The organism is Marinomonas sp. SBI8L, from assembly GCF_001624705.1.
GTDB lineage: Bacteria > Pseudomonadota > Gammaproteobacteria > Pseudomonadales > Marinomonadaceae > Marinomonas.
On the sequence record NZ_JSEO01000001.1, the window covers coordinates 284307 to 399649 of the forward strand.

89 protein-coding genes and 2 tRNA genes are annotated in these 115343 nt (G+C 40.5%); 21 read left to right on the plus strand and 70 right to left on the minus strand.

Annotated elements, in window-relative coordinates; genetic code table 11:
* Positions 1 to 155: 155 nt before the first annotated feature.
* Together OA91_RS01210 and OA91_RS01215 are read right to left on the minus strand one after the other, a co-directional pair.
* Positions 156 to 1220 carry an AI-2E family transporter gene (locus OA91_RS01210; RefSeq protein ID WP_046019762.1) on the minus strand — a complete coding sequence of 355 codons (1065 nt, stop codon included), beginning with the start codon at positions 1218 to 1220 and terminating at the stop codon, positions 156 to 158.
* A gap of 29 nt (positions 1221 to 1249) precedes the next feature.
* On the minus strand, positions 1250 to 1486 hold the full coding sequence (locus OA91_RS01215; protein ID WP_046019761.1) for a sulfurtransferase TusA family protein: 237 nt from the start codon (positions 1484 to 1486) through the stop codon (positions 1250 to 1252).
* An 80-nt stretch (positions 1487 to 1566) separates the two neighbouring features.
* On the opposite strand from OA91_RS01215, the gene OA91_RS01220 reads away from it, so the two are divergent.
* Positions 1567 to 2937 carry a M48 family metalloprotease gene (locus OA91_RS01220; protein ID WP_231870279.1) on the plus strand — a complete coding sequence of 457 codons (1371 nt, stop codon included), beginning with the start codon at positions 1567 to 1569 and terminating at the stop codon, positions 2935 to 2937.
* A gap of 41 nt (positions 2938 to 2978) precedes the next feature.
* On the opposite strand, the gene nadA is transcribed toward OA91_RS01220, so the two are convergent.
* The 13 genes from nadA to aspS all read right to left on the minus strand — a co-directional run bounded on the left by nadA (position 2979) and on the right by aspS (position 13278).
* Entirely contained in the window at positions 2979 to 4028 is a 1050-nt protein-coding gene (gene nadA / locus OA91_RS01225) for a quinolinate synthase NadA (RefSeq protein ID WP_046019759.1), read from the minus strand.
* A 42-nt stretch (positions 4029 to 4070) separates the two neighbouring features.
* Positions 4071 to 4146, minus strand: a tRNA-Lys gene (locus tag OA91_RS01230).
* Positions 4147 to 4174: 28 nt separating this feature from the next.
* Positions 4175 to 4250: transfer RNA gene (locus OA91_RS01235), tRNA-Lys, on the minus strand.
* 40 nt (positions 4251 to 4290) lie between these two features.
* Positions 4291 to 5073 (minus strand): tol-pal system protein YbgF, encoded by a 783-nt coding sequence (gene ybgF / locus OA91_RS01240; protein ID WP_231870280.1) that lies wholly within the window; start codon positions 5071 to 5073, stop codon positions 4291 to 4293.
* Positions 5074 to 5081: 8 nt separating this feature from the next.
* Complete coding sequence (pal, locus tag OA91_RS01245; protein ID WP_046019757.1) at positions 5082 to 5720, minus strand: peptidoglycan-associated lipoprotein Pal; 639 nt, start codon at positions 5718 to 5720, stop codon at positions 5082 to 5084.
* A 21-nt stretch (positions 5721 to 5741) separates the two neighbouring features.
* Positions 5742 to 7040, minus strand: coding sequence for a Tol-Pal system beta propeller repeat protein TolB (gene tolB / locus OA91_RS01250; RefSeq protein WP_063337698.1), 1299 nt, complete (start codon positions 7038 to 7040; stop codon positions 5742 to 5744).
* On the minus strand, positions 7040 to 8071 hold the full coding sequence (tolA, locus tag OA91_RS01255; protein WP_063337699.1) for a cell envelope integrity protein TolA: 1032 nt from the start codon (positions 8069 to 8071) through the stop codon (positions 7040 to 7042). The genes tolB and tolA overlap by 1 nt, the downstream gene beginning before the upstream one ends.
* Positions 8071 to 8499, minus strand: a complete 429-nt coding sequence (gene tolR, locus OA91_RS01260) for a protein TolR (RefSeq protein ID WP_063337700.1) — start codon at positions 8497 to 8499, stop codon at positions 8071 to 8073. Before tolR ends, tolA begins: the two co-directional genes overlap by 1 nt.
* Positions 8499 to 9179, minus strand: coding sequence for a protein TolQ (gene tolQ / locus OA91_RS01265; RefSeq protein WP_046019753.1), 681 nt, complete (start codon positions 9177 to 9179; stop codon positions 8499 to 8501). The genes tolR and tolQ overlap by 1 nt, the downstream gene beginning before the upstream one ends.
* A 9-nt stretch (positions 9180 to 9188) precedes the next feature.
* Complete coding sequence (ruvB, locus tag OA91_RS01270) at positions 9189 to 10217, minus strand: Holliday junction branch migration DNA helicase RuvB (RefSeq protein WP_046019752.1); 1029 nt, start codon at positions 10215 to 10217, stop codon at positions 9189 to 9191.
* A gap of 9 nt (positions 10218 to 10226) precedes the next feature.
* Entirely contained in the window at positions 10227 to 10826 is a 600-nt protein-coding gene (gene ruvA / locus OA91_RS01275) for a Holliday junction branch migration protein RuvA (protein WP_063337701.1), read from the minus strand.
* Positions 10823 to 11374, minus strand: a complete 552-nt coding sequence (ruvC, locus tag OA91_RS01280; RefSeq protein WP_046019750.1) for a crossover junction endodeoxyribonuclease RuvC — start codon at positions 11372 to 11374, stop codon at positions 10823 to 10825. Before ruvC ends, ruvA begins: the two co-directional genes overlap by 4 nt.
* Positions 11375 to 11508: 134 nt before the next feature.
* Positions 11509 to 13278: an aspartate--tRNA ligase gene (aspS, locus tag OA91_RS01285; protein WP_063337702.1), complete on the minus strand. Its 1770-nt coding sequence runs from the start codon at positions 13276 to 13278 to the stop codon at positions 11509 to 11511.
* A gap of 340 nt (positions 13279 to 13618) precedes the next feature.
* Here aspS and OA91_RS01290 point away from each other — a divergent pair, with 340 nt between their 5' ends.
* Positions 13619 to 14257, plus strand: a complete 639-nt coding sequence (locus OA91_RS01290; RefSeq protein WP_063337703.1) for an OmpA family protein — start codon at positions 13619 to 13621, stop codon at positions 14255 to 14257.
* Between the two features lie 88 nt (positions 14258 to 14345).
* Entirely contained in the window at positions 14346 to 15119 is a 774-nt protein-coding gene (locus OA91_RS01295) for a hypothetical protein (RefSeq protein WP_063337704.1), read from the plus strand.
* A 30-nt stretch (positions 15120 to 15149) separates the two neighbouring features.
* Here OA91_RS01295 and OA91_RS01300 read toward each other — a convergent pair whose 3' ends face one another.
* The 18 genes from OA91_RS01300 to OA91_RS01385 form a co-directional block, all read right to left on the minus strand.
* A complete protein-coding gene (locus OA91_RS01300; protein ID WP_063337705.1) occupies positions 15150 to 16403 on the minus strand; it encodes a type VI secretion system ImpA family N-terminal domain-containing protein in 1254 nt (417 codons plus the stop codon).
* A gap of 59 nt (positions 16404 to 16462) precedes the next feature.
* Positions 16463 to 20008: a type VI secretion system membrane subunit TssM gene (gene tssM / locus OA91_RS01305; RefSeq protein ID WP_063337878.1), complete on the minus strand. Its 3546-nt coding sequence runs from the start codon at positions 20006 to 20008 to the stop codon at positions 16463 to 16465.
* An 18-nt stretch (positions 20009 to 20026) separates the two neighbouring features.
* Positions 20027 to 21430, minus strand: coding sequence for a type VI secretion system protein TssA (gene tssA, locus OA91_RS01310; protein ID WP_082827729.1), 1404 nt, complete (start codon positions 21428 to 21430; stop codon positions 20027 to 20029).
* Positions 21431 to 21439: 9 nt separating this feature from the next.
* A complete protein-coding gene (gene vasI / locus OA91_RS01315) occupies positions 21440 to 22144 on the minus strand; it encodes a type VI secretion system-associated protein VasI (RefSeq protein WP_063337707.1) in 705 nt (234 codons plus the stop codon).
* Positions 22141 to 23691 carry a sigma-54 interaction domain-containing protein gene (locus OA91_RS01320; protein ID WP_063337708.1) on the minus strand — a complete coding sequence of 517 codons (1551 nt, stop codon included), beginning with the start codon at positions 23689 to 23691 and terminating at the stop codon, positions 22141 to 22143. The genes vasI and OA91_RS01320 overlap by 4 nt, the downstream gene beginning before the upstream one ends.
* Before the next feature lie 4 nt (positions 23692 to 23695).
* Positions 23696 to 26398: a type VI secretion system ATPase TssH gene (tssH, locus tag OA91_RS01325; protein ID WP_063337709.1), complete on the minus strand. Its 2703-nt coding sequence runs from the start codon at positions 26396 to 26398 to the stop codon at positions 23696 to 23698.
* An 11-nt stretch (positions 26399 to 26409) separates the two neighbouring features.
* Positions 26410 to 27183: a type IVB secretion system protein IcmH/DotU gene (icmH, locus tag OA91_RS01330; RefSeq protein WP_063337710.1), complete on the minus strand. Its 774-nt coding sequence runs from the start codon at positions 27181 to 27183 to the stop codon at positions 26410 to 26412.
* A 3-nt stretch (positions 27184 to 27186) separates the two neighbouring features.
* Positions 27187 to 28524: a type VI secretion system baseplate subunit TssK gene (gene tssK / locus OA91_RS01335; protein WP_063337711.1), complete on the minus strand. Its 1338-nt coding sequence runs from the start codon at positions 28522 to 28524 to the stop codon at positions 27187 to 27189.
* 1 nt (position 28525) lies between these two features.
* Complete coding sequence (gene tssJ / locus OA91_RS01340; RefSeq protein WP_063337712.1) at positions 28526 to 29008, minus strand: type VI secretion system lipoprotein TssJ; 483 nt, start codon at positions 29006 to 29008, stop codon at positions 28526 to 28528.
* 2 nt (positions 29009 to 29010) lie between these two features.
* Entirely contained in the window at positions 29011 to 30525 is a 1515-nt protein-coding gene (gene tagH / locus OA91_RS01345; RefSeq protein ID WP_063337713.1) for a type VI secretion system-associated FHA domain protein TagH, read from the minus strand.
* 10 nt (positions 30526 to 30535) lie between these two features.
* Positions 30536 to 31495 carry a type VI secretion system baseplate subunit TssG gene (gene tssG, locus OA91_RS01350; RefSeq protein WP_063337714.1) on the minus strand — a complete coding sequence of 320 codons (960 nt, stop codon included), beginning with the start codon at positions 31493 to 31495 and terminating at the stop codon, positions 30536 to 30538.
* A 12-nt stretch (positions 31496 to 31507) separates the two neighbouring features.
* Positions 31508 to 33274 carry a type VI secretion system baseplate subunit TssF gene (tssF, locus tag OA91_RS01355; protein WP_063337715.1) on the minus strand — a complete coding sequence of 589 codons (1767 nt, stop codon included), beginning with the start codon at positions 33272 to 33274 and terminating at the stop codon, positions 31508 to 31510.
* Positions 33275 to 33276: 2 nt separating this feature from the next.
* On the minus strand, positions 33277 to 33714 hold the full coding sequence (gene tssE / locus OA91_RS01360; RefSeq protein WP_063337716.1) for a type VI secretion system baseplate subunit TssE: 438 nt from the start codon (positions 33712 to 33714) through the stop codon (positions 33277 to 33279).
* Positions 33715 to 33717: 3 nt separating this feature from the next.
* A complete protein-coding gene (gene tssC, locus OA91_RS01365; protein ID WP_063337717.1) occupies positions 33718 to 35190 on the minus strand; it encodes a type VI secretion system contractile sheath large subunit in 1473 nt (490 codons plus the stop codon).
* A gap of 41 nt (positions 35191 to 35231) precedes the next feature.
* Positions 35232 to 35744 carry a type VI secretion system contractile sheath small subunit gene (gene tssB / locus OA91_RS01370; RefSeq protein WP_063337718.1) on the minus strand — a complete coding sequence of 171 codons (513 nt, stop codon included), beginning with the start codon at positions 35742 to 35744 and terminating at the stop codon, positions 35232 to 35234.
* Between the two features lie 653 nt (positions 35745 to 36397).
* Entirely contained in the window at positions 36398 to 36916 is a 519-nt protein-coding gene (locus OA91_RS01375; RefSeq protein WP_046019734.1) for an Hcp family type VI secretion system effector, read from the minus strand.
* A gap of 334 nt (positions 36917 to 37250) precedes the next feature.
* Positions 37251 to 37535 carry a type VI secretion system PAAR protein gene (locus tag OA91_RS01380; RefSeq protein ID WP_046019733.1) on the minus strand — a complete coding sequence of 95 codons (285 nt, stop codon included), beginning with the start codon at positions 37533 to 37535 and terminating at the stop codon, positions 37251 to 37253.
* 30 nt (positions 37536 to 37565) lie between these two features.
* Positions 37566 to 39413 (minus strand): type VI secretion system Vgr family protein, encoded by a 1848-nt coding sequence (locus OA91_RS01385; RefSeq protein WP_063337719.1) that lies wholly within the window; start codon positions 39411 to 39413, stop codon positions 37566 to 37568.
* 386 nt (positions 39414 to 39799) lie between these two features.
* Here OA91_RS01385 and OA91_RS01390 point away from each other — a divergent pair, with 386 nt between their 5' ends.
* Genes OA91_RS01390 through OA91_RS01400 form a run of 3 tightly spaced genes read left to right on the plus strand, consistent with a single transcriptional unit; the run spans position 39800 to position 43485 of the window.
* Positions 39800 to 40396 (plus strand): CDP-alcohol phosphatidyltransferase family protein, encoded by a 597-nt coding sequence (locus OA91_RS01390; RefSeq protein WP_063337720.1) that lies wholly within the window; start codon positions 39800 to 39802, stop codon positions 40394 to 40396.
* Positions 40397 to 40450: 54 nt separating this feature from the next.
* Entirely contained in the window at positions 40451 to 42172 is a 1722-nt protein-coding gene (locus OA91_RS01395; RefSeq protein ID WP_197477689.1) for a bifunctional alpha/beta hydrolase/class I SAM-dependent methyltransferase, read from the plus strand.
* Positions 42166 to 43485 (plus strand): dual specificity protein phosphatase family protein, encoded by a 1320-nt coding sequence (locus OA91_RS01400; RefSeq protein ID WP_063337721.1) that lies wholly within the window; start codon positions 42166 to 42168, stop codon positions 43483 to 43485. The genes OA91_RS01395 and OA91_RS01400 overlap by 7 nt, the downstream gene beginning before the upstream one ends.
* 181 nt (positions 43486 to 43666) lie before the next feature.
* Here the strand turns inward: OA91_RS01400 and OA91_RS01405 are convergent, their stop codons facing one another.
* From OA91_RS01405 to OA91_RS01445, 9 genes are all read right to left on the minus strand, one after another.
* Positions 43667 to 44278, minus strand: a complete 612-nt coding sequence (locus OA91_RS01405; protein ID WP_231870281.1) for a lysophospholipid acyltransferase family protein — start codon at positions 44276 to 44278, stop codon at positions 43667 to 43669.
* A 49-nt stretch (positions 44279 to 44327) separates the two neighbouring features.
* Complete coding sequence (locus OA91_RS01410) at positions 44328 to 45239, minus strand: phosphatidate cytidylyltransferase (protein WP_063337723.1); 912 nt, start codon at positions 45237 to 45239, stop codon at positions 44328 to 44330.
* Positions 45240 to 45366: 127 nt separating this feature from the next.
* Complete coding sequence (locus OA91_RS01415) at positions 45367 to 46128, minus strand: DUF2931 family protein (protein WP_063337724.1); 762 nt, start codon at positions 46126 to 46128, stop codon at positions 45367 to 45369.
* Position 46129: 1 nt separating this feature from the next.
* Complete coding sequence (locus tag OA91_RS01420) at positions 46130 to 48175, minus strand: phospholipase effector Tle1 domain-containing protein (RefSeq protein ID WP_063337725.1); 2046 nt, start codon at positions 48173 to 48175, stop codon at positions 46130 to 46132.
* The gene (locus OA91_RS01425) at positions 48163 to 49092 is read right to left on the minus strand and encodes a DUF4123 domain-containing protein (protein ID WP_063337726.1); all 930 of its coding nucleotides are present in this window, start codon (positions 49090 to 49092) and stop codon (positions 48163 to 48165) included. Before OA91_RS01425 ends, OA91_RS01420 begins: the two co-directional genes overlap by 13 nt.
* Complete coding sequence (locus OA91_RS01430) at positions 49092 to 51125, minus strand: type VI secretion system Vgr family protein (protein ID WP_063337727.1); 2034 nt, start codon at positions 51123 to 51125, stop codon at positions 49092 to 49094. The genes OA91_RS01425 and OA91_RS01430 overlap by 1 nt, the downstream gene beginning before the upstream one ends.
* Before the next feature lie 323 nt (positions 51126 to 51448).
* On the minus strand, positions 51449 to 52429 hold the full coding sequence (locus OA91_RS01435; protein ID WP_063337728.1) for a malate dehydrogenase: 981 nt from the start codon (positions 52427 to 52429) through the stop codon (positions 51449 to 51451).
* Between the two features lie 264 nt (positions 52430 to 52693).
* A complete protein-coding gene (locus OA91_RS01440; protein WP_046019723.1) occupies positions 52694 to 53791 on the minus strand; it encodes a malate dehydrogenase in 1098 nt (365 codons plus the stop codon).
* Positions 53792 to 54200: 409 nt separating this feature from the next.
* Positions 54201 to 54683, minus strand: coding sequence for an Lrp/AsnC family transcriptional regulator (locus OA91_RS01445; RefSeq protein ID WP_063337729.1), 483 nt, complete (start codon positions 54681 to 54683; stop codon positions 54201 to 54203).
* 275 nt (positions 54684 to 54958) lie between these two features.
* On the opposite strand from OA91_RS01445, the gene OA91_RS01450 reads away from it, so the two are divergent.
* From OA91_RS01450 to OA91_RS01490, 9 genes are all read left to right on the plus strand, one after another.
* Positions 54959 to 55717 (plus strand): maleate cis-trans isomerase family protein, encoded by a 759-nt coding sequence (locus OA91_RS01450; RefSeq protein WP_063337730.1) that lies wholly within the window; start codon positions 54959 to 54961, stop codon positions 55715 to 55717.
* A gap of 37 nt (positions 55718 to 55754) precedes the next feature.
* Positions 55755 to 56915 (plus strand): M20 aminoacylase family protein, encoded by a 1161-nt coding sequence (locus tag OA91_RS01455; protein ID WP_063337731.1) that lies wholly within the window; start codon positions 55755 to 55757, stop codon positions 56913 to 56915.
* Positions 56916 to 56974: 59 nt separating this feature from the next.
* Positions 56975 to 58012: a TRAP transporter substrate-binding protein gene (locus OA91_RS01460; protein ID WP_046019719.1), complete on the plus strand. Its 1038-nt coding sequence runs from the start codon at positions 56975 to 56977 to the stop codon at positions 58010 to 58012.
* 89 nt (positions 58013 to 58101) lie between these two features.
* A complete protein-coding gene (locus tag OA91_RS01465) occupies positions 58102 to 58617 on the plus strand; it encodes a TRAP transporter small permease (protein ID WP_046019718.1) in 516 nt (171 codons plus the stop codon).
* Positions 58618 to 58673: 56 nt separating this feature from the next.
* Positions 58674 to 60020 (plus strand): TRAP transporter large permease, encoded by a 1347-nt coding sequence (locus OA91_RS01470; protein ID WP_063337732.1) that lies wholly within the window; start codon positions 58674 to 58676, stop codon positions 60018 to 60020.
* Between the two features lie 74 nt (positions 60021 to 60094).
* Positions 60095 to 61288 (plus strand): M24 family metallopeptidase, encoded by a 1194-nt coding sequence (locus OA91_RS01475; RefSeq protein WP_063337733.1) that lies wholly within the window; start codon positions 60095 to 60097, stop codon positions 61286 to 61288.
* Between the two features lie 157 nt (positions 61289 to 61445).
* Entirely contained in the window at positions 61446 to 62315 is an 870-nt protein-coding gene (locus OA91_RS01480) for a DMT family transporter (protein WP_063337734.1), read from the plus strand.
* Positions 62316 to 62581: 266 nt separating this feature from the next.
* Complete coding sequence (locus tag OA91_RS01485) at positions 62582 to 63601, plus strand: formylglycine-generating enzyme family protein (RefSeq protein WP_063337735.1); 1020 nt, start codon at positions 62582 to 62584, stop codon at positions 63599 to 63601.
* A gap of 222 nt (positions 63602 to 63823) precedes the next feature.
* Positions 63824 to 64834 carry a formylglycine-generating enzyme family protein gene (locus OA91_RS01490; RefSeq protein ID WP_063337736.1) on the plus strand — a complete coding sequence of 337 codons (1011 nt, stop codon included), beginning with the start codon at positions 63824 to 63826 and terminating at the stop codon, positions 64832 to 64834.
* A 76-nt stretch (positions 64835 to 64910) separates the two neighbouring features.
* Here the strand turns inward: OA91_RS01490 and OA91_RS01495 are convergent, their stop codons facing one another.
* The 14 genes from OA91_RS01495 to OA91_RS01560 form a co-directional block, all read right to left on the minus strand.
* A complete protein-coding gene (locus OA91_RS01495; protein WP_063337737.1) occupies positions 64911 to 67391 on the minus strand; it encodes a LysM peptidoglycan-binding domain-containing protein in 2481 nt (826 codons plus the stop codon).
* A 10-nt stretch (positions 67392 to 67401) separates the two neighbouring features.
* On the minus strand, positions 67402 to 68019 hold the full coding sequence (locus OA91_RS01500) for a DUF4123 domain-containing protein (protein ID WP_063337738.1): 618 nt from the start codon (positions 68017 to 68019) through the stop codon (positions 67402 to 67404).
* The gene (locus OA91_RS01505; protein ID WP_063337880.1) at positions 67998 to 70109 is read right to left on the minus strand and encodes a type VI secretion system Vgr family protein; all 2112 of its coding nucleotides are present in this window, start codon (positions 70107 to 70109) and stop codon (positions 67998 to 68000) included. Before OA91_RS01505 ends, OA91_RS01500 begins: the two co-directional genes overlap by 22 nt.
* Positions 70110 to 70409: 300 nt before the next feature.
* On the minus strand, positions 70410 to 71018 hold the full coding sequence (gene cobO, locus OA91_RS01510) for a cob(I)yrinic acid a,c-diamide adenosyltransferase (RefSeq protein WP_063337739.1): 609 nt from the start codon (positions 71016 to 71018) through the stop codon (positions 70410 to 70412).
* 110 nt (positions 71019 to 71128) lie between these two features.
* The gene (locus tag OA91_RS01515) at positions 71129 to 71611 is read right to left on the minus strand and encodes an SRPBCC family protein (RefSeq protein ID WP_063337740.1); all 483 of its coding nucleotides are present in this window, start codon (positions 71609 to 71611) and stop codon (positions 71129 to 71131) included.
* 2 nt (positions 71612 to 71613) lie between these two features.
* Complete coding sequence (gene metH, locus OA91_RS01520) at positions 71614 to 75351, minus strand: methionine synthase (RefSeq protein WP_063337741.1); 3738 nt, start codon at positions 75349 to 75351, stop codon at positions 71614 to 71616.
* Positions 75352 to 75584: 233 nt separating this feature from the next.
* Positions 75585 to 77504 carry a hypothetical protein gene (locus tag OA91_RS01525; RefSeq protein ID WP_063337742.1) on the minus strand — a complete coding sequence of 640 codons (1920 nt, stop codon included), beginning with the start codon at positions 77502 to 77504 and terminating at the stop codon, positions 75585 to 75587.
* A 118-nt stretch (positions 77505 to 77622) separates the two neighbouring features.
* Entirely contained in the window at positions 77623 to 80100 is a 2478-nt protein-coding gene (locus tag OA91_RS01530) for a putative bifunctional diguanylate cyclase/phosphodiesterase (protein WP_046019707.1), read from the minus strand.
* Between the two features lie 566 nt (positions 80101 to 80666).
* Positions 80667 to 83300: an aminopeptidase N gene (gene pepN, locus OA91_RS01535; RefSeq protein WP_063337743.1), complete on the minus strand. Its 2634-nt coding sequence runs from the start codon at positions 83298 to 83300 to the stop codon at positions 80667 to 80669.
* A gap of 25 nt (positions 83301 to 83325) precedes the next feature.
* Positions 83326 to 84153 (minus strand): DUF2797 domain-containing protein, encoded by an 828-nt coding sequence (locus tag OA91_RS01540; protein WP_063337744.1) that lies wholly within the window; start codon positions 84151 to 84153, stop codon positions 83326 to 83328.
* Entirely contained in the window at positions 84150 to 84443 is a 294-nt protein-coding gene (locus OA91_RS01545; protein ID WP_046019704.1) for a YeaC family protein, read from the minus strand. Before OA91_RS01545 ends, OA91_RS01540 begins: the two co-directional genes overlap by 4 nt.
* Before the next feature lie 28 nt (positions 84444 to 84471).
* Positions 84472 to 85347: a rhomboid family intramembrane serine protease gene (locus OA91_RS01550; protein ID WP_063337745.1), complete on the minus strand. Its 876-nt coding sequence runs from the start codon at positions 85345 to 85347 to the stop codon at positions 84472 to 84474.
* 49 nt (positions 85348 to 85396) lie between these two features.
* A complete protein-coding gene (locus tag OA91_RS01555; protein ID WP_046019702.1) occupies positions 85397 to 86278 on the minus strand; it encodes an NAD(+) kinase in 882 nt (293 codons plus the stop codon).
* Between the two features lie 140 nt (positions 86279 to 86418).
* The gene (locus tag OA91_RS01560; protein WP_063337746.1) at positions 86419 to 87333 is read right to left on the minus strand and encodes a 1-aminocyclopropane-1-carboxylate deaminase/D-cysteine desulfhydrase; all 915 of its coding nucleotides are present in this window, start codon (positions 87331 to 87333) and stop codon (positions 86419 to 86421) included.
* Positions 87334 to 87565: 232 nt separating this feature from the next.
* Between OA91_RS01560 and ydiJ the strand changes: the two genes are divergently transcribed.
* From ydiJ to OA91_RS01575, 3 genes are all read left to right on the plus strand, one after another.
* Positions 87566 to 90640 carry a D-2-hydroxyglutarate dehydrogenase YdiJ gene (gene ydiJ / locus OA91_RS01565; RefSeq protein WP_063337747.1) on the plus strand — a complete coding sequence of 1025 codons (3075 nt, stop codon included), beginning with the start codon at positions 87566 to 87568 and terminating at the stop codon, positions 90638 to 90640.
* A gap of 70 nt (positions 90641 to 90710) precedes the next feature.
* Entirely contained in the window at positions 90711 to 91451 is a 741-nt protein-coding gene (locus OA91_RS01570; RefSeq protein WP_063337748.1) for a spermidine synthase, read from the plus strand.
* Positions 91452 to 91722: 271 nt separating this feature from the next.
* On the plus strand, positions 91723 to 93336 hold the full coding sequence (locus OA91_RS01575; protein ID WP_063337749.1) for a methyl-accepting chemotaxis protein: 1614 nt from the start codon (positions 91723 to 91725) through the stop codon (positions 93334 to 93336).
* Between the two features lie 46 nt (positions 93337 to 93382).
* Here the strand turns inward: OA91_RS01575 and pgm are convergent, their stop codons facing one another.
* The 7 genes from pgm to OA91_RS01610 all read right to left on the minus strand — a co-directional run bounded on the left by pgm (position 93383) and on the right by OA91_RS01610 (position 101304).
* A complete protein-coding gene (pgm, locus tag OA91_RS01580; RefSeq protein ID WP_063337750.1) occupies positions 93383 to 95020 on the minus strand; it encodes a phosphoglucomutase (alpha-D-glucose-1,6-bisphosphate-dependent) in 1638 nt (545 codons plus the stop codon).
* A 79-nt stretch (positions 95021 to 95099) separates the two neighbouring features.
* Positions 95100 to 95873: a 4'-phosphopantetheinyl transferase family protein gene (locus OA91_RS01585; protein WP_231870290.1), complete on the minus strand. Its 774-nt coding sequence runs from the start codon at positions 95871 to 95873 to the stop codon at positions 95100 to 95102.
* Between the two features lie 8 nt (positions 95874 to 95881).
* Complete coding sequence (gene dhbA / locus OA91_RS01590) at positions 95882 to 96646, minus strand: 2,3-dihydro-2,3-dihydroxybenzoate dehydrogenase (protein ID WP_063337752.1); 765 nt, start codon at positions 96644 to 96646, stop codon at positions 95882 to 95884.
* A 61-nt stretch (positions 96647 to 96707) separates the two neighbouring features.
* Positions 96708 to 98327, minus strand: a complete 1620-nt coding sequence (locus OA91_RS01595; RefSeq protein ID WP_063337753.1) for a (2,3-dihydroxybenzoyl)adenylate synthase — start codon at positions 98325 to 98327, stop codon at positions 96708 to 96710.
* Complete coding sequence (locus tag OA91_RS01600) at positions 98324 to 99535, minus strand: isochorismate synthase (RefSeq protein ID WP_197477693.1); 1212 nt, start codon at positions 99533 to 99535, stop codon at positions 98324 to 98326. Before OA91_RS01600 ends, OA91_RS01595 begins: the two co-directional genes overlap by 4 nt.
* Positions 99536 to 99714: 179 nt before the next feature.
* Entirely contained in the window at positions 99715 to 99909 is a 195-nt protein-coding gene (locus tag OA91_RS01605; RefSeq protein ID WP_046018351.1) for an MbtH family NRPS accessory protein, read from the minus strand.
* A 225-nt stretch (positions 99910 to 100134) separates the two neighbouring features.
* Positions 100135 to 101304 (minus strand): beta-ketoacyl-ACP synthase III, encoded by a 1170-nt coding sequence (locus tag OA91_RS01610; RefSeq protein ID WP_231870282.1) that lies wholly within the window; start codon positions 101302 to 101304, stop codon positions 100135 to 100137.
* Positions 101305 to 101598: 294 nt separating this feature from the next.
* Between OA91_RS01610 and OA91_RS01615 the strand changes: the two genes are divergently transcribed.
* Both OA91_RS01615 and OA91_RS01620 read left to right on the plus strand, forming a co-directional pair.
* A complete protein-coding gene (locus OA91_RS01615; protein WP_046018349.1) occupies positions 101599 to 102747 on the plus strand; it encodes a patatin-like phospholipase family protein in 1149 nt (382 codons plus the stop codon).
* A 234-nt stretch (positions 102748 to 102981) separates the two neighbouring features.
* The gene (locus tag OA91_RS01620; RefSeq protein ID WP_231870283.1) at positions 102982 to 105180 is read left to right on the plus strand and encodes an esterase-like activity of phytase family protein; all 2199 of its coding nucleotides are present in this window, start codon (positions 102982 to 102984) and stop codon (positions 105178 to 105180) included.
* Positions 105181 to 105323: 143 nt separating this feature from the next.
* Here the strand turns inward: OA91_RS01620 and OA91_RS01625 are convergent, their stop codons facing one another.
* The 5 genes from OA91_RS01625 to OA91_RS01645 form a co-directional block, all read right to left on the minus strand.
* Entirely contained in the window at positions 105324 to 105644 is a 321-nt protein-coding gene (locus tag OA91_RS01625) for a hypothetical protein (protein ID WP_046018348.1), read from the minus strand.
* A gap of 366 nt (positions 105645 to 106010) precedes the next feature.
* Positions 106011 to 107294: a nucleobase:cation symporter-2 family protein gene (locus OA91_RS01630; protein WP_063337756.1), complete on the minus strand. Its 1284-nt coding sequence runs from the start codon at positions 107292 to 107294 to the stop codon at positions 106011 to 106013.
* Between the two features lie 159 nt (positions 107295 to 107453).
* The gene (locus OA91_RS01635) at positions 107454 to 108782 is read right to left on the minus strand and encodes a nucleobase:cation symporter-2 family protein (protein ID WP_063337757.1); all 1329 of its coding nucleotides are present in this window, start codon (positions 108780 to 108782) and stop codon (positions 107454 to 107456) included.
* 743 nt (positions 108783 to 109525) lie between these two features.
* Entirely contained in the window at positions 109526 to 111115 is a 1590-nt protein-coding gene (locus OA91_RS01640) for a lectin-like protein (protein WP_082827733.1), read from the minus strand.
* Positions 111116 to 111458: 343 nt separating this feature from the next.
* Positions 111459 to 112856: an aminotransferase-like domain-containing protein gene (locus OA91_RS01645; protein ID WP_063337758.1), complete on the minus strand. Its 1398-nt coding sequence runs from the start codon at positions 112854 to 112856 to the stop codon at positions 111459 to 111461.
* A gap of 172 nt (positions 112857 to 113028) precedes the next feature.
* Between OA91_RS01645 and OA91_RS01650 the strand changes: the two genes are divergently transcribed.
* On the plus strand, positions 113029 to 113634 hold the full coding sequence (locus OA91_RS01650; protein ID WP_082827734.1) for a LysE family translocator: 606 nt from the start codon (positions 113029 to 113031) through the stop codon (positions 113632 to 113634).
* 49 nt (positions 113635 to 113683) lie between these two features.
* Here the strand turns inward: OA91_RS01650 and OA91_RS01655 are convergent, their stop codons facing one another.
* On the minus strand, positions 113684 to 114556 hold the full coding sequence (locus OA91_RS01655; RefSeq protein ID WP_063337760.1) for an AraC family transcriptional regulator: 873 nt from the start codon (positions 114554 to 114556) through the stop codon (positions 113684 to 113686).
* 83 nt (positions 114557 to 114639) lie between these two features.
* Positions 114640 to 114951, minus strand: a complete 312-nt coding sequence (locus tag OA91_RS01660; RefSeq protein ID WP_046018340.1) for a cupin domain-containing protein — start codon at positions 114949 to 114951, stop codon at positions 114640 to 114642.
* Between the last annotated feature and the right edge of the window lie 392 nt (positions 114952 to 115343).

Consider the following 115343-nt stretch of genomic DNA (forward strand, 5'->3'; position numbering starts at 1 on the left):
ATCTTTAGGAACAAGCTCGTCAATACAGACGAACTCAAGAGAAGACTGAGTTTGGGGGCGAGAATTAAGCATGGCTTATTATAAAAAATCCCCGCCTAGGTTGGCGAGGACTTTGTCAGCAGTCTGAGGGCGCCTAAATAGGCGCCCTTTTTATATTAATAGCTGGGAACTTGATGATGTCTCGGCCAGGCATTAATAATTGCCTTAACAAGAGTCGCCAGAGGAATCGCGAAAAAGACTCCCCAAAACCCCCAAATACCGCCAAAAAATAGCACAGCGATAATGATAGCCAGTGGATGTAAGTTAACAGCCTCTGAAAATAGCAAAGGAACAAGAACATTCCCATCTAGTGCTTGCACTACAAGATAAGCCACAAGCACATAAACGAATTCAGAGTCGGTTCCATATTGATAAAATGCCACCATAACGACAGGAACAGTCACAGCCGCAGCCCCTATATAAGGTATAAGGACTGACAAACCAACAAAAAGAGCAAGCAGCTCAGCGTATCTCAACCCAAGCACAGCAAAGACTGCATAGGTAGCAACACCAACAACCACCATTTCGATAAACTTACCACGGATATAGTTGGCTATCTGATCATTCATTTCTTGCGCAATGGACCTCATCATAGCTCGTTCAGAGGGTAACCAAGCGGTACACCAAACCATTATTTGCTTTTGATCCTTCATTAAGAAAAACATAACTAATGGCACGAGAACCATATAAATCATTAGCGACATAATAGAAGGAATGCTAGACAAAGAAAAAGACAGCAGCCACTGACCAAGATTAGCCAATTCATTTGCCATATTTCCTAGCACTTCATCAATAGAGTCCTGCTTTACATACTCCAAATGCTCGAGCGTGAAGGTTTTAACAACAGCATCAAGATCAGTTAACATTTGTGGAGCGTCATTTAGTAAACGACCTGCTTGCTTCCAAATCACAGGCACCATTATTCCAATAAAAGCCACACATAACGCAGTAAAAGAAAGAAAAACAATCAAAACCGCAGGCAAATGCCCGACACCAATACGCTCAACTTTACTTACTACACCTTGCAATAAGAAAGCTAAAACCACAGCGATCAATACAGGTGCGAGAATATTGCCTAAAAAAACCAATATGGCAATACATGTAATTAGCAACAATAAAAACACTACAGCCTCTTCATCAGAGAAGTAGCGCTTTATTAGCGACTCGACAATTTTTAACATAGATTCCTGCTTTGTTTAGTCTTTTGAACTTATGGCTTTTGAATTAAAAAACGGCATACATTATCAACATGCTCTTGTAATAACAACGGAATTTCTACGACAGATAAATAATAGGGGATATCTTTTAATGACCCAGGATCACTCGCAAGGACACACAAAACCTCTTGCGATGACATTTTAGCTAATGCCATTTTCGTCTTTAATAAGGGCATAGGGCACTTATCTTCTCTTACGTCCAATAATACGTCATACTGCTGATTATTCATTCTTACCTTACTAAATCTCAAGATACTCTTTTAAAACAATGATTTTATCAAAACATATCAGGCTCACAATAAGCCTTTTGATGGCTTTAGCCCTAACTAGTCCAAAGGCCGAAACCTTACTACCAAATTTAGAAGCCAATCTTGATGAGCAGAGCCTTTCAAATCCATCCTATGTTTTAGGACAACACTGGTTTCGTAAACTCCATGGCAGCAAACATTTTATAAATTTTCCACCGGCATACGATTATTTAAGAAGTGCTTTAGCCCAGCTTCTGCCGTACACGGAACTCTATCAGAAAAACATTGAAATAGGACTCTTAAACAGCACTAAAAGCAATGCATTTGTTCTACCTGGGAGTCATATGTTCCTTTATAGCGACATGTTAAGCAAAATAAATGACGAACAAACTCTACTGGCGCTACTTGCCCACGAACTAGCACACCTTGATCTTAAACATTACGAAAGACAAAGCCAGCATAGTGAACAAGAAAAAAACAAGGCTATGCTTATGATGGGGGCAGGAATTGTTGCAGCATTAGCTGGTGCTCAAGGAGACGCAAGTTCTGCACTCTTCTTGTCGGGCATAGCAAACCAACAAGAGAATAGATTAAGCTATAGCCGCATACAGGAAGTAGAAGCCGACAGACAAGCTAAAAAATACTTAATCAGAGCAGGAATAGATGAACACGCGACAAGCAAACTTTTCTTTACCTTCTTCCAAGGCACTATCGGCCGGGAACCTATCGAATTCTTATCAACTCACCCTATTCCAGAAAACAGGCTTGCTGACTCTCTAAGCACGACCCCGATACAAAGTGTTTTAAAGCAAGGGGATCAAACTCAGTTTAATCAGTTTAGAGCGACACTTCTTGCTTATCGTGCCAGTTTAATGCTTAACCCAGATACCTATATCCAATCGCAAATTAACATTGAAAGTGATCAAGTCTATGCCAAAGCGCTTGTTGCTTTAATAAATAATGATAAAGAAAAAGCGAACAGTCTTGCCAAAAAGCTAGATGTAACACTTTATAATCAAGCCTATTTAAAAGCTCGAATTTTAATTAACAGTGGCAAAATAGAAGAAGCCCAAGCGATCATCCAACACAAACTTAGCCTTAATAAGAATCAACTCGCTTTTATCGAATTAAGTCCTGACAGCCATTTATTAAGCAGTACCCAATCTCAACAAGTCAGGCTCTTACAGTACGAAAAAGATATTATTAACCGCATTCATTTACGCCAAGCCAAAGAAGCCAAAAATCTCGCCTTAACACGAGCCTATGAAGCAAAAATAGTATTTAGCAAGGGCCAAGGAAAATCGGCTTTAAATTTACTTAAAAGAGCAGAATTTGTTGCGGACAATAACGACCTAATCATTATTAACAAAATCAAAGAAGAAATTTTCAGTACAATAGAGCTAGAGAAAGGAAATAAAATTGAACTGGATTGATAGCTCTACCTTGATTAAATAGAGCTATCGTTTACCTAGAATTAAGATTGAACCTGAAAGTCCAGCATCCTTTGTAAAGGCATTAGCGCTTTAACTCTTGTAGTTTCATCAACATGAATTTCGTCTGTTGAATCAATTAAAGCATCTCTTAATAACTGCAAACTATTTAAAGCCATCCAAGGACAATGCGCACAACTACGACATGTCGCACCAGAACCAGCCGTTGGCGCTTCAAGAAATTGCTTCTCTGGTGAGGCCTGCTTCATTTTATAGAAAATACCGCGATCCGTTGCCACGATAAAACTTGAATTTGTCATTTCTTTCGAGGCTTTCAAAAGCTGCGATGTAGAGCCTACAACATCCGCCACATCTACAACTGACTCGGGAGATTCTGGATGAACAAGCACAGCAGCATCTGGGTAAATTGCTTTAAGATCTAAAATACCTTTCGCTTTAAACTCTTCATGAACGATGCAAGCGCCATCCCAAAGAATCATATCTGCACCTGTTTGCTTTTGGATATATCCACCAAGATGCTGATCTGGCCCCCAGATAATTTTTTCACCTTGATCAACCAGATGCTCTACGACCTGCAACGCAATACTTGAGGTTACAACCCAATCAGCTCGAGCTTTTACAGCTGCTGACGTATTGGCATAAACAACTACCTTTCGATCAGGGTATTGATCACAAAACGCAGAAAACTCATCAATTGGACAACCAATATCTAATGAGCAAGTAGCTTCCAGTGTCGGCATTAATACTGTTTTTTCTGGACTGAGAATTTTAGATGTCTCGCCCATAAATTTGACACCAGCAACCACAAGGGTTGATGCTTCATGATTCGCTCCGAACCTTGCCATCTCCAGAGAATCAGCAATCACACCTCCGGTCTCTTCAGCTAATGCCTGAATATCATCATCGCAATAGTAATGAGCAACTAATACAGCATCTTTTGCTTTAAGGAGGGATTTGATTTCGGCACGCAATGCATCTTCATTTTCAGAAGGCACTTTTAGGACTTGTTCTGCAGAAGAGAGATGTTGTTGAACTGTTTCTCTTAAGGCTGCTTTATCGAGGACGGTCGACATGTCATTACCCCTAACTAAAACTCGGGATTAGATATAGAAAGTTGGTGGGTCGTACTGGATTCGAACCAGTGACCAATTGATTAAAAGTCAACTGCTCTACCAACTGAGCTAACGACCCAGACTACCTGAAGTAGATATAAGATTGTTGGTGGGTCGTACTGGATTCGAACCAGTGACCAATTGATTAAAAGTCAACTGCTCTACCAACTGAGCTAACGACCCAACGGGCGCGTATAATACAGAACCCATTGGGAAATACAAGCTATTTTATATTAGACAAGAGATTTTTTGCTAATTTAGCTGCTTTACTGTTAGGAAAACGCTCAATAACATCAACTAGATAGCCTCTAGCTGATTCTTTATCATCAAGTTTTAGATAGGCAAAACCCAATCGATACAGCGTATCAGTTTCTTTATCATGGCCAGGGAACTGAGCAATAACAGACTTAAATTGTTCAATTGCAGAAACAGGATCACCTGAATTCAATTTCAACAAACCAAGCCAATAATATGAATTGCCAGACAGCTCACTATTTGGATATTTTCCAATAAAATCAACAAATGCCAACTCTGCCTTTGCGTTTTCATTGTTACGCACAAGAGAGTACGCTGCTTTGTACTCTGCCAATGTTTCAGCATTAGCTGGTTCAATAATTCGTGGCGTATTAACTACTTCAACCGGTTCTGGCTCAACTACCGAGTTGCTAGTAGCACTATCTACAGGCAAAGCATCAGAACTAGCCGCTGTTACATCAAGAGCAACAACAGGAACCACAGGTCGCTCCTGAACAACCCTCATCAAGGATGAAATACGCTTATCTAGATCGATATACCTATCTCTTTGACTTGCTTTCATTTTAGAAAGTTCATGCTGCTGCTGTTCAACTGTGCCTCTAAGAGATTGAACCTCAAGCTGCAGGTTTTCTATTTGATATAACAACTCAGCGGCAGCACTTGCAGACAAAGCACTAGGCTCTCCCTCAGCAAACGCCAATGGCGCTGTGAAACACAGCGCCATTGCGATAGAGCGAAGATTATGAGTCACGGCCAACATTATTCGTAACGCACTTCTACACGACGGTTTGCTTGCCAAGCTTGCTTGTTATGACCAAATTCAAGTGGCTTTTCTTCACCGAAGCTAACTGTTTCGATTTGAGCGGCAGCAACACCTTGAATAGTCAAGTAACGACTAACTGCTTTAGCACGACGCTCACCAAGAGCCATATTGTATTCACGAGTACCACGCTCATCAGCATGACCTTCAAGAACAACACGAGCATCTGGATTAGCTACAAGATATTTCGCATGTTTAGCTAGAGCTTCACGTGCTTCTGGACGCACAATTGATTTATCGAAATCAAAATAGAAAACATGAGCAACGCCTACAAGCATATCCTTGGCATTTGCAGCAGCTGTTTCAGCCGCAGCAGCAGTATCAGCAGATACAACATTGCCGTTACCATCAACGATTACGCTAGATAAATCACCGTTACCATTTGCACCAAAAGATTCATCACCAGCATTGCCAGTAGAACCATTTGCACTTGCAGCTGATGACTCAGCCGCTACATTATTTGCTTCAGCTTCTGATACTGAAGAAGAATCAGTCTCAGTTGCTGTGGTACTACAACCTGCAATCCAAGCTGCAGAAAGACCAATTACAGCCATTTTACCTAGTTTATTAACGCTCATTCTTCACTCCTTAAGGGGACTCTACTCAAAGAAAGGAGACCATGCGGGCTCCCTCACTTCACCTGCCGCTGATGGTAACCTATATTTAACCAGACCATCAACGGAAACTACTGCCAAAATACCTTTCCCATTATGCGTAGTTGCATACATCACCATACTACCGTTAGGGGCAATACTTGGAGACTCATCTAGGTAGGTTTCTGTTAAAATTTGTACACGACCATTTTTCATATCTTGTAACGCTATATGGTAATTACCATCATTTTTTTGCACTGTTACCAGATAGCGCCCATCTGGCGTCATTCTCGCTCGGGTATTTAAATCACCCTCAAAAGTGACGCGCTCAACGGCTTTAGAGTTAATATCTACACGGTAGATTTGTGGATTACCACCTCTATCAGATGTAAAAACAATCCCTTTACCATCTGGCTCCCAGCTTGGTTCAGTATCGATTGAATAATGATTAGTAACTCTTTGTAATTTTTGTGTTGCTATATCAAAGATATAAATCTCTGGGTTACCATCTTTAGATAAAACTAGCGCTAACTGCCTACCATCTGGCGACCATGCTGGTGCGCCGTTAAGACCTTTATATTGAGCAATTTTTTGCCTTTTCCCTGTCGCCAGTTCTTGTACGAAAATATTAGGGCGTCTATCTCTAAACATTACATAAGTAATAAAACGACCATTACGACTCCAAGATGGAGATAGAATTGGCTCTTCTGACTCAACGATAACTTGTGGCCTATGACCATCCGCGTCAGCAACCTGTAAGCGATACGTTGGCGCAGCCCTATCACCCTCAGCAGTTACATATAAAATACGAGTATTAAAAGCGCCTCGCACTCCAGTTAACAGCTGATAAATTTTATCACTAATGTAGTGAGCAGCATCTCTTAAGCCGCTAGACTTAACAGCTAAACCTGTATGCTTTTCTACCGTTTTCTGACTTAGTACATTAATTAATTCGAAGTTAATTTCAAAGCTTTCACTATCTATCTGCCTAATATCACCAATAACAACATAGTCGCTTTTCAATAAACGCCAATCACGGAAGTGCACATCTTCTTTTTTAGATGGCAAACTCAGCATATTTGTTCTTGGAATTGCCTCAAACAGACCACTACGCTTCAAGTCGTTTTCAATAATTTGAGCAACATCTGCAGGCAGGGCACCTTTTCCATCATATGCAAAAGGAACAACAGCAAGTGGTAACAATTGATCAGCACCACTTGTAATCTCAATAACTAACTGTGCTTTTGCCAAGTTTGATAACAAAAGCATCATCAAACCCAGCGAAAAATATTTCAATTTTCTCATTAGCGTCTCAAATCCTGAGGATTAAAAATTAAGTCAACCGTTCTAAAATTACGTTCAAATACAAAAGGATCAAGCTCAGCTAGCTCTTCAATTCGTCCCATTTTGTATACAGCATCGACTGTTCTTTGATCAAATAACGCATCACCACTTGATTCAGTCACATTTACTAAATCAACCTCTCCCGTCGGCAAAAAGAAAATTCTCAATTGCGTTTTCATACCATTCGTAGCATTAGGCGGCCTTATCCAACGAGATCGTATTCTCTGATCAATTAAAGCCGACATAGATTGCCTTGCACTTGCCTCAGCGATTTCCTGCTGTTTTTCAGCCTCCTCTTGCAAAGCCAACTCTATTGCTAGCGCTTCTTGCCTTGCCTTTTCTTGAGCTAAAGCCAGCTGTGCCTCTTCTTGCCTTTTCTTTTGCTCTTCAGCAATCCGAATCGCCTCTAAGCGCTTACGCTCAACTTCAGCCTTTTCTTTGTTAATCCTTTCTTGCTCTCGCCTTTTTGACTCAGCCAATTTTTTAGCAGCTTCTGCCTTTTTAGTCTCCTGAGCTAATCGTTTTTTTGCATCATCCTTTGCTTTTTGAGCTTTTTGAGCCGCTTTTTTCTTTTGCTCAGCTTCAACAACCTGTCTTTTCTGCAACTTATCAGCTTCAGCTTTTTGTGCAGCCTCTGCGGCCGCCCTAGCTTTCTCTTCCTGTGCTTGCTTCTGCTTTTTTTGTTGTGCTAGCTGTTTTTTCCGCTCCTTTAAAGCTTGCTCTGCGGCCTTACGCTTCTTTTCTTGCTGCGCTTTCTTCTTTGCTGCTAGCGCCTGAGCTTTGACTTTCGCCTTATCCTCTTCAATTCTTTTACCTATGATTGTTTGGCTAATATCTACAACTTTAGCTTGAACAACAGGTCTATCATTTACTCTAAGGTCTTGTTCTTCTTTGAAATCTACTGCAACCAAGCTTACCACAATTAAAAGCAAATGCAGACTTATCGCAAGCAGGACAGGCAATCCATAACTTTCTTTACTGAAAAACTTCATTAAGGTGCCTCAGGTTCTGTTACCAGCCCCACATTAGGCACACCTGCAGCCTGTAATGCCACCATTAAGCCAATTACATCACCATAGGCAACACTTCTATCTCCTCTAACAAGAACAGGAAGGCTTGGATTCTGCGCAATCACTTTTTTCACTTTATCTTGCAATTCAATTAGAGGAAGCGAGCTTTGCTCCCCCCCAAAGTCTATAAAGTATTCACCACTAGCATTAATTGACGCGACCAACACATCTGATTGCGGATCCTCGATCGGCGCTGCATTTGCGCTTGGCAACTCAACATCAACACCCTGTGTCAACATAGGCGCCGTAATCATAAAGATAACCAAGAGCACTAACATCACATCGATATAAGGCACAACATTAATTTCCGCCATAGGTTTACGGCGTGTACGTCGATTAGGGCGAGCCACTATGCAGCGCCCCCATCTCTACCATGTACTTTACGATGTAAAATACTACTAAACTCATCAGAAAAAGTTTCGTAGTTAATCGCAAGCGCATCTGCTGTGGTAGAGAAACGGTTATAAGAGATAACCGCAGGAATAGCAGCCAAGAGGCCAATTGCTGTCGCAATCAAAGCTTCAGCAATACCAGGAGCCACTGTAGCAAGCGTTGCTTGTTGCACCTCGGCCAAACCTATAAATGAATGCATTATCCCCCAAACTGTACCAAACAAGCCTACATAAGGACTGGTAGAACCCACCGTAGCTAAAAAAGGCAAATGCTTATCAAGCTTCTCTTCTTCACGCGCCAGTGCTACACGCATAGCACGCTGAACGCCCTCCATGACCGCATCAGGGTCCATATTTGCACTCTGACGTAAACGCGTGAACTCTTTAATCCCAGATGTGAAAATATTTTCTATACCTTCAACTCTTCGCCCTTCCGCTGTTACTTGACGATAAAGCTGACTTAAGTCCATACCAGACCAAAACAGATCTTCAAAAGTGCGACGAACCTTTGCCGCCCCTCTTAACACTCTCACTCGCTGAAAAATGACAACCCATGAAAAAACAGATGCTAAAACCAACAACAACATAACTAGCTGAACTACAAGGCTAGCACTCGCGATAAGACCCCAAATTGACATTTACTACCTCTAATTTAAATCGTTTGGCAATTGATAATTAAAATGCTCATATGCCTTCTTTGTAACCTGTCGCCCTCTTGGCGTACGAATCACAAATCCTTGCTGAATTAGGTAAGGCTCGATCACATCTTCGATGGTATCTTTATCCTCCCCAACAGCAGCAGAAATACTGTCCAGACCTACCGGTCTTCCTTCAAACTTCTCTATCATAGTCAATAACATACGTCGATCTAAGTGATCAAACCCTTGAGTATCTACACTTAACATATCTAAGGCACGCTGAGCAACTTCTTGGGCCACTATTTCATAGCCACCAACTTGAGCAACATCCCTGACTCGACGCAACAAGCGGTTTGCAATTCTAGGCGTCCCCCTTGCTCTACGAGCAATTTCGAAGCTACCTGAAGCATCCATATTCAACCCCATCTTTTCAGATGAACGAGAGACTATAGTTGTTAACGACTGAACATCATAAAACTCAAGTCTTTGCACTATACCGAATCTATCTCTTAAGGGAGATGTCAATAAACCAGCGCGAGTTGTTGCTCCGACCAAGGTAAAAGCAGGAAGTTCAATTTTAATAGAGCGAGCAGCAGGACCTTCACCTATCATAATATCCAGCTGATAATCCTCCATCGCAGGATAAAGCACCTCTTCAACCGCTGGACTTAAACGATGTATTTCATCGATAAACAGCACATCACCTTCACTAAGGTTTGTCAAAAGAGCAGCTAAATCACCAGCACGTTCAAGCACAGGACCAGAGGTCGTTTTAATTTCAACCCCCATTTCATTGGCAATAATATTAGCCAAAGTTGTTTTCCCTAACCCAGGCGGCCCAAAGATAAGACAATGATCTAAAGGCTCTTCCCGTTGCTTCGCAGCCTGAATAAAGATATCCATTTGCTCTCTAACAACTGGCTGACCAATATATTCGTCCAACATTTTTGGACGAATTGCTCTATCAATATGCGACTCGGACCCTGAAAGCTCTATAGCATCAGATTCAGCACTAATTATTCTATCGGATTCAATCATATTCAGAATCTACTTAAGCATGCTTTTTAAAGCAGACTTTATCACCTGCTCACTACTATCAGATGACACAGGCACCTTCGCAATGGCTTTTGCTGCTTCTTGTGGTTTGTAACCAAGAGCGACCAAGGCCGCTTCCGCTTCTTGCCTTGGATCCGTTTGCACTTGCCTTAAAACTTCTGGCGTCGCAAATAGATCCTGCTTTGCAGCTTGACCAAGCTTATCTCTCAACTCAATAATCAAGCGCTCTGCTGTTTTTTTACCAACACCTGGTATACGTGTGAGTGCCGTCACATCTGAATCTTGAACATTAGCGATTAACTCATCACTCGACATGCTAGATAACACGCTAAGCGCCATCTTAGGGCCCACTCCATTAACTTTAATTAAAATACGAAACAAGGCTCTTTCATCTTTCCCTTTAAAGCCATAAAGGCTTTGAGAGTCTTCTTTTACTTGAAAATGCGTATAAAGCGTGACTTTTTCACCTATGGCAGGTAGCTCATAGAAAGTCGTCATTGAAGCAGTTAATTCATAACCCACACCATTCACATCTAACATTAATTCTGGCGGTACTTTTTCTACCAAATAACCTACTAAACGACCTATCACTTAAGATTCCTTATATCTAATTCTGACCAACGCTTACCGGATCTTGCTGCTCTCTTACCAACACCATATTCTAGCCCCGAAGAAGTACGTGTATGAGCGTGACACATTGCAATTGCCAACGCATCAGCGGCATCAGCTTGAGGCGCTTTCTCTAACTTAAGCAACAGTTGAACCATTTGCTGGACTTGCTCTTTATCTGCACTCCCACTACCCACAACAGATTGCTTCACACGCTTAGCGGCATACTCTGAAACAGGTAAGCCAGCCATTGCCGCAGCCACAATAGCTGCACCTCTTGCTTGACCAAGTTTTAATGCGGAATTAGCATTTTTTGCAAGAAACACTTCTTCAATAGCAAATTCTTGAGGTCGATAACGAGACAAGAGTTCACTAACATTGGTATAAATATTTTTCAAACGTTCTGCCAGAACATCATCAGGCAACCTAATACAGCCACTATCAACATATTGGATTTGCCGCCCTTGCACATCAATAATGCCAAAGCCAGTAATACGGGAGCCTGGATCAATCGCTAAAATTCGAGTCAAAAACACACCTCAAGGACCCATTAATTTAACTGTATATTTCAACAGTATGACCTTTAAGATTCAACCGCATTTCACTATTAAATCAAAAAAAAGGCCGCATAAGCGGCCCTTTTCTTAAAATTCGTCTAAAAACCTTATTCTACAACAGGTTTACGCACACGAATGCTCAACTCTTTTAGTTGCTTCTCACTTACCTCACCAGGTGCTTGCGTCAATAGACATGTTGCACTTTGCGTTTTAGGGAAAGCAATAACATCACGGATAGAGGCTGAACCTGTCATCAACATAACAAGACGATCTAGACCGAAAGCTAAACCACCATGTGGCGGCGCGCCAAACTTAAGCGCATCAAGTAAGAAACCAAACTTCTCTTCTTGCTCTGCTTCATCAATATTTAGCAACTCAAATACAGTTTGCTGCATATCACTTTGGTGAATACGAATAGAACCACCGCCAAGCTCAGTACCATTTAGTACCATGTCATAAGCTTGAGACAAAGCAGTTAATGGATTAGCTTTTAGCTCTTCTACAGAACATGATGGCGCTGTAAACGGATGGTGAATAGCTGTAATACCGCCATCAGAAGTCTCTTCAAACATTGGGAAGTCAACAACCCATAGAGGCGCCCACTCACAAGTATATAGTTCAAGATCTTCACCAAGCTTACAACGTAAAGCACCTAGTGCTTCATTAACCACTTTTTCAGAATCAGAACCGAAGAAGATCAAATCGCCATCTTGCGCATCTAAACGCTCAAGCAATTGTTGACGAACTTCAACCGGAAGGAATTTAACAATAGGAGACTGCAAACCTTCTTCAAGGTTAGATTTGTCATTAACCTTGATGTAAGCCAACCCTTTAGCACCATAGATACCAACATACTTAGTATAAGCATCGATTTGTTTACGAGTAAGCGCATTACCACCAGGCACTTTAAGTGCAGCTACACGACCCTTAGGGTCAACCGCTGGACCAGAGAACACTTTAAAATCAACATTTTCCATCAAATCAGAAACTGTCACGATTTTTAAAGGAATACGTAAATCAGGCTTATCACTACCATATGTCTCCATCGCTTCAGCGTATGGCATAGTAGGGAAAGCCCCTAGATCTACATTCAATAGTTGCTTAAACAAACCTACAACCATTTCTTCTGTCATAGACATAATTTCTTTCTCACCCATGAAGGATGTCTCAATGTCTACTTGAGTAAATTCTGGCTGACGGTCAGCACGCAAATCTTCATCACGGAAGCACTTTGCAATTTGATAATAACGATCAAAACCAGACACCATTAATAGTTGCTTAAACAACTGTGGCGACTGAGGCAAAGCAAAGAAGTTACCTTCTTGGGTACGACTTGGCACAAGATAGTCGCGCGCACCTTCAGGTGTTGCACGAGTCAAAATTGGCGTTTCAATATCTAGGAAGCCATTATCATCTAAATAATTACGCAGCACGGATGTCACTTTAGAACGGAAACGCATTTTTGCTTGCACTTCAGGGCGACGTAGATCAACAAAACGATTTTTAAGTCGAATGTCTTCACCAACTGACTGGTGCTCATCCAACTGGAATGGAGGTGTTTGCGCAGCGTTAAGAATTTCCAAAGAAGTACCAAGCACTTCAATCTCACCTGTCGTCATATTTGGATTAACTGTACCTTCAGGACGAGCACGTACTAAACCAGTCAACTTAACTACGTATTCATTACGAACACTGTCAGCTAGTGCAAAGCTATCAGCACGATCAGGATCAAAAACAACTTGAGTAATACCTTCACGGTCACGTACATCTAGAAAGATTACGCCACCATGGTCACGACGGCGATGAACCCAACCGCATAGTGTAATTTCTTGAGAAATGTTTGAAGCATTTAATTCGCCGCAATAATGACTGCGCATAATTCTAATTCCTGTTACTTACTAAGTAAGAGATTCTTCTTCTCCTTGTTGTTTATAAAACCGTCTTTTTTAAAGGTTTTTATGATGATTTAGAGTCCAAAACCAACAACAAGAAGTACTAATATATTTTTAAGGCCCAGCATTATATGCGATCAGCTCTCGACACTCTAGGATTTATGAAAAAAACCTAGATAGAATTTAATTAACCCTAGAAACTCCCGCCCTAAAAACCTTACACTTTTTTACATAATGAAAACAAAACACCCATGGTATTGGATATAACGAATATGAATACTCTATATTCTAACCACCCGACTCTGAGCTAGATTAAGGACATTGAATGAGAAAAATGCTATGGATAGTCATTTTATCTAGCTTTATGGTGGAAACCAGCTTTGCTGAAAGGCTATTTGGCAAGGATATTAGTCAGCGTTTTAAAGATTTGGACAAAGACGGCGTCATCGCCATACGAGATAAATGCCCAAACACCCCACCTAACTCTAAAGTTGATAATTTTGGCTGCTCCATTGCCAAACATTTAAGTAATTCGATAGAAAAAAAAGTCAAACTCGACGTTCGTTTCGAAACAAGTAAACATCAGCTAAAGGACAGTGAATTAAAAGGCATCTTAAAACTAGGTAAATTTTTGCAAGAATTTAAAACAACAGATGTTGTTATAGAGGGCCATACAGACTCTCAAGGTGATGAGGAAAAAAACCTAGTGCTCTCTCAAAACAGAGCCAATGCTATCAAACAAGCATTAGTTGAAAAATTCACCATTGCACCCAAGCGTATAAAAGCAATTGGCTATGGTGAAAGCCAACCCATTGCTGATAATCAAACAGAAAATGGCCGCGCAACTAACCGCCGAGTAACAGCGGAAGTTAGCCATATTAATGTCAAAGAGTTAAAGCTAACGGAAAAACGCTGGACGATTTATACAGTTGATTCAACCGAGTTTAATAGTTTAAACATTTAACCTCCCCTTTTATTAATTTTTTATGACAGTTAATACCAACTGACTTTCACTTTCTATACTTAACCCATCTCACAATTTTAGGTTATGTATGACAAGACCACTTTATATTTACCTTTCAGTCCTCAGTTTTTTGACAGCATTTACTCATCAATTATCTGCAGAAGAGCTTCTAGTTGCCAAAATTTGTCCTGTTCAGGCAGAAGTCAAATCCAGTTCAACTCACTTGGGCATATTGGCATTCTCTAAAGCGTGGTTTCACAGTAGCCGCAGCCAAGCAAGCTATATAGCAACAGATAATGCCACAGGTGTTGGTTTAGAAATTCACTTTTTCTCTAACATAAACGGGCAAATAAGTGGTCGCAATCAAGCGCAATGCGACAAATATCGCATGCTCCAAGTTAGAAAAAGCAACATTAATTTAGTCAATGAAAATATCAACCAACTGGATATCCCACCAGAAAATACAGAACCCTTTTATGATGGAGAAAACCTAGAGCATGGCCGGGGCAACCATTACACCCCCCTTGATGACACAGATAAACCTTGGGAAGGCCAAGTACAGAGAAGCTCTACCCTAGCTATCTATGATACACCTTATATTTCAGATGCTTATGGCGTAGAAGGTGAAGATATTACAATTATGTTTGAAACATGCGTTGTATGCGAACGAGAAAATAGTTATGACCAGTTACTCTCTTGTGGACAATGGGGCTATACAAGAGAGTATCTTGGCGGTATGACAGGTTGGACCGAGCCAGAGTTTATTCCTGTGAGTTGTAATAATGTAGCCAGTGATATTTTTAAAAATACGATCGAATATAATGAATCATTAAGCTATCACTATTGGATCAATTGGCGTTAATAACAAAAAATGCAATTAAACCAAGTTTCACTAATGATTCTTCTTACCTTCAACTTTGTTTTCAAGTAACGCAATTTTAAGGTTTAACGCTTTTAAGTTATAAAGAAGCTTATCCAATTCAAGTTGCGATGATTCAAGTTTTCCTTGTTCAATTAACTCTTCAATATACATGGCCCTCCCGTAAACAGGAGATAGGCTAATCGCATAATCTTCCATCTTTTTAGCTAATACTTTTGCTTGATCGTATCTATCACTTTCAACCATCAAGTTAATATTAGCTGCGTTTGTTCTAGCACGACTAAAGCGCTGATACTGTGTATCAACAACAGCCAACATATCAGCCTTCCAACTTTCTAAAGTTGCAACATCCCCTTGCAAAGACTCATCACCAGGATAAAGCCCTTGCAAAGTAGCCTCTAAACCTAGAGCCTGCCTCAAATCTTCGGTAACTTTTTTATCCATTAATGCCAAAGAACGATCAAGGTAAAAAGCAGAAATTTCCTCTTTTTTGGTCGCAAAATCACCAAAATCAATAATTAAAGGTAAATTATTAATAAATTCTGGTTGCATGACTTTAGGGATTGTTTGCTCCACACTTACTACAGAGTTTGGGGTATCCAAATTTTGCTTGAGGTATGCAAAGCCAAATGTTGCTATAACAGCTAAACTTGCCCCACCAAAATAGGGAAGTATTTTTTGCTTCCAACTCAACTTAGCTGCAACTTCAATCGTTTTAGGTTGAGCAATCTCAGCATTAGTTTCAAGTTTGTCGATATATTCAAAAATAGTAAACGCTATCATATCCAAATCTGGCACCTGATCGGGCTGGAGCAGACTAAATTGATTATGCAAACTGTGACAAGCCCTTTCACAACGATATAAATCTCTAAGCTGCTTCACGCTTGGATTCAAAGACCGTATTTCTGGTCCTATTTTCCCAACCATCCAGGTGAGAAGCTCGGATCGTCTTATTGCAGGGAACGCCGAATTAGCACCAAACTTTTTTATCACAGCAGCTTGTAGCTCTAAACCAACCGCTAAACCACTTAGGCCTTGTGTCTTAATTGCTGCCACTGTGTAATAAACAGCCACCAGTAAATCAACACCTTCACTTGCACCTATCTGCTCACATAACTTCCTAACATTATCCCAATCTGTGCCACCAGCCAGAGGAACATTCCTACGATTAATTTCAGACCTAATTTGTTGATAAACAGATGAGTCTCTTAAAAGGCTTTCATCAGAAACAAGACGAAATTGATGTAAATCCGAAAAAAACAACATACTAACTAATAATCCCTTAAGTCTGATGGAGCAAAATTTGCTCCATCAGATATCGCTTTTTAATAAAGTGTTTTTGATAACTTGAATGATTTGAATAGAGATGAGGTGAATGGATTAGAGTCCGCATCTGAGTGCAATCGATAAATCGCGTAGCCTCCACTTAGGTTAAAGCGGTAATCGACACTTGTCGCACTAGCCCCAACGACTTCCCCTTTCTCCAACAGTCTGAAAAAGGCCCAAGCACCTTGGATAGCAATACTACGAGGAGAAGCATTCACTTGAGTTGGCACAAAGGTAAGCTTAGAAGAGGTACCTTCTCTCAAAGTATTAGGCCAAACCAGCTCAACTGTTTTCTTAGGTCCATGAGAATACCCCACATATTGACCATCCACATTGATAACACTTCTGCGTTTATTCGAACTTAGCTCAACAGGCTCTAAAGAGAACTTAACATCTAGAATCCCCTTATTCTGGAAGAATGCCTGCTGAATACGCTTCGCTTCTTCAAGTTGCTCTAAAACATCTTTTCTAATTAAGGATTGTTCACCAGAGTTAGCTGACAAACCTAGATTTTCATCCATGAACATTTTCAGCTGATTGTTGTAAAACTGGTTCAAGGTACCTTCAGGTGCAAAGAAGTCTTCAAAGTCTTGCAAAGAAACATCTTTTTTAGCTTCAGGATCGAAAGGATAACGATTTGCAAACTTACTATCGAATTTGGAATACACATCTTTAAACCATCTTACCTCAAGATGCTTAACCGCCTCTTGCTTCACAACATACCAGCTCTCAGTAGCAAGCTTTCCAACCATAGCATCTAAAGGTTTTGGCAAACCTGACGCAATACGCTGCACAGTATAAATAGGATCAGCATTTTTAAGCGTTAGCCTATCTTTAGTAGCATCCAATGCAGCTTTCCCCATGTCTGGTGCATTTTGAATAGCAGTCAAATAAGTCTGCAATTGAGCCACAGCCTCCATAACTTCTTCCATATAAGCTGGCTGCCCTTCTCTCTCATCCAATAGAGAGTTGAGCTCAGCAAATGGATTGTTAACTGCTGCTGCAACTTGATACTTAGGCGCCTTCATCAAATCAATACGTTCAGCATCATTCTCTGGCAATTCAGGGAATAGCTGAGTATTACTTTCAATAGCTGCCAACATTCTTGAGAAAGGCTGCATACTGCCAGTTAGGTTATCTAATACTTGAACTGCATCATTGATATCAGAAAAGTATTTAATATCGATAGCATTAATAGCCGCTCGCCAAGTATTGGTGTAATCAGAGACATATTGATCTCGAATTTTTTCACGTAACACTTGCTTATCAGCCGTACTAAATTCGGCTACTTCACTTTGACCAAGTACCCAACTATCAATCAAAGCTAGCTCAGCAACTGACTCAGATTGAGGTAAAAAGTACTTCTCAAAACCTTTACTGGTGAGTAATTGAGAAACAAGTAAGTTCTCGGTATTAATTACCCTTTCTTGGAAAACAATATCAAACACAGGCCCTATCGCATGTTTCACATTTAATGGCGAACCAAGCTCAGTGGATGCATTTTGCTTGAGGTTACGATATACCCTTTCTTCAACTGGCATGGTGCCAAGATCTGATTGGATTTTTGAAATTAGTGGCTTATGCTTCTTTAATACTTTTTGAGCGTATTTGTCGCCACCATCGCTTAACTCTTCTAAATCTATGTGCTTCATAGCGTAATCAAGATGCTGCAACAAAGTTTCCTGAGTTTCCCTGTCGCCCGAATACTCTTTTTGCCAACCTTTGGCAAAGTACTCTTCAACAAAACCATCACGACGGCCATTCTTATCTGTCATCATTTTATAAACTCTTAAGGCTGCGAGTTTATTGACATCATTTTTTGCACCGGACAAATCTTTAGCAACCTGATCCATAAGCTCTGGCAAAAACCTATTTTGTAATAAGCTTAGGTAAGTCTCTTCAACTTTAGGTCCAATTAAATGCCCTTGGTATAAGCCCATATCAGAGATATAAAGCGGTTTCTCCCTGAAAAAACCAAACTCAAGTGTCGCATCACGAATATCATTCAAAGCAGATAAAATATCTTGCTCAGAACGAATCATAGAGTCACTGGCATACTTTTCTTTATAGTCATTTACCTTTTTAAGCACCGCATTGGTTTGCTCAATATTTTTTTCATAAAACTGCTGCCAAGAAACAGCAAGCAAGCCAGAACTAATGGCACAGACTAAAAATGATAACCAAAGAATACGGCGTTTTTGACGAGCAACCCTGAAGTTGTCTGATGCCAAACCCGCTTCTGGATAAATAATTTTGGTAAAGAGTTTTTGCGTAAAATAGGTCGTCGAATTTACCGCATTTTGCGCACTATTAATTGAGTGCGTTAAACCATAACGACGAGATGCCGCATCAACAAATGCATTGGTCGGTACTCCTTGCTGGAATACCGAGGTGAAGAAAGCGCCACGCACCAAAGGTGATGTCGAGAATTGATCACTACCTAAAGCATCGACAAAAAATTGCTTCAGTACATCTTGCATACCTGCCATTTGTCTAGCAAAGCTATAAATTGCCACCTTATCATCACCATCAGGTAAACCCTGCATGATAGGTGATAAAGAATCATTGATACGCTCAACAAAACCACCAAACTCAGTTTCAAACTCCTCTATCCAATTATCAAGTTGATTTACTGATTCCATGGAGAAGGTAAAACCTAAAACATCCTCACTTTGTGCTCGGGTATATTCGCGGAAAAACGGTTCAAAGCCATGTAACAAATCTAGCTTGGTAAAAGTGATGTACACAGGCAAACGAGTAGAAAGCGTTTCCATCAACTCACGTAATCTGGCTCTTAAAAGGCTGGCATAAGCACTTCTTTCTGACGCTGTCGCAGTCGCTAAATGAGCAATATCTAAAGCAAGTACGACACCGTTTAAAGGCCTTCTACTTCGTGTTTTATCTAACCAGTGAACAAAGTTCTGCCATAGACGGCGCTCCATTTCACCATCATTACCCTCTTCATCCATGCGCTGAGTTAATAACTCACCATCTGGATCAATCAAAACAGAGTCACTGCCTATCCACCAATCGAATGAATAAGGGTTTTCACTTTTTTTCCCAGAGGCACGCATTACGCTAGAAAAAACAAATTTCTGGCCAGAGCGATTAATTAAGCTAGTTTTACCGGCATTTTCTAAGCCTAAAACCAAATACCAAGGCAGAGCATATAAATAATTACGCTTATTTAAGTTCTCCTTCATATTGAGCATCACTTTATCTAGTTCAGTTTCTTGACGCTCTTCATATAGCTTGATAGGGTCTTCTTGATAGCTCGCTTCCAAAGCTTTTTCTTGATGGAATACTTTTAAACGACGCCATTGAACTACCCCCCAAATAGCAAAGCAGATCAAGGAAAAAATAAAGCTAACGAGACTACGGGCAAAAACTGAAGCAATCGGAAAAGTCTCTTCATACTTTAACCAAGGACCCATCATCCAAATAGCAATATTGGTTAAAATAAACAGCAAAAATAACAAAATAGGCATTGCTGATTTTAAACTAGGCAGAATAGCTGCGAAGAGTTTAAGTAAGGGTTTAAACATATCCATGTGTTCCTTTGATTATCCTTGTTTTACAACACGATCTAAACGCTGAATTAAGGAAGGTTCCCAATCAGATACAGACATATCCTGCACTTGCGTCTGTAACGTTTCATATTGTTCAACAGCCATAGCTGCTAGTTTATTTTGTTTAAGCGTGTCTGCTAATAACATACGCCAGTAGACACTATCTCTTGGCTCTTTCGATTGCTTTAAGCCTTCGTTAAGCATGCCTAACGCCACAGAAAGCCCACCTTCCTTGGCAAGACTGAAAGCTTCTTTTCTTTTTTCATCCCACCCGATAGACATGGCATTTTGATTTGACGACTGCTCTTCAACAGAAGACAGCCACTTTTGTGTTTCTTCATTTGCAAAGGGAATAGCACTTTTAAAAGAACATTCCAGCACTTTGGGTAAGCGCTTAACAAAGCTTAAAAGCTCAGTCTGAATGGCTTGCGCGCAGTCAGACTTATTTAATTTGGTAGCGATGCGATAGCTCAAGAAATGGCCATCAAACCAAAAGGGGGACACTGTCAGGCTTTGCTCGACTTTGCGCCACAAAGCCAAATCAGCTCCTCTTTGTAAATGCTCTTCATATTCACGAATACGATCAGGTGAAACTGGCATTAACTGAGTTTGTCCATTTGCATCAACCTCAGGCAAGGCTTTGATTGATTGCCAAACAGCAAAACGCCTTAATCGTAATACCAGCGCTTCTGACCCATCTAAATCAGATAGAAAGTCGGACACCTTTAATAGAGTTTGCTTAACCGCCCTATCACTACTACCATCAATTTCTATTTTGGCAGCCTTACTCTCAGCCTGACCTGACCCTGATTCAGCTTTTTTAGCCTCAGCCGCTTTATTGACTTCATTTTTTTGCGTCAAAAAAGCAAATTTACGGGTTAAGCTGGATTCCATGGCTTCGATATGATCCAAAGGGAGAGACAGGGCTTCAGCTGCCGCTTTAAGGCTTGCAACAGCCTTATCCAGCTCTCCTTTCAAATCTGAATCAAACATAGCCACATCAAGTTTTTCAGCCGCCTGCATACTTCTGTTAGCTATCTGGCTAAAAAACTTTCGTCTAGGCAGCAAGCCTCTGTCACCAGGCGCAGGAAAACAAATTTGCCAAAACGCTCCCATGAAGTCTGATAAAACATTAATCGACAAAGTAAAGCGCTCTGGCGTTGTCTTATGCTGCAAACACTGTAATAAATACGTGAGTAATTTAAGGTCTTTTGTTTTGCTCTCTAAAAGACTTAGGGTACTTTTCTCCACTTCATCCCACTGCACATCCGCATGGGACAAAGAGCCAACCTTCATCATTTGACTTTCAATAAAATCAAGCAAGGTATCTTCTAAAAGCTTTTCTCCGACCGGATTGTCAGAACTAATAGGTTTTAGAATTTTGTCACGATATGTCATACCCAGCTCCTACCAGTCGCACTTTTCACGAATTGGTTTAATCGTGCTAGCTAGGTTTAATGAGTCAAACCTAAGACCATCAATGACAGGTGAATTAGATCTTAAAACTAAAGAGCGAGATGAAATGATCGCCTTCATTGCCTTAATCGCAGGCACACCTCGACCAGTTCTAAGAACAAAACCTTCTTCGTCGCTAACCCAAGTTTGCGTATCTTTTTGATCACCAAAAATACTAATTTTCACTCTGGCATCTTGCAGTTTTTGCGGTAACACCAACTCAACTCGGCTAATTGTTTCAAGACAGCTAAGCATTAAAATTGGGGTTGAAGGCTGAGTAGAACTCCCCTTATGTTTCCCTAATTCCTCTAAGTTAGGCATTGCGGAAGACGTTACCCAAATGCTGTCATTCAATTCAGGTGTATCACCATAGGTAATTTTAAAAGCCGAAGAATCTTCCCTTTCTAACTCAGAGCTCATCGCCCTTTCTTTAATCGGCAAGCTAGATTTAACCACTTCATCTACTTCAAATTCAGTACCAAATACATCATCGAAGCAACTTAACCTTGCCAGCCTTGAAGCCACTAAACTACATTCAACACCGGCTACACCTAACCCTTTCAGCAAACCAATGTCTTCCATCGCTTGGTTATCTTGTGCCCATGCATTAGCTGAAAGGCTTAAAAAAATATAGATACAAAGAAATGACACCCTCATGCTTCAATCTCCAGCTTTAAACACTTATGCGCTAGGGTACGCTTTGGAATCCCTAAACTTTCTGCGGCTTTTGCTCTATCGCCGCCAAACTTAATTAATCGGCTACGAATAATATCTATCTCATAACCTGTTAATGCCCGCTTCAAATCTCTAATTCGCTCTAAATTCGATGCGCTGGAGATAGAGGTCTCTACAACATGAGTAGGGTTATCAAATACCAATAAATTTTGAACTCTATCTCTCACCACGCTCAGCTTAATTTCGTCATTATCTTCAGTTTGAATACATGCAAACTCAATTAAATGTCTCAACTCACGCACGTTTCCAGGTAAGTTACATTGCTTTAATAAATCCAAAGCTGAATAGCTAATACCGCGAACGCTGGTATGGTGCTTCTCATTGAATTGCTCGATAAATTTAAACGCCAACTCAGGTATGTCAGCAGGTCGTTTAGACAGAGCAGGTAGCATTAACGGGTATTGGAAAAGTCGATAATAAAGATCTTGCCTAAAATCACCTGACTGCACAGATTTCAGCAAGTTAACGTGTGTTGCAGCCACCAACCTAAAATCAGATGACATCTCTTCTTTTGCACCTAGCGCACGGTAATGACAAGTCTCAAGTACCCGTAACAACTTAGCTTGCAAAGAAGGTGACATATCTCCTATTTCATCCAGAAATAAAGTGCCACCATTCGCTTGAGCAACCAAACCAACTTTCTTACTATCAGCACCAGAAAATGCCCCTTTCTCATAACCAAAAAGCTCACTTTCGAGTAGGTTTTCAGGAATGGCAGCACAGTTAATAGCGATAAAAGGCTGATCACTGCGGCTTGAGTAATCATGCACAGCACGCGCTACTAGCTCCTTACCTGTACCCGTTTCACCTTGAACTAGAACAGTCAGCGTTGATTGAGCTGCTGTGATGATTTGCTTCCTTAACTTTTGCATGGGTTCACTTGAACCAATTAATCGGCCACCAAGAGAGAGAGCACTTTCCTTCTGCTCTCCTTCTTTCTTAAGCCTTTCAATAGACCCAACAAGATCCACCTTTTGAGTTGCCTGATTACCCATATCTTTAATAAAACCCAATTGGTTCATAAAGATTGCACTGTATTCTTGCCACTCAACAACTTGATCAAGATGAGTAATTTGATCCACTGGCCCCACCATTAAGACCATAGCCTTAACTTTAGTATTCCCTGTTGGCAAAGGATAAATCGCCACCATTTCATCACTTGAAGGCATACCTACCAGCGCGCTAAAACCTGTATCAGAACGCCAGTAAAGCAACTTCTTAAGGCTCATACACATAGGCGTTGCCGCCTGAAGTACATGAGAAAAAGGGTTGTTAAAGTCATTAACTTCCCAATTTATAGACTGGGGGTGATCTATCACCTCAAGGTGACTGCCATCATGCGAAGGCATGATGACATGAGCAAGAGATAAACCTATTTGCTCCTTCAAGGTTGTGGTGTATTGATTAATTAAAGCAGTCTCATCTCGAAGCTCACCCTGCTCCACAGCTTTCCTTAGCCATAAATTCATCTAGCTATCCCACCTCACCAACAAACTCACCATCAACAACTGATAGGTGAATACGGTTAACAGTTTCTCTCGCAGCCAGTCGATCCAACAAGGCAAGGGAAATTGGCGGTAACATTTGACCTTCAATAATGGCTTCCAACATACGCGCACCATTTTCAGAGCGTGTTGCTCGTCTCATAATCTCGGCAATCAATTCATCTTCAATCACCACTTCCGCTTGATACCTTTCAATAAATAGCGTTTCTAAATGAGACAACTTCGACCTAACAATTTGTTCAATAACATCTTCAGCAAGAGGCAAATAAGGCACTACTTCCATACGAGCTAATAAAGCAGGTTTAAAGAAATCACATAGCTCTGGATATAAACCTTCTTCAATCAAGTTTGGCGTTTCAGCATTATCAACTATAGTTTGATAACCCAAGTTAGAGGTTAAGAAGAAGACCACATTTTTACAGTCAATAACGCGACCTTCACCATCTGCCAACTCACCTTTATCAAAGGCTTGATAGAATAAATTCAATACTTCTGGATGCGCTTTTTCCACTTCATCAAGCAAAACAACTGAGTAAGGCATTTTGCGGATTGCTTCCGTCAAAACACCACCTTCGCCATAACCCACGTACCCTGGAGGTGAACCGATCAAGCGTGATACGGTATGTTTTTCTTGGAATTCAGACATGTTAATTGTAGTTAAAAACTGCTGACCACCATAAAGCTGGTCCGCTAGCTGAACCACAGTTTCGGTTTTACCAACACCACTTGGTCCAACTAACAAGAAGGCACCTTTCGGACGTCCTGAGCGACGCAAATCAGCTCTGGCCGTTAGAAGGTTACGATGCACTCTGGAGATAGCGATATCTTGACCTTTTATCGCCTTACCTAGAATTTCAGGTAAATGAGTTATTTTACTTAGCTCATCCGTATTCATTTGATTGACAGGTACACCCGTCCAATCAGCAATAACCTGAGCAATTTGATCAACATCGACTTCTGGGTGAATCAACCTTTGATCATGAGGAATGGCATCATATTCTTGATAAAGTGCTTCAAGAGCAGCGAGATCAGTAACAGGTTCAAGATAAGCATCTAAAGTTTCTGCAGTATCAGACGCATCGGCATCTTCAATAATTTCTGTCACCATATCTAATGCGTCTTGATCATTAGAGGTGGTTTCTAGCAGTGTCTCTTGCGCTTCAGGATTCAGGATCAACTGGCGAGCCATCACAATCTTATCAACCAGCGCTCTTTGCTCAGTCCAAAGCAAATGTAGTGAGTCATGCTCTTCTTTATCTGCCAAGTCATCAGAAATCAGTTGATCTAATCTAGTTTGATCAATAGCACGTCCTAGCTTTAGTTGACGATTCAACATATCAATTTCTAATTGTCTTTGATGACTTTGACTATCAATCGCAGCAAGACGGCGTGGTGGTGCTGTTAAATTAATCGCGATGCGAGCACAAGCTGTATCGAGTACATCAATGCTTTTGTCAGGTAGTTGTCGACCAGAAACATAACGAGCGGATAATTCCGCCGATGCTTTTAATGCCGCATCCGTAATCAAAACGCCATGCGCTTTTTCATACACGCCATGAAGGCCACGCATAATATCGCAAGCTTGATCTACACTTGGTTCTTCCAATTTAACAAGCTGAAAACGGCGCGTTAAGGCAGGGTCTTTTTCAAAGTATTTTTTATATTCCTTCCAGGTGGTTGCCGCAACAGTACATAACTCTCCTCGAGCTAATGCAGGTTTTAGTAAGTTAGCCGCATCACCACCGCCCTCTTGATTACCAGCACCAATAAGCGTGTGCGCTTCATCAATGAATAGGATAATGGGTGTAGGCGATTCTTTTACCTCATCTATGATGGATTTTAGGCGCTTTTCAAACTCACCTTTTACCGATGCTCCCGCTTGTAACAAGCCTAAATCTAAAGAAAGTAAATCTACTTTTTGAAGTGACTCTGGCACCTTGCCTTCGACAATTCTAAGCGCTAGCCCTTCAACTACTGCACTTTTACCAACACCTGCATCGCCCACAACGATAGGGTTATTTTTACGACGACGACACAAAATATCTATCATCAGATTAATTTCATCATCACGACAAATAACTGGATCTAGCTCACCTTTACTCGCTCTTTCTGTGAAGTTAGTACAAAACTTAGCTAAGGAGCTTGAATCTGCATTCAGCGCGACTTTATTACTCTTACCTGAATGATCATTTTGCACAGTTTCAGCAGATTCTATCAAAATCTGAGTAAAGTTTTTACGCAAGGTTTCTCGGTTTATCGCCTGAAACGTATTGATCAAGGCAAAAGGTAAATAACGATCAGGACGCATCAAGGCAGCTAAAAAGATAGCACCAGAGCGAAGTTCCGTTTCATTTAGCTCAGTTGATGATAACAACCAAGCATCTTGTAATAGCTCTACTAATAGTGGTGAAAAAGCAGGATATGTCGCATTACCTGTTTCACTTGTTAATGCATCGCCCACTTTATGTTTAATTAAAACATGATCTAAATTGGCACTTTTCAGCATCACTCGAATATCAGAAAAAGGGTTTTCCAATATGGCAAACAAAAGGTGCTCAAATGTCACCTCAGGGTTCTGACGGCTAATACAGTTAGACGCGGCCTGCTCCATGACTAGCTTAGTTTGGCTGTTTAACTTACTGATTAAATTTGATAGTTCGATCTGAATCACAGGGTCATCCTTTACTGCAATATCTGGTTAAGTTGTTCTAAAACATCGGTGGATTTGTTATGTAGATTGATATAAAACCCCACAAACAGAAGGCTCCAGCCCCCTATAAATCCGGCAAAAAGTGTCCAAACTGGCATTTGTCTTGAAAGTCGATACTTAGTTCTGACGACATGATCAGCAGCATGAGTTAACTCCTGCGGCTTTTTTTCATCCAACTTCTGCAAAATGTTATACAGATGAGAGATTATTTTTTCGTACTCTTCTAGGCCGTTATTTATCACGCGATAACGGCCTTTAAAGCCAAGGCTCAAACAGAGATAAATGAACTCTAACTGCTGCTGATAACGCCCTGGATCACTTTCTAAACGAGACAATATGGTGAAAAACTTTTCCCCACCCCAGGTTTCATTATGGAAGCGTGTTAATAAAGAGTGTTCAGCCCAAACGCTTTCAGCGCCCCAGCTAGTATTCATCACAGCTTCATCAACAAAACAGCAAAGCACATATCGATAAGCCAGAATGACGGCATGCTCGTAGCCTGCTTCGGTAAGTTCCACCTCAATCGATTTCACTTCTTCCACGGCTTGCTCATAGATTTTGTCGACGTTATCGCAACTAGAAAGGCGTCTAACCCTTAAGGCCATACCCATTAAAGGTGTCGCCGCATCAATCAGTTGATTAATGTTTGAACCGCGTAACTTAAACCAATAATCCTGATCGCCATCTATATTTTTGACTTCATCAAACAACAGGTTGTCGTAGTTTTTTTCGGCTTCATAATCCATTATTTATTTACTCCTTACGGCCCAGAACTGCAGATCAATATCTGGGAATTCACCCGCAACATGGAACGCAAAGCCACTAGAGTTCTGCAACATGCTCCATGCTTGGCTAGTTTTATCCAGCTGATAATAGGTATACCCAGCATGGTAAGGCAGCTGTCTTGGCGCAACAGGCAATGGGGTTACCGGAATACCAGGTAACTGCAATGAGATAAGGTCACGAATCTTCTCAACAGAAGCCACTTTGGTTTGTTGAATAAACAATTTACGCAGTTCATCCAATGGCATTCTTGCTTTCACAGCGATAATAAAGTCAGCATCTTCAACCAATTCAGGGTCTTGAACAGGTGCCACCATAAGGCCATATTTGCGTTTTTGTAGCTGCAAAGAAACAGCCCTAGGCTCAAGCACTATGCTCAATGATTGTCGTAGTAAAGACATCACAGAATTAAAAGCAGCCACAGGCATATCATGGTTATAAGCTTCAAACTCAGCTGGTAATCGACTTTCATCGGTAAAAGAAGCGAGCTCTCCACATAAAGAGGTGAGACTTTCATAAAGGCGTTCTGGATGAAGACTTCTTAAGAATGACAAATGACGTAAATGCGGCTGCATACGATTTAATGCTTGTAACAGCATAAAGTCCGACACATCGGCCACACCACCTTGACCTGGTGCACCAATACGCTGAGCAATATTTTTTGCTCGCTCACGCATCAAGCCAGACATTTCACCAATAAATCGGTGCAAAATAGGCACAGCACTCACATTTAGGTGACAAGGGATAAAGTTTGAATCCAGCATCACACTGCCATCAGGTCGTTTTTCAAGAATACGAGCAATGGCAATCGAGGCATAAGCACTACGATCTTCCTTTTCAAGCATCAAACGAATACGTACCGGACTAACATCTATGGATGTTGTATCACCCTGAACCGTATGTATGTCTCGAACTTCTTCCTTGCTGGCTTGATAACGACCGGCACCGGTACTGTCCGGCCAAGTAATTTCTGTGATTGAGTCACTTCTTAATGGGATCGCCAAATACACAACTTGCCCAGCTAGACCGCCATCCGCAATTTCTAGGGCATCAGGCTGTACATCTTCTTGCGGGATTCTAAAGATAGTGCCATCTGGCATGACACCGACGGCTCTTTCAATCGCAATCCGGCCAAAGCTCAAATATTCAGGGTTTAACGCGATATCAGTGACACCGTATAGATAACGACTCATTGAGCCCACACGTTCGTCAACCATATATTCGATATAGCGCAATTGCTGCTGGAAATGCTGTGGCTTAATAAATAGCCCTTCATTCCACACCACTCTATTTCTGGATGACATCTTATTCTACCTTTTCCAAAATCACTTCATTTTCCTTAAAAAGTGTCAGTAGATGATAATCTCTACCTAACGGCTTAACCTTCACAACCTTCTTCCATTGACTTGTGTCTGGATCCGAATAGCTGACCATGATCCCGATATAATTTGTGTCTTCATCTATTTCAATTGCTTCAATAAACTTGAACTGGCTTGGTAACAGCACATAGTCATAGTTATCGATATAGTTACTGCTTAACGCCTTTTTATAGTCTTCGATTAGCTGTTCATAATCGGCAGACATAAACATGGAGTCGTCTTCTAATTCGAATACAGTAAATTCAATTGGTGTTGCCTCTCCACTTGAGTTTGGGTTTACTTTTTCATCCGCTAACATACTGATCGTCACGCGAGTCGGCTCCAACGTAGGATCATATGTAGCAGGACTTGAAGAGCACCCCACCAAAAAGGCCAGCATGAAAAACACCCACACTAGACGAATATTCACGCTTAGTTCTCCCTTTGAATATCGCGTAGTTTTTTATCGTAGAATTGATCAAAAATTTCCCAGAAGAGCTTTTCAAAACCTTGTTGACGGTTTGAGGCTAACTCTTTGAAATAGCTTTCATACATATTCCAAGCCCACTCTTCTTGAGATTCCTGAGTCATTTGGCCTGGGCGTCTGTAATTCATAAAGCGACGCATTAAAACATCAGGAGAAAATGCATTTAAAATATGTGTCAAAGCCTCAGAAATAGCCGTCTCGACGGCAGTGTTATGATGCTGAACAAGCTTTAAGCTCTCATCAATGGCAGCCGGTGCCGATAAATGAACTGGGCTACGATTAGAGTCAAACATGGTCAGCACTGTTTGCTCGTAAGTCATACCCAAACGTAAAGGGTTATCTTCGATAGGCTGTAGATTTTTATTCATACCACCATAGCGACTACTTTCTACCTGCTTATGAATATCCAAAACACCTGCAATAGCCGCTTTTAAAGAAGCTCCCATTTCTTCGGATAATAGTTGTAAGTCAGCCGCATTATCATTACTTGCAGCGTTAACGCCTAATCCACGAAAAATAGGGCCTGTCACCATATGATTAGCATCCTGAGAAGGAAGCTCTTGGCTAAAATCCATGCCCATTTCTTTTTCTAATAAATCCAATACTTCTTCGTCCATTTGACTTTCCTTAGTGACTACATTCCAATTCGTTGGCTTATTTTTAGTGAGATTTGTAAGCGTCTTTTGTGATTGTTTTTTAAAGGTTTCAGCCTTAGCTTTTGCTTTGGACAAAAACCCTCTTTCAACCTTTTTCAAACGGCTCTTAGGTTCGCTTACTTGTGAACTTGCATGTGGTTTTAAAAAAATTGCTGAATCAAAATCTCTTTCAGAATCAGCTTGAACTAGTAATTCTGGCCCTTGCCACACCTGATCTTTTGCGAGTAGATAGCCTGCTAACTCAGCTTTTTTGACTTCCTCTTGGTCTGGCTTTACTTCTTCAATCAGGCTTTCAACGACCTCTTCGTTCTCTTCTTCTAATTCATCCAGCGCCAGTAAAGGGTCATAAGCAATTTCTTTATGGATTTCGACCGCATTTTCAATAAGATCAAAGCGATTTAGGTTCAGCTCATCTTCATCAACGCTAAACAATCTATCTATCGTTTGCGGTCCTGCGGCCATTTCCTCAGCACTCATTTCGAATGAGATACGAATCTTATAAGGACCAATATGCAATACATCCTTCTCATTCAATTTGGCTAAGATTTTTCTGCCAATCGCCATAGAAGAACCATTTACATAAGTAGAGTTACTCACATCTGATAAGCAAAAGAAGCCATCAACATACGTGATGCGACAATGCGTTTCTCTCACCTTGCCAGCGGTATCTTTCAGACACCAATCATCCATTAGCCCAGAGCCAATAGAGCCTCCACTAGCAGTAAATACAGTTGAAGCAGTTAACCCTGCCTCAAGCAGTTGTGCATTTGTCACAACAAACGAAATCACATCATGGTCTGACATACGTGTCCGCTTAGCCCCTTATTTGTATCCGTACTTTTCTGTTTTGGTTATTACTTCCCATGAAAGAAGTCCAACCCAATGAAAATCCATTTTCGCCACCTAAACTTAAAGAAGGGGCCTCAACATGCTTTAATTCAAGCTCAAGATCGAATGCCATTTGCTCTCGCAAAATAAACTCTATTAACTTACAAAAAGGTTGATACTCTTTTCCTGAAGGCAAGAAGTCTGAAAAACGCTCCTGCGTTAAACCTTTAACACAGATAATAAACTTGCCAGTACAGTCGTTTACTTCATCCCCAATAATGGTGTCTTCACCTAAACTGGCATTAGCAAGCCCTAAGCACATGGCTTGCTCTGTCGGTATTTTTACTTTCCTAACAACCCATTGCTCTATGCTGACATCTTCGAGATCAAAACAATGAGCAACTATGCCGGATACAACCTGTGGAGAACGACTTCTCCCTGCTAACATGCCGGCATACGACAGCATTTTGCACCAGTTAATGGGTGTTTCACCGCGTAAATTCTCATCAGCTAGACCGACAAGGGCAAACAACTGAGCCGAGAAAGCATCGCTCGCATCTTCTTTAAATCTCACGTAATAGCGATATTTACGCCACACGCGATAAACCAAAGAGATCAATCTATGATTAAAAAAGTCTAAAAAAGGACGCCTTACTCCCCCCTCTTCTTCAGATGCTATCTGCTCTAAAAAAAAGCCAGGTAAAGGAGACTGTGAACCAGATAGACCCATAAAAGTCGTCTGTAATTGCACCTGGCCTGAATCAGCTGCATATAAATCAGTTACGTCACTTGCGGGAAAACCCATACTTGGGTTAGCAGTGAAAAGCATTCTGCAAGCTAGTTCCCACTCTTCACTTTCAGGATCTTCTTCAAGCAAGCCATGAAGCAGCTCAACCAGTTGGAAAAAATTATAATTTTCAGCATCTTGCGGTAAAATTGTCGTCATAGTAAAAGTCACCTAAATTAGCGGTTGTACGCCAATTTTTGCGCCCCAGGTATAACGTTCATTATTACTAGAATTAATCACCACCAGTTCATGGAAAGAATTAATACTGGCGTACAAGGTAAAAAAACGACTTAGCACAGTGCCAAATAAATAAAGATCCCCTTCTGATCCAAATGCAGATTGATCCAAGGTGATTTCTGACTGCAAACCTCGTACAGGTAGGCCCCGCATAATTTTTTCAATGGGTTTTGAGGTCACCTTAGTAATACCCTGAAGACGCTGCTGGGCAACGATTTCTGCTTGTCTGTCTACCAAGGCCCTAAAGTCATAAGCACGTAATACAGCACTTAACGCATCTTTAGAAAGTAATGATAAATAGTTCAAGGACAGATTAGAGATCAGAGTCCACAACAAGCTGCCATCTAACACAGGTCTTAAGGCTTGAGTGGGCTCAATAATATTTTCAAACGTTGCAAAGGTGGGCGAACTTGCCGTTGGCTGGCAAATATCACCACATCCTAACTCAAGTGGTAATTGACGATTACTACAGGTAATACGTAGAGAAACCGCTTCACTCACACCAACTGATGTTGTTTCATCGCTACGAACAAAAGACATAAAGTGATCAAAGCCATCGTTGCGGATGCTGTCTTTTACTCGGATACGGTAATAAAGTGCTTTTCTATGTCGCGTTCTTTCTATTTCGTGCTGAAAGCTTTCAAATGGCGTATAGAGCCTTGGCTTTCCGCGCTCTCTACCATTTTGGGTGTCTTGCCAACCTTCAACTTTATCAACACTAAAAATTTCATAGTTAGCAGGATGACGACTAGATGGCGTTATTCTGTATTCACTGCTTTTACCATTTAAATCAATCGGGTCGGCATCATGCTCAAACAAGTTGATTGCAGGTGTGCAATAAAGCTGAAAACACTCTTGTCTAATTCTGACATCTGCTGGAATCATTTTTGAGAAACTAAAACGAATGGTTAAATTGCCACTCATAGATGCATTGACGAATTCACCAATAGATTTCAAATCAAAGAATAAAAAGGCCTCTTGAAAGCTCAAGTATTCTTGCAGAATTCGATAACCTTCATAGACATTTTTTGGGTAGCTAAGTAAAGCATCCTGACTATCAAAGCCCGCTAACTTAAAGCAAGACTTAGGAATACTAACCTGCTTGCCGTCACTCACAATATCAATACGTGTTAGGTAGTGACTAAGCCATAGGTAAAGCATCTGGGCACTGTAAGATTGACCGCCTATATAAAAACGTAGATCGGCCAAATCTATATCAACCAACCTTTGATCACCAAGTACTTTAAGGTCTAGGTTAATTTCGGATGAATCTCGAAAGTTGGTCGTTTCAACAGAGTGACACTCAAGAGGATAGACATCCATATCTCGACATGTACGAAACTGACAAACCGTATCCAGTACAGGCTTACTATCTAGATAAGTCCCTTTTTGGACTTGTTGACGCGCGCTAATGGATTTTTCCGTTGGGAAAAATTTAACGATTGTCATACTAGGAACAGGCCTTAAGTAGTTAGGCCACAACATACCAATAATAGAGTGTGTTAGCTCAGGAAATTCATCCTCAACCTTTGCTCTTAAACGCCCTGTTAAAAATGCAAAACCTTCCAACAAACGCTCGACATCTGGATCAGTAGAGCCACCATTTAAAAAGCGTGACAACTGAGGATGTACCTGCGTGAATTCCGCGCCCTGCTCTTTTAAAAAAGCAAGTTCTTCCCTGAAATATTTATCCTGCGACACAACTAAAATACTCTGTATTTTCTACTATTATCTAGCAACAACTGGATCTGAACGCTTTCATGTAAAGCTTTACTGCTAATTTTCGCCTCAATTTGAAACCTTAGATTCAAAGGACTATTGAGATCTGAAACTACCCGTATTTCCATACAACTTAAACGCGGCTCGTATTTTTCAAGACAATGACGTATGGCAAACTTGATTTGGACAGCAAGATCATTGCTGCCCAAAGTCGCATCATTAAAATCAATCAAACCTAAACCGGGCGCACTTTGAGCCTCTCCCAGTCGAGTATTCAGAAGATTACTAACATTACGTTTTATTGACTCAAGCACATCACTAGGGTCTGGCCCCTGAGTTACAGACCTTAGTGACGAGCCAGCTTCTAATCGTTCGAAGAAGCTGACACCATACGCACTCTCTTCAAGTGCGATATATGACATAAATTACTGATCCAAACGTCCAACAAGCGAAAGTTCGAAATTTGCACCCATGTATTTAAAATGAGGACGGACAGCAAGCGAAACCTGATACCAACCTGGATCACCCTCAACATCATGCACTTCAATTTTTGCTGCACGCAAAGGACGACGGCTACGAACATCAGCTGGTGGGTTTTCTTGGTCAGCGACATATTGCTTAATCCAACCATTCAACTCACGCTCAAGATCTTGTCTTTCTTTCCAAGAACCAATCTGTTCACGCTGTAATACTTTAATGTAATGAGCCAAGCGGTTAATAATCATCATGTAAGGTAGTTGAGTACCTAACTTATAATTAGTTTCCGCTTCTTTCCCTTCTTTAGTATTTGGGAAGATTTTTGGTTTCTGGATAGAGTTTGCCGCAAAGAATGCCGCATTATCACTGCCTTTTCGCATTGTTAGACCGATGAAGCCTTCTTCAGACAGTTCAAAGTCTTTACGGTCAGTGATGAGTACTTCTGTAGGAATTTTAGAGTGTAATGCACCCATAGATTCAAACACGTGTACTGGCAGATCCTCAACAGCACCACCACTTTGTGGCCCAATTACGTTTGGACACCAGCGATATTTTGCAAAACTGTCAGTTAAGCGAGTTGCAAAAGCAAAGGCGGTATTACCCCATAGATAACTCTCATGAGAATCACTCACACTTTCAGTGTAATTAAACTCTTTAATTGGGTTTTCAACAGGATCATAAGGTACACGTAACAAGAAGCGCGGTGCTGTAAGACCGATATAACGAGCATCTTCAGTTTCACGCAATGAACGCCACTTAGTATATTTAGGACTCTCAAAAGTGGACTTAAGATCTTTAATGTTTGAAATCTCTTCAAATGAATCCACACCAAAGAACTCTGGTGCCACTCCCGAAATGAAAGGTGCATGAGCCATAGCGCCAACGCTACCCACATATTGCAATAACTTCATATCAGGTGTTGAAGGAGTAAAAGCATAATGGCCAATAATCGCACCAACAGGCTCTCCACCAAACTGTCCATAACCAGCAGAATAAACATGCTTGTAAAGGCCTGATTGAGTTGTTTCTGGTGCAAACTCAAAGTCTTCTAGCAACTCATCCTTAGTCGCATGAAGCAATTCGATTTTAATATTTTCTTTAAAGTCAGTACGGTCAATCAATAACTTCAATCCACGCCAAGCAGATTCCATTTGCTGAACTGATTCGTTATGCAGAATTGCATCAACCTGGGTACCAATCTTTTTATCTAGCTCAACAAGCATTTGATCAACCAAAGACTTATTGACGATATCAATTGTTTGACCAGAGCCTAGTAGGTTTTCAATAAAGGCCGTCACACCTTTTTTAGCAACACCGTACCCTTCTTCATCAGGCGCCATTTTAGTTTGCGCCATAATTTCATCTAGCAAACCCACTTGTGCCTGGCTTTGCTGTTCTACTACCTGTTCTTGTTCAGACATAACTCTTTACCTTTAACAATCCTTATTAAAACCACCTAAAATTACTCAGTAACTTCAGGTTCTTCCGCATCATTTAATAGCTCAAGTTCAGCTAAAAGTTTCTCTCTTGATTCATCAGAAGTTAGCAAATCTTGCATACGAGAACGGAACGCAGGCACATTCCCAAGAGGCCCTTTAAGTGCAACCAAGGCTTCTCTCAGTTCAATTAGCTTACTCAGTTCAGGAACTTGTTTAACAATTGAATCAGGTGAGAAATCAGCAAGTGATTTAAATTCAAGGTTTACAGCTAGGTCTTGTCCTTCTTCATCAACCAATTTATTTGGTACAGATGCAGATACTGACAACTCACTTTCACGCATAACAGATGTGAAATTATTTTTATCTATTGAAATCGCTTCCCTATCTTCAATAGGAGCTTCTTCTGGATGACCTTTAAAATCACCAATAACTAGCGTTTTTAATGGCAACTCAATTTCTGATTGAACATCACCAGTATTTGGAACATATTTAATATTAATACGTTCTTTTGGTGCAACACTTTGTTCCTTAGACATACCTTCCCTTTAACTCCAATTTTAAAAATATAATTCAAAAACCATAATTACATTTGAATTACATTTAAACTCCGTTTAGACATTCCTTTACGCATCTGAAAAATGCAGGTGAGAGATTATCAACTAACAAATTGTTTTCAATAGCCAATTTCCTACAAGGGAAAATCAATTTTTTTAAGCTTTTAAAAAATGCAAAAACGCAACAAAACGCTACATAAAGCTAAAACCCACCATAAAACACAAAAAAAACCACTTTAAAGGCACTTTTTAGCTATTTTATTGCACTTTGTATAATTATCACTTATCTCTAGAAATTTTAAATTCTTGTTAAAACATTTCTCTATGAAATATAAAGTTACAATAAAACTGCATTTTATGCTTATTTAAAAAGAAGTGAGTCAGGCTCATTTAAATATTTAATAAAAAATTACATTTATATTTTAATATTTCTAAATGAATAATTAATTTTTAATTGAATTGTGAAATTTACTGCACATTTCGATTAAAAAAATAACTATTTATGAAAACCAAAAACTCTTTTTTAGAGCAAAAAAACAAACAAAAAAGGCCACACAATAATAAATATTGTGCGGCCTTCCCAAAAACACAGAGTTAAATTGTGCTTTTTATTAGTTTATAACTTTTGTTATATACTAAGCTTCAACTGGCGCTCTCCAGTCGTCAGAACCAGATGTTCCTGCAACTGTGTGTTCCCAATCAACTTTACGGTACGCTAAAGAAACTTCTACTAACTGAGTGAACTCAGATTTAGATGAATCTTGGCAATGAGGCATTTTGCAATCAATGTTTACAATAGTTGCATCAGTCAATTTAGTTGAGAAGAAATGCTCTTGCTTACCTTCAACTGAAGTGCGGTACCACTTCAATTCAACTGTTGGCAATGCTTCACCAGAAGCCAATGCGTTGTACATTAGAGGCACTGATTTATTTAGCGCTACTGTGAATTTGAAAGGCTTGTGTACACGTTGACCTGCAGGTTGGCCTGATTGTGGATCAGTAGGTACAGTAACGATATGGTCGAATTGCTGAACTAGCATTTCGTCTTCGTGACCTTCAACATAAATGTTACCGACAGAATCTGCAGTAAATGAACCTGCTGTGATGTTACCTTGAGTGTTACCTTCAATCGCAATGTAGCATGGAGTTGGCATAATATAATCCTTATAAATGTGAACCGCAGTTCCTTAAATAAAACGTCGTACTCATGTAGACGCCTATATAAAAGCAACCGATATGCCAACTTTTAAAAACAACAAAAAATAAAACATAAGATGCTGTTTTTTAAGGATTATTTATTTAAAATCGTCACTACGCAACACAAAATTAAGCGCCTAAGAACTCATTAAGCAATTAGTTGCTTAGACCATAAGCCATTAATTGCTTAAGAGTAAAATCTTGCTTAGCCATGGCTTTTTATAGATGACATAAAAAAAGCCGCATTAAGCGACTTTCTCTTATTCAATAATTTTTCAGGCTATCAATTAGCTAACCCACATTAACAGTGCCACCACCTGTCAGTGCGCCGCCACAATCAACAGGATCACCGCTTCTTGCTACTGGCATACCGTCCGCGAAAACACTTCCTGAACCACCAGCGATAGATCGGCCATGAGGTGGATGCTTTGGCTTAGAATGCATTTCTAGCGGATCCCCCATTCTTGCGATTGCCGCACCATCAGCTTTTACCGTGCCAGAACCCGCTGTAATGGCGGTTGGAGGAAAGCCATCATGATCCAATCCTTTATCCCCTACTTTTGCAGCATTTCCCATTTTAAATTCCTTTTAAACATTCATTTATTATTAGTTTAAGTTTATTGCTGCGCCAGAAACATGGACCCCTGCCGCATCCACTTTTACAAAGCTACCGCCTGCTGATAAGGTAATCTCATTCCCCGCATCAAGAACGACATTTGCACTTCCGCTTAACTGAATATCTAATCCTGCATCAATCGCGAGTGCTTTAGCCTGCTTTCTTTGCAAACTCTCAAGCGTTTCACTGTTTTTATCGCCTTTTACTTTGACTCGAGATTCTCCCATCACACTAAGGTGATCATTAGCACTGATAGTTTGAGCTCGGTTATTTTGAACATCTAAGTGCACATCATGTTCAATCGTATCAATTCGATCATTAAGCACTTTAAGGTTTAAATCCTTTTGTGCGATTAAAGCGATTCTTTCCTGCTCTGCCTGATCTTCAAAAGCTAACTCGTTATAGCCCTCACCCTGATGGCTCTGTGTTCTTAAAACAGTTTTACTCTCATGTTCAGGCAAAGCATATGGAGGAAGACTCATACTGTTAAACACCCTACCTGTAATAATGGGTTGGTCAGGGTCACCTTCTAGATATTCTACAATCACTTCATGCCCGATTCTTGGTAACGCCATAACACCATATTGAGATCCAGCCCAACCATTAGAAACTCGTATCCAGCAACTAGATAAATCATCACCACTTGCATACCTATCCCAAGGGAACTGAACCTTTACACGACCATGCCCATCACAAAAAACCTCTTCTCCCTCAGGTCCAACGACGATAGCTATCTGAGCACCATCTATTCTTGGCTTGGCATTAATCTGCGCTCGATAAACAACATCATGAGGCACTAGTTCAAACTCATTGCTATAACGAGTCATGCCTTCTCCACCCATTTCTTCTAAAGCTTGTGGCTGCTCACCCTCATGCACTACTTGCGTTAATAGCCATTCTTGATTACACATTTCATCAGAATGGTTTTCAAGAAGCATTTTATATCCAACCGATAAACTTGCTAGATTACTCCCACCGATAGCTTGAACAGTCTTCTTACGTAATGATTGCAGACGATATTGAGAAAAAGCAGCACCCGATGTATCAGATTTGTACCGACCAGGCGCATCAAAGTGCTCATAATTAGCGTTAATTTCACCTTCAGCGTTGGCTAGCATTAAAAATGAATAGTCAGGCTGTTTAAAGCTGTAATCTTTTAACGTAACCAAGTCTGGGGCTAATTCATTCACTCGTTTAAAGGAGTGAATAAAAGGTTCCCCTTTACCACCAGCTGGAGTTGCATTATATGAACAAGTATCATGAATTGGAGGTAGGGCCTGATTGTTATCACTAAATATCAAAGTGTGCTTTTTATCCGCTTGGCTAAAGAAATAAAATAAGCCTTCTTCTGCTGCAATTCTTTCGATAAAAGCTAAATCTGTTTCCCTATATTGAACACAGTATTCACGTTGCTCACACTCTCTTAGTGTAGAGAAGGCATAATCATTAATACCCAATTCCTGCAAAAGAATTGAGATAATTTCAGGCACAGTCTGTAATTGGAAAATGCGACTATTTTGACGTAATTCACTGCGGCTCAACGCAGGCACCATAACTAGGTGATAATAGGTGTGGTGATGGCCTGTGTCCCCTTGAGAGAACTTCTTCACTATGCCATGCCAAGACTGCTGTTCAACCCCATCTAAGCTCACACGCAGGCTCACATTCTTATCTAGAATCGCTTCAGGTGTATGGTTTTCAACTCTACTCGCCAAATCAACCGAAAATTCATAAGTGTTAGAGATTGCTTCTATCCCTTTAAATCGTGTAACCACGAAATCTTTCTCTTCAAAGCCTTCAATGACTAAGCTAAAACGCAATCCAGTTTGTAATTCCATTTACCTATTCCATCTTAAAACACTGATAACACGAATATCCGACTGCCTTTAAGCAAATAACCAGCCAAGATCACAAAGCTATGTTTTAAAAGTGTTTTTCTTTAAATTTCGCCAAGTCACGCAATAACTTGCTCAAGTTGAGCAAGTTATTGCCCAAAACTTGATTATAAGTCTCCCTAAGCAGCTTTTTACCTAGGAAGCCTACATTAAGGTTTAAATTAAATTCATACTTATTAATTTAACTTCTTGCTTCTATTAGAATTTTTATAAAAAATCATATTTGTGGCGAAAAGCAAACAAGGCAGGCACCTTGATAACAAGCAAATTGTAAATGCGGCCTGTTAAACTTCGTCCAGATTCAATCACTTAAATAAAATGGATTTTATATGCTCACCATCTATGACTTAAAACCTAAGTTTCAAAACTTACTCAGACCTATTGTGCAATGGCTTGCTGACAAGCACATAAGGCCAAATCAAGTAACTTGGTCTGCACTTTTTTTATCAGGCTTTTTGGGGGCTTTTATCTACTTCAGTAATGGAGCGGCATGGTCTTTGCTTTTATTGCCCGTTGGCCTTTTCATACGAATGGGGCTTAATGCCATCGATGGTATGCTGGCCCGCGAACATGACATGCAAACCAAAGAAGGCGCAATGCTAAATGAGATGACAGATGTAATTGCTGATAGCTTTATCTATCTTGCGTTTGTCAGTATTCCTTTAGTTGAGCCAAGCCTTATCGTGCTGTTTGTTATTATCAGTATTTTCACTGAAATGGCTGGCATTGTAGGCCAAGCGATAAACAATGACAGACGATATGATGGCCCTATGGGTAAAAGTGACAGAGCATTTACTATTGGCCTTGCAGGTGTATTAATCGCATTAGAGCTAATAAATGAAGAATGGCTTTTATATTATTTACTTTTAGCTATTTTACTCAGCGTCATGACCCTTTATAACCGTATGAAAAAAGGCACTCAATAAAACAAGAAACAAGCCAAACACTCATTGGACGAAACAAATATCAGGACGATAAATATGGATATGCAAACAGGTACATTTGCCAGCTTTGATGGGCAATCTCTTTTTTACAGAAAATGGCAACAGACTGAAACGAAAGGAAAAGTGCTGTTGTTGCTTCACAGGGGGCATGAACACTCAGCTCGCCTTCAAGGTATTGCTGAAAACAAAGCCTTTTCTGATTACACCATCTACTCTTTCGACAACAGAGGCCATGGCAATACAGCAGTAAAAGCCACCTTTGAATTTATGCACCTTGTCAGAGATTTAAATGCTTTTGTCTCTTTTGTTTGCGATCAAGAAAACATAAATGAAGAAGATATTTTTGTAATAGCAAACTCGGTAGCAGGTGTTGTAAGCGCAACCTGGGTACATGACTACGCGCCAAAAATTGCTGGTATGGCACTTATTGCCCCTGCATTTAAGATCAAGCTATACGCGCCTTTTGCTAAACCAACCTTAAAGCTCGCCATTCAATTTAAACCAGAACTTAATATCACCTCATATGTTAAGTCTAAGTTTTTGACTCACAATAAAACAGAGCAAATAAAGTATGATAATGATGGGCTTATTACGCCAAATATTCCAGCAAGTCAGCTGACTAGTCTTTTAGATACAGGCGAACGAATTGTTGCTGATGCAGCCATGATCACAACCCCGACATTAGTGCTTTCAGCAGGTAAAGACTATGTAGTGGACTCTAATGTTCAAGGTGACTTCTATGCCAACCTTTCATCACCTTTGAAAAAGTTTGTTCCTCTGGAAAACTTTTATCATGGGGTGCTTTATGAAGATAATGCCGAAATAGCCATTGATGAAATCGCAGCGTTTGCCAAACAAGCCTATGCCTACAAAACCTCAGATTTAAGCCATAAACTTATCGATATCACAGAACAAGAGTGCGATAAAATAAGCTATGGTTCTATGCCAAAACTCACCAGAGTTAACTTCGCATTACAACGTACTGCAATGAAATACCTTGGCTTTATCAGTAAAGGGATGAGGATTGGCTTGAAATACGGCTTTGATTCCGGTGTGACTTTAGACCATGTTTATAAAAATCAGCCAGAGGGCAAAACATTAGCCGGTAAATTTGTTGATAAAGGCTATCTCAACAGCATTGGTTGGAAAGGCATAAGACAGCGTAAAGTACATAGTATCCAAGCAATTAAAGACAAGATCGAACAACTAAAATCGCAAAACAAGGCAGTTAGAATCTTAGACATCGCAGGTGGGCCCGCCAGATACCTGGTTGAAATCGCCGCCGAATATAAAGATGTCACAATTCAAGTTAGGGATTATCAAGCTCAAAACATTGAGCAAGGGCAAGTCTTAGCCAAAGAGAGAAACCTGACTAACATACATTATCAGCAGAGCGATGCCTTTAGCCCTGACTCCTACTTAAATGACGAGTTTAAGCCAAACATTGTGATTATCTCTGGCGTATTTGAACTCTTCCCCGATAATAATCTGATAAAAAATGCCATCCAAGGGGTGACTTCAATTATAGAAGATGAAGGCTTTCTTATTTACACAGGACAGCCTTGGCACCCTCAACTTAAACAGATTGCCCATGTATTAGGAAACCACCAACAAAGTCGCTGGGTAATGCGTCGTCGTAGCCAATATGAGTTAGACAATCTATTTGCTCAGCATGGGTTTGAAAAAGATAAAATGCATATCGACAATTGGGGGATTTTCACCGTGTCCTCTGCTTTGTTTAAGGGGGAGCAATGCTAACGTTTCAAGCCGAAATGCATGCTCAAGCAAAACTAAAAGAACGTATCATCTGGCTACTCTATTTGGGCACTGTGTTCTTTTTACTTTATGGCGCAGCCAATGAGTTTGCTAGTCTGACCGCCCCTCACTTCTCATTTTATTTTGAATGGGAGAAGCAGATAGACTTTATTCCAGCATTCATTGTGCCTTACATGTCATCAGATCTCATATTCGTTATTGCCTTTTTGCTCCCCCAAACACGCCTTGAACTTAGGGTATTAGCACTAAGAGTACTCTTTATTGTGCTTATTTCTGTGATGATATTTATTGCCTTTCCTTTAGAGTTTTCATTTACTAAACCCTCAACCGAAAGTTACGCTTTTCTCTTTAAATTACTCGAAGCAGATAAACCCTTTAATCAGCTCCCTTCCTTACATGTAAGCTTTGCCATCGTTTTTTGGTTTAGCATGAAAGAGACCATCAACAACCACCTCATCAAGGCCGTTCTACTCTCTTGGCTACTGCTTGTAATCGCTTCAACCTTGTTAGTTTATCAGCATCACTTTATTGATTTACCAACGGGTGCATTGGTCGGCATTCTTGCTGTTTTATTCATTCGGGAGAACCAAAATAAGGTATTAATCACCAAGTTTATGACACCAAGACACCTTAAAATGGCGTCTTACTTCCTAGCATTAAGCATAGGTTTGATGGTCATGAGTTTTGCCCTCAGCCCTATCTTTCTCTACTTTTTCCTTTGCTGCTTTAGTGTCAGTATCATTTATGCTTTTGGTCTAAATCATTTACTAGACATCAGTTATAAAAAGGCAAGGTTAATACGCTGGTTTATCCTCTTCCCTTATTACTTAGGCTGTAAACTTTCTTGGATGCGTTATAAAAAGTCACTTCCTCTTGTTTCTAAGGTCGACAGCGGGGTTTACCTAGGCAGACACCCTAGCATTGGCGAATATTCTAAAATCAATGCATTAGGAGTAAAACGTGTCATTAATTTAGCGACCGAACTTCCACTTAACAAAACCGCTTTGATACAACACAGGTTTAATTTCTTGGATCAGACCATTCAGTGCCCTAAAGCCATTCACAAAGCCGTTGTCTTGATAGAAAAGCATAAATCAGACGGCATATATGTACATTGTGCTTTAGGGCTTTCTCGTTCCGTGATTGTGATATGGGCTTGGATGTTGTTTAACGGGAAAACAAATGAAGAGATAACAGAACATCTAAACGAAATTCGACCAAATTATGTCAAATCTAAGTACATGGAAGTGAATATATCCCTGTATCAAAAATACTTAAACAGCCAATTAACTTAAGGAATCTGCGAATAAGTCCTCCCGCCTCAGCGTGTGGATAAAAGCCGCTAGATTTATGGCGAGGAGCGTAACTTAATAGTTATTCTATTGATAAGGTCCTCAACATAGAGATAGGGCTTTTAGACCACGCCCTTCGGGTCTTTCAGAAAAAGAGAGCCAAGTATTTAAAGCTTGGCTCTCTTTACTCTTGCTCCTCTTCTATTAACTGCTTAGTAATACATTGCTCAGCCAAGCGTTCGAAACAAGAATCTAACTGGCTAATAAACTCAGTCGCGTTATCTGCCTGCTCCATAGGCTCATCAATAATCACATCACAATTAAAAGGCACCAAAATCGCTTCACCTTTAGGTAAAGAGCGCCCTAATCCATGGATCATAACTGGCGTTGCTTGAGTATCATTTCTCTCACTCAATAAGTAATAAACCCCTTTTTTAAGCTGGCTTAATTGCTCTGGCTTGCCTCGGCTTCCTTCTGGAAAGAGAATCAGAATATCCTCTTGATCTAACGCTTGATGACAGGCTGAGAATAAGTCCGCCTTATCACCCTCCCCTTTTCGCTTCATTGGCACTATGTTAATACAGTTGAGAGAAAGCCAAGACAAAAAGCCTTTTTTACTTAAAAAATAATCCACTGCGGCAACAGGCCTGACTTTATGAATCATAGATAAAGGGTATAAACTCATTAACACCAGAGCATCGAGATGACTGTTATGATTGGCAACAATGACCGCTGGCCCCTTAATGGGCAAGCTCTTACGGCCTCTTAAATTCAGACCAAGGATAACTAAAACCACTGGCTTAACCAAAAAAGCGAAGAAAATTACTTTAAGAATATGTCCCACGCTAATAACTCACATAATAAATAAAATGGAAAAACAAAGGCGAGGTATAAGTTAAACTATCCATTCTATCTAGAATTCCCCCATGCCCTGGAATCAAGCTACCACTATCCTTAATTTGCAAATCTCGCTTCACTGATGAAATAACCACATCACCCACAAAGCCACTGGTAGCAACCAGTAAACCAGCAAATGCACCTTGGTAAAAATTTAAAGGGGTTAATAAAGGCGCAATAATAGCGGAACACAAAGTCACCGTTGCAACACCACCAATAAAGCCTTCCCAGGTTTTATTTGGACTCACCTTAGGAATAATTTTATGACGACCAAACAACTTGCCCCAGACATATTGGCCTACATCATTAAACTGGGTCATAAAGAGCAAAAACAGAACTAATCCTAATGCTTCATATTCATAACTAGTCTCATTAGTAGATCCGGGCAAAACTAACAGATAAGCAATATGGCTAATGCTGAAAACGGTCAGCATACAAGCCCAATGAACAACACCAGCCGAGCGAATAAACCCCTTAGTATCACCTGTTAGCACCATACGCATGGGCAAAAACAAAAAAACATACACAGGAATAAACACAATAAACATGCCGTACCACTCGATGGACACCCAGTAGTATTGCAGTGGAATAGATAAATACGCCCAGAAAATCACCTTACGATCAACAGGTCGCATAGGCACGATAGATAAGAACTCTTTTAACGCCAAGAAGCTTAAAAATGCAAAAAAGATAATCGATATAGTTGTGCCACTTAACAGCACAGCAAATAAAAGCCCGATAATCACCCACCAAGACTTAATTCTTTGCTTTAGCTCCTCATAGCTATCTTGCTCCATTCTGCTCTTCATAAAACCACACGCCAAAGTGGCAAGAATCAAAATAGATAAAACGATACCCATGGTATAGGCCACACTTCCTGTAAAACTAAAAATAACCACTCTCCCTATGTATGGTTCAAATAAACACCTGTATTTTGACAATAAAAAAGCCGCTATGAAAGCGGCTTTAGTGAGAACTAAATGTTAACTAACTACAACCCCACAAGGCTTTGTTAGAACACCTTGGTATTGGCACATATTCAAATACCTGATCCACTTTTTCATAAGGGATAGGGAATAGTTCTACATCGTTATCAGCAGCTCGTTTTTCAGCCTTCTTTTGCATTGCTTCATAATAGTCAATATTTGATGGGTAAGACTCAAACTCTTTTGCAGCACTAACTTCCCCCATGAAAGTGAACTTATTACAACCCAAACGCCATACTTTCATCTTACCTCCAGGTAAAAGGCCAACCGCAATATCTTTTTGATAGCAGTGACTAATATTGCCATTTGAAAGTGTTTCTGGATCATCTGTCATCATGGCTTCTCGCATATCTAAAGTGAGATCAAATTTATTCACATAAAACTTACCTTCTGCCAAAGAAGCCCAGTATATATAAATAGACTCAGGCAAAGTTCTTGTCCCACTCTGGCTACCTGACGTGGTTGAAATAACATGAAGAGGCAGACCAAAACCATCATAATCAGGTATTTTTTTCCTTGCATTATTTAATTCAGACTTTGCCCATGTATGCCCACCAAATCCCGTGACATATAAAGTCCAATCTTCTTTTTCATTTACCCCATATGCCTCATCTATCATTACTGGATAATATGAAGGAGAAATCACATGAACTTCCCAATATCTAAAGCCTTCGGGAAACGGCTCTTCTTTATCAAAATAATTACACCCTGCCAAAGTAAAAAATGATAAAGATAAAAAAAACCATTGAAATACATTTATCACTCTATACTCCCATCAATTCAAGGTAACTAAAGTGAATGTCATCTGCTTTATGACATTCAAATACTTTTCTGTAATAGCGACCTTTGCTCTCATCAAAGTGAGGTTTAAATGCTGTTCCAACAGCTGAAGAATGATGGATTAATTGGGCACCAAATAATTTTTGCCTAAAATTATCTTGAGTGAGCTTAGACCATACCTCGCCTTTTAAAGATTCTTCTAATACTTTTTCACAAATACTGGAAAAAGGCAGCCCATTTATAATTTCTTTCACTTTATAATCATCCTCTTTCCATCTTTCACTTTCTGTATCTTCAATAGGTACTTGATAAAAGTTTGCCAATCCGTACATAAGGCGCAAATACAAGCGAGACAAATCCCCTTCGACTTTTCGTTGCAACCAAACTTCACCAGTTAACTTGGCCCCACCCCGACCTAATGGCTCAGTTTTAAAGACTTTATTAAAACTATCTGGCCAGCCCATACTTATTTCGTTTTGGCACACTTTATCTAGTTCAGCATTTAGCTGCTTCTCAGCTTCTTGCTGACTTAGGCCAAACATACCAAAACCAATTGATTTTGTTGCTATATGTTTTCTTTCAAAGGCAGGTAACAAATAGTCTGCTTGTCCAAACGATTGAACTGCATGGTAACCTCCTCCTAGATCACTATGAGAGCCGGGCAAAACATATTCATGAAAATGAGGTGTGTCAGGGTCATTAATGAGATTTAAACAAAAATTATAACGATATTCCGCTTCAGGGTGCGCAGTTAAATGCACGACTCTTGATACCCTTTCAGGATCTAGCCAGAGTCTAATTCCTTTGTTCTCAGCATTGTGTGCTTTAATGTCCCCGTAATATATATTTACAAGGGAGGCAACCGTATCGTAAAGTCCCGCAAAGGTCACCTCACAATTTTTATTTTCTAACCAATCAAAACCTAATGAAAATACTAGACCTTCCTTGTCACAAGCTTCAATTATTTTAGTGGCAAGCTCACCATCAGGGCCATCCAGTACATGATTAATAAAATCACGACCAGTAGCCGCCCCTCGACTAAATCCAAATACATCAAATTCGATTTTGGTTAAGCCATCTATTTCTAATTCACTTTTATTTTTAGCGTCTTTAATAATATTGGCAAAATCATCTGCTATTTTTTGTATAGCGAAATCCATTTTAGTTTCAAGACCATAATCTCCTAACGCAAGTCCTTTTCCGTAATTAATAGATTCATCCGCTGGTTTGGTATTATCTTCTTCATTGTCAGTACCCACACCGGTAAAATAGAATCTATCAATATAAACACCATCCAAGTATTTCTTTTCAAGGTACATATTTTTTAGCTTTTCGACATTAGTCACTTCATTCGTCGCGCTACCCTCAACTGCACCATCATTTGGTGTTTTAAAACACTGCTCAGATAATCGATTAATAGGGAAATTGGGGCTACTTTTAGTTTCCCGATCAAAGTGACTTTTCCATTTATAGTAATAACCTTCGAACTGGGTTTTACCCCATTGGGCGCTGTAGGTATTGTTATTAGTACCGTCAAAAAACACACCTAATCTCAATGTTAAATAGTTAAAACCCGCCACTTTAATCACATAACTATTATCGGCTATAAGATTCAGACAACCGGTTGCAACATGCTTTTCAGGCAGTTTTTGCTCACCTTCTAGGACAATTAAATCACCTGTTGTGACTGACTGGAGCTCTTTAACACTGGCTTTATTGCCTGGCTTTGTTAGGTTTTCATCCAAACTTTTAGCAATTTCTGGATCACTGCCATCATCTGGTTTGCGAGTTTGTGTTTCTGCTAGCCAAGTTTCATTATCAAGCACCAAGGTAACAGGCCCTGCTGCTAATTTCTTAACTAGTATGGGGCCATCTTTTAGGGTGATTTCATGTTTAGTACCAGCGCCATCGGTTAACAGACCTTTAATGCCAGCAAAGCCTTTATTGTGCTCATCAATAATATGTAGCTCGACCCAATGAGTTAAAGCCTCACATTCTATACAGGTTCCATCACCCGCTAAAGCTGCCATGCACTATTCTCCATCCATTCTTGTACATATTCTTGTTGCTTAGTATCCAATTTCAAACTAGATACAAGCTCATCCAATTCCGTTTGTGTTGCATGGGCTATATGGGCTAGCACCCAGAGTTCAGCGTCGTCTTTTGACAATTTTTGCTCTTTTGCTTTTTCAAAGCCTGTTTCTAACTTAGTCAGTGGCTCCTTAAGCTTACTCATGAGGCTAGGTAGCATTTCCCATAATCTACGAGACACGGCGTAAGCATGGTGCTTAATGTTATATAAGCCTGCTAGGTGCTCTGGGGCAATAATCCACCAAGGCTCAGTGCGTACTTGATATTGTGCTGCCTTATCGTTTTCAAGCACAATAAAGCCCATCTCAGCGCTTTCTTTACCAGTCGTCTTTTTCTCAGCATTTTTTTCTATGGCTACTTCATGATCCGCAAGACGTTCTTCAGAACCCTCTTCTGCATTGCCTTCTAGGCTTTCTTCAAAATCAGGCTGAATTAGAATAGCGTCAATATTCCCCATAAACTCTGACTGTTCAGCCAAACTCATCATGGGTAACATCTGTGTTAGCACCTTGGTATCGTAAAACCGAAACAGGACTTGCTCTTCAGCTAACTCAGCATTTAATAAGCTACGTAAGTGCCTTGCAACAAGCGCCTTCTCAGTATGAGAATGCAACAAAATCCCTTGAGATAAAATTGACTCAGGCAAAGATAAAACAATATCTGATACTGGAATAAGCCAAGGAGTTTGCGCTTTTAAGGTATCAAATGGTGAATCTATAAATAGAGGTTCTGCAGAGGACATAAAGCCCTGTACAGCCTGCTCTAAAAAGTAACCTTTAGCCTTTTCACAGGTGCCATGATCAAGTAACCAATAACAAGTTTGCTGGTCATACTTTGCAAGCCAAGTATCGCGCATCATGCGCCCCCTTCAGTTAAAGGGCAAAGTTTAACAGCGACAACATTCGCCTCTTCTGCCTTTAGAAATCCTGCTAGTGAGATACGCCTTGCTTCTGCTAATGGCTCAGGCTCTTCCAAAGAGTTTGGCAACTCTGCCATGATACCTTGGTAGCCAGAGCCTTTGCCTGCGGCTCCGCCGGCATTGAGATTAATACCGCCTCCAACTAAGTGAACACCACCACCATCGATTTGCATAAAGCTGCCACCCGCTTTGACTGTGATAGCACTGCTTGCATTAATCGCGACTTTGGAACCGCTTTTAAGATGTATCTCGTTACCTGCTTCATTAACCAGAGCTTTGCCTTGTTTCAAAGTTAGAGAGCCTTCAATCACTAGACTTTGGCTGGCGGTAACATACTCACGCTTTTCACCTTCCACAGTTAAGGTGTCATCCAGCTTCACATGGCTAAATCGGTTATTAGTGACCTTAATATGCTGGTCATTTTGAATATCATCAGTACGATCATTTTGTACTAAAAGACTTAAATCCTTTTGCGCATGCAAATAAATCTCTTCTTGCTCCGCTTGGTCTTCAAACCTTAATTCATTATGACCATCCCCTTGATGGGATTCGGTACGTAATACCGTTTTAGTCTTATGCTCTGGTAACGCATAAGGCGCTTGATTCGCTATATGGTAAGTTCGTCCTGTAATGATTGGCTGATCAGGGTCACCCTCTAAAAAGCTCACAATCACTTCATGCCCAATACGCGGCAGGGTCACCATTCCATACTGTGCCCCTGCCCACGCCTGAGATACCCGCACCCATGCACTGGAAAATTCATCCCCTTGACTATACCTGTCCCAAGGAAACTGAACTTTTACTCGCCCAAACTCATCGCAGTAGACCTCTTCCCCTTCTGGTCCGACTACGATGGCGATTTGTGGCCCAGTCACTCTCGGCCTAGCACCCAAATTAGGGCGCCACTGCCGATGTGCGGGTATCACTTCAAATTGATTTGAATAACGCGTAGCTCCTTCACCACCCATTTCCTCCAACGCTTGAGGTTGTGAGCCTTTATGCTTAATTTTCACCAACAACCAAGCTTGATTACAAACCTCTTGCGGGTGATCCATCAAGGTCACCTTATAACCCGTCGTTAAGGCTGCAACGTTACTTTCGCCTTGTGCGTAAATAGCATCATTACGTAATGCTTGAATGCGATACTGAGCAAATGCCTTGCCACTCTCATCGTCTTTATAACGCCCTGGATAATCAAAGTGATCATAAGTCTCTTGTTGAGATTCCAACTCAGTACCAACCGCATCCTGTAAAAAACTATAGGAAGGCTGCTTAAAGCTATAGTCTTTAAGTTGTACAGTCGCAGGCTTTATTTGCGTATGTCGCACAAAATGTTGCGCAAAAGGTAGGCTGGCTTGCCCACCTGACAATGGGTTATACATCATAGCTTTAGCAACATTGGGTACAGCTTTGGTATCATCACTAAATACTAAGGTGTGTTTACCATCTAAATGGGTGAAGAAATAAAACAAACCCTCTTCTGCGGCAAGTCTAGAGACAAAATCAAAATCAGTCTCACGATACTGAACACAGTATTCTCGTTGGAGGCACTCACGGCTCAAAGAAAAGGCGTAATCATTAATGCCCATTTCCGTAAGTAGAATAGAGATTATCTCTGGCACACTTTGTAACTGAAAGATTCGGCTATTATGCCTTAGAGATAAACGACTCAGTGCTGGCACCATTACCAAACGATAAAAAGTATGATGATGCCCTGTGTCACCCTGCTCAAATCCCTTTACTATGCCATGCCAAACTTGCTGAGGCAGTCCATCTTGATAAACGCTTAAGCAAACAGGCTTATCCACTATTTGCTGCGGCATAAGGTTTTCTACTCGGCTTGCCAGCGTGACATTAAAATAAAAAGGATGAGATAAAGATTCTTCACCGCTAAATTCTGTTACAACAAAAGCGCTTTGAGCCAAGCCTTCAACAGTAAGGGTAAATTGTAGTCCAGTTAGCTGTGCCATGAGGTTAGTCCATTAATTCTGTCATAGATGATAAGCCTATCTTCCTGAGGCTTATTATTTATTGAGTCTTTACTCAGTTATTTGATGAAGCCCAATTTAAAAGAGGGCTAAGCAGGCGTGAAGAGCAATTATTAGGCCAGCAAGGCTAAAAGCTTGAAATGATTAGTTTTTTGATGATCTAGCATGGAAACAGGCAAAGTATTGCTAAAACCTGAGTAAGAAGTTGCCTGATTGGCAAAAAATATTTTTTAAACAGTAACTTAATAAACAAAAAGCCAACTAAACATGGTTTAGTTGGCTTGCATTAAAAAATGACTACTGAATTAAGGCAGTAGATGATTAACTGAGGCTCTCTCTTCCATCAATTCATCTTGTGTAGCTAACATACGTGCTTTACTAAAGTCGGTTAAAGCTAGCCCTTGTTCAATCTTACACACACCGTTTTGACAACGCATGGGAAATGAGTAAAACAAACCTTTTTCAATACCATAACTGCCATCACTAAAGGTTGCCATACTTACGATGTCATCATTTTCTGTTCCTAAGGCCCAATCATGCATATGATCCAAAATAGCCTGTGCAGCGGATGCCGCAGACGAATGTCCTCGCGCTTTAATAATCTCACTACCACGCTGCTGAATGCGTGGAATTAACTCATTATGATAGTAAGTTTCGTCTATTTGCTTGAGTACAGCTTCACCTTCAACTTGCGCCTGAGTTAAATCTGGGTACTGAGTTGATGAATGGTTCCCCCAAATAATAACATTCTCAACGGCTTCTGCGTTCACACCAAGGTGCTTAGCGACTAAGCCTTTTGCGCGGTTATGGTCAAGGCGAGTCAAAGCACTAAATTGTTTTGGATCCAAATCAGGCGCATTACGAGAGGCAATCAAGGCATTAGTATTAGCAGGGTTACCCACCACCAGCACTTTTACTTCAGAGCTAGCATAATCATTTAACGCTTTACCTTGGCGCTCAAATATTTGCGCATTAGCCGTTAAGAGATCATTACGCTCCATACCTGCACTTCTAGGCCTTGCACCAATTAATATCGCATAATCTGCTCCGGCAAAACCTTCCTCAGGATTATCAAAAATACGAATATCCTGTAAAAGCGGCAAAGCACAATCTTCTAATTCAAGCGCTAATCCAGATAGAGATGTCATTGCCTGAGGCACTTCGACCAGTTGCAGTATGACAGGCTGATCTAACCCCAGCATTTCACCTGCTGCCAAGCGAAATAATAGCGAACTACTAATACCTCCAGACGCACCAGTTATAGCAATACATACGGGCTTTTTCATCATACTTCCCCTAATCAAATCTCTTATAGCTAAATCAATGAGAGGTTACCCTCCCCCATTCAATAAAATGAGATTACAGGAAAAAACCACTTTATGAAACATATGTTTCATAATATGAATTAAAGAAATTCAATTAGCAAAAATAAACTAATTTTATCGAATTAATCCATCAAATCGACTATTAACTGACAGTTTTACCCATAAAAAAACCTGCCACATAAACTATGGCAGGTTTTCTAATTAACCTAATTTATCTTAAAAAGCTTATAGCAGACGATTTGTCTCTAATACCGCTGATCCAGACTTCAATAAACCATCACCAACCAAGGTTTTGCCTGAGCGAAGACAGATTGTCAGATTGGAATGAGACTCTTCTGTTTCTTTAGGCAGTAGATGATTAACCGATGCTTTTTCTTCTAATAGCTCAGCTTCTGTTAATTTCATTCGCTCTTGACTGAAATCAGACAGTTCAAGGCCTGTCACAATTTGATAACGGCCATAACGGCAACGAACAGGGAAAGAGTAGAAAATTCCTTTTTCGATTCCATAACTACCGTCACTTACAATCGCCATGCTCACAAGTTCATCTTCAGCAGTACCTAAAGCCCAATCCCTCATATGATCGATAATCGCTTGTGCGGCAGACGCAGCAGAAGAGTGGCCTCTTGCCTTAATAATCTCACCGCCCCTTTGCTGGATACGTGGGATTAATTCATTCTTATAATAGGTTTCATCTAACTGGCCAATCACCTTATCGCCAAATATTTTAGCGTGGTTCAGATCAGGGTATTGTGTTGAAGAGTGGTTACCCCAAATAATTACCTTATGTATCTCTTCCGCGTTTACACCTAAAGAGTTAGCAACCATTCCCTTAGTTCTGTTGTGATCCAAACGAGTCATGGCGGTAAACTGTGTTGGGCTTAAATCCGGTGCATTACGGCTGGCAATTAAGGCATTCGTGTTTGCAGGGTTACCTACAACGAGCACCTTAACATCACGAGCAGCCGTTTCATTCAAAGCACGACCTTGACGCTCAAAAATCTCAGCATTCGCAGTTAAAAGATCGTTACGTTCCATACCAGCAGAACGCGGACGAGCACCGATTAGAATTGCATAATGGGCATTTTCAAAGCCTGCTTCTGGGTTGTCAAAAATACGAATTGTGTGCAACAAAGGTAATGCACAGTCTTCCAACTCCATGGCTAAACCACGCAATTGCTCCATTGCTTGTGGCACTTCAATTAGTTGTAAAATAACTGGTTGGTCTGTGCCAAACATTTCTCCAGCAGCGACACGAAACAGTAAAGAACTACTTATTGCACCAGCAGCACCAGTAACAGCAATACGTACGGGTTTTTTCATTATTTTGCCCTTTTTAAGAGTTTAAATTGCCTATAGATGATGATTTATATCGCATCACTTTATGTGAGCGATTTAACTTAAAACCATTAAAACATTCGTCATAAAACACTTTTATCTTAAGGCGACCCTAAACAAGCTCTATCAACCTTTTGATTAATCAATAACGCCTAAATAGAAACACTCACTTCATTAAAGCAAGCGTTTTTATAACGTCTTAAAATTGTCTTATGTTCTTTATCTACTAGCAAAAATTAACGCATTTATTAGAACAACTAAAATGAATTTTCATCCCATTTTATTGAGCAAAATAAATATAAAAAATATTCAACATAATTAAACTGTATGACGGTATTTTTAAAGATAAAAACACTTTAAAACCAAATAATTACAAGTATAAATCACTATTCAACTAAAGCATTAACGGCACAGATAGACCGACTTTTACGGGATCCATCACCACATTCGTCTCAAAATGGCGGATATTTAAATTCTCAAAAAAGACTTGCCGTGTGAAAGCTTCATAGTCAGACATATCTTTTGCGGTGACCACTAAAATGAAATCCGCACTTCCGGTTACGTAATAACATTGTTGAACATAAGTATGGCGCTTCATTTCTCTTTTGAAGGTATCTAATAAGTCCAATCTCTCTCTTTCTAACGTCACTTGTACTATTAAAGTCACATTACGGTCGACTGCTTTTGGATTTACCACGGCGACATCTGCACTAATAATATTTTGTTCACGCATACGTTTCATGCGCCTTTGTACGGCAGCAGCAGATAACCCGATTTGGTCGGCAATTTGCTCTGATGTTGCACGGTTAGACTGTTGAATAATATCGAGAATTTTGGCATCGAAATTATCATAGTTACTGGATTGGAAATCACTCATAGAAGGCTTACCTACTTACTTTGTACTAGCTAATAAACAAAAGCGCGTATTTTAAAATTTAAAGACTGCTTTCATAGTGAAGAATTCTTACGTGAGTTTTTACGCATATTTACTTAAATTTTGCGGCGGTTCTTCATCCTGCCCTTGTTATTGCATGAATTTCCGCATTTCAAAGGCGTAGCATGGATACATGACTTAGCCACGTAGCAAAACTAAGACATACCTAGTTTGAACACAGGACAAGTTAAACAGTCCGATTCTGATAAGAGAGCATGATGAAAATAATAAACGTACAACATCAGCAACCTTTAGAACGTCTCGCTCCAGCAGGACGAATTGGTGTTATTTCTTTAGCAACAGATTTCAATATCGAAACAGATCTGTCGCGTATGTATCCAGATGATGTGCAGTTTTTTACCAGTCGAGTCAAAAATGTAAACCCTTTGACCATTGAAAACCTGCGCACCATGGCACCCGGTATCACAGATACAGCAGCCACTCTACTACCAGGTACCCGACTTGATGCCGTCATGTATGCATGCACCTCAGGCACAATTGCCATTGGTGTAGAGCGTATCACTGAGCTTATTCAACAAGCTCAACCCGGTGTCCCCGTGACTAACCCAGTTACCTCAGCCATCACTGCATTTGATCGCTTCAAAGCCAAAAAAATATCGATTCTTACCCCTTATACAGAAACCGTTAACCAAGAAGTTGCCGATTTTTTCAGTAACCAAGGATACGAAGTACTCAGTATTGCAGGGTTTGGTTTTGAAGATGATACAGCCATGACTTATATCACACCTCAGGATATCCAAGATGCCGCTCTCGCTACATGTGATGAAGAGGCAGACCTCATGTTTATTTCCTGTACAGCATTGCGGGCCTCTTTAGTACTAGACACGTTAGAAGCCAAACTCAAAATCCCAGTAATTAGTAGCAACCAAGCTTTGGCTTGGCACAGTTTGCAATTGCTTCAATACCCTAAACAAGTACCTGGATTTGGCAGCTTACTTTTACAAAAGCACCTTTAAGCAACCTTAACCTTCATTAGAAAAGAGAAGTTTAGATATGTCATTAGACCCACAATTAATAAAACAAATGACCCAATGGCGTCATCATATGCATAGCTTTCCTGAGTGTGGTTTTGATTTACCACTGACAGCAGACTTTATTGCAGAAAAATTAGAAAGCTTTGGCCTTGAAGTCATTCGTAATATTGGTAAACAAGGCATAGTGGCCGTGTTAAGAAGTGGTGATGGCCAAAAAAGCATAGGATTGCGTGCCGATATGGACGCCCTTTTTATCAATGAAGAAAATACTTTTTCCCATTGCTCACAGCACCAAGGACAAATGCATGCCTGTGGCCATGATGGTCACTCTGCCATGCTTTTAGGTGCAGCGAGTTATCTTGCTCAAAACAAAGACTTTAACGGTACGGTTTACTTTATCTTTCAACCAGATGAAGAGCATGGCGAAGGTGCACAAGCCATGATAGATGATGGCCTATTTGAACGCTTTAAGATTGATGCGGTTTACGGGCTACACAATATGCCGGGGCTCGCTGAAGGCAAATATATTGTGAGACCCGGCTCTCTAATGGCCAGCGAAACCAGTTTTGAAATTGTCGTAAATGGCATTGGTGGACATGCGGCGATGCCACATAAAGGCGTTGACCCAATTGTCGTCGGTTCTCAAATCATTCTAGGGCTACAAACCATTGTCTCTCGTAACCTCAATGCCATAGAAGAAACCGCGGTTGTTTCTGCCACAGAGTTTCTAACCAATGGCACAGTGAACGTTATTCCTTCACAAGTCACTATTAAAGGCGACTGTCGCTGCTTTAGTGAGGCAAGCCTTGCAAAAATTGAAGAGAGCATGGAACGCATTGTCTCTGGTATTTGCCATGCTGCGGGCGCGGAATATGAATTCACATTTACCAATGCATTTTACCCTACAGTAAACAACCCAATTCAAACGGAACATGCTATTGCAGCAGCGAACAAAGTTTTTGGCAAAGACAACGTTGATCCAGATTGCTTGCCTCTTACAATTTCGGAAGATTTCTCCAGCATGCTAAGGGTGAAACCAGGCTGTTACGCCCTTATTGGCAATGGGGTGGAATCTGTTGGTGGCTGTGCACTTCATAACCCTAATTACGACTTTAACGACAATATTCTTGGCTATGGCGCTCAATACTGGGTGCAACTAGTCACTGATCAATTGACCTAATTAATAGGCAATCAACCAAGCAAACCTTAACTCTAAAAATAAAATCTAAGGATATTCACATGAAAAAACTATTAACCACACTACTCGCAATGGGCATTAGCATGGGTGCTAGCGCAGAAACTTGGAAGTTTGCCTCAGAAGAAGATAAAAAAGATGTGCAAGATATCTTTGCACAAACCTTTGCTAAAACGATCAAAAAAGAATCCGATGGTGATATTCGTGTCAAAGTTTATTACTACGGCCAGCTTGGCACAGAGAATGACATTGTTGAGCTCACTGCCAAAGGCACAGTGCAATTTGTGTCTGTGGGTACTGGGCACCTAGGCTCATACGTACCTGAAGTACAAGCTCTGAGCGTACCTTACGTAATGGGCACAGAAACAGACGTTGTACGTGAAGTATTAACAGGGAGTAAAACCATTTATGAAGACCTTGCTGATAAGTTTGAGCGCGTAAACTTGAAGCTACTTACCATGATCTCAGAAGGTGAAATGGTATGGGGTGCTAATAAGCCTATCCGTAGTCCAGAAGATTTTGCTGGTCAAAAAATTCGTACTTTCACATCAACCATCCCAGTTGAAACTTATAAAGCTTTTGGTGCGACACCAACACCTTTATCTTGGGGTGAAGTCTATGGTGCACTTCAACTTAAAACCGTTGATGGCATGGTTAACCCTATCTACTTCGTGTACAACGCAAAATGGCATGAAGTACAAGATTACCTCATGCTACCTGGCCAACAGCCTTACGTTGGTACAGTGTCAACTAACAGCAAATGGTTCAACGGCCTTTCAAGTGAAAAACAAGCTATGGTTCGTAAAGCCATTAAGGTAGCTGAACAAGCCGCACATGATTACCAGCTAAAAATCAATGCTGAGAACATGAAGAAAATCATGGCTGAACGCCCTGACATGCAGGTTGTTACCCTAAACGCAGATGAACGCGCTCGTTTCAAAGCGTTAAGCACAAACCTACACGAGACCTACTACAATGTGGTTGAAAATGCTTATCAAGGTAGTGATAAAGCAGAAGCTCGTGCCGGTGCGAAGAAAATTCTTCAAAGCTTAATTCAAGAAGTTAACGACGCCTCTATGTAATACCTCAAGACTTAGACCTAACCCTATACACAAGGACAGAGGTTAGGTCTAAGCATTTGTTTTAGTCTGCTTTATTAAGGTGTGTTCTTATGAAAAAAATCCTCTTTCACATCAGTCGTATTACTGAAACGATCGAAAAAACCATTGTTTTTTCGTCTATTCTGCTGATGATGGCCAATTCCACTGCTAACGCGATAGGTCGTTATGCTTTTGGCAAGAGCCTCTTCTTTTCGGAAGAACTCAACCAGTTTTTAATAGTTGCGGTTACCTTTATTGGTTTTGCTTACGCGGTTAGAAAAGGCCGTAACATTCGCATGACAGCGCTCTATGACTCACTTAATTTTCCGGCAAGAAAGTTCATTGCGACATTAATCGCCATTACAACAGGCCTTTTGATGTTTTACCTTTCTTATAAAGCCTATATCTATGTCATGGAAGTTAAAGACCTAAACCGTTTAAGCCCTGCATTACAGTTTCCTGTTTATTTGGTTTTCTCAATCATCCCTATTGGTTTAGCGATGGCAGGACTCCAGTACATTATTGCCTTCTTTATGAACCTTACCCATAAGGAGATTTACTTATCTCACGACACAGTTGATATCTAACATTGTGAATCAGCATCAGGTTATCAGCTTCTTTAAGGTTTAATGAGTACCCTTTTATGAGTTCATTTATCGAGTTTTTTTCAGACATTATTGCCGGTGAATTAGACATTTATGTTGTCACTTTCACGCTTGTGGCAAGCATGGTTATTCTATTATTTTTAAGTTTCCCTATGGTGGTGCCATTAGCCGTTGGCGCTTTGATTGGCTTAATCCACTTTTCAGGCATAGATACAGGTGTTGTCATTCAACAAATGATCACAGGTATTTCCCCTAATGCCTTAATTGCCGTACCTATGTTTATTTTGGCAGCCGACATTATGACGCGCGGCCATACGGCAAATAATTTATTAGGCTTAATTCAGGCTTTTATTGGCCATTTACGTGGCGGCCTACCTATTACAGCTTGCATTAGCTGCACTCTATTTGGCTCTGTTTCAGGCTCGACACAGGCAACGGTTGTGTCTGTTGGCCAGATCATGCGCCCAAGATTATTACAAGCAGGTTATAAAGACAGTTTTGTCATGGCGCTAATTATCAATGCCAGTGACATAGCCTTCTTAATACCACCAAGTATTGGTTTAATTCTGTATGGCACATTGGCTAACACCAGTGTGGGTGAGCTCTTTATTGCCGGGATTGGACCAGGCATTCTGCTGGCTATCATGTTCTCAGCTTACTGCTACTTTTATAGCGTATTACAAGGCGACAGCATTACCTTAGTCGAAAAAGCGTCACTTAAAGAGAGAGTCACCGCGTTTAAAAAAGCACTGATTCCATTGGGTTTTCCTGCTTTAATTGTCGGTGGTATCTACTCTGGCGCTGTAACGCCAACCGAAGCGGCGTCCTTTTCAGTGCTTTATGCCATCATAGTTGAGTGCTTTGTTTATCGTCAGCTTAGCTTAAAAGATGTAATAGATGCGGCCCTAAGTACAGGTTTGATTACTGCCGTTGTTTTCATCCTTGTGGGTATGGGCCAAGCGTTCTCTTGGTACATTTCATTCGAACAAATTCCACAAGACTTACTTGCACCACTGAACCTTGAAGATGCTTCTAAAGAGTACATTCTCTTTGTAATTGCCTTAAGCTTTTTTGTGGGCTGCATGTTTGTAGATTCACTCGTCGTACTCGTGATTCTCACACCAATTTTTGTCCCTATCGTGGATGCCGCGGGCTTAGACCCAGTGCTGGTGGGTGTCATGATTACACTACAAATGGCTATTGGGTCCGCCACACCTCCCTTTGGTTGTGATATTTTCACGGCAATCGCTATTTTCAATAAACCTTATATGGAAGTCATTAGAGGGACACTCCCCTTCATACTTATCTTATTTACCATGTCAGCGTTATTGATCTATTTCCCTGATATTGCCCTATTACTTCGCGATCTGGCATTTTCTGACTGACACTTAACTAAAACTTGCTAAGCATGATCTTATGATCATGCTTAGCACATTAAATACAGAGAATAAAAATAATCATGAATACAGAATTAATTGCACCACCACGTGGCTTTGATCAAGCTGAATTTGAGCAAAGAACCGAAAGACTTCAAGCGTTAATGGGGCAACAAAATATCGATGCCCTATTTTTAACAACTGAGCCAGAGTTTCGTTACTTCAGCGGTTTTAAATCCCAATTTTGGGAAAGCCCGACAAGGCCTTGGTTTTTAGTAATTCCTGTAGCAGGTAAACCGATTGCCGTGGTGCCAGAAATTGGTAAAGCAGGCTTTGATGAAACTTGGATAGAGGATGTCAGATGCTGGCCATCTCCTAGACCAGAAGATGATGGTATTAGCTTACTAAGCGATACCTTGATAGAAGAATCAAACACCAGTTTTCAAATTGGCGCCATGCTTGGCCCAGAAACCCACTTACGTATGCCCGCTGATAACTATCAGGCGTTAAAACGTGCGTTAGGCCAAAGTATCGGCCGTCATCAAATACAAGATATCAGTGGCTTAATTAGACAAGTGCGCAGTGTTAAATCCCCTGCTGAAGTCGCCAAAACACGTTTTGCTTGTGACGTTACGGCAGCAGGCTTTGATTATCTACTTGAGAACCTAAAAGCAGGCATGACAGAAAGACAAGCCTGTAAAGCCATGCAATTAGAAATGCTGCGCCTTGGTGCTGATACTTGCCCTTACCTTATCTCCGCCTCCGGTAAAGATGGTTACGACAATATCATCATGGGGCCAACGGATCGCATTCTCACCCAAGGAGATGTATTGATCATAGATACAGGTGCGAATTTTGATGGTTACTTTAGCGACTTTGACCGTAACTATGCCTTTGGCCAAGTCGATAAACAAACCCATTATGCTTATGAGGCGGTTTACGCCTCCACAGAAGCAGGGCTAGAAACAGCAAGTGCAGGTAAAACCACAGGAGATGTCTGGCAAGCCATGTGGGATGTACTCGAAAGTGCTGGTGCATTGGGTAATGATGTAGGCCGAATGGGTCACGGATTAGGTATGCAGCTAACTGAATGGCCTTCAAATGTCGAAAACGGTGACGTGACTTTAGAAGCCGGCATGATACTAACACTTGAGCCCGGGATGACCTTCGCACCAGGAAAAATGATGGTGCATGAAGAAAACATCCTCATCACTGAAACAGGCTGTGAGCTATTACACAAACGTGCTTGGCCAAAACTGCCTGTGATAAATAAGTAATTCAATTCAATCTCAATAAAGAAATACAAAAATAGATAAACGGGTTATGACTAATACTCGTTTATCTGCAAGTGTCTGATAACTATAAAGCTTCAAATAAAGCTAGTCATATTTCGACTCTTAATTCCTCTCCACTCGCATTTAAATGAGATGCCTTATGCATTCTACAAAAACCTTATCAAGTCGATCACAAGGTGTGCTCTATTGTTTAATCGGCGCTTTATTATTAACGCCCGATGCGTTAATTATTCGCTGGTTATCAATAGAGCATCATGAAGTCTTATTTTGGCGCGGGTTATTTTTTACTTTTGGTTTTTTCTTTATTGTTGTTTTTCGACACAGAGGTAAAACATTTAGAGCCATTTACCAGGCTGGTTGGGCGGGTGTTATAAGCGGTTTTTTATTTGCTATGAATACCTATTTTTATACTCAAGCATTACAACTAACCAGTGCCGCAGCCGCCATGATGATTATTAGTACTGCCCCCGTTTTTGCAGCTATTGTCTCTTGGCTTTTCTTAAAAGAAAGAATCAGTCTCCCTCTTCTTTTAACCATTACCTGCACCTTGCTCGGTATGGGCATCATTCTAAGTGATGGCGATGGCATCAATAGTCTAAAAGGAAATTTAATGGCGATGGGCTGTGCCATATTCATGGCATTAAACTTTAACTGGGCTCGTTATCACAGCCCGAAAGACATCACCCCGGGCCTTGTTTTTGGGGGGCTCATGGTGTTTGTTTTAGGCTATCTCACCACGCCAAGTATTAGCGCGAGCACAAGCGAGATTGGCTTTATGTTTCTATCAGCAGCCTTCTTAATGCCAATTGGTTTTGTCATGCTGCAAATAGCCCCAAAGTACATTAGTGCGACCGAAGTCAGCCTCTTTCTATTATTGGAATCTGTCATTGCCCCTATCTGGGTTTGGATAGGGCTTGGTGAACTCCCCAGTACAACTACCTTATTAGGCAGCCTAATAGTGTTGATCGCTTTAATTATTTACAACTTAATGCTGATTAAAAAGCGTTAAGTATTCAACTTTAAAATTTAATTTCGCAGCTATAAAAAACTAAACATCCTGAGTATATTAATAAATATGTAATTTAAAATTAAACTATCAGAATAAAACATTATTTCCGGGCAAGAAATTGCCCAGAAAACAGTTATCTAATACTTTTTTGTAAATTTTATAACAAAGCCCCCTTAATACTTCTTCACTCCTACAATCACCTTTATACTTGTCTCATCACCAGAATGAAGACTCGAGAAACAAACAAATTATTCAAGGAAGAAAAAGTGTTAAAGACAAAATTAGCGACATTATCCATTGTATTTCCATTACTAACAGCCTGTGGTGGAAACGCCTTGCAAGTTAAAAGCGAGCACGTATCCGATGAGAAAATTACTGAAATAATAGCCAATATTGAAAACCTCTACCCTGATGCCGGTAAAGAGCTTAAGCAACACATTTTAGAAGTCGCTGTGAAATCTATCGATGATATGGTTTTTATCGAAGGTGGCAGCTTTATGATGGGCGATTTTTTAGCACCTTGCGATGCTGTTGATTCAGATAAAATGATTTGGACGCTCGAAGCGGCCTGTATTTCAAGCTATACCTCCTATGACACAGGGGCTATTGATCTACATAAAGTAACCCTATCAAACTACTCTCTTTCCAAATACGAAACTACTTACTTTGAATTCGACGCCTTTAGGCTTTCTAATGGATTAAAAGTGATTAAGCATGACAAAAGAGTAACTACCCCCCCAGAATCGCTCTCAAGATATTACGATTACCCTACGCCGCTAAAGAACTGGCAAGAAGCCAAAGACTATTGTACTTGGGTTGCTAAATTAACAGACTTGCCTTTTGATCTTCCAACAGAAGCACAATGGGAATACGCAGCCCGTAATCAGGGCAAAAACGTGTATTACGCAACGAACGATGGATCCATAAGGTTTGAAGAAGGCGCTTTAATAGGCCAGGATGGTAGTTATCATGAATATACCCAAGATGAGATAAATTATGAGAATGATTATCAAAAAGTAGGATTATTACCACCTAACCCTCTTGGCCTTTATGACATGACGGGAAATACATCTGAAATAGTTAATGATTGGTACTCTTCTGATTATTATAAAAACTCACCAGAATATAACCCTCAAGGCCCTAGAGCAGGTAAAATGAAATCGAGGCGTGATTTAAGAGGCGATAAACGATTTGTTACAACTCGCGGTTCTTTTGGCAGCCAAACTAAACATATGTCTTCATTTGGCTTTCGTTGTGCCCTCCAACAAACAGCAGCTGCTTGGTAGTTCTTACATCTATATAAAGTTGAAAACTTAGTTAGTTAATTTGTAACAACTTATCTAAAAATCAGGCAATAAATTGCCCAGAAAACAGCTATTTAAACCTTTTATGTAAATTTTCTAACAAAACATCTTTAATACTTCTTCATCCCTAAAATCGCCTTTATACTTGCCTCATAGCTAGAGTTAAGCACTCCCGAAACAGAAAAATGATTCAAGGAAGAAAAAGTGTTAAAGACAAAGTTAGCGACATTATCCATTGTATTTCCATTACTAACAGCCTGTGGTGGGAACGCCTTGCAAGTTAAAAGCGAAAATGTCTCCAATGAGAAAATTGATGAGATAATAGCCAATATTGAAAGTCTCTATCCTGATGCAGATAAAGAGCTCAAACAGCATATTCTAGAAGTGGCTGTGAAATCTATTGATGATATGGTTTTTATTGAAGGTGGTAGCTTTATGATGGGAGACTTTAAAGCATCTTGTGAGCCTGTCGATATTGATCATCTAATTTGGAGTCCTAGTGACGACTGTGTCTATAGTAATGATGCGAGTTATCTGCACAAGGTCACCTTATCAAACTATTCTCTTTCCAAATACGAAACGACCTACTTTGAGTTTGATGCTTTTAAAATGGCAAATAATCTTCCTGTACTAAGAGCAGAAGAAAGAATCGAATACCCTGTCATAATTCAAGCAATCATGAATAAGCCCACTCCAATTAAAAAATGGCAAGAAGCAAAAGACTACTGTACTTGGGTCGCAAAATTAACTGATTTGCCCTTTGATTTACCCACAGAGGCGCAATGGGAATATGCTGCTCGTAACCGTGGAAAAAATATTTATTATGCAACCAACGATGGTTTTATTCGATATCTAGGTGGCTCTTTAAAATTCAATAACGGTACTTATAGAGAATATACTAAAGAGGAAGTTAACTACGAAAATGATTACCAAGAAGTAGGTCTTTTGCCTCCTAGTCCTTTAGGTCTATATGATATGACTGGTAATGCATCTGAAGTAGTTAATGATTGGTATTCTCCAAATTACTATAAAATTTCACCTAAAAATGACCCCCAAGGCCCTAAAATAGGGACCCAAAAATCACTCCGTGATTTGATTGGAGACTTTAGATTTGTGACCTCTAGAGGAAGCTTTTCAGATCAACCTGAATATTATGTTTCTTATGGTTTTCGTTGCGCCCTACAACAAGCGACCTCCCTTGATAGAAAACCCTAAATATAATATCAGCCCAAGTACAAAACTATATACTTGGGCTTTAATATAAAGCGTATTAGTCTAAGAATATTTACACTTAAACATATAGTTCATCTGTTTGTTTATAATTATGTAGCTTAATAACTTGCTGCTTAATCAATTCACGCTTTTGGATTTGTTGCTTTTTATTTATTGAAACAATATTAAAAGCTTTTTTTACAGGTGTTGATTGGCTCGGTAATTTAAAAGAGAGCTCATGAACCCAAGTATTAAAGCTATCTTGCTCTTCACCATCCAATATAGAGTTAATACGCGCCATATTATCAAATAATGCTTTATCACCTTTTTTTTCCGCATCTTGATTCATTCTTACCAAAACTTCTTCAAACTTACGCCAAGTTTTAATACCTGTAGATAGAAGTAGCATGATAGCTCTTTGCTGTTGCTCCTGCTGTCGATAATCATCCATATCAAAACTAATTACGAAAGTTGTTACTAAGGTATCCAGCATCATAGCAATTGTCTCAGGGGGTAATTGACTCATAGAAATCCCTGAAATAGTTTTTTGATCAAAAATAGACTCACTAATTTGCTTAGCTTCTGCAATTTTATAACTCTTTAAAGTCCATCTTTCATTTCTTTTTGCCCATTCGTTTCTTAGTTTATTTTCACCAGCAATTATCACAGATGAAAGCACCAACTTTGGTAATGCAAACCCCATATATGCAGCTCGATAAAAATAACCAAAAGCACTTTCACTCACATTATCAAGTTTACGGTTATCTGCCACTTCGAGTGCCAAAAAGACAACTTTAGCAAGCTCCCATAATTTACCTAATCCTACCTCAACCGCAAAACTGCCAGCCGCTCCAGGACCAAATACCAAACGCGCTGAACAAGCAAAACGAAATGAACCACCTTTCAATTGTATTTGAAAATCAACGGATGCCCCAATACCACCCGATAAAGCAACACCTCCACCGACTTTTGCTAATATCGCAAAATTTGATGAACCTACAGCTTTAGGAGACTGCCACTCAAGTGCACCATATAGCTCACCGCCTACTTGAGCACCTGCAAAAGCATCTCCCTTTAAACCAACACCACCCTTATCATTTACATCTAATCCAATCTTGGGAGATAGAAGTATACTCGCTCCAGCGTTAGCTCCTACAAAGCACACTAAACTGATACCTGCATTCACTCTAAAACAGCCTAGAGGGACTTTAGCAATTTTTTTATTTGCATCTTCGTAATTAATTCCTACGGGGTAACCTTTTTTGTAAGGCACATAGACTTTTGCTTCAACCTTACCTTCTGCTAAAGCAAAATTGGCTTGAGCACCGATATTCAGGTCAATTTTACCTTCCGTTAAATTGATATCTGTCTGGGCAGAGGCTTGTGCCGAAAAACGTAATAATTGCGCTTCCGCATTGGCAGCAAAACTCACTGTTCCATCATCATTCTTAATTGATTTTTCTGATTTCCATTTATCAAAAAAAGCATAATCAAAAAGCTTCCATTCTTTAATCTTTAGCTCAACTTTTGCTATCACTTTTTCTTGATCCGCATCTTTTACGCTGCTCTTAATATCATCAAGGATAGCTTTACCTATACGTGCTGGATCACGGGATATAAACGCATCCTTTAAAGCAGAAGTTACCGTCCGTTTAGACAAATAGTTTTCTATTTCGCGGGTAATAAATTCTTGTCTGACATAAACAAAACGATCTCGGCTAACGGTAAGAACTTCTACCACTCCATATCTAGCCACCGCTCTCTGTTTTAAAGTGATTTCTTTGCCTGCCATTTTTGATTGATCAACAGGTTTATAATCACTTTTTTGATAAGCAGGCTCTTTTTGCAACTGTTTATTCAGTAATGCCAGCTCACTGTCTATCTGCTCTAACTTTTTACGTTTTAAGGCAATGTCTGATTGCTGAGAGAAAAAAGGATGATACTCATGAATAAGCTCTCTTTGTCTTCCAAGCTCTTTGATACTTGCTTTAATAAAATCCTGACTTGGTAAGTTCTCATCTTTTGTTGAAGGCACTGTATTTGCTTTAATGGCACCTGCTTGATCAGCTTTTTTTACCCAAGTTTCTTTCTTTTTAGCATGCTCAATTAAATCTTGTTTTACTGCTGACGCACTGTCTGGTGCATTTGCAACTATGTCACGATAGTCCTGCATCAAACTATCGACAAAAGCGATTTCTTTTTCAAGTTCTTGGCAAGCTGATTCATCTAGAGGGTAATAGCTCTTATCATCTTGTGTAAGAAAGAGTACATCTTCAAAAGGTGTTACAACACAGGCAGGCTTACCTTCGATACAACCTTCTTCGTTAGCAGGTCTTTTAAGCTCGACAGGCGCTAGAGGCTCCGCTTCCTCTTCTTCTGTTTCTTCCGGTGTAACTGGCAAAAGAACAATTTGCCCCGGTTTAATTAAGTCAGGATTTAGATGGTACTGAGGGTTAAGCGCTAATAGCTCAAAATAATCAACATCTTGCTCATACGCAATTGCCATTAACTGATCATCGGGCTGCACAACATATTCACGGGTATAATTCGATTGGCTCATGTGTTTTGTTTCATCCTTGAAAACGAGCGTCTTGTAACGCTACTTGAAGTCTTTGCATGGTCTCTTTTAATGTTTGCGTCAAAGTGAGATGGTAATCAGTCACCTCATCTGAAGGATCTTGTTTCAAGCTATGCCATCCATGATGAAACCATTGTATTTCCTCTAAATGCCCCATCCATAAACTACGATCAATTTCACTTAAAGCGCCTAAAAAAACGGCTAAGTTTCTGGGATCATAAAAGCGTAGAAGTGCCTGATTTGCATCTTCCCCCGAAGAAACAATGAGTTTACTTTGACAATGCTGATATAGGTCTTCAAAACTAGCCTGAGAGGAGATAAGACAACCTGCTGGCGTTGACGTTAGTACATCATTTAATTGCTCAATAAGGGTACCTTCTGGGTGCAAATTCATAATAAAAGGCCCTTGATCTGCATTGTCGTTAAACAAGGTATTTTTAAACAAAGGCTGAATTTCAACCTCATGTAAAGTTTGATCTTGGTAAGCCCACTCTTTTATTGTTGGCACTAATAAAGAGTCGATAATGGCATAATGGTTTAGCTCATGATTAAAACTGGCTGCCTCTGTTTTTTGCCATGGCATTGACGCTAGGACTTGTGAATCGGACATGTACCACCCTCACCACAATTACACAGCTCAGTCACTAACGCGCCACTTTGAACTAACTCTGGATACTCAACCTCAACTGCTTCAAACGCCACTTCTTGTACATTGGCTTCCCCTGCGACAGCAGTACCTTTTTCCAGCGCTATCATGCTTGGGTCGATAACTTCGGCTAGTTCTAAGAACTTAGGTAACTCGGCTAACTCACCTGCATAAGCAGCACCGCTGCCAGCGCCACCGCCTGAGTTAAGGTTAATGGCCGCACCTGACATGCTGACACCTGCGGCATCTATTTTGACGGTACTGCCGCCCGCGCTTAATAACATTTCAGCACCCGCTTCGATAACCACCTTGGTGCCAGCTTTTAGAGTGACATCGGTCCCCGTTTGGATGGTGTGCTTGTCTGTAATTTTGATATGGAGTGAATCGTCTGTTTGCTGACTATGATCACCCGTGATGGTCTCAGTTTGATCTCCTTCTACTGTTAGGTTGTCATTGAGCCCAACTTGTTCAAACCTATCATTGCCTATGGTTTGAGTAAGGTCGTTCGCAATCGTTTCCGTTCTATCGTTTTGCACCTTAAGGTTTAAATCCTTCTGCGCATGTAGGTAGATTTCTTCTTGCTCTGCTTGGTCTTCAAAACTTAATTCGTTAAAGCCTTCCCCTTGGTGGGATTGGGTGCGAATCACTGTCTTACTTTTATGCTCAGGCAAAGCATAGGGAGGCTGGTTGTTCGCGTTATAAGTGCGCCCTGTCACAATCGGTTGATCAGGATCTCCTTCTAAGAAACTAACAATCACTTCATGGCCCACTCTAGGCAAAGTTTGCATGCCATATTGGCCACCAGCCCAACCTTGGGAAACACGCATCCAACAGCTAGAAAACTCGTCTGCTAACCCTAATCTATCCCAACTAAATTGCACCTTTACTCGGCCAAATTCGTCACAATAGATTTCTTCTCCAGCAGGACCAACGACCGTCGCTATTTGCGGGCCATCAACACAGGGCTTGCTATTAACATCAGGACGCCATTGGCGAGTTGCGGGAATGACATCAAACTGGTTGTTATAAGTGGTTGCACCCTCTCCGCCCATTTCCTCTAGTGCTTGAGGCTGATTACCTGTGTGTTCAACACTAACGATTAACCAATCCTGATTACATTCCTCTTGTGGATGCTCAAGTAAGCCAACTTTATGGCCAGACATTAAGCTAGCAAGGTTACTTTCACCTTTTGCAGTAATGGCTTCTTTTCTTATGGCATCCAGACGGTACTGTGAAAACGCTTTGCCACTGTCATCTGACTTATAGCGCCCAGGGTAATCATAGTGCTCATAAGTGACTTGTTGAGAGTCAAGGTCTGTTGCAATCGTTTCATGTAAAAAGCTGTATTCAGGGCGCTTAAAGCTATAATCTTTAAGCTGAACACTGGACACATCTGTTTCGGTATAACGTTTAAAAGTACGCACATAAGGGTGATCTGCCAAACTCCCACCTAAGGTATTATAAACAGCTGGCAAGGCTAAACTTGGCGCATTTTGGGTATCGTCACAGAAGACTAAAGTATGTTTCTCTTCTAGGTGACTAAAGTAATAAGTCAGACCCTCTTCTGCCGCTAAGCGACTGATGAAATCCAAGTCAGTTTCACGGTACTGTACGCAATACTCTCTTTGCTCACACACCCTAGCAGTGGCAAATGCATAATCTGTGATTCCCATTTCTTCGAGCAAAGAAGCCATAATTTCAGGCGCTGATAGCAGCTGAAAAATACGGCTATAATGTCTCAAGCTTGACCGTTTAAATGCGGGTACCATTTCGAGACGATAAAAACTGTGATGCAGGCCGGTATCCCCTCTTTCAAAGGTTTGCGCTATACCTTGCCATGATTGAGTGATTAAACCATTCTGCCAAACTTTTAAGCTAATATTCTTATCTAAAACCTGCTCTGGTGTGATTCTTTCATCACGGCTCGCCAGCGACACATCAAACTGAAATAAACGCGAAAGGGACTCTTGTCCTTTAAATTGAGTGACGACAAATGCCGTCTCAGGTAGGCCCTCTACCGTGAGGGTAAATTGCAGTCCACTATTTAGTGCCATGGGGTAATGTCCATATAAATCAAAAAAGTAAAAAGCGCCCAATCCATACGCCTATCAAAAGTTGCTCATATACTTTCATCATTGAGTTGACCCCACAATGAGAGTAAAAGCAGCCACTAGATGAGCAAAATTTATACCAAGGAAGAATAAAGCAGGAATCAGCGCTAATTAAGCTTCAAAGGCCCTACTTCTAGGCAAGTTGTTGCTAATTTTCGAGTAAATAATTGCCCAGAAAACAAAAAAGCCGATAACGAGTTTTCGTTATCAGCTTTTAAAAAAAACTTAAAAATCAATTCAGGCTTAGAACTCCAAGCCTTTTTGCGCTTTGATACCGCGCTTAAAAGCATGTTTTACTTCTTTAATTTCACTGACAGTATCTGCAATCTCAATTAGAGAGTCAGATGCACCACGGCCTGTAATCACAAGATGCTGAGTGTCTGGCCGCTGCATTATTGCATCCAACACGTGATCCTCTTCTAGATAATCGTAATGCAAAAGATAAGTCAGCTCATCCAGCACAACAAGGTCATAGCTGGCATCTTCTAACAAGGTTTTTGCTGAGGTCCAAGCCGCTTTTGACGAAGCGATATCTTGTTCTCTATTTTGGGTTTCCCAAGTAAAACCTGAATCCATAATAAACCAGTCTACATTTGGTTGGGCTTTGAAAAAACTGATTTCACCAGTATCCCAATCTCCCTTTAAAAACTGCACCACGCCTACCTTCATTCCATGGCCTAACGCTCTTGCTACCATACCTAACGCAGAACTAGATTTACCTTTGCCATTACCCGTTAGTAAGACAAAGGTTCCTTTATCCTGTTGAGCATTAGCAATACGCTTGTCCACATGCATTTTGATTTTTTGCATCCGTTTCGCATGTTGTTCAGGATCTTTTATTACTTTAGACATGGTCAAACACCGGTATTTAAAAGCTTAAATTAGGAGTTAATACTTTTGCTTTTATCTAGATACTTTTTTCTAGATATTTTTGTCTAGACACTTTTAACTCGATTAGATAGTTAGACGTTATCAAAATCATCTAAAGTATCATCGTCATTCGCAAGGGTTTCAAGCTTTTCCTTCAATGCCAGAAGATGAGCTTCTAGCAAGGCTTTAGTCAATAAATGCTCATTATTATAAGCACTCGTTTTCATCCAACCTTTATATTCCAACGTCATTTCCACATAAGTATGGCCCTTATCATTTAACGATAAGTGAGTCGTCCATCTCTCTTCTAACCACCAAGCATAAGCACGCTGAAAATGAATTGCTAAAAGATTAGGTGAAGACAACTGACTGACAATGCCCTTTCGAACTTGACGGCCACTTAAGGTATTGAGGGTAAATTTAACCGGGCTAGATAATAATGTAGAAGCGCTATCTAGCACCTCTACATGCATAACAGAGGGAGACCAAAGGCCATAGAGTTCGATATTCACTAATTGCAGCCACACTTCATCAATGTCAGCTGCAATTTCGATATCAAGGGAGCAAGTAAACAAGCTTATACCTTATCGTCTTCAGGGTCATAACCTAAGTTAGGTGCTAACCAGCGTTCTGCATCATCTTTAGACATGCCTTTACGCTCTGCATAGTCCTCAACCTGATCAGGGCCAATCTTACCGACACCAAAGTAACCACATTCTGGGTTCGCAAAATACCAACCACTTACCGCTGCTGTCGGCAACATAGCATAGTTTTCGGTAATGCTAATGCCAGTATTTTCTTCGATGTCCATCAAGGCCCATAACTTATCTTTCTCTGTATGATCAGGACAAGCAGGATAACCAGGCGCTGGACGCATACCTTGGTATTTCTCTTTAATAAGCTCTTCGTTAGTTAAAGATTCATTTGGTACATAGGCCCAAATTTCCTTACGTACTTTTTCATGTAGGTATTCAGCACAAGCTTCGGCTAGACGATCAGCCATCGCTTTAATCATGATGCTGTTATAGTCATCATGATCCGCTTCGTAAGCGGCAACTATCGGATCGATACCAAAGCCAGTCGCACAGGCAAAGGCTCCCATGTAATCCGCCACACCCGTTTCTTTAGGAGCGACAAAGTCTGCTAAACAGTTATTGTATTTACCAGGGGCAGTTAACTCGTTTTGCAAACGCAAGAAAGACAAGGTCTCTTTTACTTCTGTACGGGTTTCATCGGTATAGATTTCAATATCGTCATGATTAACTTGGTTAGCAGGGAAAACACCCACTATTGCTCTCGCATCAAGCAGTTTCTCATCAATAACTTTATCTAACATGACCAAAGCATCGTTATAAAGCTTAGTCGCTTCAACGCCAACCACTTCGTCTGTCAGTATACGAGGGAAAGCACCAGCAAGCTCCCATGTCATAAAGAATGGAGTCCAATCGATGTAGTTTTTAAGCTCTGCCAAATCGATGTCTTTTTCAGTGAAGACGGTAACACCTAATTTCTTAGGTTTAGGAATTGGAAGAGTCCAATCAATTGGCGCTTTATTTTGGCGTGCTTTATCAAGTGAAACTCGACGGCCAGCTTTACTACGCTCTTTATAACGCTTACGAGTTTTCTCGTAATCTAATTTGATTTCATCAATAAACTTCTGACGCTTTTCAGTATCTTGGCTCAATAAACTCGATGCGACACCCACACTACGAGAGGCGTTAGTTACATGCACCACCTGACTACGCTTGTAGTTTTGCTCAATTTTTACCGATGTGTGAGCTTTTGAGGTCGTTGCACCACCAATCAAAACAGGGATATCAAACTCTTGACGTTCCATTTCTTTGGCAACATGCACCATTTCATCAAGAGATGGCGTGATCAACCCGGACAAGCCAATAAGATCTGCATTTTCTTCTCTGGCAGTACGCAAAATTTTCTCAGCAGGCACCATGACACCTAGGTCAATTACTTCATAGTTATTACACTGAAGCACAACACCTACGATGTTTTTACCGATATCGTGTACATCCCCTTTCACTGTCGCCATGACAATTTTGCCATTACTTGAAGAGGCCTGATCTTGGTTCCGGGCTTTTTCTTCTTCAATGTAAGGCATGAGATAAGCTACCGCTTTTTTCATTACTCGAGCAGATTTTACTACCTGAGGTAAGAACATCTTACCTGAACCAAACAAGTCACCAACGATTCCCATACCATCCATTAATGGGCCTTCAATGACTTCTAGAGGGCGAGTATGAGAAAGACGTGCTTCCTCTGTATCTTCATCAATAAATTCAGTAATACCCTTAACCAGAGCATGACTTAGTCTTTCGCTTACTGGCAGAGAGCGCCACTCTTGCACCTGTACTTCGTTGTCGTTAGACCCTGTACCAAGAAACTCTGTCGCTATTTCTAATAAGGCATCAGTCGCATCGTCTGTACGATTCAGAACAGCATCTTCAACTGCATCACGTAATTTAGCTGGAATATCATCATACAAGGCCAATTGCCCTGCATTCACAATACCCATTGTCATACCTTGCTGAATCGCATGGTATAAGAAGACGGCATGGATAGCTTCACGAACAGGGTTATTACCCCTGAATGAGAAAGAAACGTTAGAAACGCCACCAGATATTAGCGCATGGGGTAGTTCACGCTTTATATCGCCCGTTGCTTCAATAAAATCCAAAGCATAACGGTTGTGCTCTTCAATACCTGTTGCTATCGCAAAGATGTTAGGGTCAAAAATAATGTCTTCTGGTGGAAAGCCAACTTCTTCCGTCAGAATTTTATAAGAGCGTCGGCAAATTTCGATTTTACGTTCACGAGTATCAGCCTGGCCAACTTCGTCAAAGGCCATCACTATTACAGCCGCGCCATATTTACGTAATTGACGTGCTTGTTGGATAAATTTCTCTTCGCCTTCTTTGATACTGATAGAGTTAACTACACCCTTACCTTGAATCCATTTAAGGCCCGCTTCAAGAATCTCCCACTTTGAAGAGTCCAACATAATTGGCACTCGAGAGATATCAGGTTCAGAAGCAATTAGTTTCAGGAAACGCACCATAGCCGCTTCCGAATCCAACATACCTTCATCCATGTTGATATCGATAATTTGAGCGCCATTTTCTACTTGCTGGCGTGCAACATCCAATGCGGAGTCAAAATCACCTTCTTTGATAAGACGCTTAAATTTCGCCGATCCTGTGACATTGGTTCGCTCACCTACGTTTACAAACAAGGTGTTCTCATCAATATTAAAAGGTTCTAAGCCTGAAAGACGACACGCTTTTGGAATAACAGGAATGGCTCTTGGTTTCGCATTCGCAACGGCATCAGCAAAAGCTTTTATATGAGCTGGTTCTGTACCACAACAACCACCAATAATGTTAAGGAAGCCAGAGTTAACCCACTCTTGCATCTCTTCTAACATTTCTTCTGGAGTTTCGTCGTATTCACCAAAGGCGTTTGGTAAGCCCGCATTCGGGTGAGCAGATACATTCACATCAGCAACACGTGAAATCTCTTCCACATATTGACGTAGATCTTTAGGTCCAAGTGCGCAGTTAAGACCAACAGAAATAGGATTAGCATGAGCAACAGAGTTCCAAAAAGCTTCTGTTGTTTGGCCAGAAAGCGTACGGCCAGAAGCATCTGTGATGGTACCTGAGATCATAATTGGATAATTCACACCAGTGGTTTCAAAATACTCAAGCACAGCATAGATAGCCGCTTTAGCATTCAAGGTGTCAAAAATTGTTTCTATCAGAATGAGGTCTGATCCACCTTTAATAAGACCATCAACGGCTTCTGTATAAGCAACGACGAGTTCATCAAATTCGATATTTCGATAACCTGGATCATTCACATCAGGCGAAATAGAACAAGTACGGCTTGTTGGGCCTACCGCACCAGCGACAAATCTAGGCTTATTTGGGTTTTGTTTTGTGAATTCATCACAAGCTTCACGCGCTAATCTAGCCGATTCAAAGTTTAATTCATAACTTAGGGCTTCCATCCCATAATCAAGCATGGAAATAGCGTTTGCGTTGAAGGTGTTTGTCTCAACAATATCCGAACCAGCTTCTAAATAGGCTTTATGGATATCCTTAATAATTTTAGGTTGAGTTAGAGATAAGAGGTCATTGTTACCTTGAACATCACTAGGCCAATCAGCAAAACGATCACCACGAAAATCACTCTCAGTGAGCTTATATGCTTGGATCATGGTCCCCATGGCACCATCTAATACCAAGATATTTTGTGCTAAACGCTGTTCGACTAATGAATATGACTTTGATTTAACCACAGAACTTACCTCAAAAAACAAAATGCAAGGCTACTATACCCAAATGCAGGAAACTTGTTAGTGAAAATTAATAATAGCTAAATGAAAAAAATCGGAATAAAAAATAGCTACTAAGAAATGAAAAAAAGCAGAGATTCACATCTCTGCTTTAAATATATAAAAAGTCTTTAAAAACGGTGATTAAGCCATCTCTTTTCAAACAAATCAATCAAGCAAATGCTAAGTGACACCGCCTAAACATTATCGGGTTGAGACTTGTTTAATTTGCCAATTAAGAAACCTCCCATTAAGCCAGCAAAAATAGCGATAATCCAAAAGCCATATTTCTCTAACAAATTATCATTTACCAAACTTAGCACCTGTTGATCACGGTAGATTTCTTTCAAAATTCTATCTTCTTGATATTGAATATCTTGATGAATAAACAAATTTACATGGGCAACTTGGCTTTCACTCACCCCTTTTGCTCGCCAGCGCCATTGCAATTGACCATCCGCCGCTTGTGCTTCAGCAGATACAGAACTGACCAACTCTAATGAGCTATCACCTATTAATTCAGCAATGAAAACCTGCCCAGCAATTGAGTCATTCACATTAGCTGTAAGGATAATTTCAAATGAAGCACCTAACTCAACTTGCTTGGGAATCTGCCAACGCACATTACTCAAATTTGTCGCCAGATGACTTTTAAATCCAGCACTGATCGCTTCAAGCTCAATCAAGTCAGATAATTGTTCTTCAAGGCTTTGGCGAGTTTCTTTAGCGGACTCAAGTGCTAGCAAGCTTTCTTCATATCTCGCCTGTAAGCTAACTAACTCTTCTTTTGCCAAGGTTAATTCATTTGTTAAGCTTTGCTTTTGCTGTGTTAACTCTTCAACGCTTGCTTGCGCTGCTTCAAGGTCTTGTCTTAGTAATGCTTGTTGCTCTCGACTAACAGCTTGAGCTAATTCTAATTGCTCAAATTGATAATTCAGAGCTTTATGATCAGCATTTAAATCTGATAAGGCTTGACCTAATCGTGCAATTTCAATGTTTTTTAAGTCAGATTTATCATCGCTTTGTTCAAGGTTAGCAAGCTTACCCTGATACTCATTTAATAACTTTTGCTGAGCAGAAATTTCGCTCTCTAATACTAAAATTTTGGCATTGAGAGTACCTAGCTCTAATGAGTTATCGGCAACAGGCAGTGCCGTTGTTAACTGACCAGAAGTCAGTTTATCTAAACTCGAGGATTTCTCTCTTAAAGCACTATTATCTGCTTCAAGGCTGGCAATTACTTTATCTTTTACTTGAATTTGATCCCAAAGGGTTTGTTGCTGCGCTCTCGCATCAGAGATAGCACCACCTAAATCTAAGTTCTTTTGCCTCAATTCAGCGTAATTAGACGCAAGAGTTTGATTCGTTTGCTTTAAAGTTTGATGTTCATCATCAAGCTGATTTAAAGCCTTTTTCTGAGCTAGATACTCTTTATCTAATGCTTGGTAATCGGCATCTAACAAGCTGTATTTATGCAATAACGTGTGATGAGTACTATTGAGTAAATCATAATCTCTTTGCAACCCGATAATACTCAAATCTTGCTTAACATCTGCCACACTCTCTTCCGCTGATATTAGATTATCACCCTCAGCAGCTAGCTTATTTTCCATTTCGATATTGTGGGCAATGATTTGCTCTTTATATAAACGGTTTTGAATTTTAAGCGAGTTGATAGCATCATTAAGCTTTTCGTTTTCAAGCTTTAAGTTTATATAGTTAGCTTCTAGCTCACTTAGGGTTTGTTTTTCAGATTCAATTTCAACTAACTTTGCGGTATTCGTATTATTTTGAGCATTTTCTAGACGGGAAATTTTAGCTTCTTGCTGATCCAACTGACGCGTTAAATCCGTAATTTTTGTTTGATTATTACTGATGATTTTTTCAAGTTGATTAATTTCTTGATCTTTAGCTGTCACACTTTGAAGCAATGCTTGATTCTCACCTTGATCAAGCTGCTGAACCTGATTCACAACCTCAGTTTCTAAAACCTCAGCTTTAGCTACTTCAACGACTGTGGGCGACTGATTTTGATCTGTGTTTTGAGTTGCTGTACTACAAGCAGAAAGGATGCTCGCTAACGAGAATACCAAGCAATATTGCTTTTTCAATTTCATTCCTCACTCCATCAACAGCTGTTAAAACAATGACCTAGATAAAATATGAACAAGTAATCATATGCCAAAATCAGACTTAAATGCAAAAATAAGCCTGTTTAGTCAACCATACGTCAAATCAAAGTATCTTAGGATTCGTTTTTTTGGGATTAGTACTCAATGAAACCACGTTAGGGTGATCCAATGTTTCAGCAAGGTTTCCCATTAACAATTGGTAAAAGTCCTGTTGTTTAATTGGTTTAGAGAACAAGTAACCTTGGTACATCATCTTATGCTGTTTCAACCAATCAAGTTGAGCTTGCCACTCAACCCCTTCGGCAACGATATCCAACTCTAAGTGCTGGCCAATTGAGATAATGGCAGTAACTAGAGCCTGATCATTATGGTCAATAATCAGATCCTGAATAAAACTGCGATCTATCTTAATCTTATTCACTGGTAAGCGTTTCAAATAGCTTAATGAACTGTAACCTGTACCAAAATCATCAAGAGAGAAATTTACACCAATTAGTGCCAGTTTTTTCATTTTAGCAACGGATTCTTCAATATCTTGAATCGCAGAAGATTCAGTAATCTCTAATTCAAACAAGTCTGCCGGCATAGAGAAGTCACGTAATGTTGCTTTAAAGGTTTCAATAAAGTTTTTGGAGTGGAGCTCGATCGCGCTAACATTAAGGGAAATTCTAAAGCCCTCAGGTAATACTGAAAGTAAGTCCTTCTCGTTAATAAAGGCGCATAAATCACGCAACAAGCCATCACTTATGTCACAGATAAGCCCAGATGACTCTAAGAAGTCGATAAACTCATTCGGACCAATTAGGCCTTTCTCTGGATGATTCCAGCGAATCAAGGCTTCTGCACCGAGCACTTGGTTAGATCCGACACAAACAATGGGTTGTAAGTAGAATTCAAACTCTTTGTTTTCAATGGCGCTCTTAAGGTCATTTTCTAAGCGCACATAACTAGCAACCTCTTGCGTCATTTCCATCTTAAACATGGATATACGATTGCGACCAGCTGATTTAGCGTTATACATTGCAGTATCACCAAACTTAAACAGCTCTTCGGCGTCCGAATCTTCTTCAGAGAAAATAACAACACCAATACTGGCAGTAATACGGAACTCATTTCCCTTAATATGCAAAGGCTGCCTAATATCACATAAAATAAGCTCGGCTGTGCTGACTATCTTGTTAATCGCCGTTTCTTTATCTTCATCAACACCACTTAAAATAATACAGAACTCATCACCACCAATACGCGCCAAAGTGTTGCTGCTATTTATCTTTGAAGCCAGCCTATCGGATAAAGCCAATATAATTGAGTCGCCAACTGAGTGACCTTTGGAATCGTTTATCAGTCTGAATTCGTCTAAATCTATATATAAAAGCGCACCAAACTGTTTATGACTGGCTGTATAGGTGATGGCCATACCTAAACGGTCTAAGAAGAGTTCACGGTTAGGTAATCCTGTGAGTTGATCCTGATAAGCAACTTGTATCAGCTGTTTCTCACGGGTAATTTTTTCCGTCATGTCACTTGCGACTAACAAGAGACTAGCATGGCCTTCATACACTATGGCGGTATAACTAATTTGCAAAACACGCTTACGAGCCATGCCATCTGTAAGCTCACGTTCAACCTCATAGGACTCTTCAAGATTATGAATAACTTGAATGAGTTCGTGAGCAAATCTGTCTGCTTCTTGAGAGTTTACGCCGCGATGCAAATCTAAAAAGTTAGCCCCTAATATTTGCTCTGTTTTAACACCATAAAATAAGTTTGCAGAATTGTTCGCAAACAACACGGTTAAATCACGATCTAACGCCATTACCATATTAGGGTTAACATCGATTAAGGCTTTTAATTGGTCGCGGTTTTCCCTTAATGCGCTTTGGTTTATTTCTAATTGATTCAATAAGGAGTTGGTTGTATCAACAATGTCGGATATTTCACCACTATCGTGATGGCGCATATGCTCAAGTCGATATCCCGCTGGCTGTTTGGGATCTATTTTCATTAATTGATCCCTTAGCTTCATAAGAGGAATTGCTAAGATATTTTGGAAAACAACGGCCAACAGGAGGCCAAGCAATAAGTTTCTTAATACACCTGATACAAGCACATACCAAGCACGCTGAAAAAACGGTGCCATAGCAGCATCGCCATTAACCTCAAGAATCAACTCCCCTTCACTCACTTGCGAGTCATTAATCAAATCGAAAAGGTGTGTTTCCGTGGAGTAACCAAATAAGTTTGATAGCCAATAAGTATTAGACTGCACAGGTTGGCGGACAAAAGAGGCCAAAATATTTTTACGATCGTCGACTAATTTAACCTGATTTAAAAAGTCGAAGTGAGACAAGCCATTTACCAATTCTGAAGCAAGACCAGGATCAAGCTGATGCACAGCACGCTGAGCAGCAGGCGCTGTAATTGAGAAGATCTCTTCTACCTTGTCATCTATCAACTTAGCTTGATTATCAAAATCACTATAAAGCTGAAGCAAGCTAACTAATAAGCCAAGAATAAAGGCAATGGATACCGTTGACCGAGTCAACTTAAAGGATAAACCAGTTAAAAATTTATTATTCATAAAATAAAAAACAAGCACTTATCATGAGAATATGTTGCAACTATTTAGATAAGATTATAGTTACTTGTTTAATTACCTCCAGCTAAACAAAAAACAGCAAATGACTTAGGAAGCTGCAAACGAGTCACTTGTTCTTAGTCTTATCAGAAAAAAGTCAATCAAGGCGTTACTTTAAAGTAATTCAGGTACCTTTCTAGAAGGGACAACGCAGATTAACATTTTTTCTGTAAGACCCTTAGGGTGTGACCTAAAAGCCCTACCTTTATGTTGAAGCTCTTATCAATTTGATAACGATTAAGTTGTGCACTTCGCCATAAACCTAAATGCCTTTATCCTCTCGCTGAGGCGGGAAGACTTATTCGCAGTTTCCTTATAAACCCATTCAGTTCAACTTTCAGCATGTCAGACTCGGAATTTAAATCAAGGGTAAAAGCATCATATTGCAAAAATATGAAGTCATCTCTATAAAAAGCAAAAAACCTAAGAGCGTTAACTCTTAGGTTTTTACAGTAATCTAAAATGTCACTTCGTTAAAGCTATTTAATAACCTAAGCAAAACAATTAGTTCAGGCTAATGATTTAGAAATAACTTCATAAACATCTTTAGAAAGTTTTTGTGCTTGCACCCTTTCTAATTCTGTTTTCATTAGGCTTGATAAACCTTCTTCCATTTTACGCCAGCGAGTAAGCGGCGTGCAAAGTCGTGAAGCAAGCTGCGGATTACGCTTATCAAGTTCAATGATTAAATTTGCCAAAAAGGCATAACCGCTACCATCTTCATTATGGAAACAAGGCACATTTTGCGTTAAACCACCTAATAAAGCTCTCACCTTATTTGGGTTTTTAAGGTCAAATGCATCATGTTCCATTAATACTTTAATTCGATCTAGACTATCTTCACCTTCTTGAGAGGCGCTCAACATAAGCCATTTATTTACGACTAATGACTCATTTGACCACTTGTCATAGAATCCTGCCAATAAACTTTGAGCATCTGGATGCTCACTATTCACAGAGATAGAAAGTGCTGAGAACTCATCTGTCATATTGTCTGAGGTTAAGCATTGTTCAGCAATAACAGGCACAACCTTAGCATCCTGACTATCAGCCCAATAACTCAAGACTACATTCTTAAGCTGTCGCTTCGCCATTTGCTCTGAATTAGGCAAATATGCTTCAGCAATTTTATTACGCTCATAACAAGCCATCAGTTCAGCAGTTAATTCGGTTGCTATCATTTGCTTCAAGAACTTACGCGCTTTAGCAATAGCTTTCGGGTCAATGCTCTCGGCAAGCTCGGCTAAATAAGAGGCACTTGGCAGTGTCAAAATCAAAGCAACCATAGCAGGATCTAAGCTTTCATCTTTTAAAATGCTAGCAAATCCTTCAATCAAGTTTGATTCAATCGCCAGTTCTTCACCGGCCTTTGCCTGCTCAATCAAAGTAGATAGCTCATTTACCGCCAGTTGCTGAGCTGCACTCCAACGATTAAACCCATCAGTATCGCTAGACAACAGCAACAATAAGTCTTGCGCATCTAAATCTTGCTTCAACTTAACCGGCGCTGAGAACCCTCTTAACAATGAAGGAACCGCAGCTTGAGAAACACCCTTAAACTCAAAGCTCTGTTTCAATTGGTTTAGATGCAGAACGTGCTCTTTCGCCGCCACACCTTGATACTGAGTCGTTAACTCTTGTCCATCCTTACCGACAAGGCCCATTCTGATTGGCATGTGCAATGGTAGTTTGGTCGGTTGACTAGGTGTAGCTGGTGTCATTTGCTCAACATTCAGAGCCAGGCTTGATTCAGCTTGGTTATACTCTGAAGTGACAGTCAACACAGGTGTGCCTGCTTGAGAGTACCAACGGCTAAACTGTTTAAGGTCTACACCACTAGCATCTTCCATCGCTTTAACAAAGTCATCACAGGTAACCGCTTGGCCATCATGACGTTCAAAATAGAGATCTGAACCCTTACGGAATGATTCTTCACCTAACAAGGTATGGATCATGCGAACTATTTCAGCGCCTTTCTCATAAATTGTCAGAGTATAAAAGTTTGATATCTCGATAAATGACGCTGGACGCACTGGGTGCGCCATAGGCCCAGCATCTTCAGCAAACTGAGCAGTACGTAAAAAAGAAACGTCTTCAACACGTTTTACCGTCGGAGAGTTCATGTCAGCTGAGAACATTTGATCGCGGAATACAGTAAAGCCTTCTTTCAGACTTAACTGGAACCAATCACGACAAGTGACGCGGTTACCAGACCAGTTGTGGAAGTACTCATGAGCAACAACAGCTTCTACACGTAAAAAGCCATCATCTGTCGTCGTTTCAGGGGTAGCTAATAAACAAGATGAGTTAAATATGTTTAACCCTTTGTTTTCCATTGCTCCCATATTGAAGTCATCAACGGCGACAACCATAAAGATATCAAGGTCATATTCACGGCCATAAACCTCTTCGTCCCACTTCATAGAACGTTTTAGCGAGTCCATCGCATAATCGACTTTATCGATATTATGGCTTTCTGTGAAAATCTCTAACGCAACCTCTTTACCTGACATAGTGGTAAAAGTGTCTTGGATTTTTTCTAGATTACCAGCAACAAGTGCAAACAAATAAGCAGGTTTTGGGAAAGGGTCATGCCAAACAACGAAGCGTTTACCTTCTTCTGTCTCGCCCTCTTCAATCTGATTACCATTAGCAAGCATGGTTGGATATTTTTCCGCATCAGCTTCAATTCGAGTCGTAAACACAGACATCACATCTGGACGATCTAGGTAATAGGTAATATGCCTAAAACCTTCCGCTTCACACTGGGTACAAAACATAGAAGAAGAACGATACAAGCCCTCAAGGCGAGTATTGTTTTGCGGCTCAATTAAGGTTTCACAAGTTAAAACAAATTTATCCGGTGTCGCCGTAATAATTAGCTGTTTGTTATGCAAACGATATTCAGCTTCTGGTAACTGATAATCGTCAATTGCAATAGCAACCAACTTCACATCTTCACCACCATCTAAAACCAAAGGCGCATTGCCTTCTTTAGAGGCAGGATTACGACGCATGTGTAAATGAGACGTTACTATGGTGACAGAATCATCAAGGTCAAAGATAAGCTCTGTTTTATCAATTAAAAACGGGGGAACTTTATAGTCTTTTAAGTGAATCGCCGCAGGCTGAGCTTCTTTCATAATTATTATTTCCTATGCGCTGATGCTAATGGCTAAACGTAACCTGATAGCCAGTATATTTACGTATATTAATTACCCCTGTATCCAGTAACCAATATTGACCTTTTATGCCTAACAATGTGCCTTCTACCAAAGGGGTTTTCTCAGCATTAATGCTCACCACTTTTGTTGGAAAGCTCAAAACTGGGTATTCAAATTTATGGGTAAAATTTTCTTCTGATAAGTCAGTAATTGACTGTATGCCAAATTCATACTGTAGGCTATCTAAACCCTCACCTAGCAAGGAAATTAATCTCTCTTGCTCAAACTCTAAATCAAGGTCGTCGGCATTTCCTTTAAGCATGTTACGCCAATTAGTTTTATCAGCGACTTCTTGCTTAAAAAGCGTTTCAACGAGTCCTGACAAACGGCGGTTTTGCACACTAAAAATGGCGCGCCCTTGGGTCGCACCTTGATCAATCCAACGGGTTGGCAATTGATCGCCACGGGTAATACCGACTTTTAAGCCAGAGGAGTTAGCCAAATAAACATAATGGCTCTGCATACAGTACTTTTCCGCCCATTCGGGTTCACGGCAAGTACCAAGATGATGGTGACATTTTTCTGGACTCATAATACAGGTATCACAAGCCGCTAATTTTTTAAAACATGGGTAACAAAAGCCCTGACTAAATGACTTTTTAGTCGGCCTTGAGCAATTAATACAGGCAATACTGCCATCAAAATTCAAGCTAACTTTTTGTCCCAGCAAATCATTCATATTGATGCTGGTATCAGCTAGGTTCAACTGATAGCTGACTTTACCATCGTTTGAAACCTGACTCGTCATTTTTCTAATACTGCCTGAAATCATGACTTCTTAGACTCTTTGTCTGCAAATGGCTGATCGACCCATTTCACTGTTTCATGCTCTAAGGTATCCGTTTTTGAAGAACACCCTAGGTGCGCATTACGATCAATAAAACCAACGCGCTCATCTTCACCTTTATTAGTGTAGTCATAGGTAATGACAGCTTGTAAACAAAGTTCTTTCTGTTCATCGGTTAAACGCACACCATTAGGCCACTTGCCCAGTTCCACCGCAAGCTTGATGCTTTCGTAAACTTCTGGCGACATATTGTCGATCATTTCTTTAAAATTCATAATTTTCTCTTTGTTACAACTCAGCGAATTAGCGTCTCTTCTGACGACTCGCATAAAGGTGATATAAATAAGCACAAACAAGGCCGCAAACTAAGCCGCTTAAATGGGCTGTATTTGCTATTTTGCCAACACCTATCTGCTCAAAAAAGTTGGTATAGCCCAATGCCAACCAAAGCAATAAAAAGACCATAATAGGCTTAGATATCAAATCAGGGCAATTGGGAATCAGTTTTGGCGCTAACCAAGCAAAACCAATAATGGCATACACCACACCAGACATCCCCCCGAATAAAGGAGACTCCGACGCTAGGTATTGCAAATAGTTACTCGCCAATGCCGTAATCAAAACCAATAACAGGTAAAAAACCGAGCCAATTACCTTTTCAATCTTTCGGCCAATATCCCATACCCACAGCAAGTTAAAAGCTATGTGTATCATGGAGAAATGGATAAAGATGGGAGTAATAAGTCGCCAGTATTGATGGTTTTCAAACAAATAGGAAAGATGTGTCGTCGTTAAATAGTTACCACTAACCTGAATAGGTAAAAAACTAAACCAAGACAGTGATGAGTATTGACTGCCTAACCCTGTTAAAAATGCGACTAAAACACTGATTAAAACCAGCCCTACATTCACTGGGTAAAGACTAATTAGCTTAATTGCTTGAGCCTGATTGAAACCAGAGGTTTTTTTAGATGCAGGTGGAATTTGCGCGAGTTTATCGGGCTCGCCTAGGTACATATTAAGAATTTGCTGCACCATAAGCACATGACGTTCATCAAGTAGCCAGAGCTGATTGACCCCGTCTTTATGTATTATCCTATGAGGAATACTCTGCTGCCATAAGGTTTTGCTCAAAGCAGCAGGATCTTGATCTAAAGTAAACTGATAAACAAAAATCATGTTAGAAAAGGTTGCGTACCTAATATATAAACGCTTAATCCATGCTTAATTAAGAAGTATATCCCGTTTGCCAGCCTAACTTACTTCGGCAAACATCATAGAAGTCGTGGTTTTTAGGGTGTATCAGCCTAATACCACCTTCTTTACGAGCTATGTGAATCTCATCACCTGGTGCGGCAGTTATATGCAATTGACCATCACAGCTCACACTTGGATAAGTTAAGTTAGAATCACATACAACAATTCTGATCTTAGCATTGGCATCTATCACAATTGGTCGATTACTTAATGTATGTGGGTGCATAGGCACTAATACAATCGCATCCAATTTTGGCAGCATGATAGGACCACCTGCCGATAAAGCATAAGCCGTTGAGCCAGTTGGTGTCGCTACAATAAGACCATCAGACTTTTGGTTCATGACAAATTGATCGTCAATGAACATATCAAAACGAATCATTCGCGCCGACTTACCCGGGTGCAGAACAATATCGTTCAGAGCATTACCTTCACCGCTAGGCTTATTGTTGCGGGTAATTTTAGCATCAATCATGAAGCGTCTTTCTTCAAAGTACTCGCCTGCAAAAATAGGATCGAGCTCTTCTTTTAAAGCCGTTGGAGAAATATCTGTTAAAAAGCCTAAAGTACCTCGGTTAATACCCAGTACAGGAATGTCATAATTACAAATAGCGCGGGCAGCACCTAAAAAACTACCATCGCCACCGACTACCATCGCCAGGTCACAGTTATCACCTAACTCTTTAATTGGCGCAATATCTACCTTCACACCCGGTAGCATTGCACTTAAATTTTCTTCAAGAACTGGCTGTATGCCTTTCTTGATTAAGTAATCCAGTAGTTTTTTTACCGTTTCTAATACTTTGGGGTTATCCAGTCTGGCAATAATGCCTACCCTTGCAAACTGACTCATGTACGTCACTCTTTGATAATCAATACTAAAAACAAAAGGATAAAATCATTGCTGTTTTTCAACAGATGACAATGAATTTGCTGCGAACTTTACCACGTCATAGAAAAGAACACTAAAAGCTTAGCTATTTTTGTCAGATATTATTGATATCCACTCCATCCTTGCAAGCCACCTGTATGAATAAGCAGCAAGTTTCTATTATCTAGATGCCCTTTGATTATTTCTTGTTCAAGACCATACACAACTTTTGCCGTATAAACCGGATCCAACTTTAACTCTGGATTGAGTAAATGTAGCTTCTCAATGTAGTCTTTTAACTCTTGAGGCAGTTTAGCGTAACCACCATGATGATAATCACCTATGATTTTTAATCGTTCAATATCTGTCTGAGGATTTTGGGTTAAAGCAAAGCGCTGAATATCATCCAATAGACCTTCTCCACCCTTAAGAGCAGGAAACACCAATACGTCAGGCGAATTGTTTTCGTTTTTTGTTTCGTAGGCTAAAAAACCTGCACTTGTTGCTCCCGTGCCAGCACTGACAACCCAAGTATCAAACTCTCCTAATGCTTGAGCTTGAGCATGGATTTCCTGAGCCCAGTCACAGCACCCTTTCACACCTAGGGAATTAGAACCACCTTCTGGCACCCAATACGCTTCTGGATAGTATGCTTTAAGATCTGCGACTAACTCAGACTCCATTCCGGCACGATAATCAATGCGCTTACTCGGCCATAAAATACCGCCAGCCTTCACAAAGTCTCTCAATGTTGGTGTCAGCTGAGGGTGTAACTCCCCCCTCACAATCGCAATGGGCGTAATCGCGTAGGATAACGCAATATTACCCAAGGCATGCAGATGGTTCGAGTAAGGCCCGCCAAAGCTAATGAGTTGTTTCGCTCCCTGCGCTTTTGCCGCTTCTAGATTAAACTTTAACTTATGCCACTTATTTCCTGGGGCTTGCTTGTGCTCTAGATCACCACGATAGATAGCAATACGAATATTTTTCGATTTTAAAAGCGGGTTATCTAGGGTAAGAGTTAAGGGATGTATCATGCATGTTCCATGTTACTTATCATTGGAAAAATTTGAGGCAAAAAAAAGCCCCGTTTCAAACGAGGCGAATACTAACATACTAAGGAATCTATAAATCTGAGCAAGCTCAAACATTAAAATATCTGACATGCATAAAAATGATAAGTTCAATATTTTTTTTCATTTTAGATATTCCCCAAAACGACCCTTTATTTGTTAAAATCTCCTCGCCATTCCATTAGAGACAAAAAACATGATCCCTAAGCTGTCAGATATCACCCCAACTCAATCCCTCTATTTAAGCTTTATCGAGCGTTTAAAAGCCGATGGCTTTAGTGGTGATACTAACCCTGACTATGCCAACCGAGTTGTACTCGCCACGGACAACTCTATTTATCAAGTCCTGCCACAAGGGGTTATTTATCCCAAGTCTGTGGCTGATATTCAATTATTGACTCGCCTTGCCCACCTTGAAGAATTTCAATCCATTGTACTGAGCCCGAGAGGCGGTGGTACGGGCACTAATGGTCAGTCATTAACCGATGGTTTGATTGTGGATTTATCTAAGCACATGAATCAGGTGCTTGAAATTAACGCCGAAGAAGGCTGGGCCAGAGTCCAAACCGGTGTCGTAAAAGATCAGTTAAATGCGGCGGTAAAAGAACACGGGCTTTTCTTTGCACCAGAACTCTCCACCAGTAACCGTGCCACAGTGGGCGGTATGATAAATACCGATGCCAGTGGTCAAGGCTCTGTCATGTACGGTAAAACCCGTGATCACGTACTTTCTCTTGATACCGTATTACTTGATGGTACGCTAATCAGCTCTGGTCCTATTTCTGATGAAAAGCTGGCTAAAGAGAAACAGCGTGAAGATTACGCGGGCCATATACATCGAGTGGTTGATGATGCCTTTAACCACAACCAAGCTAAAATCGATGAGATTTTCCCTGAATTAAACCGTTGCCTTACAGGTTATGATTTAGCCCACATACGTGATGAAAATAAAGCCTTCAACCTAAACTCGGTACTTTGTGGTTCTGAAGGCACCTTAGGTTTTATTGTAGAAGCCAAAGTTAACCTACTTAAAATCCCAACCTTCGCCACCTTAGTCAACATTCGTTATGACAGTTTTGAGGGTTCGTTACGCCACGCCAAAGAGCTATTAAATGCAGCGCCCACTTCAATTGAAACCGTGGACTCTCGCGTACTTGGCCTTGCCAAAGACGACATCATTTGGCACTCAGTCGCTGATTTCTTCCCAGAAAATGAAGGAGAAGACATTCAGGGTGTGAACTTAGTTGAGTACACAGGTAACGACCAAACTGAAGTAGACAATCGAATTAAAGTCCTGACGGATCTATTAGATACCGCGCTCGGTGAGCCGAATAGCAAGATACTGGGTTACACCTTGGCCCAAGGCCATGAGAATGTGAAAAAGATCTGGGCCATGCGCAAAAAGTCAGTTGGCCTTTTAGGTAATGCCAAAGGCGAAGGTCGCCCGATTCCCTTTGTTGAAGATACGGCAGTACCGCCCGAAAACTTAGCTGACTTCATTATGGAGTTTCGTGCCGTACTCGACGCCCATGATTTAAGCTATGGCATGTTTGGCCATGTGGATGCCGGGGTTTTACATGTACGTCCTGCTATCGATATGAAGGATGAAAAGAACGAAGGCCTGATTCGTGACATCACAGATAAAGTGGTTGCCCTCACCCAAAAATATGACGGCCTTTTATGGGGTGAACACGGTAAAGGGGTGCGCTCTGAATACGCGACCGAATTCTTTGGTGAGCTTTACCCTGTGATTCAGCAAGTAAAAGGCGCGTTTGATCCACATAATCAGTTAAACCCAGGCAAAATCGCCACCCCATTTGAACTGGGTGTCGAACTTCTTAAAATTGATGAAGTGCCGATGAGGGGCCAGTTTGATCGTCAGATCCCACTGGTAAACCGTGATCAATTTCAAGCCGGCATGTACTGTAATGGTAATGGCGCTTGTTATAATTTTGACCCTAACGATGCCATGTGCCCTTCTTACAAAGGCACCCGTGAACGTATTCATTCGCCAAAAGGCCGTGCGTCTTTAATGCGTGAATGGCTAAGGGGCATGAGTGAACAAGGAGTCGACACTCAAGCTGTCAGTGACAAGATAAAAGAAACTAATTTTATATCTAGTTTCTTCCCACGCCTGAACAACACTTTGAAAAAGCGTCGCGGTGACTATGACTTCTCCAACGAAGTGCATGAGTCCATGATGGGTTGTCTTGCCTGTAAATCTTGCGTAGGCCAATGCCCAATTAAAGTTGACGTGCCTGAGTTTAGAGCCAAGTTCCTAGAGATCTATTACTCTCGCTATCTACGTCCTGTAAAAGACTATGTGGTGGGTTCGATGGAATACATCATGCCGACCTTAGCCAAATACCCTAATCCTTATAATTGGATGATGGAGCAAGCTTGGATCAACCGCTTGAGCGCTAACTATTTAGGCATTACAGATAGTCCTACGCTTTCTAAACTTAACATCAAGAAAGAAATGAATAAGCGTGGCATTCGCTTTGCGACACCTATGGCTCTTGATTCTATTAACCCATATGAAAGGCATAAAGCCGTCATCATAGTGCAAGATGCTTTTACCAGTTATTTTGAGACCCAATTGGTATTAGACACCATGGAACTACTGACACGTTTAGGCTTCCAAGCATTCTTAGCACCTTATAAACCTAACGGTAAGCCTCTTCATGTACACGGTTTCTTCAAGGCGTTTGAAAAAGCGGCGAATAAAAATCTAGACATGTTAGAAGAGCTAGCGGCTTATAAGATTCCATTTGTGGGTGTTGACCCTTCTATGACGTTAAGCTTCCGCTCAGAATATCCAAAAGTCATTGGCGATAAACGCGAGATTCCAACCGTGAACTTGCTACAAGAATGGTTAGTAGGTAAAAAAGATCACCTATCAACCCAACCTTTTGCCTTAGAAGATGAAGTTTATCATTTATTGGCTCACTGTACGGAAAAGACCAATGCCGCAGCGTCTATCCAAGACTGGGTTAAAGTCTTCTCTTTGGTAGGCCTTAGCTTAAAAGTTGAAAATGTAGGTTGTTGTGGCATGGCAGGAACCTATGGCCATGAAACAGCGAACCTTCAAACCTCAAAAGATATTTATGAGCTGTCTTGGAAAGACAAGATAAATGATGAAACCTTGCAAGATCGCATTGTCGCAACAGGTTACTCTTGTCGTAGCCAGGTGAAGCGTTTTGATCAAAAAGAGGTACTTCATCCATTACAAGCCCTACTTAAACATTTAAAAGAAGCTGCTCAGGTTTAACGTTTAATTTTTAACTCATACATCAAACACCCGCCTATCTGCGGGTGTTTGTTTTAAGAAGCAAATTCCCATGCATAATTCTCACGTTATATATCAGTCTCAAGATGAGTTTGGTCAAATTACAGTCCATGAAGATGGCCAATATCGTTTGCTGTCTTTTGCAAAAGGCGATGAACAAAGCCGTATAAGCCTTTCTAAACCTAATGTTTTACAGCATGAATATACTCAAGCCATGATGCTAAGTTTATTATTCTGCAAGCCTAAACGCGCCACCGTACTTGGTTTAGGCGGAGGCTGCCTTATAAGAGCGCTCTTAGATACAGTACCTGGTATCAAGTTAACGGCTGTCGAGCTTCGTCCAGAGGTCATTAGAATCGCCGAAAAGTACTTTCATCTCCCTCGCTCAAAAAGGCTACAAATACTCGAACAAGACGCTAAAACCTATATTACTCAAAAGCCAGACAAGAAAGTGGATCTACTCTTTACCGACCTCTACCTAGAGGAGGGTATGGATAAGGCAGTATTAGCTGAGAACTTTATCGAGGATTGTGACAAACACTTAAAGAATGAAGGTTGGTTAATTATAAATTGCTGGGAAGAAGATCACAATTACACCAACTTAATCGAAGTATTACGTAATTATTTTATTGATATTAGAAGCATTAATACCAGTAGTGGTAATTGGGTTATCTTGGCAGGTAAACGGATAAACTATCAAACAGCCAAAGCCCTTAAGCAAGATGCACAAAAGCTATCTTCTGACCTGGACTTTCAATTAGGCAAATGGTTAAACCGATTAGCGGAAGTTTAAAGGCTAATTTTTGCCCTTAACCTTTAATCACCATGGCCTTATTCTCATTCTGAGGATAAGGCCTTCATACTTTCTTCTCATTACAAGTAAAACAGTTACACCAAGCTACATATCATTACATCTGCTTAACTGTTTTTACACGAATTTTCCATAGACTTATATCATGTAAAGTAGCATTAAGTAAGATTTTATATTGTGAAAAATAAGGATATATCACCATGGACTATCTCAGACTTAGTTACATATCTTTTTATCCTTATGAGAAACTCACATGTCATTATCAAAAAAGCTTCTTAGTATCATTTCGATTGCTATTGCAGCAGCATTAATAGTTGCCCTTGTTGCCATTGCCAATATCAATCGTGGCTTTGAGAGTTACGATCAAATATTCACCACAGAACTAAGTGCTGAAAGAACTGCTCTCACCCTAAATATTGAATTCAAACGACAAGTCCAAGAATGGAAGAACGTTTTAATTCGAGGTAAAGACCCTAAGCAGTTAAAGAAATATTGGGGTAAGTTCAAAAACCAAGAAAAGAAAGTACAAGATATTTCAACTCAGCTAATTGCCTATCTTGATAACTACCCTGAACAACTGACGGTAGCCAAAGAGTTTAAAAGTAATCACCTACAAATGGGTGAAAAGTATCAACAAGGCTATAACGCCTTTGTCGCCGCAAATTTTGACATCAAAACGGGTGATAAAGCGGTTTCAGGCATAGACAGAAAACCCTCTGCGCAAGTTGAGTCTCTTTCTGATACGTTAGCTGAAATTAGTAAATCTAAGCGTGATTCTGTTTCAACTGATGTAACAAATAACATCATTTGGTCAATCGCTACATTAATCATCATCTTAATCGTGATTACCTTGTCGGCATCAAGCTTAATCAATAGGTTGATTATTAACCCACTATTATCACTTATCAATAATGTATCAGAGTTAGCACAGGGTAAGATAATTGCAGATTTAAACCTTGAGAGAAATGATGAATTAGGCGATTTAAGTAAGGCTACTCAAAATTTAAAAAGCTTCTTATCAACTCTTTCAGACAAGCTACAGTCTTCAACTATCTCTCTAACTAACAGCTCTCAGAACTTGCATAATGTTGCTGAAAACCTGACAGTGAATTCTGACACTCAAACCCAACAAAGCCATGAAGCTCAGACAGCTATTTCTGACATGAACACACAAGCAGATGACTCTGTCAGACAGGTTGAACAAACAGCTCAAGCCAGTGATCATAGCCAAAAGATTGCGATTGAAAGTAAAGATGCAATGCATTTAACACTTAACGGCATTGATAAGCTTGTAGGAGATATTGACTCAGCTTCCTCTGCAATAGAATCGCTTGCTAGCCAAACTGAACAAGTAAATTCTGTATTAGAGGTCATTCAAGGTATTGCAGAACAAACCAACCTTCTTGCTTTGAACGCAGCAATAGAAGCAGCACGAGCGGGAGAACAAGGCCGAGGTTTTGCTGTTGTAGCAGACGAAGTACGAAACTTAGCACAGAAAACCCATGTCTCCACAGAAGAGATCCAGAAAGTATTGTTAAATGTTACTACCGGAACAAATGAAGCCGTAAAAGCAATCCAAGGTGGTAAAGATCAAAGTAACCACATTCAAGAGACGGTCAATAAAGCCAGTGAAAAACTTACTATTGCCGTTGACTCAATTGCTGAAATTAACCAATTAAATAATTTGGTTAAATCTGCAATGGAAACTCAACAGACCTCTTCACAACAAGTTGAACAACTAATAGGTGAGATAAACCATAAAATTACCGACAATGCAGAACAGGTCACACAAGCTACTCAGGCAAGTAACCAGATTATGCATGTGGTGGATGACTTCAATGATTTATCAGGTTGGTTTAAACGCTAAATCTATTTAGCACTAAAAAAGGGAGCTATTCGCTCCCTTTTTAATTCTAGGCCAAGGCCTCACCAACCAAATTTTTTGCGCCTTCTTCAAGCTCACTTAAATGAGCTTCAGAAACAAAACTTTCTAGGTAAATTTTATAAATATTCTCTGTGCCTGATGGCCTTGCTGCAAACCAACCATTGGCCGTTTCAACTTTGAGCCCTCCAATTGCCGCTTGATTCCCTGGCGCTTTAGTCAATACACGACTGATATTATCTCCCGCTAAGGTATCCCCTTTTACAGACTCAGCACTTAAGTTAGCCAAGATAGCTTTTGCTTCACCAGAGCAAGGCACATCAATACGCTTATAAAAAGGCGTGCCATATTTCACAACTTGCTCTTGGCTTAGCTGGTAAGGATCTTTACCAGTCACAGCAAGAATTTCAGCGGCAAGTAGCGCAAGAATGAAACCATCTTTGTCTGTCGTCCATACACTGCCATCATGACGTAAGAAAGAGGCACCTGCACTTTCTTCTCCACCAAAACCCATCGCACCAGAATAAAGTCCATCAACGTACCACTTAAAACCAACTGGCACTTCACATAATGTACGACCTAAACCTTCAACAACACGATCAATCATGCCACTTGAAACTAAGGTTTTACCAAACAAGGTATCTGCTGGCCATTCCGGTCTATTGTTAGCTAGGTATTCTATAGCGACGGCTAGGTAAGCGTTCGGGTTCATTAATCCAGATGATGCACATACAATACCGTGACGATCGAAATCAGGGTCGTTCCCCACAGCAATATCAAAATCATCTTTCATTTTGAGAAGATTATTCATGGCATAAGGTGATGAACAGTCCATACGAATACGACCATCTTTATCCAAAGGCATAAAAGCAAAGCAGGCATCTAGATTTGGATTTACGATTTCGATATTTAATCCATACTTATCTGCGATAGGCTGCCAGAACTGAATCCCTGAACCACCCATAGGATCAACACCAATACGAATGCCAGCTTTAGCAATCGCCTTCATATCAATTACTTTATCAAGGTCAGAAACATAGTGATCTATATAGTCAAACTCTTCGACTAGATCAGACTGACTTAAAGCATTACCTCTTAAACGTTTAACCCCTTCTAAACCAAGGCTTAAAAGCTCATTCGCACGTATCGCTATTTTATTTGTAATATCCGTATCAGCAGGGCCACCTTTAGGTGGATTATATTTAATACCGCCATCTTCTGGTGGGTTATGAGAAGGTGTGATGACAATGCCATCTGCAACATCTTGCTGAGCTTGATTATGTGTAAGAATTGCATGGGAAATAACGGGTGTTGGGGTATAGCTATTTGATTGAACTCTTACTCTCACTCCATTTGCAGTAAGTACTTCTAATGCGGTTTGAAAAGCCGCATCTGATAAAGCGTGAGTATCTTTACCCAAATAAAGCGGTCCGCCTATACCCTGCTCTTGTCTGTGCTCAGCAATGGCTTGGCAAATCGCCAAAATATGGTCTTCATTAAAACTTGCGTTTAGAGCGGTTCCTCTATGTCCTGAGGTACCAAAAACGACTTTTTGATCTGCATTTGATTCAATATCAGGTTTTTTACAGAAATATGCCGTCATCAATGCGGGGATATTTACGAGTTGATCAAGGGGAGCAAGTTGTCCAGCTTGAGGGTGAATTGCCATATTTACCTCTAAAATGAAGAATCTCAACTTATGGTCGCTTAAATTTATTTCAGATTCAATCACTTAAAAAAAACTTAATTTAAGGAAACATGAGTTCAAAACCCAACTGCCTTGGTAGCGCTAACATAGAGATCACTTTAGAGTGATAAAAATCAAACTGAACAGAAAAGCTTTGCCCTCTTACCCACTGACCACCTAAATCTCTTTCAAGCGACAGCTCAGCACTTCCTTGTAACCAATCTATTGCGATGACACTCATATCATCAAAATATAAATAGCTTAAAATAAGAGGTGATAAGGCTTTAATAACGCTCTTTTTCACTGAATAAATGAGTGCAAGAGTCAGTTCATCCAAATGAGTCGCAAATCTCAATCTCTCAGCCTGAGTTAAGACGCCAAAGGCTGTATTAGAACTGAGAGCAAACTCAGCTCTTGATTCTGCCCTTGCAACGATACTGACACCGATAGATTGATAGTCTTTGCTTTTTGCAATCATAACCAATGCATAAGGATAACAATGGGCAATACTGCCTATGATACCCTTCGGCCAGATTGGCATATTCTTGTCATCACTTTCTAAATACTCATGATGCACGGCAAAATCAAATAGCAATTGATGGGCACATAAGCGACCAGCGAGATATTCTGCTTGCCGAGTTTGTGTCATTTTTTGCCAAAGGTGATTTAGCGGAAAATCAAAGTATGAAAAGGTATCCTTGCCTTGATAAGCTTTATGAAAATGCTCAAGACTAAAATTGGTTGCCGCAAAAGCAATTTTCTTACTGGGCTCTTGACTCCGTTTCAGCGGCCAAGTTTTATCAAATCTTGGCCAAAACAAGTTTGATGCTAACATTTCCACGATTAAGCCCCTAAGGTTGCACCGCCATCCACGACAATATCTTGCATTGTGATATGGGACGCCAAGTCAGATGCTAAGAAAAGTGCCGTATTTGCTACCTCTTCAACCTGCGCGATTTTATTAAGTGGAATACCTAGTTTGAAACGATCTGCTTGCCCAAAAATAGTGGCAGCATATGCCGCTTTATCTTTAAGCATTGCCTGTAACATAGGCGTATCAGTTGATCCTGGTGATACACAATTACATCTTACTGAGTAAGGTGCTAGCTCTAACGCTAAATTGTGACTCAAACTGATCAAAGCCGCTTTAGAGGCACTGTAAGCCAGCATACCTTTACGAGGAACATGGCCTGCATTAGAGGCAATATTGACAATCGCACCTGATTTTTGAGCTTTAAATTCTGGCATTAACGCCTGCATCAAATAAAAAACACCAGATACATTCACATCAAAACAGGTTTGCCAGTCTTGTTGAGATATTTCATTGGTTTCACCCAGACGCAAAATACCAGCAGCATTAATTAAAACATCAATATCATGATTTTTAAGCAAGGTCGAAACGACGCGACTCACCGCCTCAGCATCACTAATATCCAAGGCTTGAACAACAAAGCCATAGTCTTGATCAAAATCGCTTTTGCGTACCCCATGAAAAGCCTTATCCAAGGCTATCAACTTAGCGCCTTGTTCATGCAGCATTTGCGCAATACATAAACCGACACCTTGAGCGGCCCCCGTTACCCAAACCGTTTTACCTTTAAACTTCATATTTGCCTTCTACTCACACTAAGCCTTTCTGACTCAGCTCAATCTTTTACGTCATTTAAAATTAAATAACTTTTAGTGCTTGAGTTTTTAACGCCTGTTTATCAATTTTGCCCACTGGCGTTAATGGCATGTTTGACAAACATTGAAACGCATCAGGCAAACTGTCTTTTCCTATCCCTAAAGACACAAGGTGTTTACGAATAACCAAGGGCTTAATATCTTTATTTTTTAACACCAGAAAAGCACAGCTTTTTTCACCTAACTCAGCATCAGGCACAGCAACTAATGCCACTTGCGAGATAGCCTCATGTTTCAGCAAAAGGTTCTCTACCTCATGTAAAGCAAGCGTTTCATGGCCTCGTTTAATTTGCTCATTCACCCTACCTACTACTTTTATATTTCCCAGAGCATCCTGTTGCACAAGATCGCCAGAGCAATAAAAGCCTTCAGCATCAAAGGAACTCTGGTTATATTCAGGGCTATTAAAGTAGCCTCTAAAGGTATAAGGGCCGCGTGTCATTAACATACCAATTTGACCCACAGCGACTTCCTGACACGCCTGATTCACCACTCTAACTTCGTCAGCTTCACTCATAGGCCGACCCTGTGTCGTGTAATTAAGCTCTTCATCTAAGCGCGTATAATTCACCAGACCTTCAGCCATTCCAAAGACCTGCTGTAACTGACAACCTAATACTTGCGGCACTAATCTCGCTTGCGCTTCTGCAAAGCTTGCACCGCCCACTTGAAGTAACTTTAAGCTTTTTAACTTGGCTTGATGTTCAGGTGCTGCATCTAACCACAAAGCAACCGCTGGCGGCACTAAGGCTGTCATATTGACTTGATGCTTACTAATAAGCTCAAAGCAATGTATTGGCTCCGATGACTGAGCAATAATCAAAGTAGCCCCAGCATAAAATACGCCTAAGGCCCCTGGTGAACTCATTGGAAAATTATGTTGAATTGGTAAAGCACACAAATACCGTGTATCTTGGTCAAGCCCACACACCTCAACACTCTTTCTAACACTATAAAGATAATCATTATGGGTTCTTGGAATGAGCTTTGAGAGGCCTGTACTACCGCTCGATAGCTGAAAAAAAGCCACTTCATCAGCATCAGATGCCTGATCAAAACTCGGGTTTTCAATTTTCTTATGATCCGCAGAATAGAGAATATCCTGCATAGAAACGGCATAGTCACAGGCTTTTAAAGAAAGGATAGTCTCTATACTTGTTGAAGCCGTTTTTAAACCAGAAACAAACTCTTGGTTAGCAAACAATTCATGCTCTGGTGAAACAATTAATAAACTCGGCGCTAACTGCTCAACATAAGCACTAATTTCCAGCGCCTGCTGATGAAAAAAAGCATTAACCGCCGCCACACCTAGCTTTAATAATGCAAAATATGTCACATAAAACTCTAAACAATTAGGCAGCTGAACAAGCGCCGTATCAAACCGCTTAACGCCTTGCTGATCTAAATAGATAGCAAGGGTATTAGCCATTTGATCAAGTTCGAGATAGGTTACTTGTCTTTCACCATCTATAATCGCGACACTATTAGGATTGCTTTCCACTTGATCTTCAATCATTTGGGTTAGTGGCTCATCGCTCCAATATCCCGCTTTACGATAAGCTTCTTCAAAATTCTTTGGCCAACGACTATAGGCAATGCTCATAACCCTTCTCCTCCACCCACCTCGGTTTTATGAAAACCAAAGGCGTCCATCATGGTTGCTAACTTAGCTTGAGTTTCTAACCATTCAGCATCAGGGCTGGACGCTTCAACAATTCCTGCCCCTGCAAACAGCCTTACTTCATTATGGGAAACCGTACCGCAACGTATCGTCACGACCCATTCACCATTACCTTGTGCATCACACCAACCGACCATGCCAGTAAATAAACCACGCTCGAAAGGCTCTACCAGGTCAATCAACTTTTTTGCTAATCGAGTAGGATAACCACACACAGCCGGTGTTGGATGTAACTGGCAAGCTAAAGTCAAAACAGATTCATCTGCCTGCTTTAGCTCGCCTTTAATTTGAGTTGATAAATGCCACATGCGTGAAGTGCTCATTAACTCAGGTTCATATGGCGCATCTAGCGTGTCGCAATAAGGTGCTAATACATTGCGAACATCATCAATCACCAACTTATGTTCAAAATTGTCTTTTTGAGAATGCTTAAGATCATAAGCATGTTGTTCATCTATTTCTTTGTCCGCCATTCGCTTAGCCGAGCCAGCAAGCGGATTAGAAAAGACACGCATACCTTCTTTTCTGAGAAGTAGCTCTGGGCTTGCGCCAATTAAATCTGTGCTTTCATTCAGAGGGATTTTAAAATGGTAACCAGCGGGATTTTGGCTTAGCAGGTTTTTTATTACTTTTTGCGTATTAACAGGCTCTTTCGTCTTAACTTCGTATACACGAGATAAAACAGCTTTTTGAATATCACTGTGCTCAAAGTTAGCAATGGCCTGTTTTACACCACGTTTAAAGGTGATTTCATCAGGAATACTCTTTGCCATTTCAATCAGGTTTGAATAGCCTGAACTTGAATCTTCTTCTTGTTTAAGCAAGTCGTCACGGTCAAAAAATTCATACTCACTTGGTACGTAAAGACATGACTCTTGGTTTAAATCAAATGGAATAGCGCCAATGAGAATTGGGTTCTCTTGGCCAAGTTCACGAGCCTTATCAAAGGCCTGACTGACAACACGTTGAAATCTTCCTCTTTCGCTTTCTTCACCAAATGCTGGGGTAGAAACTTTAACTAACTGTCCCTTTGCCCTTATGCTCTTATGAGCTGACATATACAAATAGTCAGCTAACTCTTCAGTATCTGATAATTCAGAAGCTGAAGTTTGATTAGAGCTGTTGTTCATCCCTGTCTCCATGAAAATGATATTTGATTCCTTATTGTTTTTTATTTCTAAAAAGCACTAATTCATCGATTAAATGACGTTAAACTGGCAACTAAGTACAAGTGAAAAACAAAAGAGACAATTGCGCACTTGAAAGATTCAAGCAAAAACCGCCCTATCTATTTCTCCTAATTCATACTTTATTTCACTAGAGATTTAGGCTGGGCCCAATGGCGATCAATATAATCAATACAGGTGTCACGATCTCCAGGACCGTATTCTAGATACCATCCCATAGGAATATCCTGTAACTTTGGCCATAAGCTGTACTGCTCATTAAGATTACTCAAGACAACAAAGCCAACTTCATCCTGCTTGTTATTTGAAGTTCCCATCTCTATACACCTCCAAGCGTTACCAATGTTTTATTTTTGATAGCAGAGTCCAAATCAGAGGCACTCTCCTATGCGATAAATAAAATATACGTCAAACTTTAAATGATTTCAAGAATCATTCTCATTTAGATTTATGTTTATTATTTCATCTCCTTACAGTTAAACATCAAAAAAAAACCACCTTGATTTGCATCAAGGTGGTTTTTTAAACAAAGAAAAGAATGATTAACGTTTTTTAAGAACCAAACTACCAATAGAGTAACCAGCACCAAAAGAACAAATCACACCAATATCATCTTTTATCAAGTCTTCGTGATTTTTCGCAAAAGCAATAATTGAACCTGCAGAAGCCGTATTGGCAAAGGTATCCAATACTACAGGGGCTTCATCAGCTGTGGCATCTCTGCCTAATAAGCGTTTGCTGATCAATAAATTCATATTGATATTAGCCTGATGTAGCCACCAACGTCTCAATTGGGAAACTTGCACACCCACGTCATTTAAGTGACTCTCGATATGCTCTGCCGCCATTGGACAGACTTCTTTAAAGACTTTACGGCCATTTTGATGAAAAAGCTTATCTGTCGCGAATGGGTCTTCATCTGTGACTCTCGCAACATAACCAAAATTTGAACGAATATTATTTGAGTAAGAGGTTACGCAACGTGTACCTAATACATCAAAGCTATGTTCAGATTGACAAGTCCCAGCGGTTTCAACAACGACCGCTGTGGCAACATCACCAAAGATAAAGTGCGAATCTCTATCTGTGTAGTTCACTTGAGGAGAAGTTAATTCTGGGTTTATAACAAGCACACATTTAGCACTACCCGCCGCAACCGAATCATGGGCACGCTGCAAACCAAAGGTTGCAGCCGAACATGCCACTAACATATCAAACCCAAAACCTTGAATACCGAGTTTTGCTTGCACTTCAATCGCGATAGCAGGATAAGAACGCTCAGTATAAGCACAGGCAACAATGACCATATCAACATCAGCTGGCGTTTTATTTGCCGCAAGTAAGGCTTTCTCTGCTGCTGCAACCGCCATTTCAGCTTGATGGGAGAATTCATCATCCCCTCTCGCTTCAAGCTTAGGTCGCATACGATTGATATCTAATACACCTTCTTTTGAATAAATATAACGGCTTTTGATACCTGATGCTTTTTCAATAAACGCAGCGCTTGATAAAGGTTTTGGACTTAATTCATCGGCTTCGATTTGGGCGGCATGATCAATATTGTATTGCGTTGCCCAAGCATTATAACTGTCGACTAATTCTTCATTGGTAATTGTATTAGCTGGCGTCCAAAGGCCAACTCCACTGATGACAACATTATTTTTATTACTGACTTGGTTTTCCATAGGATTTACTCGTGTTTTGTCAATCATTTAGTAACATTGTCTCGTAACTGAAACAATTAGTCCATTTACATTATGTTGATATTGTTAATAATAACTATAAGTAATAACTATAATTTACCTTTTTCTTCTTCTTTCTTTTGTATAGCACAAATTATCTTAATTAAATTTATCCAGCGCTTCCTTAAGCTAGCAAAAAACCAACAACCTGTAGCCATTTGCTTGATTCATAAACAAAATTAATAAGTGAGTTACAAAAAACGTTATTGAGGCTTGCCTATCTCTAGCATATGCTTAAATGACTAAAAGGAAGGAGACGCTGTGATGAAACAAAATCATACCGCTTTAATTCTCTCTGGCGGCGGCGCTAGAGCGGCTTATCAAGTTGGCGTTTTATCAGCAATAGGTAAGATGATGCCTAAACACTCCAGTATCCCCTTTCCTATCCTATGTGGTACCTCTGCCGGCGCACTTAACGCCGCCATGTTGGCATCTAATGCTGATAACTTTACTCGGGCAATCAGTAAGCTGGCCTATCTTTGGCGCCATTTATCACCGGATCAGATTTATCATGTGGATTCTCTATCTATGATGTCTTCTGTGAGTCGGATTCTGTTGTCTTTATTTCAACAGGGTAACCCAAAACAACAACTTTCTTTGCTCAACAATCAGCCGCTTAGGCAATTATTACAGCGTTTTTTAGATCTTGATCGTATCAACACTTGCATTCATAGAAAGCATTTACGTGCCCTTAGCATCACAGCCATGAGCTATAGCTCAGGTAAAACCACTAGCTTTTTTCAGGGGACTTCAAGCCTTGAGAACTGGGAAAACAACCGTAACCTGGGGTTAAGAAGCAGACTAACTTATAACCACTTACTCGCCTCCAGCGCCATACCGACTATTTTCCCTGCTCAAAAAATTGGGGAACATTATTTTGCCGATGGCGCAATGAGACAACAATCTCCTATTAGCCCTGCACTTCACTTAGGCGCTAAGAAGGTCATGATTATTGGTGTCAGTGGTAATCGTGCACCAAAACATTGGCACAACGAAATGGCCAGACCTCACCCTCCGTCTATTGCTCAAATCACTGGCCAACTACTTAACAGTGCTTTCATTGATAATCTTGAAGATGATATTCAGCAGCTAGAACGCATAAACCAGCTGAGCATGAATCAACCTCAGAGTAATTACGAGCCGATTGATACCTTAATCATTTCGCCCTCTGTCGAATTAGACCAATTAGCCGCACAGCATTATTCGGATCTACCTCGCAGCTTGAAATATGTCATGAGCTCTATTGGTGCTACCCCTAAAGCCGGTGGAAGTTCGGCGGCAAGCTACCTTCTTTTCACTAAAGATTATTGCCGTAGCCTGATTGAGTTAGGACAAAAAGATGCCAATTGGGAAAAAGATAAAATCATGTCTTTTTTAAATATACCGGTTCATGAGAAGCCTGTTTACGAATAACTCATTTTTCTTTGTGATTAGATTTTTTGCTAAATCATCACTTAATTTCTACTTAAACCCTAAACCCGTTAATTAAGAACTTGCTTATAAAGCACACATATTGGGCCTTTGAGCCCCCTTTCAAAAAACTGACATCTAACCGTCATATGTTTGCACTAAATCAGTCATAATAAATCGGCACTATCTAATCTAACCAAATCACATAAAGCCATAACTTGTTAACAAGAGGTTAGAATGAAAACCACTTTGCTGTCTCAAAAACGTGCAATGAAACATTTACCTAAAACCCTATTGGGTTTAGCTATTATCTCAGCGATGGGCTCAGCTCAAGCTGAATCATTTAACCGTATCGCGACTTGGTCGGTTAAAGACAACCTACCAACTCATCTTGCACAAAGCACAGAAACATCAGCAGAAATCATTACAGCAAGTAAAGATGGCAACACCTTAATTTATTCTGATAGCCCATTAGGTGGTCTTGGCTTTATTGATATCAAAAACGCTAATGCACCAAAGGCCGCTGGTTTTCTTGCCCTTGATGGCGAACCGACATCGGTTTCAACTACAAAAAAGTATGCTTTAACTGGGGTTAACACCTCAGCAAGTTACACGGCGCCAAGTGGTAAAATTAGCGCGATTGATCTAAACACCCATAAAGAAATAAGATCTTGTGACCTTGGCGGCCAACCAGACTCAGTCGCAGTATCTAAAGATGAGAAGTTTGTTGCCATCGCCATTGAAAACGAACGTGATGAAGACCTAAACGATGGCGCCATGCCACAATATCCTGCAGGTAACCTTGTCATTTTGCCACTAGATCAAGGTTTACCAGTATGCACTCAGAAGAAAATGGTAGACCTTAGAGGTCTAGCAAAAGTTGCCCCTACCGATCCAGAGCCTGAATTTGTTGACTTTAATGACGCCAACGAAATCGTAGTGACACTACAAGAAAACAACCATCTCGTTGTTGTTGACGCTGCAAGCGGTAAGATCTTGTCACACTTCCCTGCAGGTGCTGTAAACCTTAACAATGTTGACCTGAAAGAAGAAAGAGCCCTGACATTTGATGGCCAACAAGTACAAAGAAAGCGTGAACCTGATGCGGTTCAATGGCTAGATAATGATCGCTTTGTTACCGCCAACGAAGGTGATTTTGAAGGTGGATCCCGTGGCTTCACCATCTTTAATAAACAAGGTGATGTGTTATTTGAGTCAGGCTTAGAGCTTGAGTATCGCATGGCAATGGCAGGTCACTATCCTGATAAACGCTCAGGTAATAAAGGTGTAGAGCCTGAAGGCCTTGAAGTGGCTAGCTTTAACGGTGAGACCTATATTTTTGTGTTAGCAGAACGTGCTGGCCTTGTGGGTGTTTATAAAGATACAGGTGCTAAACCTGAGTTTGTACAACTTTTACCTTCAGGTATTGCACCAGAAGGAGCCATTGCGATTCCTGGTCGTAACCTATTTGTCACAGCGAACGAAAAAGACTTAATCGAAGATAAAGGCCCTCGCTCTCACGTGATGATCTACCAACGTAGCCAAAACGCAGCAGCCTATCCGCAAATTGAATCTGTGATGAATGGTGACCGTCCTCTTGGTTGGGGCGCATTATCTGGCCTTGTTAGTGATACCAAGCAGAGCAAAAAATTCTATGCTGTTAACGATAGTTTTTATCGTAACCAAGCAAGTATCTTCACTATAGATGCAAACACGACACCGGCAAAAATCATCAGCGCCCTACCAGTTTTAAGAGACGGTTTACCTGCTCAAAAGCTTGACCTTGAAGGGATCACAAATGATGGTAAAGGTGGTTTCTGGGTAGCGTCTGAAGGTCGTACAGATCGTTTAACACCCCATGCGATTTACAACATCAACAAAAAAGGTGAAATCAAAAAAGAAATCCCTTTCCCAGCTGAGCTACTAGCAGTTGAAAAGCGTTTTGGTGCTGAAGGCATTACCCGAATAGGCGATACCCTATGGATTGCGATTCAACGTCAATGGAAGGATGACCCAAAAAACACCACCAAGCTGGTTTCATATAACACTAAAACCAAAGAATGGGGTGCGGTTCGCTATCCTACACAAGAAAGCAAAAAGGGCTGGGTTGGTTTATCTGAAATCACGGCTCACGGTGATTGGGTATACATAATAGAGCGTGACAACCAAATAGATGACAACGCAAAAATTAAGCGTTTATACAAGGTTGCAGTCTCTCAGTTAAAACCAGCCAAATTAGGCTCTAAAATGCCTTTGGTTAAAAAAGAGTTAGCCCACGACTTCATCCCTAACCTGAAAGAAGGTAATGGCTATGTTACTGACAAGATCGAAGGCTTTGCAATTGACAGCAAAGGCGTAGGTTTTGCACTAACCGATAATGACGGTGTGGATGACAGCTCTGGCGAGACACTTTTCTTTACTATCGGAAAAATGTAAAACTCGTTGAGCAAAAAAGGCCAGACATTATGTCTGGCATTTTTATTTAAAATACGGCCCCTTCTGGATTAGGCCCTTTCACTCAATCACAAACCAATTTAAAAATATAAAACTAAAATTTAATACTCAAAATTTTGTAAAACTTATTTTGCGTTATTTAAACTAAAAGCCAAAAATATAGTTAAAAAACCTGCTAAGAAAAACACCATGATGCCCAACAAAATACGGCTTAACCACTGAACCTCTTTATCTTTGCAATAACGCCACTCCTGTTTAAAGAGAAACTTAACAAAGGTTAGATTACTGGTAACTGGATTAAAACTTAGCAGCGTTGGTCTACCTAAAGCATCGAAAACCTTAGGAAACTTCAATTCCAATACTTTAAAAACACGGTAAGTTAGCAACAGCCAAATTAGAAAAGAACAAAAAAGCACGATGACAGATAAAGTAACAAAGGTTTCCAATCCTAACTCCTTAATGCCAAACAATAATGCAGAGCATATTAAACAAGAGACATATGTAAAGTAAGCGAAAAGAAAGGTACCACATTCATTCCAAACTTAAGAGTTTAGTTGGGAAAAGTTACTCTTTTTTAGTCACCTACAGATATAAAGTTTAGCAAAAATTATTAAACTGACTGTGAAGTGAGTCAGAGAATTGGAAATTTAAAACCTATTCTATTGCTTTGAAACTAAAAATACGCAGTCTAAATAGCCAGATATTATTGTAAAGAAAATCATGTATTTAGATTTAGGGTATTTCAAACACATGTATTCTATCGCCACTTAATTAATTCTTTATCTTAAGTAGTCTAATTAATGCTTTTTACACTAGGGCTTTCCCGGTAACACAAGGTTCATTGCCAGTGCCACCAAAGAGCCTGTCGTAATGCCTGACGCCAAGACAACCTGCATTACTTCAGGTAAATGCGCCAGCAACTCAGGCCTTACGGTTACCGCCATACCCGCACAAATCCCCATAGCTACAATGGCGCTATTACGTTTACTCTGCTCTGTTTTGGCTAATATCTTTACGCCGCCAGACACTATCATGGCGAAAATCACCAATCCTGCTCCGCCTAAAACAGGTAAAGGGATAATCACAACCAAGGCAGCCAGCACAGGAAACAAGCCAGCGAGCACCAACATCCCCCCTGTTAGCGCCACCACATGACGGCTTGCAACTCCAGTCATGCTAACAATGCCCACATTTTGAGAGAAAGAAGATAAAGGCGTGGTAGAACAGGTTGATGCCAAAGCCGAACCTAGCCCTTCACATAGAATTCCACGGGAAAGCTTCTTACCCGTCAGCTTGGTGTTAGTGACATCAGATAAAGCGAGGAAGTCACCAGTAGACTCTATGGTGGTCACCAGATAAGCGATCGACATTCCAATAATGCCACTCACAGGGAAACTCATACCAAAATGAAACGGGCTAGGTAAAGCCACCCAAGCGGCCTCTTTTACCGGATTAAAATCAACCACCCCCATAAAAATGCAGGCAATAAAGCCTATTATCATGCCCAATAAAGCAGCCGAGGCAGAAATAATACCGCGCCCCCATTGAGACAGAGCCATCACCACAACAAGGACTAAAAAGCCAATAGTGAGGTTATCTAGGGTGGCATAACCTGGCTCCCCTACTTGTCCACCAGCAAACCAATCTACCGCAACAGGAATAAGAGATAAGCCGATGAGAGTCACAACTGTCCCTGTCACAATAGGCGGAAAGAGCTTTCGAATACTGGCCATATAAAAGCTGCCAATAATCATCACTAGAGATGATACAAGTGCAGAGCCTAAAATGCCTTCAACACCATGCTCTAGTCCTATGGCAATGGATACGCCTACAAAGGTAAAACTGGTTCCCATAACACTGGGCAAACGTATCCCTAAAGACCCAACGCCCTTACATTGAATAAAGGTCACCACACCCGAGATCAACATGGCGGCATTCACCAAAACCACCTTATCTTGAGTTGATAATTCCAGCACACCACCCACCACTAAAGGCACAGCAATAATTGCTCCTAATGCCGCTAACAAGTGTTGGGCCGCTAAAATTAGTGCCGTGAATATGGGTGGCTTTTCTTCCACCTTATAAAAAAGAGACATTCACCTTCCTTAAAAGGGTACAAACAAGGGCAAGGCCCAGATAATAGAATCAAGCAGTTTAACAAAACTAAGTGTCTGATCACACAATGAAAAACACCTTGCCAGCTAAGCCAACAAGGTGTTTTATTTAAACAAAGTAACTAAGAAGTGTTAACTCAATTAAGCTTGCGCTAATTCAGTCGCATCATCGTCTTCTGTTACTTCAACTTCACGTCCTGGTAAGAAGAGGTTCAAACCCAATGCGACCAAGGAACCTGTTGTAATACCTGAAGCAAAAATCACCTTCATAAATTCAGGTAAGTTCGCTAATAATTCAGGCCTTACTGTCACGGCCATTCCAGCGCCAATACCTACCGCAACGATAATGCCATTGCGCTTACTATGAGCGGTTTTAGACAGAATATTTACCCCAGCAGTAATAATCATAGCGAACATTACTAATCCAGCACCGCCTAATACAGACAGAGGAATAATCACAATCAAAGCCGCTAATACAGGAAATAGTCCAGCCAATACCAACATTAAGCCAGTAATCGCAACCACATAACGGCTAGCAACCCCAGTCATACCAACAATGCCAACATTCTGCGAGAAAGATGAGAAAGGTGTGGTAGAGAAAACAGACGCTAGCGCCGACCCCAAACCATCGCACAAAATACCGCGAGACAATTTTTTACCAGTTAGCTTGGTTTTCGTCACATCGGATAAGGCTAAGAAATCACCCGTCGATTCAATGATAGTGACAAAATAAGCGATCGACATACCAATAATGCCACTAATAGGAAAGGCTAAACCAAAGTGAAGTGGGCTAGGCAAAGCAATCAATTCAGCCTCTTTCACAGGGGCGAAATCAACCAAACCAAGCATGATACAAGCGATAAAGCCCAATACTATGCCAATCACAACCGCCGATGCAGCAAAAATACCACGACCAAATTGAGACAGAACAATCACAGTAAAGAGCACAAAGAAACCTATCATAAGGTTGCTTATCGAAGCATAACCTTCTTGCCCTACTTGACCACCTGCAATCCAATCAACAGCAACAGGAATCAAGGTTAAGCCGATCAAGGTCACCACAGTCCCTGTTACCACAGGGGGAAAAAGCTTGCGAATCACTGGCATAAAAAAACTACCAATAATCATGACAAGAGAAGCCACTAAAGCGGACCCTAATATCCCAGCAACCCCATGCTCAAAACCAATGGCAATAGATACCCCCACAAAGGTAAAACTGGTACCCATAACACAAGGTAAGCGTATCCCCACAGGGCCAGCACCACGACATTGGATAATAGTCACCACACCAGAAATCAACATAGCAGCATTCACTAATACCACCATATCTGAAGTAGAAAGACCGAGGACACCGCCAACAACAAGTGGTACAGCGATAATGGCGCCTAATGCAGCAAGCAAATGCTGGGCAGCCAAAAGGATAGAGGTCGCCACAGGTGGCTTATCTTCAACTTTATACAAGAGTTCCATAGAACCCTCCTTTTATTTTTATATTATTGTTAATCAAATAGTTAGCCGGATGAACCGTGCTAAAAACCCGATAAGGTCACCAAGAACAAAAGTGTTAACCTTGCTCAACCGGATGCACCGTATTGATTAGGGTTAACAGGCTCTCCCTAATGGAGAACGAAACAGCTGAACCTCTTGGTCACAGTTCAACTGCTGGGTTTACCTTGTAATCACAAGGCAAAACTAAGCTAATAAAAACGCTAACATTCAGCGCTCTCTTACCCATTCCTCATTTCCTGTAAAAATAAAAAAAGTGGAAATCTCTCATAGAGGCAAACTGTTCATTTCTGGCCTAGTGCCAGTGGCGAGCAATGGGCAAAGCTAATTAAAATCAAAGCAACAAGGGTTTTGTGCCTAAAAGTTTCGTTAAAACATACCTCCTATAAGGTTCGAATAGTCACAAAAGTAACTGGCTTTAAATCAAATTGGATTTTTGCAGGTTAATTCGGTTTTTCAGGAAAGTCTAGATCAAGTCACATTGTGAAACGGCTAATCAAATTTTCACAAAGAAGAATCACCCTTAAGCTTGAGTTATTCGTAAAGGATCGTTGAAAGGTAAAACAAAAAAAGCCTCTTAAGAAACATCCTAAGAGGCTAAAAAGGGAGGAGAGAGATAAGAGAGATAAGAGAGATAAGAGAGCTCATTCATTCCCTCTTATCATGCCCAATAAAAAGCGACACTATGAGAAGCCAGTAAAACCTCTCTAGTTTGTACCTGTCGCCCATAAGGCTTGGCCCGTACCCGAGTAGATGACTAGGTTACCATCTCCTTGTAGCGCTAGCTTGCTTCCTGAAGGATTAGTACCAGAGGCCCATTTAGCAGAACCGTTAGCATCATAAATCACGAAATTACCGTCACCTTGGAAACTGACTTTATAGTCTGATCCCCAATTGGTTCCGCTAGACCATAACGCATTTCCTATTTGACCATTACCATACTTGTAAAGAACGAGATTGCCATCACCTTGCATGCTCAATAATCTGTCATCCGTCACGATAGATTCACCTGCCTTTAGCACTAAACCACCGGCATTAAAGCTTAAAGATTCAGATGTAAGCGCTGAAAAATGAGTCACCTTACTTTGTACTAACCACTGACCTTCTGTTTCTGCATCCGTATGGTTTAACCAAACATGAGTATAACCAACCGACTCTTTTGCTAATTTAAGCTTCTGGTTAGATTGGCTATTGGTTGGCATGCTAAAAGTACCACCTAAGTTGGCACAGGCACTCACCCCATCGGACCATGCTCCGATGGTATTATCCGGAACAAACCAGTTACCACTGGCATCTTCACAGGCAAAGGCAAAACTTGCTGAGCAGGCATTATCATCCCAACGACCATTTTCCCATTGCACAGCACAATCTTGATTGCCGCCTGAGTTATTAGGTTCATTGTTATCCCAACTCCATACAGCTGCCTCAATACGGCCATCATCCATGACCATGTCATCTAAATTGACAATATTGGCACCTGTTGCAAAAGCTTCACGGACTTCATTAGCCGATAAACTATCAATGCCACCTTCAAAGAATTCCTTAATCGTGCCCAGTGTCGTCGCATCTTCCCAAATACGCCCTACTTTACCTAACCCACTAAAAGCAAGATTAGATAAGTCACCATTACTAGAGCAACCATTATCTTTCCATAAAATTATCTGCTTACCAGCAGCTAAAACATCTGCTTTGGTTAAGGTATCTGGGATATCACCACAACCATTACTTGGGTAGATTTTATTACCAAATCTTTCGTTCATTTGGCTATACAAATCACTATGATGCCCTTCTGTCGCATCTTCTATGTATAAGATAAGGACTTCATCTTGGCTCTCTGCGCTTGCTAACCAATCTTTGATTTCATTAAACCCTTCGGTTGCATATTTGTCGTTGATACTACAAACCCCGTGGCACATCAGAAGCCTTTTCGGGTAAGAGAACAGGCTTTCCATTTTAGTCGTCCAATGAACGTCTATTTCAATGAAACGTGCTCCCATTCTTAACTGATCTCTGATGGAATATTTTTGCTGCGGATCGAGATAACGGCACCCTACAGAGAAATTACAACTGGTATAAGCCTCTGAGTTATAGGTGTTGTGTGTGCCTAAAATATTGTTATCGATAATAGGTGCGTAATTATCTAATGCCCTTTGATAATCCATGGCTTTACCCAACCAAGCATTATTAAAATCATCGATAGAGTCTGCGTGAACAGCAGGAGAAAAAACAAAGCTTGAACCAATAATAGTGACGCTTGATGCAGCCAAACTAAAAAGCTTATTAAGAGAATTTTTCATTCATAATTCCTTGTTATTTTTATTTTGAGAAAACAAGCACTCGGCCTGTCTTCGTCATCGTCTGCAAGAAATCAATAAGTCTGCTCACTAATTATCACGCTAAAACGCCATTTAATATCACTAATATCGAGTCGATAAATTAGCGCCATTAAAAAACAGTTTGAAGAAAAATAGCTAACTTAATCCCAAACTTAAACGGTCATTCAAGAAACGAATCAAGAGCAGAGTAATAAATGAAATGAATAAAAAATATTACATCAAATTACTGAAATGAATAATATAAATTGCATAACTGATATTTAGTTATATATTTTTAATGCTAGTAGAAACAATGACTTACTAACTAAATCACCACATCCTGTACTTGCTTAAACGCTAATATAGCCAGCTCAAGTCTTTCAAGACCTTGGTCAAAATCAGCTCTAGTATCAAACCCTCCTAAGGATAAACGTAAGCCATTTTCAACTAATTGCAATTGGTCTTGGTCGGTAAATAAGTCTGCTGTTCTTACTTTTATATTTTGCTGCAACAAGGCGTTATTTAAGGCGTGCATATTGATATTGAGGGGCAAAGGTAGCCATACATTGAGACCACCTGTTCGAGCTGAAAAGCCTAGATTTTTTAAGGTCTTAAGCATGGCATTTTGGCGATAACGCATCTCTTCTGCCAAACGATTTTGATTTTGAGAAAAAGCCGAGGTGAGAATAAAACGAGAGGCAATTTCCACTCCCATACTAGCATTCATCCAACACTGGCTATGCAAACTTTGGTTAAATTTCGCCTGCCAGATTTCAGGTACTAAGGCATAAGCGAGACGTAAGCCACCAGCAACATATTTGGATAAACTAGATAGATAAAAGACCCTATCATTCGCCATTTGTTGCAAAGGTGAACACCAATTTTCAGGTAAAACATAATTTACATCGTCTTCGACAATATAAAAATCATAGCGCTTTGAAAGCCGAATGATCTGCTCTCTTTGTGTTTTGGAATATTGAATATTGGTAGGATTTTGTATGTTAGCCGTAAGATATAAAAGCTTAGGAGTGTGTGCTTGGCAATAGGTTTCTAGTTGAACTAAATCAACACCCTCTTCTGTGAGATCTAATGCCAAGGTTTTCACCTTATTTGCTTTAGCTGCTTTGAAAAAACCTGGGTATGCAAGGGCTTCATGCATCACAGCATCCCCTTGTTCACACAGTATTTGCAAACAAGTAAAAATCCCTTGTTGCGCCCCTTGAGTGAAAATGATGCCTTCTGGCCTTACTTGAATTCCTTTAGTCCCTAACCACTTAGAAAAGAGCTGTTTATGTTTTAGTAAACCTTGATGAGCATAGGTCATCACATCAACTAAACCTACTGGGTCTTGGGCTAACTCTTGCATCGCTTTAGCAAGGACATCCTGTTGCCCCAGCATTGGCTGCATACTCGAAGCAAAATCATAAAACTTAGGGCCCGTCTCCTGCATCAAAGGTACAGCGCTGTCTCTCACATAGGTTCCCGCACCAAGCTTTGCCGTCACCCAGCCACGCTTTTCAGCTAGATCATAAGCTCTGGTTACTGTGCCATGAGTCACTGCAAGTTCGTCAGCTAGCCAACGTTGGGCAGGGAGCTTTTCACTTGCTTTTAGCTCACCAGAGCGAATCGCATGCTCAATACAAGTTGCTAACGCCTTATATTTAGGCTCACTTTTACACTCATGTAAAAAGGCATTCTTGTCCACTTCCCAGTTATTTTTCATCACCTAGCACTCACAGAATTAAAGTTACACAGACTTTGTACCCATACAATAAATTTATTGCCCCTCAATAAGTAGCATGAGAAGCTATAAAAACAAATACAAACCATAAATTGTATCGATACAATTTTCAAGTTTTTGTTTAATTGTCTTAAATTTATCTAAGGAGAGAGTTTTGGAAAGCGCCCTATTAAGCCTTGCACCCGCTATCATTGTTTTTAGCTTTATTAGTACCGTCACTCCCGGTCCAAACAACCTATTACTGGCTCATTCAGGTGCGCATTTTGGTATGCGAAAGACACTGCCTCACGTGCTAGGCATTCGTTGTGGCATGGTCATCTTACATCTGAGTATTTTATTAGGGCTTGGTAAAGTGTTTGAAGTGTGGCCAGTACTGCACCAAGTTTTCACTGTATTGGCTGCCAGCTATATTGTTTACATGTCAATTAAGATAGCGACTAGCAAGCAACCTAGTGAATCCAACAAAGGTGAGCCTATGGGGCTGTTTCAAGCAGCGAGCTTTCAATGGATCAACCCTAAATCTTGGGCAACCCTTATCACCCTAGGCACCGCCTTTACCTTAAGTGGAGACCTCTTTTGGCCATCAGCGCTTATGGGAATTATCCTGCATCAAATCGCGACGCTACCAGGCACCTTTATGTGGATCAGCATAGGTAAATTGGTCGCCCATAAACTGAGTGATCCGACGTTTCATCGTCGCTACAACCTCATCATGGGCGCGCTCTTATTAGCGAGTTTACCTCTTATCTTGATTGCCTAATGCATATGATAAGAGTACAGGCCTGATTAAATAGCGAGCTTGCAGCGTGTTATGAGGTTTGAACGGCTAAATAAATATCTGTTATTGCCTCATTTTCTGACACATCAGGAAAGAAGCGGACTCTTTCAAGCACAAGAGGAAAGTCTCTTAAATCACAACCTTCTTGTCCAATACATGCTTGATAAAGATCACTAATTGTACCTGCAAGTTCGTCATCACTACCAAGGTGGCGCACTTTCAAAAATGGACCTTGTTCTAATCGTCTCAATTCTAGTCCTGCTTCAATGCTATTGGAGTCCAATGAATTCTTAAAATACTCACAGGCAATATCGAATCGAAACTCACTGGCTGGCACAGTGTTAGGGTCATGATAAAGCAAATTGAACGTTCGGCTTTTACTCGGTGGTAAGCTTGATGTTTTACGCCAATCAATAAAGCCCCGTATCGTCTGGCCTAATAAAGCAGGATCACCTTTATGGCTCAAATAAGCTAATGTCATACTTTCAAGCGTAACAAGCTCAACGGGGGCGCTTGCATGATTAACCGACTTAGCTTTCCTATCAGCTAAAGCAAAGTGATGATTTTTCTGCCAGAAAGACCAGTCTGCAGCTTGCCTAAATGCACTTGGTGTTTGATTAAACACCTTCAAAAAAGCCCGACTAAAAGCTTCAGGACTCTGATAGTGCGCATTTAAAGCAATATCGATAATTTTATCTTCACGATAAGCCAACTGATAAGCAGCACGTTTAAGCCTCAAATTCTTTATCAAGTCATAAAAATTAAGTTCGTAATAGGCTCTAAACTGTCGTTGAAAGTGGAACTGAGACAAGCCAACGAAAGCACTAATCTCTTCGGCATTAAGCTTTTTATCTAAATGCGATTCAATATAACTAAGTGCATCATCTAGCTTTTCATCATGCATAATCCTATTCCCTACTTAATCGTCTAAATCAACAGATGTCTATTCAGATGTCAGAATAGACACTTTAAGCAGGGAAAACTTGATCAATCCTGCTTTTCGAAAATAATCGACAAACAGGCTTCAGATTCAGGCAAGAATTTATGTAAAAGATTCGCTTCTATGGTGAATTGCTGGCCTTGCTTCAATACTAAACTGTCTTCTTTAAGCATGAGGTGACATTCACCTTCTAATACCAGAATGGTTTCGCTGGCATGAGTGTGGAGTTCATCGGGATACTCAACGCCTTCGCCTAAACGTAATAACAATTGCGTAAGCTTATCTGTCTGGCGTACTAAATGGTCTGTGTCTATTTCGAGTTGTCTTGCTGTCGTAAGTAAATCTTGTACCTGAATCATAATGTTTTCTCATTAAATTTTTAAAAGGCTAAACATTAGCCGCGAAATCATTTGGAATAAGACAGATTCAATTCAGGCAAGGCTGAAAACACCAAAAGCATGTAGAAAAATGCGGGCGTTCTAGCTGATTGCATAAGATTTGTGATGAGGTTTATAAGCATGGCTGGAGTCTAGCAAAGAAATCAAGCATCTTAAACTGATTCAGTTTCACGCCTAATCATCCAAAATGAATCAAGCGATTTTCAAATAGGATAAGGCCCTCACCACATTTTAGATAAAACTGCTTCTTTAAAAGAGATTAAAGAGCTAAGGCCCCGAATCCATTAGGCTAGCCGCCATCACTAAGCAGAAGGTTTAAATTTTAGTAAATAGCTTGGTGGAGAACATTCTAC

What these genes read in the sequence shown, in the direction of transcription:
- OA91_RS01455 (WP_063337731.1), top strand. Translation starts at nt 55,755, where the DNA reads ATGTCATTAGACCCACAATTAATAAAACAAATGACCCAATGGCGTCAT.
- OA91_RS01620 (WP_231870283.1), top strand. Translation starts at nt 102,982, where the DNA reads ATGAAAACCACTTTGCTGTCTCAAAAACGTGCAATGAAACATTTACCT.
- OA91_RS01450 (WP_063337730.1), top strand. Translation starts at nt 54,959, where the DNA reads ATGAAAATAATAAACGTACAACATCAGCAACCTTTAGAACGTCTCGCT.
- OA91_RS01210 (WP_046019762.1), bottom strand. Translation starts at nt 1,220, where the DNA reads ATGTTAAAAATTGTCGAGTCGCTAATAAAGCGCTACTTCTCTGATGAA.
- OA91_RS01470 (WP_063337732.1), top strand. Translation starts at nt 58,674, where the DNA reads ATGAGTTCATTTATCGAGTTTTTTTCAGACATTATTGCCGGTGAATTA.
- OA91_RS01420 (WP_063337725.1), bottom strand. Translation starts at nt 48,175, where the DNA reads ATGGCAGCTTTAGCGGGTGATGGAACCTGTATAGAATGTGAGGCTTTA.
- OA91_RS01480 (WP_063337734.1), top strand. Translation starts at nt 61,446, where the DNA reads ATGCATTCTACAAAAACCTTATCAAGTCGATCACAAGGTGTGCTCTAT.
- tssG (WP_063337714.1), bottom strand. Translation starts at nt 31,495, where the DNA reads ATGACGACAATTTTACCGCAAGATGCTGAAAATTATAATTTTTTCCAA.
- pgm (WP_063337750.1), bottom strand. Translation starts at nt 95,020, where the DNA reads ATGGCAATTCACCCTCAAGCTGGACAACTTGCTCCCCTTGATCAACTC.
- OA91_RS01295 (WP_063337704.1), top strand. Translation starts at nt 14,346, where the DNA reads ATGACAAGACCACTTTATATTTACCTTTCAGTCCTCAGTTTTTTGACA.
- OA91_RS01435 (WP_063337728.1), bottom strand. Translation starts at nt 52,429, where the DNA reads ATGAAAAAGCCCGTATGTATTGCTATAACTGGTGCGTCTGGAGGTATT.
- OA91_RS01525 (WP_063337742.1), bottom strand. Translation starts at nt 77,504, where the DNA reads ATGAAATTGAAAAAGCAATATTGCTTGGTATTCTCGTTAGCGAGCATC.
- OA91_RS01630 (WP_063337756.1), bottom strand. Translation starts at nt 107,294, where the DNA reads ATGTCTCTTTTTTATAAGGTGGAAGAAAAGCCACCCATATTCACGGCA.
- OA91_RS01380 (WP_046019733.1), bottom strand. Translation starts at nt 37,535, where the DNA reads ATGGGAAATGCTGCAAAAGTAGGGGATAAAGGATTGGATCATGATGGC.
- OA91_RS01545 (WP_046019704.1), bottom strand. Translation starts at nt 84,443, where the DNA reads ATGAATTTTAAAGAAATGATCGACAATATGTCGCCAGAAGTTTACGAA.
- OA91_RS01385 (WP_063337719.1), bottom strand. Translation starts at nt 39,413, where the DNA reads ATGGAATTACAAACTGGATTGCGTTTTAGCTTAGTCATTGAAGGCTTT.
- OA91_RS01410 (WP_063337723.1), bottom strand. Translation starts at nt 45,239, where the DNA reads ATGGGTATCGTTTTATCTATTTTGATTCTTGCCACTTTGGCGTGTGGT.
- OA91_RS01475 (WP_063337733.1), top strand. Translation starts at nt 60,095, where the DNA reads ATGAATACAGAATTAATTGCACCACCACGTGGCTTTGATCAAGCTGAA.
- OA91_RS01570 (WP_063337748.1), top strand. Translation starts at nt 90,711, where the DNA reads ATGCATAATTCTCACGTTATATATCAGTCTCAAGATGAGTTTGGTCAA.
- icmH (WP_063337710.1), bottom strand. Translation starts at nt 27,183, where the DNA reads ATGGATTATGAAGCCGAAAAAAACTACGACAACCTGTTGTTTGATGAA.
- OA91_RS01445 (WP_063337729.1), bottom strand. Translation starts at nt 54,683, where the DNA reads ATGAGTGATTTCCAATCCAGTAACTATGATAATTTCGATGCCAAAATT.
- OA91_RS01300 (WP_063337705.1), bottom strand. Translation starts at nt 16,403, where the DNA reads ATGTTGTTTTTTTCGGATTTACATCAATTTCGTCTTGTTTCTGATGAA.
- OA91_RS01660 (WP_046018340.1), bottom strand. Translation starts at nt 114,951, where the DNA reads ATGATTCAGGTACAAGATTTACTTACGACAGCAAGACAACTCGAAATA.
- pal (WP_046019757.1), bottom strand. Translation starts at nt 5,720, where the DNA reads ATGAGCGTTAATAAACTAGGTAAAATGGCTGTAATTGGTCTTTCTGCA.
- vasI (WP_063337707.1), bottom strand. Translation starts at nt 22,144, where the DNA reads ATGAGGGTGTCATTTCTTTGTATCTATATTTTTTTAAGCCTTTCAGCT.
- tssE (WP_063337716.1), bottom strand. Translation starts at nt 33,714, where the DNA reads ATGTCATATATCGCACTTGAAGAGAGTGCGTATGGTGTCAGCTTCTTC.
- OA91_RS01320 (WP_063337708.1), bottom strand. Translation starts at nt 23,691, where the DNA reads ATGAATTTATGGCTAAGGAAAGCTGTGGAGCAGGGTGAGCTTCGAGAT.
- OA91_RS01610 (WP_231870282.1), bottom strand. Translation starts at nt 101,304, where the DNA reads ATGATTGACAAAACACGAGTAAATCCTATGGAAAACCAAGTCAGTAAT.
- OA91_RS01375 (WP_046019734.1), bottom strand. Translation starts at nt 36,916, where the DNA reads ATGCCAACTCCATGCTACATTGCGATTGAAGGTAACACTCAAGGTAAC.
- OA91_RS01400 (WP_063337721.1), top strand. Translation starts at nt 42,166, where the DNA reads ATGCTAACGTTTCAAGCCGAAATGCATGCTCAAGCAAAACTAAAAGAA.
- tssM (WP_063337878.1), bottom strand. Translation starts at nt 20,008, where the DNA reads ATGTTTAAACCCTTACTTAAACTCTTCGCAGCTATTCTGCCTAGTTTA.
- OA91_RS01465 (WP_046019718.1), top strand. Translation starts at nt 58,102, where the DNA reads ATGAAAAAAATCCTCTTTCACATCAGTCGTATTACTGAAACGATCGAA.
- aspS (WP_063337702.1), bottom strand. Translation starts at nt 13,278, where the DNA reads ATGCGCAGTCATTATTGCGGCGAATTAAATGCTTCAAACATTTCTCAA.
- OA91_RS01395 (WP_197477689.1), top strand. Translation starts at nt 40,451, where the DNA reads ATGGATATGCAAACAGGTACATTTGCCAGCTTTGATGGGCAATCTCTT.
- nadA (WP_046019759.1), bottom strand. Translation starts at nt 4,028, where the DNA reads ATGTCGACCGTCCTCGATAAAGCAGCCTTAAGAGAAACAGTTCAACAA.
- tolA (WP_063337699.1), bottom strand. Translation starts at nt 8,071, where the DNA reads ATGAAGTTTTTCAGTAAAGAAAGTTATGGATTGCCTGTCCTGCTTGCG.
- dhbA (WP_063337752.1), bottom strand. Translation starts at nt 96,646, where the DNA reads ATGAAGTTTAAAGGTAAAACGGTTTGGGTAACGGGGGCCGCTCAAGGT.
- OA91_RS01560 (WP_063337746.1), bottom strand. Translation starts at nt 87,333, where the DNA reads ATGATACATCCCTTAACTCTTACCCTAGATAACCCGCTTTTAAAATCG.
- tssA (WP_082827729.1), bottom strand. Translation starts at nt 21,430, where the DNA reads ATGACATATCGTGACAAAATTCTAAAACCTATTAGTTCTGACAATCCG.
- tssK (WP_063337711.1), bottom strand. Translation starts at nt 28,524, where the DNA reads ATGTCATCCAGAAATAGAGTGGTGTGGAATGAAGGGCTATTTATTAAG.
- OA91_RS01215 (WP_046019761.1), bottom strand. Translation starts at nt 1,486, where the DNA reads ATGAATAATCAGCAGTATGACGTATTATTGGACGTAAGAGAAGATAAG.
- OA91_RS01635 (WP_063337757.1), bottom strand. Translation starts at nt 108,782, where the DNA reads ATGGAACTCTTGTATAAAGTTGAAGATAAGCCACCTGTGGCGACCTCT.
- cobO (WP_063337739.1), bottom strand. Translation starts at nt 71,018, where the DNA reads ATGTCTAAAGTAATAAAAGATCCTGAACAACATGCGAAACGGATGCAA.
- OA91_RS01555 (WP_046019702.1), bottom strand. Translation starts at nt 86,278, where the DNA reads ATGAGTCAGTTTGCAAGGGTAGGCATTATTGCCAGACTGGATAACCCC.
- OA91_RS01500 (WP_063337738.1), bottom strand. Translation starts at nt 68,019, where the DNA reads ATGTCCGATTCACAAGTCCTAGCGTCAATGCCATGGCAAAAAACAGAG.
- OA91_RS01645 (WP_063337758.1), bottom strand. Translation starts at nt 112,856, where the DNA reads ATGAAAAATAACTGGGAAGTGGACAAGAATGCCTTTTTACATGAGTGT.
- tolQ (WP_046019753.1), bottom strand. Translation starts at nt 9,179, where the DNA reads ATGTCAATTTGGGGTCTTATCGCGAGTGCTAGCCTTGTAGTTCAGCTA.
- OA91_RS01600 (WP_197477693.1), bottom strand. Translation starts at nt 99,535, where the DNA reads ATGAACAACAGCTCTAATCAAACTTCAGCTTCTGAATTATCAGATACT.
- OA91_RS01640 (WP_082827733.1), bottom strand. Translation starts at nt 111,115, where the DNA reads ATGAAAAATTCTCTTAATAAGCTTTTTAGTTTGGCTGCATCAAGCGTC.
- OA91_RS01550 (WP_063337745.1), bottom strand. Translation starts at nt 85,347, where the DNA reads ATGATTTTTGTTTATCAGTTTACTTTAGATCAAGATCCTGCTGCTTTG.
- tagH (WP_063337713.1), bottom strand. Translation starts at nt 30,525, where the DNA reads ATGTCAGACCATGATGTGATTTCGTTTGTTGTGACAAATGCACAACTG.
- OA91_RS01655 (WP_063337760.1), bottom strand. Translation starts at nt 114,556, where the DNA reads ATGCATGATGAAAAGCTAGATGATGCACTTAGTTATATTGAATCGCAT.
- OA91_RS01505 (WP_063337880.1), bottom strand. Translation starts at nt 70,109, where the DNA reads ATGGCACTAAATAGTGGACTGCAATTTACCCTCACGGTAGAGGGCCTA.
- OA91_RS01440 (WP_046019723.1), bottom strand. Translation starts at nt 53,791, where the DNA reads ATGAAAAAACCCGTACGTATTGCTGTTACTGGTGCTGCTGGTGCAATA.
- OA91_RS01595 (WP_063337753.1), bottom strand. Translation starts at nt 98,327, where the DNA reads ATGAGCATTGCCTATAGTCGTTGGCCAAAGAATTTTGAAGAAGCTTAT.
- tssC (WP_063337717.1), bottom strand. Translation starts at nt 35,190, where the DNA reads ATGTCTGAACAAGAACAGGTAGTAGAACAGCAAAGCCAGGCACAAGTG.
- OA91_RS01540 (WP_063337744.1), bottom strand. Translation starts at nt 84,153, where the DNA reads ATGATTTCAGGCAGTATTAGAAAAATGACGAGTCAGGTTTCAAACGAT.
- ydiJ (WP_063337747.1), top strand. Translation starts at nt 87,566, where the DNA reads ATGATCCCTAAGCTGTCAGATATCACCCCAACTCAATCCCTCTATTTA.
- OA91_RS01575 (WP_063337749.1), top strand. Translation starts at nt 91,723, where the DNA reads ATGTCATTATCAAAAAAGCTTCTTAGTATCATTTCGATTGCTATTGCA.
- pepN (WP_063337743.1), bottom strand. Translation starts at nt 83,300, where the DNA reads ATGAAAGAAGCTCAGCCTGCGGCGATTCACTTAAAAGACTATAAAGTT.
- OA91_RS01390 (WP_063337720.1), top strand. Translation starts at nt 39,800, where the DNA reads ATGCTCACCATCTATGACTTAAAACCTAAGTTTCAAAACTTACTCAGA.
- OA91_RS01220 (WP_231870279.1), top strand. Translation starts at nt 1,567, where the DNA reads ATGGCTTTAGCCCTAACTAGTCCAAAGGCCGAAACCTTACTACCAAAT.
- OA91_RS01605 (WP_046018351.1), bottom strand. Translation starts at nt 99,909, where the DNA reads ATGGGAACTTCAAATAACAAGCAGGATGAAGTTGGCTTTGTTGTCTTG.
- OA91_RS01290 (WP_063337703.1), top strand. Translation starts at nt 13,619, where the DNA reads ATGAGAAAAATGCTATGGATAGTCATTTTATCTAGCTTTATGGTGGAA.
- tssB (WP_063337718.1), bottom strand. Translation starts at nt 35,744, where the DNA reads ATGTCTAAGGAACAAAGTGTTGCACCAAAAGAACGTATTAATATTAAA.
- tolB (WP_063337698.1), bottom strand. Translation starts at nt 7,040, where the DNA reads ATGAGAAAATTGAAATATTTTTCGCTGGGTTTGATGATGCTTTTGTTA.
- OA91_RS01495 (WP_063337737.1), bottom strand. Translation starts at nt 67,391, where the DNA reads ATGAGCCAATCGAATTATACCCGTGAATATGTTGTGCAGCCCGATGAT.
- OA91_RS01425 (WP_063337726.1), bottom strand. Translation starts at nt 49,092, where the DNA reads ATGCGCGATACTTGGCTTGCAAAGTATGACCAGCAAACTTGTTATTGG.
- OA91_RS01615 (WP_046018349.1), top strand. Translation starts at nt 101,599, where the DNA reads ATGAAACAAAATCATACCGCTTTAATTCTCTCTGGCGGCGGCGCTAGA.
- OA91_RS01530 (WP_046019707.1), bottom strand. Translation starts at nt 80,100, where the DNA reads ATGAATAATAAATTTTTAACTGGTTTATCCTTTAAGTTGACTCGGTCA.
- OA91_RS01585 (WP_231870290.1), bottom strand. Translation starts at nt 95,873, where the DNA reads ATGTTAGCATCAAACTTGTTTTGGCCAAGATTTGATAAAACTTGGCCG.
- ruvB (WP_046019752.1), bottom strand. Translation starts at nt 10,217, where the DNA reads ATGATTGAATCCGATAGAATAATTAGTGCTGAATCTGATGCTATAGAG.
- OA91_RS01460 (WP_046019719.1), top strand. Translation starts at nt 56,975, where the DNA reads ATGAAAAAACTATTAACCACACTACTCGCAATGGGCATTAGCATGGGT.
- OA91_RS01430 (WP_063337727.1), bottom strand. Translation starts at nt 51,125, where the DNA reads ATGGCACAGCTAACTGGACTACAATTTACCCTTACTGTTGAAGGCTTG.